The organism is Haloarcula salina (assembly GCF_049603855.1).
Taxonomy (GTDB): Archaea; Halobacteriota; Halobacteria; order Halobacteriales; family Haloarculaceae; genus Haloarcula; species Haloarcula salina_A.
Map to the genome: position 1 here is coordinate 2203155 of NZ_CP187146.1, position 108468 is coordinate 2311622.

Consider the following 108468-nt stretch of genomic DNA (forward strand, 5'->3'; position numbering starts at 1 on the left):
GTCGCGACTGCTGCCAGGTCCGCAGGAACTTCGCGCTCTTGACCCGGGAGATGGTGAACGCGTCGGCGATCGTCATAGCCGTGCCGCAGGTGACGATGTTCGTCTCGTCGTCGTCGGTGCTGGCGATGAGCACGTCGGCCTTTTCGATACCGGCCTCGGCGAGCGTATCGAGATCCGCCCCGTCGCCCTCGATGCCGAGGATGTCGGCGTCGTACATCAGGCTCTCGACCCGCTCGCCGTCGATGTCGATGACCGCGACTTCGTGGTTGTCGGCGAGGCTTCGGGCGATACTGGACCCCACTTCGCCCGCGCCGACGATCACGACGTACACTGTCGCCCCTCCGACTGGTTCATGTCAGACGGCTTCCGGCCGGCCGGTGAAGTGTATTTCTATCCTGCCGGGGCGCGTCGCTCGTCGGAAATCGGCGCTCGATCGGACCTACGACTCGTCTGGGAGCGGCGTGTCGATCCAGGAGTAGAGCGGCGACTGGCGATAGAACCGTTCGACGGCGTCGAACGACTCCTTGGTCTCCTCGATCGCTCGCCGCATACTGGCGTAATCGGTCATGCCCGTCCCTTCGATACAATACCGTTTGACTATACGTACCTTTACGCAGCCGCGAATTGCGGTATACGCCGACTTCTCGGTGCGCGCGAACGCGTTCTCGCGCCCGGCCGGATCGGTGTGAAAACCACTGGACGTCGCCGCGGACGGCTCTCGTCGATCAGCGAGTACCAACCGTCTACCGTCCGCGTGATTCGTCGAGGACGAATCACTCGCGGACCGATCCGTATTCGAGGCCGAGGCCGACGAGATTGACGGCGACGAGTCCGACCAGTAACACGGTGCTGAGAGCCGGGGGGCTGACCATCAGGGCGGGGAGAACGCCGACCGTCGCCACGCACGCCACGGTTAACGGACCGACGGCGGGCCGGCCGGGGTCGGACTCGCGGTCTGGATCGTCGAGGAGGTGGTCGATGTCGTCGAACGAGGGACCGGTCTCGACCAGTTTCTCATCGGGGTCGTACTCGACGAGGTCGACCGAATCGAGCCGTGGGAGGTGGCTCTGGCAGAGCGAAATGTAGACGCTGTCGTAGAGGTCGTCCTCGTCGGTTCCCGGATCGGCCACCTCACGCGCCACCGCTCGACCCAGGTCACTGACCGGTAGACTACCGTCGTGACCGGCGAGATAGTTGAGACAGGCACGACGCCGTTCGTTCCCCAGGATATCGAACGCCGTGTCGTCGTCGATTCCCGAGTGAGCAGGCGTGACCGTCTGCTCCTCGACCTCACCGACGCTTGCGAGTCCGATAACTGGTGTCATACGGTTAGGTGTCGTCCGGTCGTCACGTCGTTCGCTCTGTCGTGTTCTACGCGGGGCTCACTTCACACGCCCGACCGCCGACGAGACGAGGTCGGCCGTGGGACGGTCCGAGGCAGTCGACAGCCAGTGCCCCAGTCCGATCCCGAGGAACAGCACGCTGGTCAGGAGCGCGAGCCCGACACCGGAGAGTGCCGGAACGAAGAGGCTCCCGAGCGCCAGCCCCGTCGCGGCGATCGCGACTCCCGCCGCTCCGAGATACCGCGTCGACGCGTCGGCATCTCGTCGCTCGCTCGACACCGTGTCCCGGTCTCGGGTTTCGGTCGCCGCCTGAGTCGCCGTCTCGTCGGCGGGTGTCGACAGGAGCTGGGGCTCCTGTTCGAGGTACCTGTCGAACGCGCTCGCGAGCGGCGTCGGTTCGACCAGTCCGCGGTCCTGGTTGTAGTCGACCACGCCCGCGTCGTCCATCTTCGGGAGGTGGGACTGGTACAGCGCGATGTACACGCGTTGACGCTGTTTCGACCTGAGCGCGTCGACCGTGGTGTCGTGCTCCAGCGCGGCGATATGTTCGGCGATGTCGCTCATATCAGCCGGTTCGTCACCGGAGTACTCGTGCAGGTACTTGAGTACGAGGCGGCGACGACGACACTGGAGGACGTGGAAGATGTCGTCGCGCGTGAGTTCCTCGTCTGTCTCGGGCTCGTCGTCGGAACCAGTTGCGGAGGGTTCTGTAGTCGTCTCAGCTATCGACATGTTCGTCTCACCCTTTGCTACCCACCCGACATATACCGGGCCGACTGTTCCGCCGGTTGCGACTGTTTCACCGTTTTATCGGGGGGATAACGAACGGTTTACCGTCAGTTCACCACGAGAGAACGGGGCGTAGGACCGCACAGATCCCAATTTTCGACGTATTAGCCTGTGGTTCGACTCGGCCGATCGTTTCGAGACAAATCGACAACCGTTTCTGCGTTTCTGCGGAAGATTGTCTAGGATATCGAACTGTTTCGGCCAGATTCGTCAGACACACGTTAGTCAAGCTACTATATTTGAAATTCCATATTCGGCCCCATATTGGCCTGAAACGTGTGTATTCGCGCTATTCGTCGGATTCTGGAGGGAAGTGCGGAGCGCGAGGGCGGAATCGGCCCGTTCGGGCGAGGGGCGTGCGAGCGAGTGCAATCGGCGCGAGCGACGGGTGCGGAATAAAGATGTCACTATCGCCCGGGCTGGCCCGGATCACGTGACGGAGAGCTATCCGCCCGGCGTGGGCGGCCTTCCGTCCGTCGGTTTCCCAGCGTGGGTGGCCGTCGCGGCAGCGGGCTTGGCCCGCTCCAGACAGATGAGGTTCTCACGTCCGAGGCGGATCTTCACGACGTCGTCGGCGTCGGCCATGCTCGACAGCAGGCGACTGACCTTCGCCTTCGACCAGTCCGTGGCCGCGACGATGTCGCTCTGGTGCATTCGGCCGCTCTCGGCTTTCAACATCAACGTGACGAGTCGTTCGTCGGGGACGAGTTCCGTGTCGGCACGCTCGAACACGTCACTCGCAGAGTCCGCGTCGGCCATCGGTTCGTCCGGGGCCTCACCCTGTTCGTCGCCGGCTTCGATCTCCCGGTTGACTTCGATGATTTCCCTGTCGAATTCGAGCGATCGGTAGACGAACAGCCTGAGCGACGCGGAGAGATCGGTGAGCCAGCCGCGCCTGATCGCAGCGACCGACAGCCCCATCCCGATGACGAACCCGAGGAACGCGGACGTGACCCACGCGGGCGTGAGCGCGCTGTTCGGGTCGGTCCCCCAGGTGACCTCCTGTTGATCGCTGAGGAAGTCGCCGTCGGAGTCCGAAGCGAGCGGTGAGGTTCCGGTCGTCGAGACTTCGGTACCGTCAGCGAGGCCGTCGCTGTCGGTGTCGACCGTCAGCGGCGACGTTCCGACCTCCAGTTCGCGGCCGTCGGCGAGGCCGTCACCGTCCGAGTCTGCGACCGTCGGTTTGGTCCCGATACGGAGTTCCTCGCCGTCGTTGAGGCCGTCACCGTCGGTATCCATGACCGTCGGGTTCGTCCCGAGCGACCGCTCGCGACCGTCGGCGATACCGTCCCCGTCGCTGTCAGCCTGCGCCGGGTTGGTTCCGATCTTGAGTTCAGTCCCGTCCAGCACGCCGTCACCGTCCGTGTCGGCGACCGTCGGGTCGGTCTTCCCCGAGACCTCCCGCTGGTCGGTCAGGCCGTCACCGTCGGTGTCGACCGCCGTCGGGTTCGTTCCCACTGCGAGTTCGCGCTCGTCGACCAGTCCGTCCCGATCGGTGTCCGCCAGCGTCGGGTCGGAGCCGGCCTGTATCTCGGCGGCGTCGAGCAGACCATCCTCGTCGGTGTCGGCGATGGACGGGTCGGTCCCGTACTGGTGGAACTCCGCACCGTCAGACAACCCGTCGCCGTCGCTGTCGGCGGTGGTGAGGTTCGTCCCCTGCTCGATTTCGTTGCTGTTGTTGAGGCCATCGGCGTCCAGGTCGCCGGTCCGCTCGATCGCCTGAATCGAGAGCGTCTCGGTGTCGAGCGTCGCGTTCGAACTCGCATTAGAGAGAGAAACAGTGAGCGAGGAGAGGCCGTCAGTGCCCGGCGTCGAGAGGTTCACGTGTCCGTCGTGGCCAACGGGGGCACACGAGGTCGATCCGTTCGCGCGCAGACAGACCGACGCGTTCGCACCCGTTGATTCGACGCTCGTCGCGATCCGATAGCTGCTGGCGCGCTCGCCGTCGATCCGTTCCCAGACGAAGACAGTTTCGTTCGGTCCGCGATCGACGGCCTGTGTCGACTGGACCGTCGCTATCGCGGGTCCGCTCTCGTTCGTGACGACAGTCGCGTTCTCAACTTGCGGAGCTGCGTCATCGGCTGCGACGACACCGACTGAGAGAGAGGCGACTGCGACCAAGAGGAGAAACGTGCATAGTCCACTGACGATTCTGTAACCCATACAATATGACTGTCAGAGCGGAATAATATCCTTTTTGGCACAGTATCGCCGATCGGACGGGTACCGGCATTACCTATCAACGCCGGTAGTCGTGTGGTTAATCAGTTGATAGGTGAAGTAACCACGACTTATCTCTACACTCTGGTCACTGCCGGTACCGAGTCCTTCCTTCGACCGCTTACTCCGTGGGCACGTCGAGTTCCGACCCGAGAACCTGATCCAGCCCGCGGCGGATCCGCTGTGACACCGCCGACGGCGAGACCTCGAGCTCGTCCGCGAGCTCGGCCTGTGAAATCCCGCGTGGAACGTCGAAGTACCCCTCACGGTGTGCGGTTTCGAGCGCCGTCTGTTGGTCGGCGGTCAGGCCACACACGCCAGCGTTCGACCCGTCGCCCGTTCGGTACAGGCGGTCGAGTCTGAAGGTGACGTTCCGCTCGGTACAGACGGTCCGGAACTCCGAGAGTGCCGTCCGCGAGACGAACTGCGCGCAGACCTGCCACTGTCCGTCGACGGTGTGCATCTCGAGGATGCGACCACCTGATCGGACAAGCGACGGTGTGATCCGCTCTGCCTCGTCAGTTACCTCGACGCGATAGAGCCGCCTGCCTGGACTGGAGTCCAGTACGGCCGGGTCAGTAACAGTCGCGTCCGCGTCGAGTGCCGTCTCGAATCCCTCGAAATCGTCGCTCTCAACGGCGACCACCAGCAGTGTCGATTCAGCGTCTGCGACCTGTTGTTCCAGCGAGACGGTTACGTCACTGCCGGACGCAATGGCATCGGTCAGGACCAGTCCGGCGTGACTGAGACAGAATTCCACGCCGAGCGGCTCCGGCTCACGACTGCGCTCCGCTGACGCATCCCGTTCCTGCGAGAGCGGCGCGGGTCCGTGGGTAGTGTCGTCGGGCGGGCGGGCAGTTTCGGTCGTCGACCCCTGATCGGCGGTGTCGCGCATACAACAGTACAGTCGTAATGGACGGAAGCCCATTGCTACTATACAGATAGTGAAGTGCCCGCGACAGTACTATGCTGATAGCAATGCCCGGTGGTGCGCGAGCGTCTCTCCGGTGAGAAACGTTCACGTCGATCGCGCCCGACAGTGTTCGTATGGGCGATCCCGCCTGCTATCGCGACTACTGCCCTACCTGTGACGCACAGGTGACGATCACCGACGGTGAGTGTCCCGACTGCGGTGCCTCGCTGGGCACACACGACGAGTGACCCGATCAGAGTGATAGGGCCGGCAGGTACCTCGGGGCAAAACTGACTGGATTGGGCCGGATTCTCACCGGAGAAAGACTCGCTACGCTCGCCTTTCAGGGTCCGAATCCTTCGTTACACTTCGCTCCTCGCCTTCGCTCGTCACAGAATCGAATGGGTTGGGGCGGATTCGAACCGCGCGCAGACGTGCTCACTCCGTTGCGCTCGACTGCTCTGCTTCGAATCCGTCGTAACCACTGCGCTCCTCACGTCCGTTCGTCGCAGAAGTGGGTTGGGGCGGATTCGAACCGCCGGCTTCCTCCGTGTGAAGGAGGTATCATAACCGGACTAGATCACCAACCCGCTCACCTGTGGCTATTCGAGGGGATGCCTTAAGAATTGCTTTCCGACTACGCCTCGGCCTCTTCTTTCTGCCGGTACGCCCCGATCTTCTCGCGGGCGTCGGCGATCGCCTGCTCGGCCTCGCCTTCCGCCTTCCCCTGCAGTTCCTTCAGGTCGGCCTTCACTGCGTCGAGACGGCTGGGTTCCGGTTCCTCTTCCTTGCCGGTGAGTTCGCGGAACCGGTCCTCGACGGGCTCTAGCTCCTCTCGGACGCCTTTCGTGGCCGTCTCGCCTGCGCGCTTCAGGTAGTACCGGGCGTCTTCGAAGTGTTTGTTCATATCTGTCCCTACGGGAAGGACGAATATATCTCTTGTGCCCGACGAATAATACTCAGGTGCATGACATCCATCTCCAAGTCGGCCTGCAGATGGTACCGAGTCGTCCGCAAGCGCTCGTATCGGGGTGAACTGTTTTCAGCGGGCGGGCAGTACGGAGAGACATGTTCACGCGGGTGTCGATACCCACACCCTTCCAGGTTGGTCCGGTCAACGCGTACGTCGCGGGTCGAACGATCGTCGATCCCGGGCCAGACAGCGAGGAGGCGTGGTCACGACTGATCGAGGCGCTCGAGGCCCGTGAACTCGCGCCCGCCGACATCGAACAGATCGTAGTCACGCACCCGCACCCGGACCACTTCGGACTGGCGAAGCGCTTCGCTAGTGAGGGCGCGCGCATCCTCGCCAGCCCGCCGGCCGCGCGCATCATGGCAGACTTCGGGGCGCAACTCGACGCCGAGCAGTCGTACTTCGTCGACTTCTTCGAGCGCTGTGGGACTTCCGCCGAGACTGCCGCGACGGTCACGCAGCTCCCGGAGGCGTTTCTGGCCTACGCCCAGAGCGTCGATACCGACCGCGAACTGACGGCCGGTGACACGGTGACGGTCGACGACCGAGCGCTCACCGTCGACAGCGTCGAGGGCCACGCCGCCGGCGAACTGATCTTCACCTACGAGGACGCAGGGCGGCGGGTAGCGCTCGTCGGCGACAACGTCCTCGGCGACATCACCCCGAATCCGTTTCTCCAGGCCCCGCCGGAACGGGGTGGGGAGCGCCCCCGCGTGCTCCCGGCGTTCAACGATTCCCTGCGATGGCTCCGCGAGCAGGGCCACGACCGCTTTCTCACCGGTCACCGCGAGCCCGTCGAGTCCCCGCGCGAGCGCATCGACGCCATCCTCGACGAACACGACCAGCGAACCGAGGAGGTCGCTGACATCGTCGCTGGCGGGGCGACGACGCCCGTCGACGTGATGACGGCGCTGTTCGGCGACCTGCCGGCGACCGAGTACTTCGCCGGACTGAGCGAGGCCGTCGGCCACCTGGACGTCCTCGAAGCCGACGGCCGCGTCGAGCAGCGCGAGACCGGCGGCGTGCTGGTCTACGAGTCGCGCTAATCGGATAGCTCAGTCGAGAACAGACGGAATCGAAGGCCGGAAATCAGTCGTCTACAGCAACTGTGCGGCCTGGAAGGCAATCTCCGAGACCTGGTTGAAGCCGGGGACGAGCAGGAACGTCACGATCGCCGCCCCGACGACGGCCGTGTACAGCCCCATCGGGTACGAGTCGATGGAGCGCTCGCCGGTCGGCTCCTCGATCCACATCGCCTTGACGACGCGGGAGTAGTAGAACAGGCTCAGCGCGCTGTTGATGATGAGCGCGGCGGCCAGCGACCACGCGCCGACGTTGAGCGTCGCCTGGAACAGGTAGAACTTCGAGAAGAACCCGCCGCCGATGGGCAGGCCGGCGAGGCTGAACAGGAACACCGTCATCGCCGCGCAGGCGACCGGTGCCTGTCGGCCGAGGCCGTTGTAGTCCTCGAAGCGGCGGCCGACGCCCCAGTACTCGGCCAGCGCGATGAACAGGAACGCGCCCGTGTTCATGAAGCCGTAGACCAGCAGGTGGGACATCCCGGCACTGATACTGAAGCTCAGCCCCTCACCGGACGCCGACACCGCGGCGAGACCGATGAGCACGTAGCCGGCGTGACCGACGCTGGAGTAGGCCAGCATCCGCTTGACCTTCTCCTGGGTGGCCGCGGCGAAGTTCCCGATGAACATCGTCGCGATGGCGAGGATCTGGAACGCCACGACCCAGTTGATCGCCCCGCCGGTGGCGAGCAGGTCGCCGATCGGGAAGGCAACGGCGAAGACGCGGAACGCCAGCACGAAGCCGGCGGCCTTCGACGCCGACGAGAGGAAGCCCGAGATGGGCGCGGGCGCGCCCTCGTAGGCCTCCGGTGCCCAGAAGTGGAACGGCACGGCGGCGGTCTTGAACGCCACGCCGCCGATGACCATCAGGATGCCGACGCCCAGGATGGACATCGGGACCGCGGGCTCGCCGGACTGGGCCTGAACCGACCCATCGACGATGGTCTGGATGGTTCCACTGGAGATGGCCGTCGCGACGCCGTCGAACCGGAGGACGCCGGTCGCGGCGTACACCAGCGAGATGCCGTAGGCCAGCACTGCCGAGGACACCGCGCCGATGAGGAAGTACTTCAGGCCGGCCTCCACGCTGCCCCGGTTTCGCTTGAGGAACGCGACGAGCGCGTAGGATGGCAGCGACACCAGTTCGAGGGCGACGAACGCCGTCGCGAGGCTGTTGGCCGCGCTCAGGAGGCTCATCCCGGTCGCCGACAGCAGCACCAGCGCGAAGAACTCGGCCTGGTAGCTGTGCTCGGAGACGTAGTCGTAGCTCGCGAGCACGACCAGCGCCGTCACGCTGGCGACGATGGTCATGAAGAACAGAGCCATCTGGTCGACGACCAGCTGGCCGCCGAACAGGACCGGCGTCCCCTGGCCGCCCTCGCTCGTCGGGACGCCCGTGCCACCGACGATGAACGCTACAGCCGAGACCAGCGCAGCCAGCGAGCCGACGACGGAGATGCCGGCGAGCACCGGCGTGTTCGTCGTGTCCGGGTCGATGGAGTCAGACAGCAGCAGGACCAGCGAGGCCAGTCCGAGCGCGAGCGCGGGCGCGAGTCCCATCCAGCTCGGTAACTGCGCCATCTATGCACCACCTCCGAGGTCGAGAACCGGGGAAATCGAGTGCTGTATCATGTCATACGAGAGGTCGGGAGCGACGCCGAGGGCGATGACCAGCAGGAGCAACACCGCGAGCGGAGCCACGTCGTGGAACGCGGCCGGACCCACGTCGTAGTCCGTCTCGATGGCGAACGGTCCGAAGAGTGTTCGCTGCATCGCCCACAGCAGGTAGCCGGCCACGACGACGATGCCGAACATCGCGAGTGCGGTCAGCACCGGTGCCGCGCCACCGAGCGTCGCGGCGTCGAACGAGCCGAGGAAGACGAGGTACTCGGCCGCGAAGCCGCTCATCAGCGGCAGGCCCATGTAGCCGAAGGCGGCGGCGACGAAGATGCCGACCGTCCAGGGCATCCGGTCCGCGAGGCCGGACATGTCGCCGACCATGCGCGTGTGCGTCGTGTTGTAGATAACGCCGACGGACATGAACATCAGCCCCGAGATGAGGCCGTGAGAGATCATCTGGAAGGTCGCTCCGCCCATCCCGTGGGGCGTGAACGCGACCAGTCCGAGGATGACGTACCCCATCGACGAGATGGAGGAGTACGCGACGATACGTTTGAGGTCGCGCTGTGCGAGCGCGAGCATCGCGCCGTAGATGACGCTGACGACGCCGACGATGGCCAGCGGCACCGCGAGCTGGCGGGCCGTGTCGGCGAGCATCGTGAAGTTGAACCGCAGCAGGGCGTAGGTCCCCATCTTCAGGAGGACCCCGGCCAGCATGACCGACACCGGCGTCGGGGCCTCGACGTGTGCGTCGGGGAGCCACGTGTGCAGCGGGAAGACTGGCACCTTCACCGCGAAGCCGAAGAACATCATGACGAACGAGAGCGTCATGAGGTTGATCCCGGCGACGGTGGGCAGGCCGCTCGCGGTGCGGAACGCCTCGGCCATCGCAGGCAGGGCCAGCGAGGTGAGGTCAGTGGCGAACACCAGCGCGAACAGGCCGGCGAACATGATCAGCGACGCCACGTTCGTGTACACGAAGAACTTGATCGCGGCGTACTTCCGTCGCGGGCCGCCCCAGACGCCGATGAGCAGGTACATCGGGATGAGCACGCCCTCCCAGAAGACGAACCAGAGGAAGAAATCGAGCGCCGAGAAGACGCCGATGAGGCTCACCTCCATCAGGAGCATCAGCCCGTAGAACTGGGACTGGCGCTCGTCGATGGGTGTCCAGGCGGAGACCAGCGCGAGCGTGGTCAGGATGGTCGTCAGCGCGAGCAGCGGCATGCTGACGCCGTCGAGCCCGACGTAGTACGACACTTCGAGCCCGCCCAGCGAGAGCCACGGGACCTGCTGGCTGAAGGCGATGTCACCCGGCGAGAGCAGGGCGTTGCCCGTACCGCCGTACTGCGTGAGGTACACCCAGTACATGTAGACGCTGATGAGGGCAGGCACGGCGCTGATTCCGGCCGCGAGCCTCCCGGCGTACCGGTTCGGGGCCAGGAAGACGACGCCCGCGCCGAGGAGCGTGATGGCGAGGAGTGCGGCGATCCACATTCAGAACCACCCCCCGACGACGCCGAAGAACGCGAGCAACAGCACGAGCCCGAGCGTCAGCAACATCGCGTAGTTGCTGACGAGGCCCGACTGGATCCGGCGGATGCGGCTTCCGCCGAACAGGCTCACGCTGGAGACGCCGTTGACGACGCCGTCGACGACGCCCTGATCAAACTTGTCCATCGCACGCGCGACCGGGTAGGTGACACCCGTCGCGAGCCACACCTGATACTCGTCCTGGTAGTAGTTGTGCATGAGTACCGTCTTCAGACCGCCGAGTTTGTCCGTGTGCTCGACCGGGTCGGGACCGGCGTAGAGGCTTCGTGCCGCGAGCACGCCGGCGAGCGCGAGGCCCAGCGAGATTCCCGCGGAGGCGAGTAGCGTCGGCGTCTCGCCGAGCGGGTAGCCGGCCGTGACGTGCGCCACGTCGTGGAGGAGCACCTCGTAGCGGTGCAGTCCCGTGTTGAGTGCCGCGGGCCAGCCCCCCTCCTCTGGACCGAGGAGCCACGTGTGTAGGAAGTCGATGTGCGCGCCGGTCAGCTCCGCGACGGGCTTCATGTTGATGAACCCGATCGTCGCGGCGAGGAACCCGAGGACCGACAGCGGGCCCTTGACGTTCCAGCGAACCGGTTCGGGGTCCCGCGCCGTGTCGCTGCGGGCGTTCCCGTGGAAGGTCAGGTAGACCATCCGGAACGTGTAGAAGCCGGTGAAGAACACGGCGAGCAGCCCCATCGCGTACGCGACGAGGTACGCCGTGCCGAGACCGCCCTCGGTCCCGAAGCCGTGGATGAGCGCCTCGTAGAGCACTTCGTCCTTGGACCAGAAGCCGGCGAACGGAACGATGCCGGCGAGCGCGAGCGACCCGGAGAGGAACGTCCAGTAGGTCACCGGCATGCGCTCTTTCAGACCGCCCATGTCCCACATGTTCTCGTTGTGGTGCATGGCGATGATGACCGACCCCGCGCCGAGGAACAGGAGCGCCTTGAACACGGCGTGGGTGGTCAGGTGGAAGACAGCGGCGATGTAGCCACCGGAGCCCAGCGCGAGCATCATGTAGCCGTACTGGGAGATGGTGGAGTACGCGAGGACCTGCTTGATCTCCTGTTTCACGAGCCCCATCGTCGCCGCGAACAGGGCCGTGAAGCCGCCGACGAGCGCGATGACCGCGAGCGCCGTCGGGGAGATGGCGTAGAAGCCGTACATGCGCGCGACGAGGTAGACGCCGGCCGCGACCATCGTCGCTGCGTGGATGAGCGCGGAAACGGGCGTCGGACCTTCCATCGCGTCGGGGAGCCAGGTGTGGAGCGGGAACTGCGCGGACTTCCCGATGACGCCGCCCAGCACGAGCAGGCCGAGAACCGTGAACCAGGCCTGCGCGCTCATGCCGACGGTGTCGAGCATCCCGATGGCTTCCGTCTCGCCGTCCACGACGGCGTGTTCGGCCAGCACCGGGAAGCTCTCGGCGACGACTTCGCCGCCCTGCGTGACGGGCGCGAACAGGCCCGTGCCGAAGGTGGCGAAGATACCGACGACGCCGATGAGGAAGAAGTAGTCACCGAAGCGGGTGACGAGGAACGCCTTCTTCGCGGCGCTCGGCGGCCCCTCCTCGCGGAACCAGAAGCCGATGAGCAGGTACGAACACAGGCCCACCAGCTCGAAGAACATGAACGCCATCAGGAGGTTGTTGGCGACGACGAACCCGAGCATGCTCGCCGTGAACAGGCCGAGGCCGGCGTAGTAGCGCGCCAGTCCGGTCTCGCCCTCGTCGTTCATGTATCCGAGCGAGAAGATGTGCACGAGGAAGGAGATCAGACAGACGATCAGCAGCATGAGCGCCGACAGCGGGTCGAGCAGCAGTCCGAAGCGGAGCTGCAGCGACTCGACGCCCGCGACCCACGTGTAGATGAACTGGTTGTGCGTCTCGCCGCCGGCGACGGTCAGCGCGACCCAGATCGACAGCAGGAGCGATCCGCCCGTCGCGGTGATCCCGGCGAGTGCGCCGCCTTTCGGCATGCGGTCGCCGGCGAACAGCGCCACGAGGAACGATACGAACGGCAGCAAGACGATCGCCGGAGCGTATGTGAATGCAGCCATCTGTTACCACCTCATCGTCGTCGCCTTCGTCACGTCCACGTCGGTGAAGTTGCGGTACAGGACCAGGATGATGCCGATACCGATAGCGACCTCCGCGGCGGCCAGCGCCATCCCAAACAGCGCGAACACCTGACCGGTGAGGTTCCCGTGCTGGAGCGAGAACGCGACGAAGTTGATGTTCGCGGCGTTCAGCATCAGCTCGACGGACATCAGGAAGATGAGCGCGTTCCGCCGGGTGAGGATGCCGAACAGTCCGATACAGAACACCGCCGCCGAGAGCAGCAGGTAGGTCTCTGCGGGGATCACGTGTCGTCACCCCCAGTCTCCTCGGACGGGGCCGGCTCGCCGCCGTCGGCGGCGACGGTCTGCTGGTCGCTCTCGGTCGAGCCGAACGCGAGCGAGACGATCTCGCCGGCGTCTTCGCGGCGCGCGAGCATCACGGCCCCGACGAGCGCCGCCACGAGGACCACGTCGATGATCTCGAACGCGACGAGGAAGCCCTCGCTGGGGACGGCCGATTCGCCCTCGCCCATGATCGCGCTCGGCGCGATGTCGAACATCGCCGCCCCGAGGCTCTTGGTTATCGCCGCGCCCTCGCCGAAGCCCACGGGCGTCGGAAACGAGACGCCCATGAACACGGCACCGAGGACGAGGAACAGGGCGATCGCGGCCAGTCCAGCGACGAAACTCCCCTCCGTGTGCAGTTCGGGTTTGTTGGTCATGGTGTCACCTCGATCACCGACTCGTCCTCGCGGGTCAGCATCACCGCGAAGGTGATGAGGACGAGGACGCCGCCGACGTACACCAGGATCTGCATCGTTGCGACGAACGCCGCCTGGTTCATCACGTAGAACACTGCGACGCTGACCAGTGACACGCCCAGTAACAGCGCCGAGTGCCAGACGTCCCGGACTAACACGACGCCCGCCGCGCTGCCCACTGTCACCAGAGCGAACAGCGCGAACGCGATTGACTCGTACAGTGCCATCTTACTTGGAGACTCTTGCCGGCGGCCCTTTGAAGATTCCTCTTTCGTCTCGCCAGTAGAGCCACTGTTTGCCGGTATGTCCGCTCGTTCGTGGGCCGTCTGTCAGACGAATCGCAGATCTGTCGGATCGTCGAACTGGTTCCGACGGATTCGGGGCGCGAGCGGGGTTCGACACCGTCAGTTTTATTTGCCAACTCTCGGCGGCCCGCGCAGATCACGACTGATTACAGAGCACACTGGGCACCAGAGACAGCACACGCTGGGGAGTCGTCAAACGACTGGATCACGGAACCGAGCCGTGGGAGAAAACGCCGCGCAGTTACTGATAGTCCACTTCGCCGTCGCCCTCGCCGATCCACGCGCCCCGGTCCGGTTCGCGGGACTCGAGCGGGTCGATGTCCTTGTACCACGGCACGTTCTTGAGTTGCTCCTTGTCGTAGGCGAACTCGTCTTTCGTGTCCGCGGTGAACTCGAAGTTCTGGGTCAGCAGGATGGCGTCGGTGGGGCAGACCTCCTCGCACAGTCGGCAGTAGATACACTGGCCGATGTGGAGGTTGTACTGCTCGCCGTTTCGCTGCTCGTCCATCACGATCTGGATCGTGTTGTTCGGACAGACGTTCTCGCACTGCCGACACCAGATACACCGCTCCTGGCTCCACTTGTGGACGCCGCGGAAGCGGGGACTCACCTCGGGGGCCACGTCCGGGTACTCCACCGTGAACGTCTCCCCGTCGAGGGCGTGTTTCATCGTCGTCGCCATGGATTTCAGAATTCCGATCATGACAGGTCACCTCCGATCGCTCGCGTGCGGGACATCAGGCGATCACCCCGACGATGACCGCGGTCAGCAGCAGATTCGCCAGCGAGAGCACCAGCATACCCTTCCAGCCGATCTCGATGAGCTGGTCGATCCGAACGCGGGGGACCGCCGAGCGGGCCCACTGCGTGAACAGGAAGACGCCCCAGATCTTGATCATGAACCACACGATTCCCGGCAGGACCGGACCGGCCGGGCCGCCGAGGAAGATGGTGGCGATGATCGCGCCGCCGAGGAAGATGTGGATGAACTCACCGAGGTAGACGAGCACGAAGTACACCGAGGAGTACTCGGTCTGGTACCCGGCGACGATCTCGGTCGGCGCTTCCGGGATGTCGAAGGGGTTGCGGCCGACCTCCGCGAGGTTCGCGATGAGAAACAGCACGAACGCGAAGGGGTTCACGAAGGCGTACCACGAGGGCAGCGGCCCGATCAGCGACTGCTGCTGGGCCGCGACGATCTCGCTCATCTGGAGCGAGCCGGCGAAGATGACGACCGACGCGCCGGTCAGGATGAGCGGGATCTCGTAGGCGAGGTTCTGTGCGACGGCGCGCAGGCCGCCGAGGAACGAGTACTTGTTGTTCGACGCGTAGCCGGCCATCACGAGGCCGACGGAGGCCATCGAGGCCGTCGCGAACACGTAGGCCAGGCCGACCTCGGGGTCGGCGAGCTGGATACCGTTGCCCATCGGGATCACGGCGAACCCGAGCAGGGCGGTGCTCGCGATGACCAGCGGCGCGAGGTCCCACGCCGGCCGGTCGACGCCCTCGGGAACGATGAGCTCCTTCGAGAGCAGACGGACGGCGTCGGCCACGATGATGAACAGACCGAACGGGCCGATTCGGTTGACCGCGATGCGGTCGGTGAACGCGGCGGTGATCTTCCGCTTGGCCCACGGACCGGCCAGGGCCGTGTTCGTCATCATGAGCGTCCCGATCAGCGCCGCACCGATCAGGCTCATCACGATCATCACCGGCGTGCTGTTGGGGTCGAGCCCCAGGAGGTTCGCGAGCGTCTCCGGCAGCGGAGCCGACTGCATCAGCGGTCCACCTCCCCGAGCACGATGTCGAGGCTGCCGAGCGACGCGATCATGTCAGGGATGTACTCGCCCTGGGACATCTCCGGCAGCGTCTGCAGGTTCGAGAAGCACGGGCTGCGGATCTTGAAGCGGGCGGGCTTGTCGGTCCCGTCCGAGCGGATGTAGATGCCGAGTTCGCCCTTTGCGGCCTCGACCGCGCGGTAGATCTCCTTGTCGGGGTCGGGACGGAGCGTCCGCGGCACGTTGGCCTGGATCTCGCGGTCGTCCTCGGGCCAGTCTTCCAGCAGGTCGACACACTGGGAGATGATCCGGGCGGACTCCTCGACCTCGCGCATGCGCACCAGGACGCGCGAGAAGTTGTCGCCGCCCTGTTCCGTGACGACGTTCCAGTCGAGTTCGTCGTAGTAGCCGTAGGGGTCGTCCCGGCGGAGGTCGTAGTCGACGCCCGAACCGCGGGCGACCGGGCCGGTCGCGCCGTACTGCTTGACCTGGTCCGGCGAGAGGACGCCGGTGTCGACACACCGCATCTGGAAGACCTCGTTTCCGGTGACGAGGTCGTGGTACTCTTCGAGCTTGTGCGGGAGCCCGTCGAGGAAGTCCCGGACCTTCTCGAAGTACTCCTCGCGGGGCTCCGGGAGGTCCCAGGCGACTCCGCCCAGCCGGAGGTAGTTGAACATCAGGCGCTGGCCAGTCAGGTCCTCAAGCAGGTTCTGGACGATCTCGCGGTCGCGGATGCCGTACTGGAAAACGGCGGTGAAGTCGCCGAACACGTCCAGCGCGAACGTCGCCAGCGCGAGCATGTGCGCGGCGATCCGGCACATCTCGGCGGACATCGTCCGGATGATCTGGGCGTACTCCGGGACCTCGATGTCCGCGAGGTCCTCGGCGGCGCGCGCGTAGGCCCATTCGTTGAGGATGCCGGCCGAGATGTAGTCCCACCGGTCGGGGTAGGGCATGATCTGGTGGCGGTACGTGCCCTGCTGGCACATCTGCTCCTCACAGCGGTGCAGGTAGCCGATGTCCGGCTCGAGGCTGGCGATCTGCTCGCCGTCCAGCACCGTCTCGACGTGGAGGACGCCGTGGGTCGCCGGGTGGTGGGGACCGATGTTGACGAACATCGTGTCCGGGTCGTCCTCGCTGCGGTGGTCGTCCTGCAGCGGGTTGGCGTTCTCCCGGAGCGGGACGATCTGTGGCTGGTCCTGGTTGTAGTCCTGGCTCAGCGGGTGTCCCTGCCACGTCTCGGGCAGGAGGATACGCCGAAGGTCAGGGTGGTCGTCGTAGTTGATGCCGACCAGATCGTACGCCTCTCGCTCGTGCCAGTCGGCGGTGTCGAAGACGCGCGCGGCCGACTGGTTGTGCGGATCATCCTTCGGCGAGGGGACGACCACCGACAGTTCCTGCGTGGGATCGGCGTACTTGCGCAGGTGGTAGATCGACTCGTAGCGGTCGTCGTACTCCTGTGCCGTGACGCAGCTCAGGTGGTCGAAACCGGCCTCCTGTCGCAGCGTCGAGAGGACGTCCTGCACTTCGTCCGGGCGGATGACGAACCCTTCGGCGTTGACGTGTTCCTCGCGGTCGAGGACGTGTCCGCCGAGCAGGTCCGCGAGCGCGTCGTAGTCCAGCCCGTCCTCCGTCGCGCCCACGTCGAGTTCCGTGTCGCGTGTTGGTTTCTCTAGACTCATGGATCAGGGGGAATCGTTCCAGTTGTACCGCATCACGAGGTCGTCCTCGTCGATCTCGCTCGCGAGCTTGTCCACGAGCTCGTCCTGTTCGAGATCGCCGAACTGCTCCAGTTCGTAGGGCTTGACCGTCACCGGCGAGGACTCGCCGTTGGCGACGCGCTCCTGGAGCTTGGCGACGCCGTAGATCAGCGCTTCCGGGCGCGGCGGGCAGCCCGGGACGTGGATGTCAACCGGGATGACCTCCTCCGCGCCCTTGATGACGTTGTACCCCTCCTGGAACGGGCCCCCGGAGATGGTACACGACCCCATCGAGACGACGAACTTGGGCTCGGGCATCTGGTCGTAGACCCGCTTCATCCGCGGGGCGAACTTCGAGACGATAGTCCCCGGGACGATGATCACGTCGGCCTGGCGCGGGGAGGCGCGCGGAACCCCAGCGCCGAAGCGGTCGAGGTCGTGTTTGATCGCGTAGGTGTGGATCATCTCGATGCTGCAACAGGCGATCCCGAACTGCAGCATGAACATCGAGGAGCCCCGGACCCAGTTCATGAACTTGTCGAACTTGGTCAGGATGAACGGCGTCGACCCGAACGCTTCGCGCAGCGTCGAGTTGAAGCGGTCGTCGGCCCCGTCACCCATGCGGGCCTCCTGTGTCGATACGTCTTCGACGGCCGGTGGTGTCTGGTCACTACTCATACGTGTCTGCCCCCTTCGTGGCGCGCGGACTGCGCACCCACTGGACTGCGCCGTTTCGCCAGGCCCACCCCAGTCCGACGACGAGCACACCGATGAATACGACCATCGGCAGGAGCACTTTCGTCATCCCGACTTCGGCGACGGCGTCGCGATAGATGACCGTCCACGGGAAGATGAGGACGGTCTCGATGTCGAAGACGACGAACAGCAGCGCGACCATGTAGTACTGGATATTGAACTTGATCTGCTGGCTGCTGCCTGTCGGCACTTCGCCGGACTCGTAGGTGGCGCGTTTACCTTGTTCCGGCACGCTGGGCCGCAAGAGGCTCGAAACTGCCATCATACTGATCGGGATGGCAACTGCCACGACCGCGAGCGCGCCGATGGCGATCCATGGATTACTCATTCCGGTATCTCCTATCGTCTGCCGGTTAGAAGTACTCGCATATAAGGGTTCATTGTTCGGTTTTCCCGCCCCTCGGGGTCGTATAAGGGCCGACACCGCGGTCGGCGCTGTCGGCGTCTTCCCGAAGGGCTACGCGGGGCCGTAATCGGCGACCGAGCCTCTCGATACGCATTTACCGGGCCCGGGACATGACAGGTTATGGACGCTACCGAGGCAAGCGAGGTGTCGAGTCGTGTGCTCGACGAGATCGGCAGCGCAGTCGTCGCCGACAGGGGTTTCTTCGAGACGGTGCTGCTGGGCGTCGTCGGGAAGGGACACGTCCTGCTGGAGGACGTTCCCGGAACGGGCAAGACGCTGACGGCCCGCAGCGTGGCGACCGCGCTCGGGTTGTCGTTCTCGCGCATCCAGTTCACGCCGGACCTGCTCCCGGCCGACATTACCGGGACGCACGTCTTCAACGAACAGTCGCGCGACTTCGAGTTCACCGAGGGCCCGGTGTTCGCGAACGTCGTGCTGGCCGACGAGATCAACCGCGCGCCGCCGAAGACCCAGTCCGCGCTCCTGGAGGCGATGGAGGAGGGGCAGGTCACCGTCGACGGCGACACGTACGACCTGCCGACGCCCTTCTTCGTCATCGCGACGCAGAACCCCGTCGACATGGAGGGGACGTTCGAACTCCCCGAGGCCCAGGTCGACCGGTTCCTCGCGAAGACCTCGCTGGGCTACCCGGACGACGAGGGCGAGGTCGAACTCCTCCGGCGTCGGGCCGGGCGGACGACCCAGAGCCCGACCGTGGAGTCGGTGCTTGACGAAGAGTCGGTACAGGCGCTCCGGGCCGTCCCGGAGTCGATCACCGTCGACGACGACCTGCTACAGTACATGGCCGACCTCGTGCGTGCGACGCGCGAGGATCACCGAGTGGATGTCGGCGTCTCACCACGGGGAACCCAGCGGCTGTTCGAGGCCGCCCGCGCGATGGCCGCCATCGCCGGCCGGGAATACGTGGCCCCCGACGATATCAAGCGCGTGGCCCAGCCGGCGCTGGCCCACCGACTCGTCCTGACGCCGGACGCCCGCGTCGAACAGGTCGACAAGCGGGCCGTGATACGCACCGTCCTCGACGAGGTCCCCGTCCCGACCGTTTAGCCCCACGTCCAGTAGGCGTCGAGGGCGTAGCGGTAGACCCCGGTCAGGGCGATTGCCCCCGCGTTCGCGAGCAGGATCTCCGAGCTCTGCCAGGTGGTGGCCGTCCCGCTGCTGGCGAGGACGTACGCCACGGCCCCCGACGTGACGAAGACGTAGAGGATGCCGAGCTGTATCAGGAGCGCCGAGACGCGGACGAGATTGGTCTTGCCCATCCCGACGAGGTACTCCCTGAGTGTCGAGTGAGCCGAGCGGTGGAACGTCCAGGCGTTGTTGAGCACGTACTGGAGGAGGATCGTGATCTCGATGGCGATGGCCCCGGCGACGAGGTAGTGAAGCTCGGCGAGCGCGACGAAGAGCCACAGCAGCGCGGTCTGGACGAGCGCGGCCAGCAGGCCGACGAGGAAAAACCGAACGAGTTGCTGTCGCCGTGCCGGCGTGACGACAGCTGACGCCATACGACGCTACTGATAACCGAGCGCCTTTAACCGTGCTGTTATCTCCTCGGACGTTTCGGCGTTCGTGTCGCTCGGGCCGCTCTCGGCGTCCAGTGCGTCGAGATGTTCCGAAACGGCCGTCGAGAGCCGGTCGAGCACCGTCTCGGGCGGGTCCGCGTCGGTCGCGTCAGCACAGAGGTCCTCCTGCTCCGCGGGGTCGTTCGCCCGGTCGTACAGCTCGCGCCGGCCCGACTCGGTGAACTCGATGTAGGTGTAGCGCTCGTCGCGCGCGCTCAGGAGGAGTTCGCCGTCGGTCCGACTCCGCGGGATCGGCTGGCTGGTCACGCTCTCGCCCCGGACGGCCGCGGAGACGATCGGGCCGCGGTCCTCGATTGTCTCGCCGCGGACGGCCGGCGCGACGGACTCGCCCTCCCACTCCTCCGCGGGGGAGAGCGACAGCAGGTCACAGACGGTCGATGGAATCGTATCGAGGCCGACGGGCGTCTCGACCCGCTGGCGCTCACCCTCGGGTGTCGAGACGATGTAGGGCACGTCGACGAGTTCGCGGTACAGCTTCGGGTAGTGCGCGAGGTGGCCGTGATCGAGGAACTCCTCGCCGTGGTCGCCGGCGACAACGACGGCCGTGTCGTCGGCGTGGCCCTCGGCGTCGAGCGTCTCCAGCAGGCGGCCGACGCTGGCGTCGACCTGCCGGACCGTCGCCTCGTACAGCGTGCGCAGCGTCTCCAGCGTGCGCTCGTCGACCTCCCAGCCGAGGCCGGTCCGAATGTGTGACCCCAGCATCCGCAGGACGCCGAAGTGGTTGTCCGACACCTCGCGGATGTGTCGCGGCGCGGGGACGTATGGCGTGTGCGTGTCCATGTAGTGGACCCACAGGAAGAACGGGCCGTCCGTCCCTTCGAGGAACGTCGTCGCGCGCTCTTCGAGGTCCCCCATCCGCGACACGTCGGCGAAGGGGCGCTCGTCGGACCCGCCGCGGAGGACGGTCGCGGCCCGCTTGAACGGTGACGCGCCGAGTTGCACCCACGCCTGCACGGTCGGGTGGGCGGCGAGGTACTTGCTGTAGCCGCCGCTCTCGACGAACGGCTCGAACTCGTCGAATCCCCGGTCGTAGCCCCAGTGATCCGTGAGGAATCCGTTCGCGGCGTTGAACCCTGCCGTCTCGATTCCCGCTTCGGACAGCCGCTCCGCGAGCGTCGGCGTCGACGCCAGGCCGATGTCGTCGCTCTCCGCGAACACCGGCCTGGAGCCGTGGATGCTCGGGAACGAGAACGGCGTCCAGTTCCCCTGTGCGACGGCGTTCTCGAACACGACGCCGTCGTCGGCGAGAGAGTCGAGCACCGGGGACGGGCTGTCCGGCCCGCCCAGCGCGTCCGCTCGCAGCGAGTCGACGGTGATCAACACCACGCTGTTCGTCGCCGGCGAGGTCGTCATCGCTTCGCCTCCCCACGCGACCCGCCGGTCACCGCGTCGTCGGAAGGAGACGACGGGACCGGTGGCCCCACCACGTCGTCGCTGGCCACTGCATTCATATCCCCTCATATAGGACACTGAATACTGAACGTTCCGGATGTATTCACGTCAGGACCGGGGAAGCATACGGCTCGGGACCCGTAGTGGCCCGAGAATTGAGGGTCTGCCACGGTCACCGCGGACGCACGGACCCGTGGCGAGGGCGACAGGCGTCCCCGGTTTCAAACTGCGTTTAAGTTACCGGAGCGCGTTTTTGGCCCCGAAGCGAACGTTCGATTGCATGCCAGCGAAGTGCCCTCCATCCGCGGTTCTGCCGTGGGTATCGCCGCACAGACACCGACCGCTCCCGCGTTCAGTGGGGGTGGTGCCGTGAGCAGACGGTCGGTCGCGCTCGTTGCCCTCGTCCTCGGGGCCGCCGCCGTCGGAACGCTCCCGGCCGCCGCCGACCAGCAGACCTCGTTCGACGGCGATAGCTTCCCGCTCGTCGCCGCCCAGCAGCAGGTGGTCACTGGGGAGACCACCATCGAGTCGGGAACGGAAGTCACGGTCAGGATACAGTCGAACGACCCCGAGTCCCCGTTCCTCTATCAGTCGCACGGCGAGGTACAGGACGACGGCACATTCGTCGCCGTGCTCGATCTCTCGTCGGTCCCGGCGAACACGAGTTACGAACTCGCCGTCCACGCCGACGGGACCGAACTGACCAACCGGACCGTGACGGTCCGCGCGTGCGAAGACGACTGTACCGACCCGATCCCGGAGACGCCGACGCCCTCAGAGACCGCGAGCGACCCGACCGTCGTCACGGTCGAGCAGGGCGAGACCGCCGAGATACCCGTCCCGACGGACGGCGATGAGACGAGAACGCTCTCCGTCGGCGGCCCCGACGTCAACTACCTCGTCAACGCCACCGTCACCGACGGGGACGGCGACGGCGAGGTGCTGGTCCTGTTCAACACGACGAACGCCGGGACCGACGGCGCGACGCTCACGGCGGCCGACGACGGCGACTCTGTCACGGTCACTCGTCAGGAACCGGACCTCTCGTCGCCGCTCGACCCTGCGGCCTACGAGTTCCGACTGTTCGACGGGACGGATACCAGCGAGCGGCCGGACACCACGGGTACCCTCCAGATCGAAGCCGGCGACGCTACCGACGGAGAGTACGTCGTCGAACAGAACGGGGAGTTCGGGTTCGAGCGGGCGGTCGTCCGGACCGGACAGAGCGCGACCGCCGAACTCCCGGTCGTGCTGGCCGACGCGGACGCCGCGTCGCTCTCCATCGGCAGCCCCGACTCCAACTACGAGATCAACGCGACCGTTCGCGACGGCGACGGCGACGGCCGCGTCGTCGTTCGGTTCGACGCGACCTCGGCCGGCCGCGAGGGCGCGACGCTCTCGACGGCGTCGGACGCCGACGCTGTCTCGGTCCAGCCCGGGTCGGAGGTCGCGCTCGACGGCCGACTCGACCCCGGGAACTACGACCTCACGCTGTACCGCGGGTCGGAGATCGACGGCGAACCAGACGAGATCGGGACGCTCGTCGTCACCGACCTGAACGAGACATCATCGCTGTCGGGCGAGTCGACGACCGCCTCCGTGACGGGCGACGATGACCCGATCGGACAGCGGAGTGTGCTCGGCGCCGGCACTGGCGCGCTCGCGTTCGGCGGCGTCCTCGGCATCGCCGGCATCGCCGTCGTCCTGCGAGCGATTCGCGGCTGAGCGCCCGACGGTTCCCGGTCGACCCCCGATTTTTACGCGTCCGTCGCCAGCGCGACCAGTCCGAGTATCGCGAGACAGCCACAGAAGAAGAGCACGCCAGGCTCGACCACCTCGAAGACGAGGTGCGCGAGCGTCCCGGTCGGCCGGACCGGGCCCGCGTTCGGGCTGGCTGGCGCGAGGACGCTCGTGCCCCGGGCGGACGCGGCCAGCCGTTCAGCCCCCCACTGGACGAACAGGCTGGCGACGCCCAGGAGGCCGAGACCCGCGAGCGCGTCGGTCAGCGACTGCCTGACCCGCGGGCCCAGGTCGCGGTCGCCGACCAGTACGATGGGGTCGTTGGCCGGGCCGTACACCGTCATCTCGTTGCCCTTCTCGGAGTAGATCGTATCGATCGGTTCGACGAGGTCCGCCGATTCGAGGTTCGAGAGGTGGTAGTGGGCGTTCTGAACGGACGTGTCACAGCGCTCGGCGATCTCCGAGGCGGTTCCCGGCTGGTCGAAGAGGGTCCGAAACAGCGAGCGACCGGTGTCCGAGGCGAGCGCGTCGAGCACGGCGTCCGTCTCCGTCTCCGCCACGTCGAGCACGCGTGGGTCTTCGTCCGCGGTCGCCGAGCGATCTTGCAGGGACTCGATGAGGCCAGACATAGCTCGTCGTCACTCACGGCTGCCGCGGCCGACTGCAAAACCCTGTCGCAGACTCAAAACGAGATTTAAGTCGCCGTCTCGTTGGTCGCGGCCCTGACGGCGCGGACCGGTGTCACCTCGCCATGACCGGTCGCAGTGTCGATTCCCGGTCGGCCCACGTCGCGGGCGGTGAGTTCGAGCAAGAGCGCGGCGCGACGCGGGGACAGCGACGGCTCCGCGTCCAGCAACAGCGCGGCGACCCCGCCGACGTACGGCGCCGCCGCCGAGGAGCCGACGAACCCGGACGCCGACGCGTCGGCGAAGCGCCGGTCGGGTGCGACGAGGTCGACGCCCACCCGCCCGTCGGCCGTCGGCCCGCGCGAACTGTACGGTTCGACCCGATCGACGCGGCTGTTGTAGGCCCCGACGGTGACCGCGCCGCGGGCGGTCCCCGGGGCGACGACGCTCCCATCGGCGACCGCGTGCTGGAACTCGTGCGTCGGCGACACCAGCCGCACCCGCGTCCCGGTCGGCTCGGCCGGCCCGCGAACGACGAGGTAGTAGCTCCCGGGTTCCACGTCGGCCACGATGCGCTCGTTCGGGACCGCGTCGGCGCGGTACGGCTGCGAGCGGGCGACGAGCCGCGAGACGGTGCCGTTAGTCCGGTACAGTTCGGCGGTGTAGTCCTCGTCGCGGCCGTCCCGGTCCCACGAGAGCCAGACGGTCATCTCGGTGTCTCCGCGCACGAAGTTCCGCCGGCTGTCGTTCGCGAACAACACTGTTCCGTTCGCCGCGGTCTCGGCGTCGTAGCGCCCCGACCAGTGGGAGTCGGCGAGGTTCCCCGTCGGCGCGACGAACACCACTCCCTCGTTCGCGGCCCGCGTCGTCGCCCTGGCGACCGCGCCGGTCCCGTCGCCGGGCTGGCCGTAGAACGCGACCGGGGCGACGACCACGTCGACCCCCTCGGCGAGGAGCCAGTCGACCGCGCGCCGGTAGCTGTCGACGCCGTCGACGCGCGCGAGGTAGAGGTCGGCGTCCGGGGCGGTCCGGGCGAGCACTCGCGCCGCGGCCGTCCCGTGGTCGTCGTCGCCGGCGCGGAGCGCTCGGGGTCCGAACGCGCGTGTCTCGGCGACGTGGGCTCGTAGCCCGCCGCGGCGCACGTCGAATCCGGTCGGGTCGACGACGCCGACGGAGACGTTCTCGCCGGTGACGCCGGCCGCGTGGAGTGTCGCGAACCGGCCGTTCGACGCCCCGTCGGCGGTCGATCGGTCGGAGGTCGCCGGCGACGCGCCCGCGCCGTCAGTCGGCGTCGTCGCCAGCGAACCGATCCCCGCGATGAGGGCGAACACGGCCAGTGACGCGACGACCAGTGCCCACCGCTCACGCATCGCCGCTCACCGTCCGCGAACCGCCACCAGCGACCGACGGACAGTCGGCGACTGCTCGGCTCGACATACGTGACGCCTCGACTCCCGTCCCCTAATGCGTACGGCACGCTCAAAAACGCGTTTGAGTCGTCGGACAGCAGTAGACACATCTATTATCGGAGCCGTTCACAGCGAGCGTATGACGGACGGAGACTTCGACGGCTACGGCGGCCGGTACGTCCCGGAGCCACTGGAAGAACCGCTCGAACAGCTAGCGACCGCGTACGACGAACACAAAGACGACGAGGCGTTCCGGGCTGAGCTCCGGTCGCTACTCGAAGACTTCGCCGGGCGTCCGACGCCGCTGTTCCACGCAGCGAACCTGAGCGAGCGCTGGGGCGCGGAGGTCTACCTCAAGCGCGAGGACCTCCTCCACGGCGGGGCCCACAAGATCAACAACACGCTCGGACAGGCCCTGCTCGCCAAGAAGGCCGGCCGGACGAGACTCATCGCGGAGACCGGCGCGGGCCAGCACGGGACGGCGACGGCGATGGCCGGCGCGCTCCTCGGCCTCGACACGGAGATCTACATGGGCAAGAAGGACGTCGAGCGCCAGCAGATGAACGTCTTCAGGATGCGCCTGATGGGGGCCGAGGTCAACGAGGTTACACGCGGGGGCGAAGGCCTCGCCGACGCCGTCGACGCCGCGCTCGAAGACTTCGCCGAGAACGTCGACGACACCCACTACCTCGTCGGCTCGGTCGTCGGGCCGGACCCGTTCCCCCGGATGGTCCGAGATTTCCAGAGCGTCATCGGCCGCGAGGCCCGCGAACAGTTTCAAGAGCGGACCGGCGACCTGCCCGACGCCGCGGTCGCCTGCGTCGGGGGCGGAAGCAACGCGATGGGGCTGTTCCACGCGTTCCGCGACGACGACGTGGCGTTTTACGGCGCCGAAGGCGGCGGCGAGGGAGCCGACTCGGACCGCCACGCCGCGCCGCTGGCCGCCGGCGACGACGACGTGCTCCACGGGATGAAGACCCGCGTCATCGACGACGACGTGGAGGTCCACTCCGTCTCGGCCGGCCTCGACTACCCCGGCGTCGGCCCGGAACACGCCATGTTCCGCGAGGTCGGCCGCGCGGAGTACCGCGGCGTCACCGACGACGACGCGCTGGAGGCGTTCCGCGAACTCAGCGAGGCCGAGGGGATCATCCCCGCACTGGAGACGAGCCACGGGCTCGCGCTGGCGAAGCAACTGGCCGCGGAGGGCGACCACGAGACTATCCTCGTCAACCTCTCGGGGCGCGGCGACAAGGACATGGAGCAGGCCGCACAGCTGTTCGACCTCTCCTGACTCCCGCGCCGGCGGCGTCCCGTCAGTCGCTCCCGTAGGCGTCCTCGCCGTCCTCGGCGTAGCTCGTGTCGAGCGTGGCGCTCTCGCGCTCTCGCTCGCGCATGCTCTGTCGGGTGAACTGCGGCTTGGCCCGGACGCTCTTTTTCGACCGGAACGACCACCACAGCGCCGCGGTCAGTGCGGCGACGCCCGCGACGCCGACGCCGACGACCGGGAGCGTCGCCTGCGCGTAGAGGTACACCGTCGAGAACAGCGTGCTCGCGAGCAACATCCCGAGGATGAGCCGCTTGGTCATCGTCGCGAGCAGGCCGTCCGAGTCCTCGATGTCGGCCCGGACGGTGAGGTCCTCGCGCTCGACCCGGTCGAGGACCGACTCCAGTTTCGGGGGGATGCGGACCGCCGACCGCGTGGCGTCGGTGACCTCGGTGGCGCGGTCTTCGAGGTAGTTCCGGGCTCCCTCCGCGATGTACCCCTCGCTCCGGAGGTAGTCGGTCGCGACCTCGATGAAGTCGAAGTCCGGGTCGAGCGTCACGCAGACGCCCTCGACGACGGTGGCGACGCGCAGGACGAGCGCCAGGTTCGACGGGAGGCGGAGGGGGAACTCGTAGATGGTGTCCTCGACCTGCTGGATGATCTGCTGGACGCGGTACTGCTCGATGTCCTCCCCGCGGGCGTCGGCGATGGCGAGTTCCATCACGTCGCCCATCACCTGCCGGTCGGCTTCCGGCGAGAGCGTCCCCATCTCGATGAGCGCATCGAGGATGGCGTCGATGTCCTGATCGGCGACGGCGGCGTAGAACTCGACGATCTTGTCCTGAACGAACGGGTCGACCCGCCCGGACATCCCGAAGTCGTAGAAGACGAGCGTGCCGTCGTCCTGAACCGCGAGGTTGCCCGGGTGCGGGTCCGCGTGGAAGACGCCGTCGTCGATGATCATCTGGAGGTACGCCTGCTGGAGCGTCCGCGCCAGTTCGGTGCGGTCGACGCCGCGCTCGTCGAGGTCGTCGATGTCGTTGATCTTCGTCCCGGGGACGTATTCCATCGTCAGCACGCGCCGCGTCGAGTGTGACTCCTCGACGCTGGGGATGCAGATGCGGTCGTTGTCGAGGAAGTTCTCCCTGATCTCGGTGAGCATCCGGGCCTCGCGCTGGTAGTCCATCTCCTCGCGGATGGTCTTCGCGAACTCGTCGGCGAGCGTCTCCAGCGAGAACGACCGCGACTCGTCGATGAAGTACATCAGCAGCGGCAGCGACCAGCGAATCACCCGCAGGTCGGCCTCGACGAGGTCCTCGATGTTCGGCCGGCGGATCTTCACGGCGACCCGCTCGCCGTCGATCTCCGCGAGGTACACCTGTCCGAGCGACGCGCCGCTGATCGCGTCCGAGTCGAACTCCTCGAAGCGCTCGTCGACGGGCCCGAGTTCGTCCTCGAGGACCCGCTTCGCGTCCGCCCAGTCGGCCGGCGGGACGCGGTCCTGGAGCTTCGAGAACTCCTCGATGTACTCCGGTGGGAGGATGTCCGGCCGCGTCGACAGCAGTTGCCCGAGCTTGATGAACGTCGGGCCGAGGGTCAACAGCGAGTCGAGCAGGTCCTGGGCGCGCTCGCGGCGCTGTTCGGGGGTGACGCGCCGGGACGACCCGACGACGAAGAACCGCTTTCGGTCGCGGGCGTACGCGACCAACAGCGGCAGGAACTGCCGAGCGACGACGAAGAACCGCCAGTACGCGCGAACGTTCACCGGCTGGGCACCTCGGTGTCAGTCCTCGTCGATCGGGATCGTCGTTTTCGGTGCTGCGGTCGCCTTCGGCAGCCGGAGTTCGAGGACGCCGTTTTCGACCGTCCCCTCGGCGCCCTGGCCGGTCGTGTCGGGCGGGAGCGGGAGTTCCACGTCGAGAAACACCGAGCGGTCCTCCCGGACGAACCGGAACTCGCCCGGCGTGTCCTTGGTCCGTTGCCCTTCGATTCGGAGCCGACCGCCCTCGACGGTCGCGTCGATAGACTCCGCGGTCACGCCCGGCAGGTCCAGCACGAACAGGTACGCGTCCTCGGATTCGAGCACGTCCGCGAACACGGCGTCGGGGAGATCCCGGAGCGCCTCACGCAGGGCAGGCATACGCGCTCGTTGGGATTGCGCGGTGGTAAACCCGACGGTCCCGGTCACTACCACGCGACGCTCAGGAGGAAGAGCAGTCCGAAGCCGGCGACGAGCGCGCCGAGCGCCGCCCGCCAGAGCCCGCCGCGCGCGACGCGCCACGCGGTCCCTCGCTCGCTGGTGTCCGAGATGACGAACACCGGCGTCCCGTCGCCGTCCCCGACGACGGCGTCGACGAGATTGCTTCCCCACTCCGTGGCCGGTCCCCGTCTCGCCAGGCCGTAGACGTACACCTGCTCGCCCGCGTCGAGGCGCCGCTCGGTGAAGCGCTGTCTGTTGCCGACGCTGAGTTCGGTCACCAGCAGATTCACCGTCCCGTCCTGCGCGTCGACGCCAGGCGTCCGCTCGACGTACTCGGCGAGTCGGTCAGGCAGTTCCGTGCCCGGCGGGACCGTCACCGAGTGAGACTCGAAGCGCACGTCCGCCCCGTCGGGGTTCACCCGCACGCGGTCGCTGCCGTCGTCGACGACGAAGTCGACGCCGGCCTGTCCCTGGTCCAGCGTCTCCCAGTTCGAGTGCTTCCCGGACGACCGGAGCTCCTCGACCTCGTAGGTGTAGGCCAGGCACTCGCTCCCGGTGAAGGGCGAGGTCACCGTGCCCGCGTCCTCGTCGGCGACCGCCGTGCCGGTAATCTCGACCGGACCGGTGTAGCCGTCCAGTTCGCGTATCGGGACCGGGTCGTTGCGGAGGACGTGGAAGACAGTTCGGAGTTCGCGGCCGCCGCCGACGAGCAGGTACCCGCCGACCGCGAGGATGACGAGACCGACTAACTGCGGGAGGACCATGTTACGATACCGAACGCCGGCGAGCAAAAGCGTTCGCGGTGGTCGTCTCCGACAGCTTCACGCCGGGCTGGGTTCGATGACGAGTTCCCTCTCGGGGCGCTTTTCCCCCGCCGCTCGTTAGCGTGCGTATGGTCGACTCCTCGCCGTCGGACGCCGAATCGCACTCGCTGGAGGCCGTGTGCCGGGAGATCGCCGCGCTCGCATCGCCCGTCGACCGGACCGACCGGATCCCGCTCTCGGTCGCCGTCGGGCGGGTCCTCGCGGCGGACGCCACGGCCGCCACGTCCGTCGACACGGCCGATGTCGTTGTCGGTGATACCATCTTTCAGGCCGGCCGGCGGATCCGGCCCGCCGACGTTGGGCTGTTGAAGGCCGCTGGGGTCAACGAACTCCGCGTTCGCCAGCGCCCGCAGGTGGGCCTCGTGCCGACTGGCGACGAACTGGACGACGCGGCCGGCGGCGACCGCACCGAGACGGCCGGCTTCACGCTCGCGCAGTACGTCGACCGCTGGGGCGGGAAAGTGACCTACCGGAACCCCGTCGCGGACGACCCGCCGGCGCTCCGCATGGCCGTCCAGCGCGACCTCACCCGGGACGCCATCGCCGTCACCGGGACCGAGCCCGGCGATAGCCTCCGGGAAGTGGTCGCCGACCTCGGTGACGTACTCGTCGACCGAACCGCCGTCGATCCCGGGGGGAACACCGGCCTCGCAGTCGTCGAGGGACGACCGGTGCTGTTACTCCCGGAGGCCCCGGCCGGCGTCCGCGTCGGGGCGACGCAGTTGCTCCGGCCGCTGGTGAAGGCGCTCGCGGACGCGCCGCTGACGCCGTTCCCGGAGCGGCGCGTCGAACTCACACGGGGCATCGAGACCGACGCGTCGCGCCGGTCGTTCGTCCCGGTGACGGTCGATGACGACGGTGCGACGCCGATTCCGGACCGCGACCTCGACGCGGTCACTCGCGCGGACGGGTGGGTGACGGTCCCGTCCGGGTCGACCGGATCCGCGGCCGGAACGACCGTCACTGTCGAGAACTGGGACGCATTCCCGTAGCGGGCGGTCGCGAAGGCGTCGCGGGATCTGATTTCACCGTGCGACCGGTATGATCGTCGTACCTCCGAATATCGGGCAATAGCTTGAAGCTTACCGACGTCCTCTAGAGGTCAGTTGATGTTGGCTCCGACGGCAGAGAGCGCTCCGTGCGGGGTCGTAGCCGAGTAAGGACGTGCTACCGACCCCGTGCACGCTCGCTATCTGACCGGCCAGTGTCGGACGATTCGAACTGGGAACCCGACTCGTTCGCACGTCCTGACGGCGACCTCGGATCCGGCATTGAGGGACACAGCATGGATCAAAACACCGAACAGGGAAACTTTGACGAGCGGACTGACGCAGTGAACGACGCGGCATCGACGAACGGGCGTGGGGCACTGAAAGCGGGCGTGTCGGACCGACGAGTGACTGACGACGAGGTGCCGGGCGAACCGCTCTCCGAGGTACTCGACATCGAAGTCTCTGCCGTCGAATCCCCGGACGAATCGGCCATCGTCCCCTGGGAGGACCCGTTCGTCACGGACGTCCTCGCCGAGGTCAGCGAGCACTTCGCCACGGGCGAGGGCGAATCGTTCGCGGAGCCCCCATCCGGCGAGTTCATCGCGACCCGCTTCTTCGACTTCTCGTTTCTCGACAGCTACGACCTCGTCGAGTACCGGTGGGTGAGAAAACCGTTCGCCCTCGTCGCCGTGGTGTACGACGACGAGGAGATGGAACACCGGTATCTCAGCGTCGAGCCGGTGATGAACGGCTTCGAGCAGTACGTCAGGCGAGACATGGTCGAACTCCTCCGAAACCAGTTGATGTACAAGGAGTTCGACGGCGAGCGCGAGCGCCGCGACCTCTTCGAGCACGAGGCCGAGCAGATGATCCTCGACAACGCGGCGACGGTCGAGAACGGGAGCCTCCACAAGCTGCTGTACTACCTCGTCCGGGACTTCATCGACTACGGCGCGATCGACCCCGTCATGCGGGACCCCGCGGTCGAGGACATCTCCTGTGACGGGTCGGACGTGCCCGTCTTCGTCTACCACCGGGAGTACCGGGACGTCAAGTCGAACGTCACGTTCGACCGCGAGGCGCTCGACTCGTTCACCTCGCGGATGGCCCAGCGCGCCGGCAAGCAACTCACCGTCTCGAACCCGCTCGTCGACGCGTCGTTACCGAACGGGTCGCGCGTCCAGATCACGCTCGGGGGCGACATCAGCACCCGCGGGTCGAACTTCACCATCCGGAAGTTCGCCGACATCCCCTTCACGCCGGTCGACCTGATCAGGTGGAACACGTTCTCCGCCGAGATGATGGCCTACTACTGGATCGCCATCCAGAACAACAAGTCGCTGATCTTCGCGGGCGGCACGGGGTCCGGGAAGACGTCGAGCATGAACGCCATCTCGTTTTTCATCCCCCCGGCCAGCAAGATCGTCTCCATCGAGGACACCCGCGAGATCGACCTGCCACACGAAAACTGGATCCAGAGCGTCACCCGGAGCCCGCTGACCGCGGAAGGGCGCGGCGAGATCAGCATGTACAACCTGCTCAACGCCGCACTCCGCCAGCGACCGGAGTACCTCCTCGTCGGGGAGATTCGGACTGACGAGAACGTCGCGCTCACCTTCTTCCAGGCGATGTCCACCGGGCACACGGCGTACACGACGTTCCACGCCGACTCCGTCGAGACGGTCATCTCCCGGATGCAGAACCCGCCGCTGAACGTCCCGGTGCAGATGCTTCAGGACCTGGACATCATCTCCGTCCAGCAACAGACCTACCTCGGCGACAGGCGCGTCCGGCGGAACCACTCGGTCGCGGAGGTCCTGCCTCAGGAGTACGACAGCGACGACGTGCGGACCAAGAACGTGTTCAAGCGCGACGCGAACACGGACTCCCACGAGGCGGTCTCGGACTCCAAGCTGCTCGCCGAGATCGCGTCGGACCGCGGCTGGAGCGACACGGAACTCCAGGCCCAGATCGACGACCGGGTCCGGCTCCTGCGGTACATGGCCGACGAGGACATCACCGGCTACGTCGAGGTCGCGTCCGCGATTCAGCTCTTCGACAAGGACCCGGAATCGTTGCTCCGGCGCGTCGAGTCCGGCAGGCTCACCGCCGCGTTCCTGCGCGAGCGCGGGCCGAACGTCGAGGACCTCGAGTCGATGGGGGTCGACCGCCGGACCCTCATCGAGGAGGAGTGATGGCGACCGACGACTACACCCGCCGCGTCCAGCGGTCCGAGGAGGCAGACACCGGCGTCAATCACCTCGACGCGGAGGTGCGCCCCGAAGACAGCGACGAGTTCCGCAAGCAGTACGGCTACCTCCGGAGTCACTACCGCCTCCGGCCTGACAAGTACCGGGACCTCCAGCGCTGGCTGAACCAGGCCCGGTTCGGGAAGAACTACGACGCCTACCTCGCCGAGAGCGCGCTGTACGCCATCTCGATGGGGGCGCTCGGCGTCCTCATCGGCGTGTTCCTCACGCTCGTCCTCGTCGACCAGGGCGTCATCGCCTCGCTGACGAACCCGCTGTCGTTCCGGGGCGACCTGACGGTCTACCTCGGGCAGAACCGGGGGCTGTTCTCCGGCGCGCTCCTCGCAGTCGCCCTGGCGACGGCGTTCGCCGCCGCGACCTGGTACGCGCGGTACTACTACCCCCGCTCGGTCGTCGGGTCGCGCCGCCGGAGCATCAGCGTGACGCTGCCCCACGCAATCACGTTCATGTACGCGCTGTCCTACGGCGGGATGGACACCGTCGAGGTCATCAAGGTCCTCGGGGAGTCCCAGGACACCTACGGCGAGGTCGCAAACGAGTTCCAGACGGTCGTCCGCGACGTGGAACTGTTCGGAAACGACCTCTACACCGGCCTCCAGAACGCCCGGAACCTCACGCCGAGTGACACCCTCGAACAGTTCTTCGACGACCTGCTGAGCGTCCTCGACGCCGGCGGCGACGTGACGGTGTTCTTCGAGGCCCAGACCGACACTTACCTCGAAGAGGCACACGACGAGCAGACGGCGTTCCTCGAGACGCTCTCCCTGCTCAGCGAGGTGTTCGTGGTGCTGTTCGTCGCCGCGCCGCTGTTCCTCATCGTGATTCTCATCGTGATGAGCCTGCTCGGCGCGCAGACGCTCACGCAGGTCACCGCGCTCGTCTACCTCGTGATGCCGCTCGCGATGCTGGCGTTTCTGGTGCTGCTGGACATGCTGTCGTCCCCCTTCACGCAGGCCGACGTGAAACTCGAGACGGAGCGACACGTGACCACAGACGGCGTCGGTCGCCTCATGCTGCTCGTCGTCCGCGACGCCGTCGCAGCGACCGGCGAGTGGCTGGAGCGTACGCTCCGCGGTGTCGTCGGCCGCGAACGGGAGGTCCCGGTCGACAGCGCCGAGCACGTCGCCGCACTTCACACCGGCTACCGCCGTCGGCGTCGCCGTCAGTACCTCCTCGAATCGCTCGAAACGCCGTTCGAGATATTCGCCAAATCGCCGCTGCTGACGCTACTACTCACCGTTCCGGCCGCGCTCGGCTGGCTCGCGCTCGTCGTCAGCCTGGACATCGTCGAACCGAGCCGCGAGGCGTTCCTCGCGTCCCCCCGCGGGGCGACCGTCTGGCTCGTCGTGATACCGCTCCTGACGGTGCTCGTTCCACTGTCGCTGTTCGTCGAGCGGAAGGGCCGGCGCGAGCGACGCATCGCGCGGCAGTTCCCCGACACGATGAACGCGCTGTCGAGTGCGAACAAGATGGGCGTGTCCACGACCGAAGCGCTGGGCCTCGTCGCGAAGTGGTCGAGCGGGCCGATCGAAGCGGAACTGCGCAAGGTCCGCAACGACATCGAGTGGAACCACGACACCACGCGCGCCCTGCGGTCGTTCGCCGACCGCCTGCGCGTTCCGCAGCTCTCGCGGGCCATCAAGCTCATCGCGGAGGGAATGCGGTCGAGCAGCGACCTCGCCCGCGTGCTGAGCATCGCTGCCGACGACACCCGAAACCGCTTCAAGATCGAGCAACAGCGACGGCGCGAACTCACCTCCTACGTCGCCGTCGTCGTCATCGGCTTCCTCGTCTACCTGCTGGTAGTGGCGCTGCTGACCCAGAGCTACCTCGAACCGATCGCCACGGCGTCGGAGTCCGCGGCACCGGCCGACGCCGAGACCCCGATCAGCATCTCGAACCTCCCCGTCGCCGCCTACGAGACGCTGTTCTTCCACTCGGCGCTCGTCCAGGCGTTCGGCTCCGGGCTGCTGGCCGGCAAGCTCGTCGACAACCGGGCGCTCAGCGGCCTGAAGTACAGCATCCTCCTGATACTCGTCTCGACGCTCGCGTTCACGCTCGTCTAACGACCATGGCACCAACGATACACACCCACACCCAGCACCGACCGACGACCGAACGGACCGCCTCGCGCCGGGTCGGTGCGTTCCGAGACGACGGACGCGGCGTCTCCGAGGTCCTCGGTGCGATTCTGCTATTCGGGCTCCTCATGACGCTGCTCGTTCTGATTCAGGTGAACGCCGTCCCGGCGCAGAACCAGCAGATCGAGTTCGAGCACAACCAGCGCGCCCAGCAGGACATGCTCTCGGTCGACCGCGCCATCCTCCAGGCCGGGACCGAGAACGTTCCCGCGTCGACGCAGGTCGAGGTGGCCACGCGGTATCCCTCGCGGTTCTTCCTGGTGAACCCGGGCGTCGGCGCGGGCTCGATAGCGACGACGGAGCCGGGGACGGTCACCGTCTCCAACGCCGTCGCGCCGTCGGCGTCGACCTACTGGAACGGCGACGACCGGACCTTCGAGACGCGACGCCTCCGCTATCGCCCGAACTACAACGAGTACCGGAACGCGCCCGTCACGGTCTACGAGCACAACACGCTCGTGAACACGTTCGACAACGGGGCCGTGCGCCCGGTCGACTCCGGGAGCTTCGTCGACGGCGACCAACTGCTGTTAGTGTTCCTCGACGGCCAACTGGCGACGTCGAGCACGAACGCCATCGCGGTCGAAACGACGCCGCTGTCCGGCCCGTCGCAGTCAGTGACGATAACGAACGGCACGGACAGCGGCATCGCGGTGTCGCTCCCGACGGCGCTGACCGAGGACCAGTGGCGGGGCCTGCTCGAAGACGAGACCGTGGCCAACGGCGGTCGCGTGTCCGCGATCAGCGTAGCCCCGGGCACTCCGCACAACACGCTCACGGTGACGCTCGAACCGGGGACCTATCAGCTCCGCATGGCCCGCGTGGGCGTCGGCGGTTCGATCGACGAGAGCGCGCTGGGTCCGCACTACCTGACCACCGACGACGAGGCCTTCGGGGAGAGCATCCGCACCGACGAGTCGCGGGCGGTGACCGTCGACGTGCGCGACCGCTTCAACAACCCCGCCACGGGCGACGTGACGTTCACGTCGGCCGACGGGTCCTTCCGTAAAGCCGACGGAACCACCGCCGATTCGCTCACGAAATCGAGCGACGAGCGCGGTGCGGTCACGGCGGTGTTCGTTCCAGCGAGCGGGTTCACCGGGACTGCCGTCGTCACCGCCAGCCAGGACTTCGACGGCGACAGCACCGTCCAGAGCTGGGAGCGGACGCAGTTCTCGATTCCCGTCGAACAGAGCGGCGACGACGAGTCTACCGACTCCGTCTCCGGGGTCAATCCCTACTTCGCCGAGAGCGTGCGCCTCGAATCGGTCCGGCGACAGGGACCCAACGGCGTGTCGATCGACTTCTACAACAACGGCTCGACCGACCGGGAGATACGGCAGGTCAGGCTCCTGTTTTACTCCTCGAACAGCGGGAATCCCGCCGACTGGGGGAAACTGAACGACGACGACGACGATCAGTTCTACCGCTTCGGGAACTGGGAGCCCGTCGACCAGTCTATCGTCATCGAGTCCAAGCAGACCGAGACGGTTTCCATCACGTTCGACCGGGCCGGGACGCAGGACTTCTTCGGCCTCGCCGTCGAGTACAACGGCCTCTCGGCCAACTACTTCGTCCAGGTCCCCTAGCTGAGGTCGAGCAGCGACGAGACCCGGCGGTCGCCGCGGACGCAGCGGCCGGTCTCCGACGCCGGCCGACGGCTGACGTGGACGCCGTCGAGTCCCGCGTTCCACGCCGCACCGATGTCACTCGGATTGTCACCCGCGAGAACGCCGCTGTGCCCGTTGTGCGCGACGTTCATGTCCCGCATCGCCGTCTGGACCGGTCGCGGGTCGGGCTTCCAGCCGATGTCGTCGTCACAGCAGATCACCGTCTCGAACCAGTCGGCGATGTCGAGGTGGTCGAGCACCGGTTCGGTGAGGTACTGCTGGCAGTGCGTGACGAGGCCGGCGGGAGCGTCGAGCTCGGCGAAAAAGCGCTCTGCGTCGTCGTAGAGGTACGTCGCCTCGGCGCGCGCGACGGGGTCTTCCTCCTCGTGGAACAGCCGCCAGAACTCCGCCTGTTCGATGTCGCGCTCTTTCAGGTACTCGGATCGTGTCCCACCGAACCCGTACCACAGCGCGTCGCTCTCGCGGTCGGTGAACTCGACGCCGAGGCGGTCGCCCACGGCGCCCATCACCTTTCGGGGGTACTCTGGCTCGATGTCGACGAGCGTGCCGTCGAGGTCGAACAGCCAGAAGTCGTATTCGGTGGTCATGAGGGAAACGTGAGTATGTGGCACACAGGTAAAGTCTTTCCGTGCCTACCCGCAGTTGTACGGTGTATAATTAACCGTAGACACTCGCTACGGGACCGCGCCGTCGCGCGTATCGGTGCGACGTACGGCTATCGGACGTGAATCGAGCTCCCGAGGTACGTCCGCAGGACCGCGTCGACCGTGTCGGCGTCGAACCGGTCCAGTTCCGACGCGATTTCGTCCCGGAGCGCCGCCAGGTAGTCGTCGTCCGTCCGCAGTTCGCTGAACGACGCCGACTCGACCGGACAGCCGAGTTCGTCCGTCGCGAGGCGGCGGAAGTGCACCTCGTCGGCCAGGTCGCCGCGCCAGAGCATGTCGCGGAAGAACAGCCAGCCGTCCGTACCCGGGGGATCAGCCGTGCGGTACAGCGTCGTCTCGAAGCGGTCGGGATCGGCCCACAGCCCCTCGACCGTGGACGGCAGGCGGACCTCGATCCGGAAGACGTAGCGGGCGCTCGCGCCGGCCGGGTCGGTCGGCCGTAGCGAGGCGATGGTGTCGGCGCCGTCCACGTCAGTCGTAGATCCCGTTCAGTCGGTCGGCCAGGTCGACGTCCTTCTCGGTGATGCCGCCGGCGTCGTGGGTCGTCAGTCGCACCTCGACCTCGCCCCAGCGGACGGTCATCTCCGGGTGGTGCCAGGCGTCCTCGGCGAGGCCGGCCGCGGCGCTCAGAAAGCCCGAGGCGTCCAGGTACGCGTCGAACTCGAAGACGCGGACGATCTCGTCGCCGTCGCGGGACCACTCGCTCGGGAGCCGTTCGGCGATCTCCTCGTCAGTGAGCAGGTCTGCCATAGCCGACAGGACGGACGGCCCGCTGAAAAAGGTGGCCCGGCGGCCTCAGTCGTCGGACAGCTGGTCCAGCATCGCGTTCGGAATCTCCTCTCGCATTCCGTCGGGAATGTCCTCGACGGCCATGCCCTCGACGAACGCGGGCGGCTCGGTCTGGTCGAGACTCCCGAAGTCCGGGTCGAACAGTTGCAGGGCGGTGTGGATAGTCGACCAGTCGTCGTCTTCCGCGGCGTCGCGCAGGCTTCTGGTCGGGGCGGCGAGGATCTGCGAGACGATCGCGTCGGCCATCGACTCCACGACTTCGGCCTGCTCGTCGTCGAACTCGGCCGACGAGAGCGCGCGGTTGACCTCCGAGGCCTTCACCTGCTCGGCGCTCTCGTACATCGTCGAGATGACCTCGTCGGCGCGCTTTCGCTTGTACTGGACGAGCAGGTGCTCGAATTCCTCGTCGACGATGCGCTCGACCGCCTCGGCGGCGCGCCGGCGCTGACTTCGGGTCTCTGCGGTGACCGACTCCAGCGTGTCGAGGTCGTACACCGTCACGGACGGCAGCCGGCCCGCCTCCGCCGGCACGTCCCGCGGCTGTGCGATGTCGACGACGGAGACCTCGCCGGCGTCCTCGAACGACGACACGCCGAAGACCTGGTCGCCGCTCCCGGTGGCCGAGACGACGACGCGGGCCTCCGAGACGGCCGCGTCGACGGCGTCGAGCGCCACCGCGCTGGCGTCGACGTCGACCGACTCGGCCACGTGTTCGGCGTGGGGAACCGTCCGGTTCGCGACGAGGACGCGGTCGACCTCCTCAGCGAGGGCCTTGGCCGCGAGCTGTCCCATCTCGCCCGCGCCGACGACCAGCGCGGTTTCGCCGTCGAGCGAACACTCCTGATCGAGCAGTCGGACGGCGGCCGAGGCCAGCGAGACGACGCCCTCGTTGATCTCCGTCTCGGTGCGGGCCCGCTCGCCGACGTGGATCGCCTTCGTGACACCGTCTTCCAGCATCGGCCCGATGCCGCCGACGCCGCGGGAGGTCTCGTAGGCGGACCGGAGTTGACCGAGGATCTGGTCCTCGCCGAGGACGATGGATTCGAGGCCGGCGGCCACTCGGAGCAGGTGGCGCAGGCTCTCCTCGTGGCCCATCTCGACGACGGTGTCGTCGGGGACCGAGCGCGTGAACAGATCGAGCGCGTCGAGGCCGTCCGCCCGATCTGGGACGACGACGTACCCCTCGGTTCGATTACACGTCTGGAGGGCGAAGGCCTCCTCGACGGCGGGATTCGAGAGCAGGGTCTCGACGGCCACCCGTTCGCTGTCGGCGGCCGCCGTTTCCAACTGATCGACGCTCGCCCGTTCGTGGGAGATACAGACCCCGACAATGACTCCAGATTCCCCTCTCACAGTTGATCACCAGGTAAGTCTCCGATCACGTCTGTAGCTACTTGCTCTGCTTTGGACCTGCCACTATCTAAAGCCTTCCAAACTTCCCAGGAACTGACAACGGACCGGACGGCGGCGCGGCGGTCGTCGGGAGACACGCCGCGTTCGCGGAGGTCCTCCCGGATATCGCCGACCAGTTCCGCCATCGCCCCGGCGTGTTCGAACTCGTCCTCGAAGCGCTCGCGGAGGTGCTTCGACAGCGCGGGCGCGTTCCCACCGGTGGCGACGGCCAGCGTCACCGGGTCGTCGCGGACCGTCGCCGGAACGACGACGTGCCCGAAGTCCTGCGCTCCGTGGTCGTCGGCCCGGTTGACGAGCGCGCCGCGGTCCCGCGCGGCAGTCGCCGCCGCCTCGTTCAGCGCGGCGTCGTCCGTCGCGGCGACGACCAGCGCGGGATCGACGCGCTCGACCCAGTCGGCCACGCCGTCCGGGGTCGGCGCGGCGCGCACTAACCGGGCGTCGCCGAAGTCCCGATCGGCGAACGCCGGGCTGAGGACGACGACGGTGGCCTCGGCGGCGAACCGGCGAGCCTTGCGAGCGCCGACCGCGCCGCCGCCGACGACCAGGACCGTCTCGCCCTCGAAGTCGTGCATGAGGGGGATCACGGCGACTCGCCTCCCGACGCACGGATTCCGCGCACCGTCACGCCGTCTCCGCGTTCTCGCGCGCTCGCTCGTCCAGCCTGATGCCGGTCTTCTTCAGGATGCGCGTCGAGAACAGCGTGTCCCAGTCGTCCTCGGTCACGTCCCAGTACTCTGCCATCCGGTCGCGGACCTGCTGGATGCGGTCCTCGCTCTCGGCCTCGCTTCGCCCGTGGGTCATCGCGAAGAAGTTGTACGGCCAGACGCCGTCGTGGCGCGGGCGCTCGTAACAGTGGGTGACGAAGTCGAACTCGGCGATGGCCGGTCCCACTTCGTCGATGACCGCGTCGGGCACGTCCCAGACGGTCATACCGTTCTCGCTGTAGCCCAGCGCGTAGTGGTTCGGGATGACGCCGACGCGACGGACCTTGTCCTCCGCGTCGAACCGCTTGATCGTCTCGACCACCCAGTCCACGTCTGCGCCGATCTCCGCGGCCACGTCGGCGTACGGCGTCGCCGTCACCGGCAGGCCGTCCTGAATCGCCAGCACGAGGTCAAGCTCGTCGGCGGTGAGCGAGCGCTCGTCCGTCGGCGTCACGTCCGGCCCCAGGTCCGAGCAGTCGACGGCCTGCGTCTGTGGCCCCTCGACGGGGAACTTCGCGCCCACGTGAAACTCCTGTTGTTTGGGGAGGTTGTACGTCGCCTCGCCGGTCTCCGCTTCGATCTCCGCGAGGACCTCCTCGACCCGGTCCTCGTCGGCGACGGAGAGGACGAACCACATGTTGAGGTGGGGGTGCTCGCGCTCGTAGTTGTGCGCCACCTCGGGGTGGGCGTTGATCAGGTCGGCGTGCTCGTCGTAACTGTCCACGGGCGCGTGGGTCGCCACGAGCGTCGCGGTCCCGCCGATCTCCTCGGCGTTGATGAGGGCCCCGAACCGCGTCAGGACGCCCGCCTCGTCGAGTCGCTGGACGCGGTCCAGTAACTCGTCCGCGTCGATGTCGATGCCGTGGTCCGCGAGGGCCGCCGCCGCGGGTTCGAACGGCCGCTCGGTGACCGGAAAGCCGCCCTGGAAGGCGTTCAGCACGGCTCGATCCACGGTCCCCAGGTCTTCGCTCATGGGAGACGGTGGGTGTTCTGCGGATAAAAGCGGCCCGGACGGACCGTCGCGGCCGACGTGCGGACCGAGCAAGGCGTTGCTGCGGAGGATTTTACCGCTTCCGTCCCCTCTGTGGCCTGTGGACATCTCGACGGGCGAACTGGCGTTCAGACTGCTGGTCTACGGGGTCGTCCTCGCAGGCGTGCCGCTGTCGTTCGTCCTCCTGTTCCGACTCATGGACTACGCGGCCCACGAGCCGCTGGTCGAGCAGTTCAGCGGCCGACGGAACGCCCGCGACACCGGGCAGCTCAACGCCTACTTCGAGTCCGCCGGCGTGGCGGCGACGACGTGTCGCTTCTGCGGGGCCGCGAACGGCCCGGACTACACGTACTGCCACAACTGCCAGGAGCGGCTGGCCAGCGGCGACGACGCTAGTCGCCTCTGACGCCGGTGACGCCGTAGCCGACGTCTTCGACGTCGGCCAGGATGCCCTCGTGGTCGGCGCTGGCCTCGTAGTAGAACACGAGGTCGAACGACCCGTTGCGCAGGAGCTGCTGGCACTCCCAGACGAACTCCTCGCCGTCCAGCGTCCGGCCCTGGTGCTGATTCGACGCGAACTCGGGGTCGTCGCTGCCCGAGTACACGAACGTGTCCTTCGGGTCCACCCCCGCGCCCTCGGCGATGATCTCGCCGACCTCGATGGTGGCCTGCATCATCTCGATCTCGTCGCTGCCGTCGTACTCGGTGTGGACGACCGCGCCGTTGAGCTGGATCTCGCCCGGCTCCAGTAGCTGCTTGGTCCGTCGGTAGAGGTCCTCGTCGAGTGCATCGGCCTCGGTCATACCGTGGCGTCCGCGACGAGGTCCCTAATGCACTTCGGATTCCGACCGCTGGCGGGGTGACACCGAAGATATTCGGGACTTCGGTTCGACCACCGGCGAGCGCCGCACACAGCAGTCGCTCACCGTGTCCGACACCGGTCGTCGAAAAGCGAGTCGCCCTCGCCTACAGCCGTGTGAGGTTCTTCGCGCGCGGGCCCTTGTCGGCCTGCTCGATGTCGAACTCCACTTCCTGGCCCTCTTCGAGGTCTGGGCCGTCGATGTCTTCCATGTGGAAGAACACGTCCTCGTCAGAGTCCTCGGTGTCGATGAAGCCGTACCCGCCCGTGTCGTTGAAGAAGTCTACAGTTCCTGTAGCCATGGTCACAGCCGTTTGAGATTGGTCGCGCGCGGACCCTTGTCCGCTTGCTCGATGTCGAACTCCACTTCCTGGCCCTCTTCGAGGTCTGGGCCGCCGACGTCTTCCATGTGGAAGAACACGTCCTCGTCAGCGTCGTCAGTCTCGATGAAGCCGTAACCGCCTGTGTCGTTGAAGAAGTCAACCGTACCGGTCGCCATTGCATCTCAAATAACGCCCCCGGACGTATTAAAACTATGCGCAAATATTTCCATGGATTAGGCGGGAAATAACTGAACGGGGCCGCTTCCACAAAGCCCTTATTGAGTGGTTGAAATGTACACAACGATGATTTCGAGGGGGAAGCGACTGGGCTATGCCGCGTACGAGCGACTGCTGGAGTTAGAGGTATCGGGGACGCCGGACCACGTGGCGGTCATTCAGGACGGGAACCGACGGTACGCACGCAAGCGCGGGACGGAGACCCAGGAGGGCCACCGCGAAGGCGCAGAGACCACCGAGGCGCTGTTGAACTGGTGTGACGAACTCGACATCCGGGAAGTGACGCTGTACGCCTTCTCGACGGAGAACTTCAACCGCGACCCCGAGGAGCGCGAGCACATCTTCGATCTCGTCGAGCAGAAACTCCGAACGTTCGCCGACGCCGACCGCGTCCACGAGGCCGGCGTCTGTATCCGGGCCATCGGCGAGACCGAGATGCTCCCCGATCGGGTCCGCGACGCTATCGACTACGCCGAGGGGCGGACGGCCCAGTACGACCACCTCAATCTCAACGTCGCGCTGGCCTACGGCGGCCGCGCCGAACTGCTCGGTGCGGCCCGCGAGGTGGCCGCTTCGGTCGACGCGGGCGACCTTGACCCGGCGGACGTGACGGTCGAATCCGTCGAAGAACGGCTCTACGAGGGGCCGACCCGCGACGTGGACCTCATCGTCCGCACCGGCGGCGACGAGCGCACGTCGAACTTCCTGCCGTGGCACGCCAACGGCAACGAGGCCGCGACGTTCTTCTGTACGCCCTACTGGCCGGAGTTCCGGAAGGTCGATTTCCTGCGGGCGATCCGCACCTACGAGAACCGCGAGCAGTCCTGGCGAACGACGCGCGCCAAGCGGTCGCTCGCGCTGGTCCGCGCCATCGAGCAGTCGGAAGTCCCGACGGCAAAGCGCATCCTCGGTCGGTTCCGCGACGCCCTGCCCAGCGCCGAGCGCGAGCAACTGGACGAGGAGTACGAGATCGCCGACTGAGACCGACTACCGGCCGAAGCGGCGCTGTCGCTCCTGGTAGTCCCGCAACGCCCGCAGGTAGTCACGCTGTCTGAAGTTCTGCCAGTTCACGTCGGTGAAGTACAGCTCCGAGTACACCGACTGCCAGATCATGAAATCGGAGAGGCGCTCGGCCCCGGTCTTGATGACCAGGTCCGGGTCCGTCGGGAACACGAGGTGTTCCTCGACGGCGGCCTCGTCGATGTCGTCGGGGGCGAGCGTTCCCCGGTCGACGTCTTCGGCGAGTTTCTGGACGGCCGTGGCGAACTCCGATTTCCCGCCCAGGCCAATCGAGATCTGGATGGGTGCGTCGGCGGTCGACTCGTCGTCGGGGACGCGGACGGCCATCTCCATCGGCGCGGTCACGTTCTCCAGTTCGCGCCGGAGCGTCGGGATCGCCTCCTCGTCGAGGACGCTCACGTAGACGACGACGGTCTCGGTGCCGTACTGGACGGCCCAGTCGAAGAAGCGTTCGAGCGTGTCGTACGCGCCGTCGCCGAGCAGGTCCCGCTCCGTGATGACGAGGGCGACCGTCTCGGGCAGGTGGGCGTCGCTCAGACGCACGCGGGTCGCCAGGTAGCGGTCGTAGAGTCCCACGCCGGGCGGTATGCCGACTGCCCGCCTAAATCTCACGGTCGGCGGAGCCGCCACGCTCTGAAAGGGAAAGGGTAAGTGCCTCTCGGGGATACCGGTCCCACGTGACCTCGACAGTCCGCCGAGCGGGTGGGTTCGCCGCCGTGGGGACGCTCGCGTTCGTCGTCCCGGCAGCGACCGGCGTTCGCTCGCTCGACCTCGCGACTGTCGCCGCCGTCGCGCCGTTCGTCGCCGTCGCCGCCGTCGCCGTGTCCGCCGTCGACCAGGGATCGTCGTGGTTCGACCTGTTCGCCCGCCCCGGCGACTACGAGGACGGGAAGCTGTACGGCCTGGCGGCCTTCGCACTGGCCGCCGCCGGGCTGGCGCTGCTGGCCGTTCGCTTCGGTCTCCCGGTCCCCGTGTTCGTCGGCGTCGTGGTGCTCGTCGCCTACGGCAACCTCGGCCAGCGCCTCGCCTACACCGTTCGCACCGACGAATTCGTCGCGACCGCAGGCTTCGTCGTCGTCGGCTTCGTCGCAGGCGTCGCCGGGCAAGTGGCCGGGACGCGGATACAGGCCGCCGTCGGCGCGCCCGGCGCGGACCCGGTGGCCGTGCCGGCCGTGCTGTTTCTCGCCGCCAGCGGGGCCTTCGTCGCCGCCCTGCTCCGATCGGTGCTGTTCGAACGCGACGACCCGCTGGTGATGCTCACCGTCGGCCTCCTCCTGTGGCTGTTCTTCGAACTCGACCCGTCCGTGACCGCCCAGCGCGTGGTCGTCGCGCTCGCCGTGACGGTACTGCTGGGCTACCTCTCGTACGCGCTCGACACGGCGTCGCTCCCGGGAATGCTCACCGGCGTCCTCCTCTCGTTTCTGACCATCGTCCTCGGCGGCTTCGGCTGGTTCGCGATGCTCATCACCTTCTTCGGACTCGGCGGGCTCTCGACGAAGTTCCGCTACGACGAGAAGCTCGAACGGGGCATCGCCGAGGAGAACGAGGGCGCACGGGGCAGCGGCAACGTCCTGGCGAACTCCATCGTCGCGCTGTTCGCCGTCGTCGCCGCGGAGGCGAGTCCGAGCCACATCGCCGTCGACCCGGCGCTGTTCTTCTACGCCTTCGCCGGGGCCGTCGCCGCCGCGATGACGGACACGTTCTCCAGCGAGTTCGGCGGCCTCTACGACAACCCGCGGCTCATCACGACGCTCGAACGCGTCGAGCCGGGCACGGACGGCGGCGTCACCTGGCAGGGCGTCGCCGCCGGAGGTGTCGGCGCGGGGCTCATCGCCGGCATCGCTGCGCTCCTCCAGCACGTCGCTCCGCTGGGCGGCGGCGTCATCCTCCTGTGTGGCCTCGTCGGCATGACCGTCGACAGCCTCCTGGGCGCGACGGTCGAGGGCTCGGTCGTCGGGAACCAGGGCGTCAACATGCTCGCCACGCTGGCGGCCGCGCTCACCGGGACCGGCCTCGTCGTGGCCGTCGGTCTGGTATGATTCGCGAGGCCCGCCCGAGCGACGCGACGCGTTTGCGAGCGATTCAGACGAGTGCGCTCGACGAGCCGTGGCCGGAACTGCTCGACGTGGGAATTGAGGGGCCGCCACTCGTACTGGTACTCGACGCCGGCGGGCCCGCCGCATACGCGCTGGTCGTGCCGGACCGGCCGGTCGCGTACCTCGCGGAGTTCGCCGTCGCGCCGGCGATGCAGGGACAGGGTCTCGGCACGGCGCTCATGGACGGCCTGCTGGAACGGCTGCGAGAGGCGGGGTTCGAGACGGTGCGGCTCACCGCGCGCGAGGACGACGAGCGCGCGAGATCGTTCTACGACGGGTTCGGGTTCTCGAAGGCCGAGGACCTCCCCGGTCACTACGACGACGGCGACGGCGTGTTGCTCGTTCGAGAGTTCGATACCAGCGAGTGAAACGAGCTATTCGCCGGCGATGCGGACCTGGACGGCGGTCGGCTGTTTGACGTACTCGCCGTGCTCGGCCGCGACGACCACGCCGACGCCGCGCTGTGCGGCGACGTCGAGCAGTTTCTGCGTGCAGGACCCGTCGACGACGACTGTTCGCGGGACCGTCTCGGCGGTCTCGACGAGCGAGACGACGTCGGCGGCGTCGCCCTCCGCGAGCGATTCGGCGTCCTCGTCGAGCAGTCGGACCGTCCCGCTGTCCGTGCTCACGACCGCGTCGATGTGATCCGCAAGCGATGTGACCGACGCCGCGTCGTCGCTCGACGCCCGCTCGGCGTCGTCGGACGAAGGAGCGGTGTCCGAGTCGGCGCTCCCGGCGGAGTGCTCGGTTGCCGTAGCGCGTTCCTCGGCCGACGCCGCGTCCCGGGGCTCCGCCGCAGCGGGTGACGCTGCGGCTCCGACCGCCCCACCGTCGGCGGTCGTCGACTCGTCCGCGCGCGACGATTCGTCGCGGACGGCGTCGAGCGTCTCCGCGTCGGCCACGACGTCGTAGGGAACCTTGTCGCGCAGGGCGGTCATCACCTCGCTCCGGGAGAGGTCCTCGACGGACTTCCCGTCGGGCGTGACGGCCACGTAGTCCACGTCGCCGACCTGGGCGAGTTCCTTGAGGATGAGGTCGCCGCCGCGGTCGCCGTCGAGGAACGAGGTGACGGTCCGGTCGACGGTCAGGTCCGCGATGGCCGCCGGCACGTCGGTTCCCTCGACGGCCACGGCGTTCTTGATGCCGTATTTGAGCAACTGGAGCACGTCCGAGCGGCCCTCGACGATAACGATGGCGTCGGAGTCCTCGACCCGCGGCCCGGCCGGAAAGCCCTCGTAGTCGGTGATATCGGCGACTCGGACCTGCTGTCGGACCGTCTCGACGATGTCCTCGGTCCGTACGGACTGCTCCTCGAAGGCGTTGAGCAGTTCCGTGGCGCGCTCGACGACCTCGCGGCGCTTGGCGCTACGGACGTCTTCGATCTCCGAGACCTCGATCTCGGCGCGACACGGACCCACTTGATCGATGGTCTCGAGCGCCGCGGCGAGGATGGCCGTCTCGACCTTGTCCAGCCCGCTCGCGACGGTGATCTCGCCGAAAGACTGGCCGCCTTCCGAGCGAATCTCCACGTCGATGCGGCCGACCTTCTTCGAGTCCTGCAGGTCCCGCAGGTCGAGTTCGTCGCCGAGCAGTCCCTCCGTCTGGCCGAACACCGCGCCGACGACGTCGCTTCGCTCGACGACCCCCGCCGCTGTGATGTCGGCGTGTATCAGATATTTCGCCGTGTCTTGCATGATTGTCCCAGTTCCCAGCCCGTCGCGGTGCGACGGACTGCTGTCACTACGCTGATGTTGGTCAGTACGGCAGAATAACCTTGCGCACCCGGCTCAGAACGAACCCCAGGGCTGGTTACGACAGCAGCGCTCGCAGCCCGTCGATCCCGTTCGTGATCGCCGCCTCCGGGTCGTCGGGCTCGTCGTGCTCGAAGACGAGCCACTCCGTGCCCGCCTCGCGGGCGGCGTCGACCACGGCTTCGAGTTCTAGGACGCCGTCGCCGAGCGTGGTCGGCTCCCCATCTTCTGTTACGTCTTTGAGGTGAACGACGGGGACTCGTCCGTCGAGGCGGTCGAGCAGGTCGACGGGGTCCCGACCGGCCGCGCGCGCCCACCCGGCGTCCAGTTCGAAGCCGACCGACGCCTCGTCGACGAGCCGGTCGTAGGCGGTCTCGTCGTCGATTTCGCCGAATTCGTGGTCGTGGTTGTGATAGAGCAGCGGCCGCTCGTACTTCGCGTCGAGCGTGTCGAGCATCGCTGCCGTCGCCGCGACGGCGTCCGCGTCGGCGAAGTGGTCGACGTCGAGATACGGGACGACGACGAACGGGGAGTCGAGCGTTCGGAGCTGGCGCTGTACGGCACTCGTCTCGGACTGGAGGGCGTCGATCCCGACGTGCGCGCCGGCGACGTCGAGGCCCGCGTCGTCCAGCGCGCGCCTGCTGGCACCGGGGTCGCCGACGCCCGCGAACTCCACGCCGCCGTAGCCGGCGGCCGCGACGCGGTCGAGGACCGCCGAGAGCGGCTCACTGAGCTCCCGGAGCGTCCAGAGCTGGATGGCGGTCTGCATACCCTGTCTGGGAGCGCCGTAGTGAAATAACTGGACGTGTAAGCCGCGGGCATGGGATTCACCGAATCGACGATCGACCCCGCACGGTTCCTCGAAGACGTCGAGATGCGCGTCGGCGAAATCGTCGACGTAGAGCGGTTCCCTGAGGCCCGCAAGGACGTCTACAAACTCGAGGTCGACTTCGGCGACGAGACCCGCCAGTCCGCCGCCGGGCTGACCGACGTGTACGAGCCCGAGGAACTCCTCGGGTCCCAGGTCGTCGCCGTCGTCAACCTCGGGACCGTCTCGATCGCCGGCTTCGAGAGCGAGTGTCTGGTCACCGGCGTCGACAGCGAGGAGGGGGTCGTCCACCTGACCCCTGAGCGCGACGTGGAACCCGGCACGCGCGTCTATTGAAGAACATATTTCTTCAGAGAGCCTTCGTGAAGGATCGTCACCGATTAATACGGGTAGTGACTAGCATGAGCAACTATGAGTCGCGCTCGAGTCGTCGGGTGGGCCGTCGTCGCGCTCGTGCTGATGGCGCTGGCCGTGCCGTGGTTCCTGTGGGACAGCGCCCGCCTCGCGTTCGGCCTGCCGCTGTGGCTGTGGTGGCACGTCGGCTGGATGGCCCTCGCGAGCGCCGTCTTCGCCGTCTTCGCACGGACGGACTGGGGCATCGGCGTCGAGGGGGTGGGCCGCCGTGGCTGACACCGCGCTCCAGCTGGGCATCGTCGGGGCGTACATGGTCCTCGCGCTCGCCGTGGGCGCGGTGGCGTACCGTCTGACCGAACGTACCGCGGAGGACTACTACCTCGCGAGCCGGACGCTCGGGACCGTCGTCCTCCTGTTCACCACCTTCGCGACCCTGCTGTCGGCCTTTACCTTCTTCGGCGGCCCCAACATCGCCTACAGCGCCGGCCCCGAGTGGATCCTCGTCATGGGACTGATGGACGGCATCATCTTCGCCGTTCTCTGGTACGTGCTGGGATACAAGCAGTGGCTCGTCGGCAAGCGCCACGGCTACGTCACGCTCGGGGAGATGCTGGGCGACCGCTTCGGGTCGACCGCGCTCCGTGTCGTCGTGGCCGCGGTGAGCCTGTTCTGGCTGTTCCCGTACGTGATGCTCCAGCAGAAGGGCGCGGGCCAGGCCATCGTCGGCCTCACGGACGGCGCTGTCCCGTTCTGGGTCGGCGCGGGCGGCATCACGCTGTTCATGATCCTCTACGTCGCGCTCTCGGGGATGCGCGGCGTCGCCTGGACCGACACGCTCCAGGGCCTGTTCATGCTCTCGCTCGTCTGGGTGGCCGTCGCGTGGGTGCTGTCGGCCGTGGGCGGCGCGGGCGCGGCCACAGACCTGCTCGCGTCCGAGAAGCCCGGGTTCGTCGCGCTCGGCGGCGGCCTCTACACGCCGCAGTACGTCGTCTCGACCGCGGTGAGCATCGCCTTCGGCGTGACGATGTTCCCCCAGATCAATCAGCGCTTTTTCGCCGCCGGGTCCAAGCGCGTCCTCAAGCGGACGTTCGCGCTGTGGCCCGTGCTCGTCCTCCTCCTGTTCGTGCCCGCGTTCATGCTCGGGGCGTGGGCGGCCGGCCTCGGGGTCACGGTGCCGGAAGGCGGCAACGTCATCCCGGCGCTGCTGGGCGAGTACACCCCCACGTGGTTCACCGCGCTGGTCATCGCCGGCGCGATGGCCGCGATGATGTCCTCCAGCGACTCGATGCTCCTCTCCGGATCGTCGTACCTCACCCGCGACCTCTACCGACCGCTGACCGGCCGGGGTGACGCGAGCGACGAGCGGACCGACCGCCGCGAGGCGCTCGTTGCCCGCGTGGGCGTGATCGTCTTCGCGACGCTCTCGTTCGTCGCCAGCCTCTACACGCCGGGCACGCTCGTCCAGATCGGCGACACCGCCTTCAGCGGCTTCGCCCAGTTGACCGTCCCGGTCGCGCTGGCGCTGTACTGGCGGGGCACCACCCGCTCCGGGATGTACGCCGGCGTCCTCGGGAGCCAGGCGTTCTACGCACTGCACGTCTTCCCGATCGTGTCGACGCTCGCGGGATTTGTCGGTCTCGACGTCGCCCTGCCGGCGGCGTACCTCGGCTGGACGCCGGGGATCGTCGGCATCCTCGTCGGCCTCGTGCTGACGGTCGCCGTGTCGCTGCTCACCTCGCCGGCCGCGACGGAGGACCGCACGGCCTACGCCGTCTCCGGCGTCGAGAGCGATTGAGTGCGGGGAGCACGCCGGCCGCCGAACCGCCCGACGGCGGTCGCCGCCGTGCCGACATGTAAACCTACAAAAGCGTCCGGCCCAATAGTGGAGGTATGGACTCAAAGGAAAACGTCGGCGGGCGCGACCGCCTGCTCCGTGCAGTACTGGCAGTCGTCCTGACGATCGTCTCCGTCCGCTGGCTCAAGAGCGGCAAGCGCAAGCGCGGCCTCCTCGCCGGCGTCGGCGCACTCGGCCTCGGCTTCAACGCGACGAGCGGCTACTGCGGCGTCAACGAGTCCCTCGGCGTCGACACTACCGCCGAGGACGACGAGGACGACCCGTTCGCAGTCGACGAGGGCGACGACGACGCGACCGAAGTCGACGTGGACTTCACGACTGCGGACGACAGCGACGCCCAGTCCGTGAACGCACACTCGAACGGCGCGCTGACCTGTGCCGTCTGCGACGAGCCGATCGTTCCGGGCCAGCGACGCGGTCCCAACGACGAGGGCGCGACCGTCCACGAGAGCTGCGAGTAACCGACCGCTTCTACCGCCGTCGAATCCGTCCCCGGGGGCACGTCGGACTGTGTTACAAGCAACAGGCCCAGTGATCGGGCCGAAAACCAACCCTCTCCTCCGAGTCGCTCTTCGTTACGACCCGCGTTGATCGGTGCGCTCGTACACCCGTATCCAGCCGTCGCTTCGGACCTCCACGAGGTAGTCACCGTATTGGAACTCGACAGTGCCGTTACCCCGTCGGGATCGACCGGCGGCGGTCGGTCCGAAGAACGCGTCTTCGATTGCCGGCGCGTTCACGGATTCGTACAGCGGTGGCGACTTCACCTCGCTCGGCGGAATTCCTTCGGCCTCCGCGATGGCGTATACGATGGCGGTCGTGAGTTCCCCCCGCCCATCGGGTTCGTAGTGCCGCTGTGCGACCTGTGATCGGTGCATCTCGTCACCGCTTTTGTCGTCGTTTTCGGCCATGATTCCGTTCTCAGTCTTCTCGCTCGTCCATCTCGCCTCGCGCGTGAGTTTCCTGAGCGGCGTCGAGGCTGGCTCCCATACCTTCGAGTGCGGCCAGGACCTGTTTCGCGTGTTCAGCGGCCCGAATGGTCTCGGTCGCCTCATCGAACGTGATCACACCCTCGTCGACCAGTTTCGGAACGTGGGCGTGATACAGTGAGACGTACACCGCTTCGCGCTGGTCCGCGGATACTTCGTGTTCGGGAATATCGTTCTCCCACGCAGCAATCTTCGCCGCTAACTCGGACATCGACCACTCGGTGTCTTCGAGGAGTGTGTAACACAGATATCGCCGTCGGGGATGGCCCAACGCCTCGTACACCGGTTCGATCTCCAGAACGTCCGGCGATGGCAGTTGCTTCTCGGATTCCGCAGACGTGCCGGATTCTGCTTCCTCATCCGGATCGGACTCGCCGGGCATGTGCGTAGAAAGACTCTAACAGGAGTAATAATAGTTTCTCGAACTGAACGAAGCACTCCCTGAGCGGTGCAACCGATCCCGTCCGCCCCACTCTGGCCCCGGCGACGAACGTCGGCGATGCGCACACCGACGGTCGGAAGACTGGTGCTTTATATAAATACCAGCCCCACGTCCCGGGTATGCAGACCCACATCGTCCCGGTCGGGTTCGACTACGACCGGCTCATCGCGCCGCTCGTGCGCGAGCAACTCGACGTGGACCGCGTCATCCTACTGGAGGGCGCGGTCGGGAGCGAGGCCAACGTCGAGTACTCGCGCAACCTCGCGAAGAAACTGGAGAAAGACTACCGAAATCTGCTGGGGGCCGAGACGGAGCAGTTCGTGGTCGACGACGTCTACGACTACGACGAGGCCTTCGAGCAGGCGTTCGAACTCATCAACGCGGAACTCGACGCGGGCAACGAGGTGTGGGTCAACGTCTCCGCGATGCCCCGAACAGTCTCTTTCGCGTTCGCCACCGCCGCCCACTCCATCATGGTCGAGCGCGAGGGCGACCGCGAGCGCATCCACACCTACTACACGGTCCCCGAGAAGTACTTAGAGACCGAACTCGCCGAGGAACTGCGCAAGCAGACCGCCATGCTGGAGGACTTACAGGCCGGCGAGACCGTCTCCGAGCGGGTCGACGAGCGCCTCGAAACCGCGCGTGACCTGCTCGACGAGTTCGACGAGCGCGGGACCACCATCGGCGCGAAGGAGATCGACGGCTCGCACATCGTCGAACTGCCCGTCGCCTCCTTCTCGAACGTCAAGCCCTTCGAGGAGGTCATCCTGTTCACGCTGGGCGAGCACGGCGAGTTCGAGTCCGTCTCCGAACTGGCCCAGGAACTGGCCCGCGACATGGGCGAGGAGTACACCGATTCCTTCCGCTCGAAGGTCATCTACAACGTCGACCGCCTCGGCCCCGGCGGGAAGGGCTACATCGAGCAGGAGGAACACGGCAAGTCCTACCGGACGACGCTCTCGCGCATCGGCGAACTGTGGGTCCGCGCCCACAGCGCCGAGGACCGCGAGCGTCGCGAACCGGACCTGACCTGAGGCGGTGGGGAGTAGCGCTGGGACGGCAACTCGGATCGGATGATCGATCAACGACCGACCCACGTACTGGGTCCGAGACTAGCTATTCCATCGAAGTGTTGTGACCCGTCTCAACGCTTTTGGTGTTGGAGTGAGTACCAACACCTATGGCCGGGGACGACGAGGCACAGCTCGTCATCGACGTCACGCGGGACTTCGGTGACCGCTACGCCGAGATCACGGCGTATCGCGTCCCCGAGTCGGAGCGCTACCCGGAGGGCATCAAGTACTCGATGCAGTACGGAAACGCCGCGGGGGAGACCATCGTTCGGTACGATAACTTCCCCGACCACCCCGACACCGCACACCACCACAAGCACCGGGCCGACGGGACGGTTACGGACGTCGAGTTCGACGGCGTGCGGGCGCTCTTCCAGCGGTTCAAAACCGAGGTGATCGAACATGGCCACGACTGGTAACACCGACACGACAGACAGAACGCTTCACATCAGGTTCCGCGAGGGGAGCGACGACGACATCGAAGACGCGCTCGCCGCGCTCGACCGCGGAGAGACGCCGGACCCGCACTTCGAAGTGGTGTATCACGATCCGGCCGATGTTCACCGAGTCACCCGGCCGAAATCGCTCGAACTCCTGCGCGCGATCGTCCAGCACGAGCCCGGGAGCATCCGCGAGACGGCGCGGCTCGTGGACCGAGACGTCAGTCAGGTACACCGAAACCTGAAGGAACTCGAAGCGCTGCACCTCGTCGACCTCACAGACGACGGGCAGTCGAAACGGCCGTCGGTCTGGTACGACGCGATCGACATCGACCTGCCGCTCGTGACGCCAGACGTCGGCTCGGACGAAGCGACCGCGTAACTGGGCACTGCGAACCGCGCCGCCGAAAACCGAAGTCGTTAATCCCGCCGTCGGCCGAGTACTGACCAGATGGTGCGTCGACTCTCCCAGACGCTGGTTCTCGCCCCGGTCGGTGTAGGGGTCCCCACGCCCCACACCACCCCCACCACTCGATGCACGCACCGCTGACAACCGCGCCGCAGTCCGCCGCTATCCGGGCTATCCGCCCACCGTTCGAACATGAGTGATACACAGGACCCACCGCAGGAGGAATCGACCGCAGACCAGTCAGCCGACGCACTCGACGGGGAGTACGACCCCCGCGAGGTAGAGCCCGAGTGGCAGGACCGCTGGGTCGCCGACGAAACCTACGCCTACGACGAGGACGCCGACACCCGCTTCACCATCGACACGCCGCCGCCGACGGTGTCCGGGAACCTCCACATGGGCCACCTCTATCAGTTCACCCTGCAGGACTTCGTCGCCCGCTACCACCGGATGGCCGACGACACCGTCTACTTCCCCTTCGGCTACGACGACAACGGCATCGCCTCCGAGCGCCTGACCGAGCGCGAACTGGGCATTCGCCACCAGGATTTCACCCGCCGCGAGTTCCAGGAGAAGTGCCGCGACGTCTGCACCGAGTACGAAGACGAGTTCACGCAGGACGTGCAGTCGCTCGCCATCTCCGTCGACTGGGACAACACCTACAAGACCATCGCGCCGAACGTCCAGCGCGTCTCCCAGCTGTCCTTCCTCGACCTGTACGAGAAGGGCCGCGAGTACCGCCAGCGCGCGCCGACCATCTGGTGTCCCGACTGCGAGACGGCCATCTCGCAGGTCGAACAGGAGGACAAAGACAAGCACACGAAGTTCAACGACATCGCCTTCGACCTCGTGGAGACGGGTGAGGGTTCCGCAGACGACGGCGCGACGTTCACCATCTCGACGACGCGGCCAGAACTGCTCCCGGCCTGTGTCGCCGTCTTCGTCCACCCCGAGGACGACGACAATCAGCACCTCGTGGGCGGGACGGCGCGCGTCCCCATCTTCGAGCAGGAGGTCCCGATCATCGCCGACGAGCGCGTCGACATGGAGACCGGCAGCGGTATCGTGATGTGCTGTACGTTCGGTGACCAGAACGACATCGAGTGGTACCAGGCCCACGACCTGCCGCTTCGGCTCGCCATCGACGAGTCGGCGACCATGACCGACCTCGCCGGCGACTACGCGGGGATGCACACCACCGAGGCCCGCGAGGCCATCATCGAGGACCTGGCCGAGGAGGGGTCGCTGCTGGAGAGCCGCGACCACGAGCACACCGTCCAGGTCCACGAGCGCTGTGAGGAAGAGGTCGAGTACCTCGTCACCGAGCAGTGGTACATCGAACTGCTCGACAAGAAGGAGGAGTACATCGAGGCGGGCCGCCAGATGAACTGGTTCCCCGAGAAGATGGTCACCCGGTACGAGCACTGGATCGAGGGCCTGGAGTGGGACTGGTGCATCTCGCGCCAGCGCGACTCCGGCATCCCGATTCCGGTGTGGTACTGCGACGACTGCGGCGAGCCGGTGCTGGCCGAGCGCGACCAGCTCCCGGTCGACCCGCTGTCCGACGACCCGCCGATCGATGCCTGCTCGGACTGTGGCCACGGCTCGCTGACGCCCGAGGAGGACGTCTTCGACACGTGGGCCACATCGTCGCTGACGCCCCTCGTGAACGCCGGCTGGGACTGGGACGCCGACGCGGAGGATTTCACCTGGGAGAACCCCGAGCTGTACCCCTTCGACCTGCGCCCGCAGGGCCACGACATCATCTCGTTCTGGCTGTTCCACACCGTCGTCAAGTGCTACGAGCACACCGGCGAGGTCCCCTTCGAGAACGTCATGATCAACGGGATGGTCCTGGACGAGAATCGCGAGGCGATGTCGAAGTCCAAGGGCAACGTCATCCCGCCCAGCGAGGTGCTGGAACAGTTCCCGGTCGACGCCGCCCGCTACTGGGCCGCCGGGACCTCCATCGGCGACGACTTCCCGTACAAGGAGGGCGACCTGGAGGCCGGCGAGCGCCTGCTCCAGAAGCTCTGGAACGCCTCGCGGCTGGTCGACCAGCTGACCCCCGCCGAACGCCCGGCCGAGCCGGACGACCTGGCGGCCGTCGACGAGTGGCTGCTGGCCGAACTCGACGCGACGGTCGAGTCGCTCACCGAGCGCTTCGAGGCCTACGAGTTCTCGAAGGCCCGCAACGAGCTGCGGACGTTCTTCTGGAACACGTTCTGTGACGACTACCTCGAAATCGCCAAACAGCGCCTCGCCGATGGCCGCGACCAGTCGACAGAGTTCACCCTCCTGACCGCCCACCGGACGTTCCTCCAGTTGTTTGCACCGTTCCTCCCGCACATCACGGAGGAACTGTGGACCCGCCTGTACGATGCTGACGCGTCGGTCCACACCACGGACTGGCCGACCACAGGCGGCTACGAGGCCGACCTCGACGCCGGCGAGACGGCGATGGAGGTCGTCTCCGCGCTCCGACGGTACAAGACCGAGCACGGCCTGCCGCTGAACGCCGACCTCGACCACGTCGAGGTGTACGGCCACGTCGCCGGCTTCGAGGACGCCATCGCCGAGGCGATGCACGTCGACACGCTCGAGGCCCACGACGAGGCCCCGGACATCACCACCGAGGTCAGCGGCATCGACCTCGACTACTCCCTGGTCGGTCCCGAGTTCGGGAGCGAGGTCGGCGCCATCGACGCCGCTATCGAGGACGGCGACTACGAGATCGACGGCGACAAGCTCCACGTGGCTGGCGTCACGCTCACCGACGAGATGTTCGCCGTCGAGGAGTCCCGCACCTACTCCGGCGAGGGCGAGATGACCGAGACCGAGAGCGCCGTCGTCGTGGTCCGGTAAGCCGCCCGTCTCCGAAAGCCGACCCGGCTCGCAGGTGCGAGAGACGCCGTTTCTCGCTCACAATCTCCGCAGCGTAGTGACGCCACCGCCGAGGACGAAGAACAGCCCGATACCGACGGCGAGCAGCGGCGCGTTCGACTCCTGGTGTCTCAGATAGGCGTCGTCGGGGTCGCCGGGCGGCACGTACACCGTCACGGTGTCTCCGGACTCGTACCCGTCCAGGACCGACCGGGCCGCGTCCTCGGTATCGTACGTCGGAGCGATGTTCGCCGGAAAGACGTTCGTGCTCGTGTAGGTGGACCCGCCGTACTCGTACGTGTAGCGGACCGTCGGTTGGAAGCTGACGCCGGACCGTCTTCCACCTGATTCCCTTTCGACGCCGGTCTCGAGGAGTTCGGCGTCGACTTCGACGGCCTTCGTGAGGGCGCTGGACTGCTGGGCGTAGTCGTAGGCCCCGTAGCCGGTCACCAGCAGGCCGACGATCAACAGCAGTACCGCCCCGCGGAGCGTCTCCGGACCGTTGATGGAGACGCCCGTGATCTCAGGCATTCGAATCACTCCACTTTGTCCGGCGAAGACTGCTTCCGTCGCGTTGCGGTCGTAACCGTACAGATCGATGGGTGGAGGGCACACGATAGCGTGAGAAACGCCACCCGAATAATCTTCTGGTGACCCGTCTCGCGGGCTGTGACCGCGGCGATACCAGACCGAGCGGTCGCTTCGGCGGACCGACGACCGTGGCGAGATTCACGTCGCACTCCCTCGGTCCCTCGATGACCGCCACCAGTACCATCAAGGCGCGCGAGGTGGTCGACTCCACCATGCGAACGGAGGAGACCATCCGGGACCGAATCGAGACGCTCCGAGACGAGTACGACAGTCACGACCCGCCGTCGACGGAGCTAGAGGACGAGGCCGAGGTGGCGATCCTGCGCGCCATCGAGGAACTGGAGTGGGTCCTCGAAGACCGCGAGGCCGACGAAGGGTTCACGACCTGAGCGAGAACAGCGGACGCGAATCGGCCGAGCCGCGCTCACGCCGAGCGTTTCACTTTCTCCACGCGCGTGGCGAGCGCGAAGAACGTCGCCAGGAGTGTCAGGACGACGGCCCAGGCGGCGGCGAGGTCGTGGGCGAGGACGGTGTGATCGAACTGTCCGGCGGCGACGATGGGTTCGGCGCGCAGCCAGGTGTGGTGTGGCCCGCCGAGCACGGGCACGAAGTAGTCGACCACGTCGTTGAGGCCGTACCAGAACAGGGCGACGGCGACCGCCGGGACGGAAAAGGTCGCGTAGCGGTGGATGAGAAACGCCTCCAGTGCCATCGCGAGGTGGCTCAGGATCAGGAACCAGTAGAGCCACGGCGCGATGCCGCCGGGACCGTTGAGCACGAGCTGGACGAACGGGGTCCACAGGCCCAGCTTGATGCAGCCGAAGAAGCCGAGCATGTGGAGCCACTGGGCGTCCCAGTCGAGTCGCCAGGCGACCAGCGAGAGCCCGATGAACATCGTCGCCGCGGGCGAGTCGGGGATGAGCGGGTAGGCGGCGACCGGGGCCGCGCCGAGTTGCCCCTCGACGAGCGGGGGCGCGACCTCCAGCGGCCGCCCGGCATAGTACCAGAAGCCGAACAGCGTTCCCACGAGGTTGACGAGGGCGATTGGCCAGGCCAGCCGCAGGCCGACGTTCTCCAGCCACTCCGGCAGCGGCGCGACGTAGCGCGGCAGTCCCTCGGCCGCCGGAAGTCGACGGTCGAACAGGCGGGCGACGGCCGCGTCGATGCGCCCGCCGACGCCCTCGTCAGTAGCCATGTCGATGCAGTGGGGGGAGGCGATGAAAACGATAGTGGTCTCGCCCGATCGCTGACCGGCGAACGCGCCGGCGAGACCCCGTGACCGGGCCCGCCGCCGGAAGGACACGCGTTAAGTAAATCCAGTTCCAACCCGCAGATAATGGCTGAAGCTACCGATCTGGAGGACCTCCGCCGCGGTACTGATCTCGTCAAGCGCGGCTTCGCGAAGATGCAGAAGGGGGGCGTCATCATGGACGTCGTCACTCGCGAGCAGGCCCGTGTCGCAGAGGACGTGGGTGCGGTCGCGGTGATGTCGCTCGAAGCCGTCCCGGCCGACATCCGCAAGCGCGGCGGCGTGGCCCGGATGGCCGACCCCGCCGAGGTCGAGGAGATCATCGACGAAGTGTCGATTCCCGTGATGGGCAAGTCCCGCATCGGCCACACGAAAGAGGCTCAGATTCTGGAAGCCACGGGCGTCGACATGATCGACGAGAGTGAGGTGCTGACCCCCGCCGACGACCGCTTCCACATCGACAAGCGGGAGTTCACCGCGCCGTTCGTCTGCGGCGCGCGCAACCTCGGCGAGGCGCTGCGACGCATCGACGAGGGCGCGGCGATGATCCGCACGAAGGGCGAGGCCGGCACGGGCGACGTGAACCAGGCCGTTCACCACCAGCGTAACATCAAGGGCTCGATCCGCGAACTCGAGGGCGCGAGCTACGAGGAGCGCGAGAAGTGGGCCCGTGAGAACGAGGCCCCCGCCGAACTCGTCCACGAGACCGCCGAGATGGGGCGCCTGCCCGTGGTGAACTTCGCCGCCGGCGGCATCGCGACGCCGGCCGACGCGGCGCTGATGATGCACCACGGCTGTGACGGCATCTTCGTCGGCAGCGGCATCTTCGGCGCAGAGGACCCCGAGGCGATGGGCACCGCCGTCGTCGAGGCCGTCAACAACTGGGACGACCCCGAGGCGCTCGCCGAGATCAGCAAGGACATCGGCAGCGGGATGAAAGGCGACGCGAACGCCGACCTCCCCGAGGAAGAGAAGCTTCAGGGCCGCGGCGTCTGACGGCCGACGGCGTGCGGAGCGGGCTGAACAGTTCTTCGCTATCGAAGGCAACACACAAGTCCACCCACCCGCGTGTGTAGCCTATGCAGCAGTCCGAGGCGGTCGTCCAGCAGGCCAGGACGGTTCTGGAGCAACTGACCTCAACCGAAGGTCGGCTGGCGGTCAGCGCGGGCGTCCTCGTGGTGACGCTGCTCGTCGCGGTCCTCGTTCTTCCGCTGGCGATTCGCCAGATCCGCCGGGCGCTGACCTCGCGCTACATGACCGGACAGGTCGGCGAGACGGTGGACATCGTCGGCGACTACATGCCGACCTCCTTTTCGGGCGTCGTCCTCCGACTCGGGCAGGTAACCGTCCTGCTGGGCTCCGTCTTCGCGCTGTTGATCGTCTGGGGACTGTTCGAGTGGGCCATCGCGATGGTCGACATCGTCTCCTCGGCCGTGCCGGACCTGTTCAAGGCCGGGCTGACGCTGCTCTTGCTTCTGTTGAGCTTCGCCGCCTCGGAACAGCTCAAGAAAGCGGTGTCACAGCTCGGCGACGGCTCGGACCGCATCACCGAACATCAGGAGGAGATCATCCTTCGCGTGGGGCAGGTGGCGCTGTTCGTCACCGTCGTCGCCAGCGTCCTCACGCTGTGGGGGATCAACCTCAGCGGACTGCTGGTCGGGGCGGGCTTTCTCGGTATCGTGGTCGGGTTCGCGGCGCGCCAGACGCTCGGCTCGCTCATCGCCGGGTTCGTGCTGATGTTCTCGCGACCGTTCACCATCGGTGACTGGGTGCAGATCGGCGACAACGAGGGCATCGTCACCGACATCACCATCTTCAACACGCGCCTGGAGAACTTCGACGGGGAGTTCATCATCATCCCCAACGACAGGGTCGGTGACCGAGCCGTGACGAACCGCAGTCGGAAGGGGCTCCTGCGACTCACCATCGATGTCGGCGTCGACTACGATGCGGACGTGGACCGCGCGATGGACCTCGCCCTCGAAGCGATGGCGGACATCGAACACGTCGTCGAGTCCCCGGCCCCCGACGTGGTTCCGAAGTCCTTCGGCGACTCCGCCGTCGTCATGGAGTGTCGCTTCTGGATCGACCACCCCACCCCGCCCCGGAAGTGGCGAGCGGTCTCTGCGGTGGTCCGGGGCATCAAAGACGCCTTCGACGACGAGGGCATCACGATCCCCTTCCCGCAGCGGACCCTCTCGAACCGCGAGGGCGCGCTGCTCGACGAGGAGATGGAGATCAGCGCGAAGTTCCAGCCCGAAAGCGAGGGCGACGGCGACGCTCAGTCGTAGAGGCCGTCCAGAAGCAGTCCCAGGCCGAGGAGCCAACAGCCAAGCAGTGTCCCGAGCGCGCCCGCGTGAAACAGCACCGAGAGCCCGCGGCCCGTCAGTAACGGCCCGTGCATGGCCGACGCTGCCGACGCCGCTGCTGCCGACAGCGACGCCGCTTGCAGGGCCAGGCCCGCGAACCCCGCCAGTGCGAGCGGGAGCGTCACGGCGACCAGCGCGAGTCCGGCCCGCTCCGCGAGCGTCGCGAGCGTGATCGGATCGGCGGGACCGCCGTAGCGACGCGTCGACTGTCGCTGTGCCATGTAGTGACATAACAATCTCGGTCGGGATAAAGCCACGGGCGAGTTCGCCACCGTTCGACGCGCGTCGCCGGCGAAGAGTCCGCCGCAACGCCGGTCGAAACTACTATCCCCAACGGGACGAACGGAGAGGTATGAGCACTCCGCCGGGGGAGTATTACACCGAGGAACGCTGGCAGAACTGGCTCGACCGCATCGACGAGGAAGACGTCGACCCTGAGGACGAGGACTCCGCACGCCTCCTCTTGAACCTGCAGGACGACGCCGCCATCGCGGTCGCGAAGATCATCACGGACTACGAGGACGACACCCTCGACGAGGAGACGACGCTCGACGAGCTGGCGGGGGTCCGAAGCATCGTCCTCGACGATATCGACATCGAGGACGAGGAGACGCTGATGCTGATCGACGGCGTCCAGACCTCGCTACTGTGCGTGTTCTACGCCGCCGAGGAGTACGTCGCGGAAGGCGTCGCGGCCGACGCTACCGTCGCCGATTACATCGAGGCCGCGGCCGACGCAGAGGCCGACGAGGACCTCGATGCCGCGCTCGGCTACTGCGTGCAGGCCGGCACGCAGATCATCGACGGCGAGGAACTCCCGATGGAAGTCGCCGAGGAACTGGAGTACGGCCTGGTCTCGGAGTGGGTCAACGGACTCGACAGCCTGCAGACCGCGATGAGCGACCCCGAGGTCGTCGAAGAGGAAGACGAAAGCTGATAATTGCGCAGTCAGCTTTTTATCACCGACTCCGCAACTGACGGCATGGATTTCACGGGCGACGAGCGCGGCCAGTCCGTCCAGATCGGGGCCGTGTTGCTGTTCGCGGTGCTGATACTCGCCTTTTCCTCGTATCAGGCCTTCGTCGTCCCCGAGCAGAACCGCGAGGTGGAGTTCAACCACAATCAGCAGGTGCAGTTCCAGCTACAGGACCTGCGAAACACCGTGGTCTCGCAGTCCGGTGGCGGATCGCTGACCGCCGTATCGGTGACGCTCGGGACGAACTACCCGAGCCGTGCGGTCGCGGTGAACCCCGGCCCGCCGTCCGGGTCGCTCCGGACGAACGGAACGGCGACCGAGGCGGTCAATCTGACCGTCCGAAACGCGACGGTGACCGGCGAGACGGGCGACTTCTGGAACGTCACGACCCAGCCCGGACAGGGGCGCGTCTACTCGACGGGGAGCATCGTGTACGACCCGTCGTACAACGTCTATACGTCGCCGCCCGAGACGGTGTACGACCAGACGGTGTTGTACAACGACTTCCGGAACACACAGCTCACGCTGGCGGACCAGTCGCTCGTGCAAGGGACGCAGATCTCTCTCGTGACGCTCAACGGCTCGCTCGACCGCGCCTCGTCCGGGAGCGTATCGGTGGACGTACGGCCGGTCAGTAGCTCGACACGGGAGGTCCAGATCGCCAGCCCCGACAGCGACTCGCCGATTACGCTGCTGCTCGTCACCAGACGCTCTCCGGCACAGTGGGAGCCTCTCGAAACCACCCAGACGACGGTCACGGCGGTCGAAGACGCGCCGACCCCCGCCCCGCCGGGATACCACACGGTGCTGGTGAAACTCGATCCCAGCAGGACGTACCAGCTACAGATGACGAAAGTCGGCGTCGGGACTCGCCTGACGGAGGAGTCCGAGGCGTATCTCACGGATGTCGAAGGTGACGGAGCGACGATTTCCCGTGGTGAATCGGCTAAGCTCGTTCTGGAGGTCCGGGACGAGTACAACAATCCGGTGAGCGGTATCGGCGTCGAAGGAGAGGTCGACGGGAGCGACACGGGCGCGCTCGCGGCGAATTCGAAGACGTCCGACGGCGATGGCCGCGTCGAGTTCGTCTACGAGGCAGGGGAGTCCACGGAGACGGGAACCCACACCGTCCAGTTCAGCCTCGACGGCGTCGACGGTACGTTCGACGGTTCGACCCCCGAGAACGTCTCGATGGAGGTGTCGGTGACCGACGGCGGCGGATCCGGCGGTGGCGGGTCCGGCAGCAGCGGCCTCATCTACAACGAGGACGCTGTCGCGGTCGACAGCGACGGCTCCGTGGATGGCGGGATCAGGTTTACCGTCACGAACGAGGTGGGCGAGAGCATCGACATCACGACGGTCGCGATCGACCCCGTCGACGACGACATCGACTATCTCAGCGATAGCTTTAGTAACAATCGCGAGCCCGCACCACAGGAAAACGAACTCTACATCGAAGCGGATACCGACGGACACACCGACTTCGGTGGCGGGACCGACATCCCGCGGACGATAGACGTGGACTCCGACGGGAGTCTGAACGCGCAGAACCCGGTTATGTCAGACTCGTCGACCGCGACGTTCCACCTGTTCGAGTTCGAACGGTACTGGGGCCAGACGGACATGACCGGCGAGAGCGTCACGATAACGGTGACCTACGAGCGAGCGAGCGGCGGGACGGCCCAGGAGATGTTCACGGTCACTCCCGGCGGGGAGAGCGAGAGTCAGCTACCGAGCGCCGACTTCACGATCACCTCCAGCGGCGGAGAATCGAACGACAAGTGGGATTTCGACGCCAGTTCGTCCAGCGATCCACAGGGCGATATCGCGACCTACGAGTGGGACCTCGACGGTGACGGCCTCTTCGACGACGCGACCGGGCAGACGATAGCGAAAGAGAAGGTCTCGTCCGGCACTACGGTGTCGCTCCGCGTCGTCGACTCTGCGGGGAACGCCGACACCGCACGAAAGGACGTCCCGTAACGGTCGACGCGCCGTCGAACTTCAACAGAGCACGACGGTGACGTAGACGACGCCGTCGGCGGTCGCCGCGCCCACGCCCACGTGATTCACGTTCTGCATATAGAGCGTGTCGCGGGGACCGGAGAGGTCGAACCAGTAGTCGGCGACGGCGTCCGCGGTCCGGGTCGCGTTCGCGCCGTTGGGGTCGACGCTCGTGACCAGTTCGAGGTCGGTCACCGGCCTGAAGTACGCGTTCGTCCCGTGGCGCGGCCGGCATCGATCCCGGAGGCCGGCAGCGGCGTATCGGTCCCGGGTGTCCATGCCCCCGGCGATGGGCGAGGCACGGCCCTGTTCGGCCATCCGCTCGCTGTGGTTGCGAGCGAGAGTCGAGAGCGTCTGCCCGGTCTTCGTGTCGGTGGCGAGCGTCGCGTCCACGGCGTCGTCGGCGAGCGGGTCACCCCGGCGGTCGTTGATCGCCGCGACGAGTCGGGCTTCGAAGCGGGCCTCGTCGATACCGGTGCCCGGGGTCGTTTGGGCGGGAGAGGTCGGCGTCGAAACGGCCTCAGCCGTCGCCACTGCTTCCTCGGTGTCAGCAGCGCCCGGTGTCGCCACCGCCGCGTCGGCTTCTGTCGGCGTCGACGGCGCGTCCGTGGTCGCTGCCGGTGCGCTCTTCGCCGCGTCCGCGCTGTCGGCCACCGTCGGTCCATCCGCGACCGAACCGACGACCAGCGGGGCGCTCACCGCCGCCAGCACCACGAGTCCGAGCGCGAGGAGCCACCTGTTCATGTGTGAAGTGTGTCCCGCCCCGAGAGATGACGATTCGAGAACATGTATTTGGAGGCTGATACGAGTACCGTAGGGTCGGCTTTCACTCCACAAATATGTTTGGACGAAATCGCACCGCCGATTACCAGCGACGAAAACACGCCCGTAAACATCTTAACGGTCCATGAGTGTCCTGAGATATGGATGACCTGTCGCGCCGCGGGTTCGGGGTGGCGCTGCTCGCCACGTTCTCTGCTGGGTGTCTCGGAACGCGTTCACGACAGGAATCGGACACGACGCCGGTCCCCGAGGCGACAGCGTCGCGGTCGCCCGCAACGCCCGAGCGCGCCACGGTTTCGACGCCGGCGAACGGTGCACCGTCGGCCGGCGACACCGCGACGCCCCAGCAGTCCGCCTCGGCCTCGACTGGCGGTTCCGCGAACAACCCCGCGCGCATCCAGGTCGAGACGGAGACGCCGCAGCCAACGCCTTCGACGAACCGGCGGTCGATGGAGGCCACGTTCCGACTGGAAGAAGACACGTATCAGGACTACGCCATCGAGGCGTCCGAACAGTTCGCGCTCACCTACGACCTGATCGTCCGTCGGGGACCGCCGGTCGACGTGCTCCTGTTCACTGAAGAGGAGTACCAGGCGTTCCAGCGCGAGTACCGCGCTCGACACCTGGTGGAGATTTCACAGTTCCACGAGACCAACGTTAGGGATAAGCGTGTCACCGTCTCGCCGGGCGCGTACCGGTTGGTGGTCAACAACACGGCCTGGTCGCGCGCCGTGCCGTCACCGGACGAACCGTACGACGCTGTCGAGGGCGAGTGCATCGTCGATTTCGGCTTCAGCACGGAAACGACGGGGACAGAGAGCGGATAGCGACTGGCCGGTTTCCACGCTGTCGACCACTGTATTAGACAGCTGTCGATGCTAGAGTCGACAAACCCATATACAATCGCATTGTTCGTGCGTGTATGACTGCAGTCGGTATCGACGCCATGGAAATCTGGACCGGGAAGCTCAAACTCGACCTCGCCGAGACGTTCGCGCCGGCCCAGGGCGACGATCCGGGGAAGTACACGAAGGGACTGGGGCTGCGCGCTTCGTCGTTCCCCGACGTGTACGAGGACATCGTCACGATGGCGTCGAACGCCGCCTACCGCCTGATGGAGCGCAAGGGGCTGACGCCCGACGACATCGGTCGCATCGACGTTGCGACCGAGAGCGCCTTCGACAATTCAAAGCCGGTGTCGACGTACGTCGCCGGCTGTCTCGAACAGGTGTACGACGAGGACTTCCACCACGCCAACAAGGGCGAGCGGAAGTTCGCCTGCATCGCCGGAACACAGAGCTTGGACGACGCGTACAACTGGATTCGCGCGGGCCGCAACCGCGGGCGCGCCGCGCTCGTCATCGCCACCGACACCGCGCTGTACGCCCGCGACGACCCCGGCGAGGCCACGCAGGGTGCCGGTGCGGTCGCCATGCTCGTCGACGAGGACCCGAATCTCGTCGAACTCTCCGCCGAGCAGGGCTTCGGGAGCGCCGACGAGACGGACTTCCTCAAGCCGAACCAGCAGTTCCCGTCGGTCGACGGCAAGCGCTCGGTGAACGTCTACCTCGCCCGCATGCGCGAGGCGCTCGACGACTTCGCCGAGGTGGCCGGCGACATCCACCCGGGCGACTACGAGATGATTCCGTTCCACACGCCGTTCCCCGGGATGGTGCGGAAGGCCGCGGCCCTGGGCTACCGCCACATCGTCCGCGGGACCGACGTGGAGGACCTGCTCGCCGAGGAGATCGGTCACCAGCCGGTCCGCGAAGAGTTCGAGACCGACGACGAGTTCTACGCCGCCATCAAGGAGTACACCGACGCCCTGACCGAGACGGAGCGCTACAAGGACTGGTACGCCGACGCCATCGAGCCGACGCTGGAGATCTCCCGCGAAGTCGGGAACTGGTACACCGGCTCCGTCCACATCGCCCGCGCCGCGGGTCTCAAGCACGCTCGCGAGAACGGGCTCGACCTCGACGACGCCAAGCTACTGGTCGCCTCCTACGGTTCCGGCGCGCAGGCCGAGGTCCACGCCGAGACGATCGTTCCCGGCTGGGAAGAGGAGATCGCAGCACTCAACGTGGACACGCAGATCCGAAACCGCCACGACATCACCTTCGAGGAGTACGAACAGATCCACGACGTACACAACCACGACACCGACGCCGACGTGGAGGAGTTCACCCCGCCCGAGCAGGAGTTCGTCTTCGACGGCTGGGGCCGGATGGGTGAGCGGAAGTATCGGTACGTGGAGTAGCGAGGGACTGAGCGAAGCGAAGTCCCTCGGAAAATTCGAGCGGCGAAGCCGCGAGAGTAGCGAGGGGCGCGTGAAGCGCGGCCCTCGAAAGCGAACGGGGAGCGAATGCGACCCGTGAGTAGCGAGGGGCTGAGCGGAGCGAAGCCCCTCGGAAAATTCGAGCGGCGCGCGAAGCGCGGTTCTCGAAAACGAACTGGAAACGCCTACTGGGAGAACTAGGGAAGCGTCCGCAGGCCGCCCAGGAGCGAATCGAGGTCCATATCGGTGATCGCCAGTGAGAAGTCGTCGATGCGCGCGAGGTCCTCTGCGTGCTCCCAGACGGCGTCGTCGTTCAGACCGTGGAGGATAACGGCGTTGGGCGTCGGGGAGACGACCCGGAGCGCTACGAGTGGAGACTCCCCACGGGTCACGTTCGTGAACACGAGCGCGCGGTTGGTCGACTGCCCGTACAGCTGGTAGAACTCGTCGGAGGAGAGCCGCGTGATGGCCGCGATGGAGTTGATGACGGTGTGTCCCGCGACGGTGTCCTGGCTGCCACGGAACAGCTCTTCGGCGTCGGTGGCGTCGTAGACGCGCTCCACCGGCACGTTTGCCGAGTACTCCCTGAGGTCGTGGACCACGTCGCTGTCGAAGCCAGCCGAGAGAACGCGGGCGTGTTGGCGGATGTGATCGCCGCCCCGGCCCTCGTCGATGTCGAGCAGAGCGACGACGAGCCGTCTGACGACGCCGATACCGGGGTTGTCCCGCCGCCCGCTCTCGTAGTCGGACACGACGGACGGCGACACGTCGAGTTGCTCTGCGAGTTCCGTCTGGGCCACGTCGAAGTCCGTGCGCCACTTTCGGAGGGTCGCGCCCGGTTCGTCGCTCAGCGCTACCTCCCCCGCCATCTTTTCCGCGAGATCGTCGCGCGCGCCCCCTGCCATTAGTTCACACGGTGGCGTGTCTCGAATAAAAGGGTGTCGGAACGACGATCACGTATCACGAGCCGTCAGTTCGACCGACGCGACGATGCCGCCGGAGGGCTCGTGGACGACGGACACCTCGATTGGATCGCCCGGGTCGACCGTCCCACCGCCGGCGTTCAACTGGAACTCGATGACCCGCCCCGCCGTCCACGCCCGTCCGCCGTTGGCGACGGCGCCGCCGACGCAGTAGTCGTAGACCACGTTGTCGGGGTCTTCGACGGCGGACGGCCCGAGAGCGGTCCCGGACACCGGAAGGTCGACTAGCCGCGCCTGGGCGTCGGCGTCGGGGAGTCGAACCACGACCTCGATGTCTTCCGGCGCGATCCGTTCGCCGCCCTCGTGACGAATTTGTACCGTGTTGTCCCCGCATCCGCCGGAGGGTCCGGCCTCGAAACTCCCCGTCGAGCGAGCGACGGTCGGGGTCGGCTGGGCCGGGTCTGCCGCGGCGCTCATCGCGTACCCGCCGACCACCGCGGCCAGGAGGACGGTGAGCGAGAGCATGAGCGCCACGCCAACGACGGGCGTGACACCGCGGCGGTCGCGGGCGAGACGAGCGGTGGGACGGGACGGGGACACGGCTGTTCCGGGTTTGCCGCGGCTTCCCGGATAAACTTCCGCGGCGTGCGCTCGCTACGAGCCGTCGAGTGTCGACGCCAGCGCGGCCCCGACGGTCCCGAAGACGACCGGGTAGAGGCCGCCGGCGACGACCACCGCGGTCAGCAGGGTCGGCGCACCTCGGCCGGCCTCGCCGGCGGTGACGGTGAACAGGACCGTCCCGAGGACCGACAGCGGGAGGTAGCCGAGCGCGACGGCGGGACCGACGCGGACCGCCCGCCCGAGGTCGGTCACACCGCCGAGACGCGCCGTCGCGACGCCCGCGGCCGTCAACAGCGCGGGCGGGATGACGTACAGGACCGGCGACAGCGCGTCGTTCTCGGCGACGAAGTTGACCGCGGACGTGCCACCGATGAACGGAACGTCGACGGTGATCGTCGTCGTCACGAACTGGGCGTTGAAGAACACCCAGCCGACGATCTTCCAGGCCGCCCGCTCGTCGCCGAACGCCTCGGCGATCTCGGTCAACAGCGCGTCGCGGACCACCGAGATGCTGAGCGCGTAGACGAGGACGTACGCGAGGGCGAACGCGGCGACGCCGGCGACGGCACCGGCGGCGTAGCTTCGGCGGACTGTGTCACTCATGACTGGGCAACGTCGACTGGTCGGGATATGTCTTCTGGCTGTGAGGTGTATCGTCCCATCTGGCCGAACGGGGAACTGTATGGGTCGATTCGGACAGAGTGGGACCATTTGAATATCAGGGGAGGTTTTTACTTTCCACCCACCTTATCGACGCGTATGTCCGAGACGACGCTGGACGACCGCGGCCGCCTCACGTTACCGAAAGAGGTCCGAGAGCGATACGGCGACCGCTATCAGATCGTCGAACTCCACGACGGAATCAAGTTGGTTCCGGTCGCGAACGACCCGCTCGATGCGCTCCGAAACGAGTTCGCCGACGTAGAGAAGTCGGCCGACGAACTCCGCGATGCGGCCCGTGAGGCTGCACTCGACGAGGCGGGTCGCTGAATGTACGCGGAGACGGACTTCCTGCTCGCCCTGATCAAAGACGAAGACTGGCTGGGTTCGGCCGCGGAATCGGTGTATCGGGAGCACCGAGACGACCTGTGGACGTCCCAGTTCACGCTCATCGAACTGCTCATGGTCGCCTATCGGGAGGACAGGAACACGGAGCGGGTCGTTGCGAACGCCGCCGGGCTGGTCGAGGTACACGGCGACGTGGAAACGGTCGTGGCGGCGGCGACATACGTCGAAGATCACGGGTTCACACCCTTCGACGCGCTCCATCTCGTCGAGTCGGATGGCGACACCATCGTCTCGAGCGACGATGCATACGACTCGGTCGCGCCACGTCTGGATCTGAAGACTGCGACCGACGAGTGACGCTCCGCAATCCCTAAACGCCGGTCGCGCCAACCACGTCCCAATGGACTGGACGGAGAAGTACCGCCCGACGACGCTGTCGGAAGTGCGGGGCAACGACAAGGCCCGCAACGCGCTCAAGGAGTGGGCGGACACCTGGGAGGACCACCGCGAGGCGGTCGTCCTCCACGGCTCGCCCGGCATCGGGAAGACCTCCGCCGCGCACGCGCTGGCCAACGACATGGGATGGCCGACCATCGAACTCAACGCCAGCGACTCGCGGACGAAAGACGTCATCGAGCGGGTGGCCGGCGAGGCCGCCAAGTCGGGGACGCTCACCGCCGGCGGCGGGGGCCGTCGACTCGTCATCATGGACGAGGCGGACAACATCCACGGCAACGCCGACCGCGGCGGCTCACGGGCTGTCACGGCGCTGGTCAAGGAGGCCAGCCAGCCGATGATCCTCATCGCGAACGAGTACTACGACATGTCCAACGGCCTGCGGAACAACTGCCGGGACATCGAGTTCCGCGACGTGTCGCCGCGGTCCATCGTTCCCGTGCTCCGGGACCTCTGTCGACAGGAGGGTGTCGAGTACGAGGCCGACGCGCTGGAGGCCATCGCCGAGCAGAACAGCGGCGACCTGCGGGGCGCGGTCAAGGACCTCCAGGCCATCGCCGAGACGACCGAGCGCCTCACCGCCGAGGACGTGGTGACCGGCGAGCGAGACACCACCGAGGGCATCTTCGAGTACCTCGACGTAGTGCTCAAGGAGGCGGGCGCACAGGAGGCCCTGGAAGCCAGTTACGACGTGGACGAGACGCCTGACGACCTCATCAACTGGATCGAGGACAACATGCCCAAGGACTACGAGGGTGCCGAACTGGTCCGCGCCTACGCTTATCTCTCGAACGCCGACCAGTGGCTCGGACGGGTCCGCGAGACGCAGAACTACTCGTTCTGGCGCTACGCCGGCGACAACATGACCGCCGGCGTCGCCGCGGCCCGCGACGGCACGAAGGGCGGGTGGACCCGCTACGGCCCGCCGAGCTACTGGTCGAAGCTCGGGCGTTCGAAGGGAACGCGAAACACCCGCGACTACGTCGCCCAGCAGATCGCGACCATCGACGGCGTCTCGATGCGGACGGCCCGCCGGGAGATCCTGCCCTTCCTCTCGACGATGACTCACCACTGCCGGAACCGCGACCTGACGGTGGCGATGGCGGCCACCTACGACCTCGAAGCCGAGCACGTCTCGTTCGTCACGGGGTCCGGCAAGGACACGAACAAGGTCCAGTCCATCGTCGAGGACGCGGAAGCGCTCCGCGAGGAAGCGGCCGTCGAACACTCCGGTGGCGCGTTCGAGGGCGCGAGCGCCGACGCGGGGGGCGAAGCTGACGGCGCGAGCGGCGGAGAGGGAGACGAGTCAGCCGACGACGGCGACGAGCCGTCCGATCAGCAGGTGACGCTCGGGGACGACGCGGCGGAGACGGCGACCGGTACGGACGAGGAGGCCGAATCCGCGAGCGAGGCGGCCGAAGACGACGACCAGCAGTCCGGGCTCTCCGATTTCATGTAGTCACCGGCCGGACGTGCCGAGGCCGGGAATCGCGACGTGGCGTTCGACGGCGTCCATCAGCAGCGACGCGGAGACGACCAGCGCGAGGTACAGCAGGCCGGCGAGGACGAACAGCTCCGTGTAGCGGTAGGTCTCGCTGGCGATGGCGTCGGCCCGCTCGAACAGCTCCCGGACGGTGATAAAGCTCGCGAGCGAAGAGTACTTGATGAGGTAGACGAGCTCGTTCGACCAGCCGGGGATGGCGTAGCGCAGCCCCTGTGGCAGGACGACGTGGCGGATCCCCTCGATCTTCGAGAGGCCGATCGAGCGCGCGGCGGTGAGCTGGCCCTCGGGGACGGAGTTCAGCGCCGAGCGGATGTACTCGGACTGGTAGGCCGCGCTGTTGAGGGTGAACGCGACGACCGCGACCCAGAACGCCTGGGCGGGCACGAACCCGGTCCCGACGGCGGGCAGTTCGCGGATGTAGATCGTCAGCGGCGTCGCGAAGTACAGCACGAACAGCTGGGCCAGCAGCGGCGTGCCCCGGAACAGTTCCGTGTAGGCCAGCGCCACGGACCGGATGACCACCCCGCCGTACACCCGGGCGATGCTGAGCGGGACGGCGATGACGAACCCGAAGGCGATGCCCGAGACGGTCAGCAGGACGGTCGCCCACACGCCGGTCGCCAGTTCCGGCAGGTAGGGGATCGAGGCCGCGACGAACCCGACGAGGCCCGCGAGCCACCGAAACGGGAGGCCGACGACGCCGAGGTCCGCCGCGACGCCGGACAGCGTTGTCGCCGCGAACTCGAGCGGCGCGGTCGGGAAGAACGACGTGCCGCGGGGAGCGAGCGAGCCGCCGAGGAGGAAGTCGTTCGTCCATCGGACGACGAGCCACGCCCAGAAGAGGGCGACGGCGAGCGCGGTGAGCGGCTGGTCGGTCAGGTCGGCGGCCCGAGCGCGGACCGTCCGGCCGCCGGCCGTCGACGCGGACTCCTGTGTCTCGGCCCCCATCCGTCACCCTCCCTCGTGTTCGGTCTGCAGGCGACCGAGGAACTCCCTGGTCCGGTCGGCTTTCGGATTCTCGAAGAGCTGTTCGGGCGGGCCGTGTTCGACGATTTCGCCGCCGTCGAGGAAGATGATGTCCGACGCCGCCGAGCGGGCGAAGCCCATCTCGTGGCTGACGACGAGCATCGTGATCCCCTCGGCCGCGAGGTCGCGCATCACCTCGACGACCTCGCCGACGAGTTCGGGGTCGAGCGCGCTGGTCGGCTCGTCGAACAGCAGAAGCTTCGGATCCATCGCGAGCGCCCGGGCGATGCCGACGCGCTGTTTCTGCCCGCCCGAGAGTTCGGCGGGGTAGGAGTCCGCCTGGTCGAGCAGCCCCACCTGTTCGAGGTGTTCGTACCCCTTCTCGCGGGCGGCCGACTGCTCCATCCCGCGGACCTTCCGCAGGCCGAGCGTGACGTTGCCAAGCGCGGTCAGATGTGCGAAGAGATTGAAGTCCTGAAACACCATCCCGACCTGCTTGCGAAGCTCGTTCACGTCGGTGTCGGCGTCGGTGACGCAGTCGCCGTCGAGGTAGATGGCCCCGCTGTCGATTTCGGTCAGTCGGTTCACGCAGCGCAACATCGTCGACTTTCCCGAACCACTCGGCCCGATGACCACGTCCACGTCGCCGGTGTCCATCTCGAAGCTGACGCCGGAGAGGACCTGCTCGTCGCCGTAGGACTTGTACACGTCCTCGAGGCGCAACAGCGGGTCGCTCACGCCTGCTCACCCCCGGGGATGGTGAAGTAGTCGTCGACGTAGTCGAGCGTGCGGTTCGTGGTGACGGTCAGGACGAAGTAGATGAGGCTCACGGTGAGGAAGATCTCCAGTGCCGCGGTCGACTGCCCGCCCTGATACAGGTTCTGTCCGACGGTCAGCAGTTCGCCGAGGCCGATGACGATGGCGATGCTGGTGTCTTTCAGGACGATGGTGAACTCGTTTTGAAAGCCGGGAACGCTCCGTCTGAGCGCCTGCGGGACGACGACGTGCCGGATGGCCTGCAGGCGGCCCATCCCGATGGAACGGGCGGCCTCCAGTTGGCCCTCGTCGACGCTCTGGAGCGCGCCGCGGAAAATCTGTGACTGGTAGGCCCCGCTCCGGAGGCCGAGCGCGACGGCCGCCGTGACGAACGCGCTGCTCGAGACGGAGACGACGAAGAACAGGATGATGATGATGACCAGCAGCGGCGTTCCGCGCAGGACGACGCCGGCCGTCTCGACGACGCTCGCGAGTGGGCCGCGTCCGTACACCTCCACCGCCCCGGCCGGAAAGCCGAGCAGGAACCCGAGGGTGATGCTGGCCGCGGTCAGCGCGACCGTGACGCCCAGCCCCTCGGCCAGCAGGTCGAGGCTGCCGAGGACGAACGCCCAGTCACTCTGCAACGGGAACGCGTGCATCGGTCACTGCTGGCCGAACCACTCGTTGGTCAGGTCCTGATAGGTACTGCCGTCTCGGACCGCGGCCAGACCGCTGTTGAGCGCCTGCGTGAACTCGTCGTCGTCCTCACGGACGCCGAACCCGAAGTTCTCGCCGGTCTCGTAGGTGAACGCGATAGCGACGGGACGCTGTGCGGCGAACGTCTCGGCGACCGGCTGGTCGATGACGACGGCGTCGATGTTACCGTTCTGGAGGTCCTCGACCGCCAGCACGTAGTTTCCGTAGGAGTTGTAGTTGTCCGCCGAGAGGGAGCCGCCGTCGATGAGCTGTTCCTGGACGACGCTCTCGCCGGTGGTCCCCTTCTGGGCTCCGACCGTACGTCCCGAGAGGTCGGACAGCGAGCCCGGCGAGAAGTCGCCCTCGGCCCGGACCACGATGGCCTGGTTCGAACTGTAGTACGGGTCGGTGAAGTCGATGGTCTGGTCGCGCTCGTCGTTGATGGTCATTCCCGCCGCGACCACGTCGATGTTGTCGTTCGTCAATGCGGGGATCAGCGACTTGAACTCGAACTCCTTCCAGCCCGTCAGCGTGTAGTCGGTCTCGTCGACGACCGCCTCGAGCAGGTCGATGTCGAACCCGACGAGTTCGCCCTCCTGCTTCATCTCGAAGGGCGGGAACCCCGGAGCGGTCCCGGCGACGACTTCGTTCTCGTCGCCGCCACCGCCACCGCCGCCCATACAGCCGGCGACCGAAAGCGTGACCGCGGTGCTACCGACGACCGTGAGGTACTCGCGTCGTGACGTTCGATTCTCGGACATACGCATTGCGAAATCGCCGACAGATATGAGTCTTACGAAGGATTTACAATCCACGTGGTAGTTCCGTCCAGTTTTCCGCCGAACGTGGAGTGGCTCGAACTGTCCGCACGGTCGACCGCCTCAGTCGTCCGCGCTGGCCGCCCGGGCGCTGTCGGCGGCCTGCGCCGTCTCCGCGTCGCCCGTGTCGCTGTAGGCCCACGCGGTGGCCGCGACCATCGCGCCGAAGATGAGCTGTGCAGCGCCGTGGTGCAGTACCTGGGCCAGCACGCCGAAGTTGAAGATGGTGTTCGCGCCCAGCAGGATCTGGACCGGGAGGACGACCGTCGCGACGGCCGTCGAGAGCCTGATCCGCCGGCTGTACTCACCGCGCCAGGCGGCGATCGTCGAGCCGAGGATGGCGAAGCCGGTGATCATCGCGACGAGGCGGTGGAACCACTCGACGAAGCTCGCCCAGTTGGCCGGAAACAGTCCCATCCAGCCGTCACAGAACGGCCAGCGCGCCGCACAGGTCAGTCCCGCACCGACAGCGCCGGTGTACACGCCGAGGAGGATGAGGGCGAACGTCAGGACGGTCGTCGTCGCCACCAGTCGGCGGAAACGGGTGGTCATAGCTAGTTCTTCGGTCGCACGTACTTATGTGCTCTTTTCGCGCACGGCGGTCCGTGATTATCGTCCGTGATATTATTAGGACCAATTTTATGCGGGTGAACGAAAGACCAGAAGCCAGTCAGATTATGTTGGAAGACATCGCCGAACGGATACGTGAGCGGGATCCACGGACGGGGGACTCGTCGCGGCCGCGATCCGACGGGGGAGCGGGCGTCGTAGAGGGACAGGCGCGCTTTCTGGAGGACGCCATCGACGCCGAGTCGCCTCGGCTCGCCGATGTCTTCGACGGCGACGACGCCGCCGAAGTCGGGCGACGACACGTCGAGCGCCAGTTCGCGCTTGAGCCGTCGACCGTCCGCGACCTGGTCGCCGAGTACGAGCGAGACGGCATCGGCCCCGACGAGTTCGTCGCGTCGCAGGGCTTCGTCGTCGAGTCGCTCGTCGAGGCCGCGTTCGACCACCTCCGACAGGAGCTCGATGCCGACGCGCGCGCCACACTCGATTCGGTGGAGAACGAACTCCACGACGGGCTCGAAACGACCCAGTTCGTGACGCGAACAGGCATCGACGCCTACGCGGACGCCGACGATTCTGCGGCGTCGCGGGCAGCGGCCGACACTTCTGTTACCGGCCTGAACTTCCACAGCGTGCTCGATCACATCGGCACGCCACTGTTCGTCCTCGGGACGGACGGCGACATCCTCACGTGGAACAGTTCGATCGAGGAGCTCACCGGCGTCTCCGAATCGGAGGCAATGGAGATGGAGATGGCGAGCATGGCGTTTTACCCGGACGGACGCCGGGGGAAGACGCTCGCCGACAAGGTCCTCGACGCGCCGGAACGGACCCACGAGGAGTACGACGTGCCGAAGGTCGAGGACGCGGACTTCACGCTGTACCGCGACACGAGCGTGATGGCCGACCAGTACGGCAGCGAGCGACACATCTCGTTCAGCGCGGCACCGATATACGACGGGGACGAACTCGTCGCCGTGGTCGAGATGGTCCAGGACCGGACAAACGAGGCGATGCGCCACGAGGCGGTGACGGAACTGGTCGAGGAGGTCAAATCGACGATGACGGCGCTCCAGAACGGCCGACTCGACGCCCGGGCGTCCTTCGACCGCGACGAGAACGAGGAGTACGTCGACGACCAGCTCTACGAGGTCGTCACGTCGCTCAACGACATGGCCGAGCAGGTCCAGCAGCTGACCCACAAGGTCGACGAGCAGGCCCAGGAACTCGCCGCGACCATCGGACAGACGGCGTCCTCAGCAGAGACCGTCGAGGAGCGGGTGAGCCAGCAGTCCGAGTCGCTGAGCAGGGCCGCCGAGAACATCCAGAACATCGGGGCCGGGATGGAAGAGGTCGCCGCCACGTCGAGCGAGGTCGCGTCGGCGGCCAAGCGCGCGAAGAACGCCGCCGAAGAGGGGTCGGACGCGGGCGAGGCGGTCAAGGACGTCACCGACGGCCTCACCGAGACGAGCCAGGACCTCGTCGAGACCGTCGAGGGCCTGGACGAACAGATGGACGAGGTGAGCGAGATCGTCGAGATCATCGCCGACGTGGCCGAGCAGACGAACATGCTCGCGCTCAACGCCAACATCGAGGCCGCCCGCGCCGGCGAGAGCGGGAGCGGGTTCGCCGTCGTCGCAGACGAGGTCAAGACGCTGGCGAACGAGACCGGCGAGTACGCCTCCGAAATATCCGCGAGCATCAACACGATTCAGGATCAGGCGACCGAGACCACCGAGATCGTCGACTCCACCCACGAGCAGATCGAGCGCGCCGAGTCCGAGATCACGCAGGCGCTCGACGCGCTCGACGAGATCTCGGAGGCGGTCGAGGAGGCCACGAACGGGATTCAGGAGGTCGCGAGCGCGAACGACGACCAGGCCGCCGACATCGAGGACATCACCGCGATGGTCGAGGACGTCCAGGAGCACGCCGAGGACGCCGAGGCGGCGACGAATCAGATCGTGGCGGCGACCGAACGCCAGCAGGACGCCGTCGACGAACTCACCGACCGCGTCGACGACCTGACCAGCGACGACTCCTGAGCGCCGAGTCGGTCGCCGCTCGCTCCCGGTTCGACGACTGTCGGTGTAGCGCTCGTTTATTGACGGTAAAGTTGTCTTTTTTAGGGATGCGTTCGACCCCGCGATATGGGACTTGACGAGGACGCCCTCGAGTATCACCGGCGGGAGCCGCCAGGAAAGATCGAGATAGCGACGACGAAGCCGACGAACACGCAGCGCGACCTCTCGCTCGCGTACTCGCCCGGCGTGGCCGCGCCGTGCGAGGAGATCGACAAGGACGCCGAGCGGGCCTTCGAGTACACGGCGAAGGGGAACCTCGTCGGCGTCGTCTCCGACGGCTCGGCGGTACTCGGGCTGGGGGACATCGGCCCCGAGGCCGGCAAGCCGGTCATGGAGGGGAAGGGCGTGCTGTTCAAGCGCTTCGCCGACATCGACGTCTTCGACATCGAACTCGACACGGACGACGCCGAGTCGATGATCCAGACGATCAGCGCGATGGAGCCGACCTTCGGCGGCATCAACCTCGAAGACATCGCCGCGCCCGAGTGCTTCGAGGTCGAGCGCCGCCTGAGCGAGGATCTGGACATCCCGGTGTTCCACGACGACCAGCACGGGACCGCCATCATCTCCGGCGCAGCGCTGGTCAACGCGGCGGAGATTGCCGACAAGGAACTCGACGAACTAGAGGTCGTCTTCTCCGGCGCCGGGGCCTCCGCTATCGCGTCGGCGAAGTTCTACGTCTCGCTGGGCGTCGAGAAGGAGAACATCACCATGTGTGACTCCTCGGGGATCATCACCGAGGAACGCGCCGCCCACGAGGACCTCAACGAGTTCAAACAGGAGTTCGCCCGCGACATTCCCGAGGGCGACCTCGCCGACGCGATGCGTGGGGCCGACGTGTTCGTCGGGCTCTCCGTCGGCGGCATCGTCGACCAGGAGATGGTGCGGTCGATGGCCAGCGACCCGATCATCTTCGCGATGGCGAACCCGGATCCGGAGATCGCCTACGAGGACGCCAAGACCGCTCGCGACGACACGGTCATCATGGCGACCGGGCGCTCTGACTACCCGAACCAGGTCAACAACGTACTCGGCTTCCCCTTCATCTTCCGCGGCGCGCTCGACGTGCGCGCGACCGAGATCAACGAGGACATGAAGGTCGCCGCGGCCCGCGCGCTCGCGGACCTCGCCAAGCAGGACGTGCCCGACGAGGTCGTCAAGGCCTACGGCGACCAGCCGTTGCAGTTCGGCCCGGACTACATCATTCCGAAACCCCTCGACCCGCGCGTCCTCTTCGAGGTGACGCCCGCCGTCGCCCGAGCGGCCATCGAGAGCGGCGCGGCGCGAAAGGAGATCGACACGACGGACTACGTCGAGAAGCTCGAAGCCCGGCTTGGCAAGTCCCGCGAGATGATGCGGGTCGTCCTCAACAAGGCCAAGAGCGACCCGAAGCGGGTCGTCCTCGCGGAGGGCCACGACGAGAAGATGATCCGCGCGGCCTACCAGCTCGTCGAGCAGGGCATCGCCGAGCCCATCCTCATCGGCGACGCCGACCGCATCGAGTCCACGCGCCGGAAGTTCGGCCTGGAGTTCGACCCCGTGGTCGTCGACCCCGAGACGGCAGACGTGGCCGACTACGCCGACCGCCTGTACGAACTCCGCCAGCGAAAGGGCGTCACGCGCCGCGAGGCCGACGAACTGATCCGCGACGGGAACTATCTCGGCAGCGTCATGGTCGAGATGGGCGACGCCGACGCGATGCTGACCGGCCTGACCCACCACTACCCCTCGGCGCTGCGCCCGCCGCTGCAGGTCATCGGGACGGCCGACGACGCCGACTACGCCGCCGGCGTCTACATGCTGACGTTCAAGAATCGCGTCATCTTCTGTGCCGACACCACGGTCAATCAGAACCCCGACACCGACGTACTCGCCGAAGTCACGCGTCACACCGGCGAACTGGCCCGGAGTTTCAACGTCGAACCGCGCGCCGCGATGCTGTCGTACTCAAACTTCGGCAGCGTCGACAACGAAGGGACGTACAAGATCCGACGTGCCGTCGAGCGACTGCAGAACGACGGCCGCGTCGACTTCCCTGTCGACGGTGAGATGCAGGCCGACACCGCCGTCGTCGAGGACATCCTCAACGAGACGTACGAGTTCTCGGAACTCGACGACGCCGCGAACGTCCTCGTGTTCCCGAACCTGGAGGCCGGGAACATCGGCTACAAGCTGCTCCAGCGCCTCGGTGGCGCCGAGGCCATCGGCCCGATGCTCGTCGGCATGGACAAGCCGGTCCACGTCCTCCAGCGCGGCGACGAGGTCAAGGACATCGTGAACCTCGCCGGCGTCGCCGTCGTGGACGCGCAGCAGGAGTAGGTACGCGAGCGTAGCGAGCGCTTTTTCACCCACGTTTTTCAAGGAGCGGTGTGCGAGCAACGCGAGCACACCCGACGCCGAAAAAGGTGGTCGCGACATCGTGAACCTCGCCGGCGTCGCTGTCGTCGACGCACAACAGGAGTAATCGCAGCGGCGAGACGCGCCGCTACTCGGTTTCGACTGCCGTCGGCTGTTACTACGGCGAGAACCGAACGCACACTGCTCGGTCTCTAATCAGTCGCCGGAGCAGCGTCACGCCCCGTCACGGCCGCCGCGCGTCGGCGGGTTCAGAAAGAGCGCGTCGACGACGGCCAGCGAGCCGATAAGCGACGCGCCGGTCAGGGCCGTCCGGAGCGTCAGGTCCGTGAGCGCCACGGCGGTGAGCGTCAGCGCGAACACCGCCGGGATGAGCGCGAGCACGAGGTCGTACCGTGTCGGCGACCGGGGTGGCAGCGGCTGCTCGAATCGCTGTCCATCGAAACCGCGAGTTCCGTCGCTACTCGTACTCATCGAACACGCACCTCCCACGCGATAGTATACTTATTCTATCACTTAAAATTTGGTCTCCGTGGCGTTCTCCGAACGTACTCCGAAATGCGCTCGATAATTCTGATACGTTATATCGATTGTATGTAACGGTGTCAGACTACTACAGAGTGTTGTACACGGCCCCTTCGTCTCTCTCTGTTCGTGAAACTCTATCTGAGATTTATAGCTAAGTACTGTCAGTCCCGATATCTGATCGGCTCAGAGGGCCGGCTGACCATCCGTGAGACTGAGGGACCACTGTCGGTCAGTGGAACGAGGGACGGAGTCGAGCGACCGGGCTATCGCCGCCGGTTCCGGGACGGTCACTGCGGCCGGCCGCTCAGTCGGAGACGCCGCCGCGTTCCGCGCGCGACGGCGGCGGGACCCGCTCGTCGACCGACGGGGACTCCGGCAGGACACAGCGGTCCGGTTCGCCGTTGACGTGGGCGTACTGGTCGGGCGCGTTCGCCAGCGGATGCGCGGGGTTACGGTCCCCGGAGATGCGAGCGGCACGGACCTCGCCGAAGCCGTTGATACGCGCCTGAATTCCCCGCCAGTGAAGCCCCGTCGCTGGCGGGACGGACACGGAGTGGGGCGGGTCGTACGCGGAGCCGTGGGTCGCCAGCACCTCGGCGTTGACGTTCGCCGCGAGCTGGTCGTGGTCGATGAGGAGCCCGACGCGGGCGTTCGGCGGTGCCCGCGCCGCGAGCACGTCGAGGCCCAGGTGGAGCGCTCGATACTCCGCGACGTTGTTGTCGGGGCACGTGTCGGGGACCGACAGCCGGACCACGCGCTCGCCGTCGAGCGTCTCGACGACGACACCGAGTCCGCCCGTCGGTCGCTTCGAATCGCCATCGGTGACTGTCGCACCGCTGTGGGGTTTGAACGACCCGTCTGTAGCGATGTAGAAGTCTCGATGGTGACTCCGCGGCGGATGCGCGATGTGCGGGGTCGGTGATTCGTCGAACAAGTCTCGAAGGGACGGCCGGCCGTATGCGGCCATGGGACTACTTAGTTGAGGACGCTATTAAATATATGCCCTCAAGGGAGGGCGGTGTTTAGTTAAGCGTGAAAAGTGAGGCGAGAGTGATTTCAGCTGTCCATGGCAGAAATCACACGCCTCAGCGGTAATAGAGAGTGGATTGATTTGGATTTTGTGGAGCGCGAGCGGACACCCGAGTCGGCGATGGCGCTGGGTATTCAATCGCACGTTGCGGGTCTCTCGCTGTCGAATACCGTCGAACTGCTTGAAGCGCTGGGTGTCCAACGCAGTCGAAAAGCCATCCATGATTGGGTGCAGAAAGCCGATTTACAGCCCGAATCCGGTAAATCTCCGAATCAAATCGCGCTCGACGAAACGGTGATTCGCATCAACGACGAGCAATTCTGGCTGTACGCTGCTGCCGATCCAGACACGAACCAACTGCTTCACATCCGGTTGTTTGCGACGACTACGACCACCCTCACAGAAATTTTCTTGCGCGAACTTCGGCAAAAACACGATATCGAAACTGCCGTGTTTCTCGTTGATGGCGCTCAACACCTCCAAACTGCGCTGCAACGTGCTGGCCTCCGATTTCAGATGTGTCGCCACGGAAATCGGAACGCTGTCGAACGAATTTTTCGAGAGCTGAAACGTCGAACCTCGTCGTTCTCGAACTGCTTCAGCCACGTCGAACCGGAAACAGCCGAAAATTGGTTGCAGAGTTTCGCTCGCTGGCACAATGCTCCAAACTAAACACTACCCAAGGGAGTACCAAACACGGGTTCACTGGACACCCAACGACGCAATTGTCCAGATAATCCCACTGGCGGTCGGTAAGTGAAACGCAGAACGGGTGTGATCGGCCGCCGGTCGACCGAACGCGGCCCAGATCAGCCGAACATCTGGCGCATCATCGGATGCATCTCCATGAGCTGCTCTTCGGCGATCTCCTCGTACAGCTTGTACGTGATGGAGACCGTCAGCAGCAGCCCGGTACCGGAGACGCCGCCGATAGTGCCGAGCATGTTGGCCATGACGGCCAGGAGGCCGACGAGCGCGCCGCCGATGATGGTCACCTGCGGGATGTAGCGCTCGAGGACCTTCTCGATGACGCCGACGTTCTGGCGGAAGCCGGGGATCTGCATCCCGGAGTTGTGGATCTGCTTGGCCGTCGCCTCCGGGCCCATGTCGGTCGTCTCGACCCAGAAGACGGCGAAGATCGCGCCGCCGACCAGCATGACCGTGAGGTCGATGCCGACGCGGATGAGGATCTGCCAGATCGGTTGGGTGTTCCCTTCGAGCCACCACATCCAGTCGACGCGGCTCTGGACGGGGGCGAGGTAGTAGAACAGCCCGCTGGTCGGCTGCCCGTTGGCGTACGCACCGAGGAAGGCGGGCATGTCTTCCGCCAGCTGGGCGTTGAGGATCCGGCCCAGGAACTGAACGTTAGCCTGCAGCGCCCGGACGAGGATCATCGGCAGGACGCTGGCGTAGATGAGCTTGACCGGGAATCGGCCACGCGCACCTTTCACGCGGGCGTTCGAGAGCGGAATCTCGACGCGGACCGACTCCGCGTAGACGACGACCGCGAAGATGAGCACGGTAGTGACCAGGCCGAGCAGTTCGCCCTGGAGCAACACCGTCTGGAGGCCGTCGGCCGCAAGCACCGGTCCGGTCCCGCGCTCGCCGGTGATGAACAGGTACCAGGTGTAGAGGATCCCTTCGCTGTTCCCGATGAACGGCGTCGTCAGCACGCCGCCGACGAGTCGCTGGCTCACGCCGGCGACGATGAACAGGCCGATACCGGAGCCGACGCCCCACTTGGAGATGACCTCGTCCATGAACAGGATGAGGACACCGCCGACGAACATCTGGGCGAAGATGAGCCACTGGACACCGGCCGTCCCGATCCCCAGCGAACTCGCGACCGCCGTGTCGGCGGGCAGGAAGTTGCCGGCGAACACCATCGGGATCCCCGTCAGGCAGATCATCACGAGCACCAGCAGCTTCTGGAGGCCCTGATAGAGGATCTGATCACGCGGGTCTTCCTGGGTGTTCAGTCCCAGCAGGTCCGCACCACCGAGGAGCTGTAGCACGATGGACGCCGTGACGATGGGACCGATGCCGAGTTGCATGATGCTTCCCTGACCGGACGCGAGAATCGACGAGAAGCGTCCGAACACCTGCTGGCTGGCGTCTAGGTCCAGCCCGAACAGCTTCACGTTCGTCAGGAAGAAGTACATCAGCAACACGCCTCCGGTCCAGGTGAGCTTGCGCTTGAACGGGACGTGGCCCTCCGGACGGCGGACTGCGGGCATCCGGACGAGCAGTGGTTCGGCGGTGTCCTTCCAGCTCATCGGTCGTTATTCCTCGTCCGCGTCTGCTTCGGACTCGTCCTGCCGTTCCTGTCCGAGGTCGGTCAGTTCGACGCTGCCGCCGGCGTCCTCGATCTTCTCACGAGCGCCCTCGGAGAAGTCGTCGGCGACGAGCGTGAGCTCGTGTCGGACCTGACCGGCACCGAGGACCTTCACGTAGTCGGCGTCCTCGGCGTCGTCGACGACGTCGCGCGCGTCGACGCGGAAGCCGCCGTCTTCGACCTCGGCGACGTCGTCGGCAGCCAGGAGCGTGACGTTCTCGTCGATCTCGCGGACGTCGATCGTCGCGACGTCCTCCTGGACCTTCTGCGGGCGCTTGAAGCCGCTCTTGCCGAGCGGCTCGTAGTTGTGCATCTCGTGCTTGTCGCGCCCGGCGGCACCGCGACCGCCACGGTGACCGGCACCGCGTCGGTTCTTGTGCGAGCCGCCACCGTGGGTTCGCGAACCGCGCTGTCGTCGCTTCTTGCTCGTCATTATCGCATCGCCTCCAGGAGGTCGTCGATACCGTCGGTGTCGTGCTTCCCGATCTGACCGCCTTCCTTGACCGGGTGCTTGATGCCGTCGTGGCCGCCGCGGGGCGGGTGCAGACGGAGCGTCGGGGAGAGGCCCTGCTCTCGCAGCGTCGTCTCCTCGGAGATGAGCGCCCACGCGAGTCCGGCGACGTCGTCGTACTCGGTGTTCTCGGCGACCCACTCGTCGTCGACGTCGGCGTCGCCTTCGAGCGGCTCGGCGCGCGTCTCCAGGACCGTTTCGAGCGTCTCCTGGCTCGGCTCGCCGTAGGCGACGAAGTCGTTGACCTTCGTCACCATGCCGCGGTAGGCGTCCGTGTCCGGAACGAGCGTGCAGTGGTTCACGTGGTGGATGTTGAGCATCTCCAGCGTGTCCTCGATGTCGCTGTCCATGTTGACCGTGCCACGGAGCTGGACGAGCGCGTGCATCACTCGATCACCTCTCGCTTCTCGAAGGTCCGTTCGGGCACGCGGGCCTCGGCCGTGTTCTGGAGGGCGTTGAACGTCGCCTTCGCGAAGTTGACCGTGGTCCGCGTGTTGCCGCTACTGCGCGTCCAGATGTCCTCGATACCGGCGAGTTCGAGCACCTTGCGGACGGTCTCTCCGCCCGCGAGGCCCAGCCCGCGCGGGGCCGGCTGGAGCTCGACCTCGACGCTCCCGGCCTTGCCCTCGGTGCGCAGCGCGACCGTGTGCGGACGGCCACAGCCACACTCCCAGGACCCGCAGCCGCGGGAGACGTCGATGAGGTTCAGCTTCGCGATGTCGATCGCCTTCTGGATCGCACCGCCGACCTGGTCGTCTCGCCCCTCGGCGTAGCCGACGAGGCCGTTGCGGTTACCGACCGCGACCACGCAGCGGAACTTCACGCGGCGGCCGGAGTCTGTCATCCGCTGGACCATGTTGATGTCCAGCACTTCGTCTTCCAGGTCGGGAACGAGCTGGTCGACGACTTCCGATTCTTTCAGCGGGAGCCCGGAGTTCAGCGCCTCCTGCATGGAGTCGATTTCGCCTTCGACGACCTGCTTGCCGAGGCGTGTCCGCGGCTCCCATCCGTTGTTAGCACTCATAGTTCGATGTCACCTTCCAGTAGGGTCTCGCGGAGCTCGTCGAAGTGCTCCGGGAGATCGGCAGCGTCGAAGTCGCCGCTGTACAGCGGCTCGTCGAGCTGCTCGTCGTACTCGGCGATGTGGGCACCGCGCGTGCGCTGCCAGTCGGCGAGTACGTCGTCGTTGTGCGGGATCTCCAGGCCGGCGTCGATCGCGCCCTCCTGGATCGCGAATACTTTACTTCCGGGTGTCGGGCTGTTGAGGCCGATGTCGAGCACCGCTTCTTCGACGCCCGCTTCCTGTGCGCGAAGCCCGGCGAGCAGACCGGTGAGGTACGCCGAGGGCATGTTGCCCGTCGGAGCCTCCCAGCCGTACTCGGCGAGGTCGCTCGAGTGAGCGGACGCGAGGGTGTCGTCACCGTTCTGCCCGAGAGTCACCAGCTGCGCCCTGACGTGTTTGTTACTCTTTCGAGCAACGAGACGGGGCTTGCCGGATTTCAGCAGGCGCAACCGCTGATGGTAATCGGTTCGGGCCTCGCGGCGTCGCCGCATCGGCACTTTGTATCGTGGTCCTGTCGCCATTATGCGTCACCGTGGTTTGCGTCGATGTATCGTTCGAGATCGGCGACACTGTCGAACTCGCCACCGCCGGCCTTATCGTAGAGGTCGCGGTACTGCGAACTCGACAGCGTGCCGTCGTCGCGCAGTTCGCGCAGCTTCTTGCGCTGTGCGCGGATGCGCGACTCCCAATCCTCCTTGGGGTCCTGTCGCGCCCCGGCCTTGCCCTTCCGGGAACCGGCTCCCTTCTGGTGGCCGTAGGCGCGTTTCCGCTGTCGCTCCCGGGCGCGTCCCCGGGAGTTGCCTTTCTCGTCTTTCGCCTGGATGGCGCCCTCATCGACCAGTTCGCGAACGTCCTCGCGGGTGATCGCGTCTGCGATGTCGCCCTGTCGCTCGGGGTTGAACCAGACGCGGTTCTTCCCGACGTCGAGGACGTCAGCCGCGAGTCGCTTCTGTGCGGAGAGGTCTGTCATCACTCACTCACCTCGACTTCGACGTAGGTGGGGTTGAGGACGCGAATACCGTCGTCCTCGGCGGCCTCCTCGATTCGCTCGCGCTTGCGAGCGCCGACCTTGGAGGCAATACGGACCGCTTCGGTGTCCCCGTCGACGCCCTCGAGGTCGTCCACGTTGTGTACGCGGACCTCCTCGAAGCCCGAGGGGTGCTTGCCGCGGACCGCGGTCGGCGAGCGGAAGCCCGCCTCGACCGTGTCGCCCTTGCCCTTGATGCCGCGGCGCTGCTTCGAGAGCTGGCCGCGCGGGCGGCGCCACGATGTCGAGACGCGCTTTTTCTTGTGGTGGTCCTGCCGATTGAACTGCGGCTTGCCGACCCGTCGTCGCTGGGCCAGCAGCCGCGCTTCCTCGTCGTCGAGGTCCGGCGTCTTCTCGGTGAGGCCACGGGCCTGGAGTTCCGTCTCCACGTCCTCGTCGGCCTCGGCCGCCTCGTCGCCTTCCTCTTCGACTTCGGCCTCGGTCTCGGACTCGACTTCGAGCCCACCCACGTCGGCCTTGATTCGGGCAGCGAGCGCGTTTCCGATGCCGTCGACATCCGCGAGCGCGGACTGGTCGGCGGCGCGAACGTCGTCGACCGTCTCGAAGCCGGCGTCGCGCAGCGCGTCTGCCTTGGCGTCGCCGACGCCGCTGATATCGGTCAGCTCCATGTCTTCTTCGGCCCCGGACTCGTCGTCCGCTTCGGCCTGTTCTGCGATTTCGTCGGGGTCTTCGGCTCGCTCGCCGTCGAGTGGCTGTTCCGACTCGACGTCTTCCTGCGGGCCGTCACCCTGCGTGAGCGCCTCTTCGTTCGCGTCGGCGTCACTGCTCTTGTTGTCGGGGTTGTCTGCCATCAGGCGTCACCTCGGTTCGGTTTCTGGGTGATGTACACCCCGTCCTGGAACACGCGCACGTCCTTGTCGTTGATGCGCGTGAGCTGTTCGATGTCCGCGGCGGTCTGGCCGACGGCCTCGATGTCGGGGCCGGTGAGCGTGAGCTCCTCGCCGTCGATCTCGACGTCCGTGTCGCCGTGGATCGTCGTGCGGCGTGCGGCCTTCTCGCCGAGGAAGTTCTCGATGACGACTTCGTCACCCTCGACGTTGACCTGCATCGGGAAGTGAGAGTAGAAGACTTCCATCTCGTACTCCCAGCCCTCGGTCACGCCGTGGAACATGTTCTCGATGTGGCTCTCGAAGGTACCGATCGTCGACATCGTCTTCGCGTCGTCCTCGTCGGACTCGATTGCGATGGCGTCGCCGTCGACGCTCACGTCGATGTCGGGGTACCAGAGCCGACGTGTGACACTGCCGTTGGGCCCCTCGACGGTGACGTCGAGATGGTCCTGCTCGGCGGACACGTCCTCCGGAATCTCCAGTTCTACTCGTGGCATTGTTAGTATACGTACGCGATGACCTGGCCACCAACGCCCTCCTCACGAGCCTCGTAGTGGCTCATGACGCCGTGGCTGGTCGTGACGACGAGCGTCCCGTAGTCACGGGCGGGGAGGAACCGCTTCTCCCACTTCTCGAACTCGTCGGCGCCCGCGGAGTAGCGGGGCTTGACCGGGCCACACTCGTTGATGGCTCCTTTCAGTTCGACTTCGAACTCACCGGCTTTGCCGTCGTCGACGAAGCTGAACCCGTCGATGTACCCGCGGTCGTAGAAGACCTCGAGTACGGAGCCGATTTCGTTCGAAGCGGGCGATACAGTCTGCTCTAGATGCCCGACGCTTTCGGCGTTGTTGAGCGCCGACAGTGCGTTGGCGAATGGGTCGTTCCCTGTCATTGTTAGCTGTACTTCTTGAAGCCCATGCCCCGCGAAATCTCGCGGAAGCACTGGCGGCACAGCCAGATGTCGTACTTGCCGACGAGTCCCTGTTCGCGCCCGCAGCGCTGACAGGACTCGAGCTGGCCAGTCCGCTCGCTGGATGCCGTCTCGGAATCGGGCTCGTCTGTGGTTTCACTTTCGCTCATTCGCTCACCTCCACGTCGTAGGTCGACTCGACGAAGGCGACCGCGTCGGCCGGGTTGAGTCGATGGTTCGTCGGAATCGAGCGCGACGCCTTGTCGCGCTTCGCGACACGGTAGCCGGGACGGACGAGGTTGACCGTCACGTCCAGCCCGTAGATCCCGATGCTCGGGTCGTACTCCTGGCTCGGGAACTCGGTGTGTTCCTCGACGCCGAAGCTGAAGTTGCCGGTGTCGTCGAACTGCGTCGTCGACAGGTCGGCGAGCGGCAGCGCCGTATCGAGGAACTCCTCGGCGACCTCGTCGCGGAGTGTGACCTTCGCGCCGATGGGGTCGCCCTCGCGGATGTCGAACTCGCCGACGGTCCGCTTGGCCTTGGTTCGCACCGGCGTCTGGCCGGTGATCTCCCCGAGGATGTCCTCGGCGTTGGCGAGGTCGCGGCCACCGTGGCCGATGCCCATGTGGACGACGACCTTCTCGACGCGCGGTTCGCGCATCTCGTGGAAGTCGCCGCCGACTTCGCTCTCGCTACTCATCGTCATCACCCGTGAAGTTCTCGTCGATGACGACAACGTACTCTTCGACCGTCTCGAAGCCTTCGCCGTCGTCCTGGGAGACCAGCACGTTGTTCTGGGCCGAACCCGGCGTGACCTGAATCTCGTCGACCTCGCCGATCTCGCCGGCGTGAGCGCCGTCGACGGCGGTGACGAGCGCGCCCTCCTCGTACTCGAAGTGGGCGACGACCTCGCCGTCCTCGTTGCCGACGACGATGGAGTCACCGACGTCGTAGGTCTGGTCGTCCTCGACGACGAGCGTCTCGCCGTCGTGGAGGCCGAGCTGGACGTCTCCGCCCGGAACGCGCGTCTTGGTGACGATCTTCCCGAGCTTGGACTCGGCCGCGTCCGGGTCGATCGCGGTCAGCGCCAGCCGACCGCCCTCGCCGGGGAACACGCGGTAGTACTCCTCGCGTTCGGTGAACGCCAGGATGTCGAACATCCCGACGGGACGCTCCTCGTCGGAGATGGCCTTGCCGTTGATGAGGACGTTGTCCTCGTTGAGGGCGTAGCGGGCTTCTTTGCGGTTGTCGGCGTAGCCGAGCACGTCCCGCAGGACGATGAGCAGGGGGACCCCCGACTCGCCGTGCGGGCCGGCACCGGCCTTGACCGTAAACGTCGCCGTCTTGCGCTCTACGGGCCAGCTGTTGGGCACCGAGAGTCGCTTCTGGTGGTTACTCATGCGGAATCATCCTCCGATTCGAGACGTGCCTCGCGCTTCTCGTCTTCGAGGTCCAGGTCGGTCACGCGGACGTTCGAGGTGTCCAGCGGTCGCGGGACCTCCTCGCCGTCGGTCTTCTCGAGCGTGACGTCTTCGACGTGGATGACCGCGTCGTCGAGGTGGACCTCGAGGACTTCGCCTTCCTCGCCGGCGAAGTCGCCGCGGAGCACCTCGACGGTGTCGCCGGCGTTGACGCGGACGTTGCGCTGGCCGTACTCCTCTCGGAGGTCGTCGGACAGCGTCGCACGGACCTGCTTGTGCTTCTCGTGAAGCGGCGCGCGTCGTTGACTCGTTCGCTGTTTGTGTGGTTGCTTGCTCATGGTTCTATACGATCATCGTCGCTGCGGATGCCACACTGCCGTATCGCTGTGCGACTTCCCGTGCGATGGGACCTTTCAGCTCGGTCCCGCGCGGGTCCTCGTTCTCGTCGACGATGACGGCCGCGTTGTCTTCGAACTTGACGCGGGTGCCGTCGGGTCGACGGATCGGCTTTCGCTGGCGGACGACGACGGCTTCGAGCACCTGGCGACGCATCTCCGGCGTCCCCTTGGTGACCGAGACCGTGATCTTGTCGCCCAGCCCAGCCTTGGGGTGGCGGTTCTTCGTTCCCGAGTAGCCGTGGACGGAAATGACCTTGAGCTCTCGCGCACCCGTGTTGTCCGCACACGTGATGAGCGAGCCCTTCTCCAGGCCCTGCGTGACGTCAGCACCGAGTGCTTCCATCAGGCATCACCGTCCTGCTCGCCGTCTGTGGGCTCGTCCGAGCCCACGCTGACGACGACGTGGCTTTTCGTTTTCGAGAGCGGTCGACACTCTGCTATCGTGACCGTGTCGCCGACCGCGAGGTCGAGACAGTCGGGTGCGTGAGCCGGAACGCGGCTCCGCCGCTTCATGAAGCGGTCGTACTTGGGCACCTTCACGTCGTACTCGCGCTCGACGACAACAGTCTTCTCCATGTCGGTGGAGGCTACCTCGCCGTCCAGCGTCTGACCGCGCACGGAGAGCTCTCCGTGGAACGGGCAGTTCTGGTCGGCACAGGCTTCCTCCGGTTCCTGTACGTTCAGTCCTAGCGCCATTGTGAATCTCCTGTGTTCTCTGTGCGACGAGCGGGACGGGCAACGAGTCGCTCACCCTCCACGCGGACGGTCTCGCCCGCGGGGAGCGCGAACGCGAACGTCGCCGTGTCCTTCGGCACGTGCCACACCCGGTCTGCCCCCTCGATGGCCAGCGTCTGCGTCGTCTCCGCGACGACGGTGCCGCTGATGCCGACGGCGTCCGCGCTGGACGCGGCGACGACCTCGCAGTCGAGGCCGACGAGTTCGTGTCGGGGGAGCGTTGCGGGTGTCAGTGGCATTATTCGTTCTCCTGAAGGTCGCCTTCTTCGCGCTGGACCGTCTTGATCCGCGCGATGGCCTTCTTCAGTTCCTTGATGCGGCCGGGGTTCTCCGGCGCGCCACCCGCGGCCTGCACGGCCCGGGCGTTCAGCAGTTCGGTCTTCAGCTCGTCGAGCTCCGACTCCCGTTCGGCGGGCGTCATGTCGCGAACTTCCTGGACGTGCAGGACGGTCATTCGTCGTCACCCTCCTCGTCCATTTCGTCCATCAGCTCTTCGGCTTCGGCCTCGACGTCCTCGTCGAGTTCCTCGTCGACCGCGTCTTCGAGTTCGTCGACGTCGACGTCCTCAACGTCGTCGTCGGTCGGGACTTCGACGTCCTCTTCGACGATCTCCTCCTCGATGACCTCCTCGTCGACATCTTCGTCGACGTCCTCGGGGTCAGCGTGGCCGACTTCGGTCGTCCCCTCGGCTTCTTCCTCGGGCTCGCCTTCGAGGAGTTCCTCGACCGACTCGCCGTCGGTGTCGGCGACGTAGTCCTCGACCTCGACGTCCTCGTAGATCTCGAAGTCGTCGGGGAGCTCCGCGTCCGGCGGGATGATCTTCACGCGGACGCCGATGGTGCCGAGTTTCATCACGGCGACGCCGACGCCGCTGTCGACGATCTCCTCCGCGGGCTCGCCGTTGTGCTTGACGTAGCCGCGGTTGAACTTCTCCACGCGCGATCGAGCGCCGGTGACCTTCCCGGAGAGGACGATCTCCGCGCCGAGCGCGCCGGATTCCATGATCCGGTCGATCGTGGTGTGGCCCGCCTTGCGGAAGTACCAGCCACGCTCTAAGGCGTTGGCCAGTCGGTCCGCGACGATGCGGGCGTTGAGGTCCGGTTCCTCGACCTCCTGAACGTCGACCTGCGGGTCGTCGAGGTCGAAGCGCTCTTCGAGTTCGGTCGTGATCTTCCGGATGTTCTTCCCGCCCTTGCCGATGACCATACCGGGCTTCTCGGCTTTCAGGACGATCTGGGTCCCCATCGGCGTCTTGGCGACGTCCATGCCGCCGTAGCCGGCGCGACCGAGTTCCTCTGCGAAGAACTCGTCGATCTGGGTCCGCTGGAGTCCGTCCTCGATGAACTGCTGTTCGTCGGCCATTATTCGGCCTCCTCCTGCTCTTCGAGGATGAGTTCCACGTCGACCTGCGGGCTGTTCCACGCCGAGGCACGCCCCATCGCGCGGGGCTTGCGACCCTGCTGCTCGCCGACCTTGTGGGCGGCGACGTGCATGATCTCCATGGCCTCACCGTCGAAGCCCTGGTGGTCTGCGTTGCCGACGGCGTTCTCGAGCAGGTCGAGGAACGCCTCGCTGGCCTTCTGCGGGTAGCGACCGGCGTCCCAGCCGTCGACCTTGCGCTTGTGGCCGACGCCCGAGTTGTGCTGTTTGAACGGAACGGGCTGGTCGCCCTCGATGACCGCTTCGAGGTAGTCGACAGCCTCGCCGGCCGTCTTGCCCTTGATCTCTCGGGCGATGGCCTTGCTGTGCTTGAAGCTCATCTGCCGCTCCCGGAGCATCGCTTTGGCCGTGGTGTCCGGGTCGGCTTCGACTGAGTAGCTGATTCCCATGATTACTTGAGCGGTACGAACTTCGAGGAGCGTGTCGCCCCGATACCGGCCTGACCGTGTTCGACACTCGTCCGGGTGAGCTGGAACTCACCGAGGTAGTGGCCGAGCATCTCGGGCTCGACTTTGACACGCTCGAAGTTCTGGCCGTCGTGGACGGCGAAGGTGAGACCGACCATCACCGGCAGCACCGGCATGTCGCGCAGGTGCGTCCGGATCGGATCGTTGGCCGTCTCCTCTTCGCCGGCCTCGCGAGCCTTCTCGAGCAGTTTCTGCTTCTCCTCGGTCAGGCCGCGCGTGATACTTCGCCGCTGTCGAGCGGGGAGCAGTTCCGCGACTTCGTCGAGCTCCATCTCCTGCAGCTCGTCGAGCGTGTGGCCGCGGAAGGAGAACTCTCCTTCGTGGCCGATTTGATACTCTGAACTCATTCGTTGCCACCTCGACCTGTTCGCTTCGAGGCGATGTCCCCGACCTTTCGGCCAGGCGGGGCGTTACGCGAGATGGACTTCGGCTTGCCGGGGTGCTGTCGGCCGCCGCCACCGAACGGGTGGTCGACGGCGTTCATCGCGACACCACGGACGTTGGGCCACTTCGTCCCGCGCGCTTTCATCTTGTGGTACTTGTTTCCGGCCTTGACCATCGGCTTGTCAGTGCGGCCGCCACCGGCGACGACGCCGATGGTGGCGCGACACTGCGGGTCCAGCCGTTTCATCTCCCCGGAGGGGAGCTTGACGACCGCGACGTTGCGGTCGTGGGTGAGCAGCGTCGCGTTGACGCCGGACGCGCGGGCGAACTTCCCGCCGTCGCCGGCGCTGGCCTCGACGTTGCACACCGGGACCCCTTCCGGGATCTCGGCGAGCGGGAGCGTGTTCCCGGGCGCGATCTCGGCGCTGACGCCGACCTGCAGCTCGTCGCCCACGCCGACGCCTTCCGGCGCGAGGACGAGGCGGCGGTCGCCGTCCTCGAACTCGACGGCGGCGACCGGAGCCGAGCGGGCCGGGTCGTGCTCGATGTCGACGACCGTGCCGGCGATGACGTCGCCGTCCTCGACCTTGCGGTGCTCCAGATCAGCCTTGTAGCGGTGCGACGGGGCACGGAACGTGGAGGTCCCGCGGCCGCGCCGTTGCCCTTGGATTCGTCGTCCCATCGTTAGAACACCCCGATCCTGGAGGCGACTTCCTGAGCGTCGTCGTCCTCAGAGAGGCGAACGACAGCCTTCTTCTCGCCGTCCATCGTGTTCTGCGTGTTCACGCTCTCGACCGTCACCTCGTACTGCGTCTCGACGGCGTCGGCCACGTCGGTCTTGCTCGACCGGTCGTCGACGACGAACTGCAGCTTGTTCTGGAAGTCCATGTCGTTCATGGCCTTCTCGGTGACGTGCGGGTACTTGATGACGTCCCAGCTCATTTGTCGTCACCTCCGGTGCGACCAATGAGGTTGTTGCGCGCGAAGCGTGCAACAGAACTCATCGCTCGGCCACCTCCGCGAGTGCGGACTCGGTGAAGACGGTGAGTCGGCCGGGCTGGCCGCCGGGGGCCAGGTCCTCCGCGTTGACCTCCTGCGCCGTGGCCACGGTGGCCCCGGCGAGGTTGCGAGCGGCCGTCGACGGCTCCTCACTGGTCACGAACAGAATCGAGGAGGGGCGGCGGTACTTCCGGCCGCGGCCCTTCCCCTGTCCGGCCTTGATCTTCGTGTCGTCGGCGCGGTCGATGTCCGCGTGGACGGACAGCGCCTCCAGCACGTCGACGACTTCCTGCGTCTTGACCAGGTCCTCGAAGTCGTCGGAGACGACGACGGGGACCTCGTCGCGGTCGAAGTCGTGGCCGCGCTCGGCGACGAGGTCGGCGTCGGCCGTGGCGGCCAGCGCCGAGCGAACGGCCAGTTGCCGTTCCTTGTCGTTGAGGTCGATCGAGCGGTCCTTCTCGGCTTTCGGCGGGTGGGCGCGTCGCCCCTTGACCGCCTGCGGGACGCGGCGGGCACGACCGTCCTGCTTCGGGACGTGTGCCTGCCCGCGACCGCTACCGAAGGACTCGGCCGGCGTTCGGAGGCCGGCGTACTCGTCGGACCCGTAGTCCTGCTTCCGGTTTGCCTGGGCGGCGCGTACGGCCTTGGCGATGAGGTCGGACCGAACCGGCGTCTCGAAGACGTCCGGCAGGTCGACCTCGCCGTCGGCGTCGCCGTCCAGGTCGTAGATTGTTGCCTGCATGGGTTATCCCTGGTTCGATTCGGTGGAGACGTAGCGCACCTCGGGGTCGAGGCGCGGCTGGTCGTTCGGACGCACTGCGGGCCGGAAGCGCACCAGGCGCTTGTCCGGGCCGGGCACGGAGCCCTTCACGAGCGTGTAGGGCCCGTCGACCTCGCCGTAGTTGACGAAGCCGCCGTCGACGGAGGGCTCGTCGCCCTCACCGATGTCGACGAGGCGCTTGTTCAGCTCGGTGCGCTGGTGGTAGCCGGTCTGCCCCTGCTGGGGGACCGTCGAGCGCACGCGCGAGGGGTTCCACGGACCGAGGTTGCCGATCCGTCGACGCCATCCCTGGCGGGCGTGCTTGCCCTTCCGCTTCTGGACGCCCCAGCGCTTGACGGGACCCTGCGTCCCCTTACCCTTCGTGACACCGGCCACGTCGGCGTACTCGCCGGCGCGGAAGATGTCGTTCATGGCGTGCTCGCCGCCCTCTGCGACGAGGTCGAGCGCGTAGTCGAGGCGGTCCGAAACGGAGCCGCCGCCGACGCGAGTCTCCATCACGTCGGGCTTTTTCTTCGGGACGTTCGGGACGGCGTCCGGGACGGTGTGCGTGATAAGTCGCACGTCCCCGAGAGTGCCGGCCTCGAGTGCGTCTCGTACCTGTTCCTCTGCAGCGTCCGGGTCGTGTTCCTCCGGAACGTCCAGTGTCCGATCGAGTTCCGAGTGGAACTCGTCGGTCCAGACTTCCGTCAGCGGACGCTGACCGTACGGCGTGTCTTCGTACGCACGCAGGGCGACGGCGCGCATCGGCGGCGTCTCGACGACCGTCACCGGGACGGTCTCCTCCATCCCCTCGCGGGGGGAGTTGGGCTCGTCGTTGACGAGCACGACGTGGGTCATGCCCGCCTTGTAGCCGGCGAACCCCTGGACGCCCGGCTGCCCGTCGTCGGACGGCCAGCTGTTGAAGCGAGGCGTCTCGCTCGTCGAGCGCTTGCGCGGGCCGAAGCCCAGCGAGCCTTTGCGTGGTCTGCTTGGTTGTGGCATTCGTTTACTCCGTGAGGGTTAGACAGGCGAGGGAGGCGAACAGAGCTTCTTCCGTTCGCACGACCTCGCTGCCCTGGTTCGGAACCGTATTCAGCCAGAGGTCGAACCCTGCTGGATCGTCGTCTGTCTGGTCTCCCCCGACGGCGTCCGGGGCGACGTCGAGTATCGACGGTAACCCGCGCTCGGGTGCGCCGAAGGCGACCGTCATGCCGCCTTCGTCGTCCCGCCGGTCGGCCAGTTGGCCGAGACGGGTCGACGTGACGGGCTCGCCGTATCGCGATGACGCGATAGTGAGCCCGGCGTCGTCACGCGAGAGTGCCGCATCGAGGTCCGCGGCGACAACGTCGAATCCCGACTGTGGGACGTCGACGAGTTTCGCCCGGACCGGCCGTCGCGAAGAGACCCTGACGGTCACGCGCTCCCCCTCGCCCGCGTCCAGTCCGTCTGGAACGGGGAGGGAGATCGGGTGTTGCAGTCCGCAATTGACCCGGACGCGCCCATCAGCTCCGACCTCGGTCACGATTCCCTGTCTTAACGACCCCGAACCCTCAGATCCGGAGCCGGTCTGTGAACGCACGCGGAGCGGCGGCAGGACGCCGACGTACTCCAGTTCGTCCCGCTTACCCCACATCTCCTTTCGGAGGTGTGGGGGCGTCGCGGCGTACCGCAGCACGGTTTCGACGAACCCGTCTTCCCACTTGCCCGCTCCGTCAGGGTCGGGGTACACTGTCAGCCGATCCACCCGGAAGACCGCGGCCGCGCGGGCCACGTATCCGAGCTTGCGAGTTGCCTCGCGTCTGTCTTCGGCTTCCCGTGCGAGGGAAGACGGCACGAGTACGCTGGTCGTCATGCCGTGACGCTTCCACGTCGCGCCACTAGACTGTGCCGGTATCTCTCCTTCCCGTCCTTAAAAAGACCGCGTTTCACACTCGCGGTGCGGCGCGTTCACATGGTCCGTCATGCTGCCTCGTGACCGATTGAGCGGTTCGAACCTTTGCCGCTTTCGAAAGTCCATGTCGTGTGACCACAACACATGACCACCGCGACACGGCGGGGCGATTGGCCTCACTTCCCACGGTTTTCTCGGGAAAACGGAAGGCTTTTTACTATCACCCCCTCCAGATTTGATTGCAACGAGGCGTTGCGCGCTGGTACCGAGCGGCCGACGGCCGCGAGGGTCAGGGCGAACGAAGTGCGCGCTGGTAGTGTAGTTGGTATCACGTGACCTTGCCATGGTCACAACCTGGGTTCAAATCCCAGCCAGCGCATTTCTGCTGAAGCCGACCGACGAGCGTAGCGAGTCGCGGGGCGAGGCGGAATCGTCCTGGATTTGACTCCTTCGGGGAACGTGCACCGGACAGCGTGAGCGACCATTTCTACGGCGAACGACACCCGTGAGAAACTAGTTCGGTTCGTCCACGACGAAAGTCGACCATGGTTTGGGCATACCATTATCTGTCGACCCCGAGAAGTGTCACCCCGTATGACAGATGAGACGGTCCACGAGTCGTCCCAGAAGCGCAGTCGCAGAGGGATCGCGTCGTACTTCCGGCGACTGGCCGACGCACTCGGCCGCGGCGAGCCCGTGCCGGCAGACGACGAACAGACTGTGACGGTCGATCCGCCGGCCGAAACCGATCTGGCTGTCGAAATCGAGCGCGCGGACGACACTGTCAGCCTCGACATCCAGATGGAGTGGCCCGCTGACGCGGGGGAGGTCGACACGGACGCCCAGGCGAGCAAGGCGACGTTCGAGGTCTACGAGGACAGTGCCGAACAGTGGCGCTGGCGGCTCGTCCACCGCAACGGGAACATCATCGCCGACGGCGGCGAGGGGTACGCCTCCAAGCAAAAGGCGAAACAGGGCCTCGAAAGCGTCAAGACGAACGCTCCCGGTGCGTACGTCGTCGATCAGACGAAGGACGACGAGTCGGAAGCGCTCGCGGAGGGCGGCAGCAAGGCGACGTTCGAACTGTTCGAGGACAGCGAGGGGAAGGCTCGCTGGCGGCTCCGCCACGACAACGGCGACATCATCGCGGACTCTGGCCAGGGCTACGCGTCCAAGCAGAAGGCCAAACAGGGACTCCGCAGCGTCCAGAAGAACGCCCGCGGCGCGCCCGTCGAAGACGCGGAGTGAGCCGCTTCGACCCGACCTGCAGAGAGCCTGTGTGGTTCTCCCTCGGCGCGCGAGCCGAGCGGCAGGGAGCAGTATTTAGTCTCAGGCGCGCGTGCGAACGCGCATGACCTGTATCGGATTCCTCTCGGTCGCACCGGTCGTCGAAGGCAGTATGTCGTCGTACGTCGCCGACGCCGTCGCGGCCCTCGACGACTTCGACGTGGAGTACGAGACCACGCCGATGGGGACGATCATCGAAGCCGAGGACAGCGAAGAACTGTTCGCAGCCACGCACGCCGCCCACGAGGCAGTCGGCGCACAGAGCGACCGCGTGAGCACGTTCCTGAAGATCGACGACAAGCGGACTGTCGACCAGCGGGCGAGCGACAAGGTCGACGCCGTCGAGGAGCATCTCGGCCGCGAGGCACGCAGCGGCGCGTCCGAAGGTGGAGATTAAAGGGGAGGGTGCCAAAGACGGCGCATGGACAGCCTCAATCGGATGGCCACGGAACTCGTCGACGAGGCCATCGACTTCGCCGACGAACTCACGATAGACGTACACGCGCTCGATGGCGACGCCGCAGTGCTCGACTTCGGCGTCGAGGTCCCCGGCGCGGTCGAGGCCGGAATGTTGCTCGCAGAGATCCAGACGGCCGGCCTGGCGACGGTCCAGTCGACGATGGACGCCGTCGACAGCGCGCCGCTGACCCACGTCGAACTCTCGACGGACCACCCGGCGCTCGCCCTGCTGTGTTCGCAGAAGGGCGGCTGGGAACTCGCGGTCGACGGGTTCGAGGGACTGGGGAGCGGTCCGGCCCGCGCGCTCGTCGCCGAGGAGGACGCCTTCCAGCGCATTGGCTACCGCGAGGATGCCGATTTCGCCGTGCTGGCCGTCGAAACGGACGAACTACCCGACGAAGCCGTCGCGAGCCAGGTCGCCGAGCGCACCGGCGTGCCCGAAACCGGCGTGTTCCTGCCCTCGTTCGCGACCGCGAGCGTCACCGGAAGCGTCGTCGCCGCGGCCCGAGCCGCCGAACTCGCCGTCTTCCGGCTGGCCGAACTCGGCTACGACCCCGTCTCGGTGCTGTCTGCCACCGGTCGAGCGCCGGTCGCACCCGTCGCCGGCGACGAGGCGACGGCGATGGCCCGAACCACGGACGCGCTGGCCTATGGCAGCGAGGTCCACCTCACCGTCGACGAGGACTTCGACCGCTTCGACGAGGTCCCGTCCATCGCTGCCGAAGAGTACGCCGAGCCGCTCGAAGGCGTCTTCGAAGACGCGGACTGGGACTTCACGGAACTCCCGGTCGAACTATTCGGCCCCGCCGCGGTGACCGTCGACGTTGTCGGTGGTGACACCCACGTCGTCGGCGGGACGCGCGAAGACGTGCTGGCCGAGAGCTTCGGTCTCTGACCGTGCGCTACAAGGTCGCCCCGCCGCCGCGTTCGCTCGAATTTCTGGAGCGTGCCCGCGGTGCGATTCCGCTCGTCCCCGGCGACGAGGCCGACTGTTGTCGGGCGATCCAGCGGGAGACGGACGTGGGCGACCGCGAGACCGCACAGTCGTACCTCGTGTTCCTGCGAGCGCTCGGCCTCGTCGCCGAGAGCGAGCGGGGCTACTACCGCACCGGAAGTGACTTCGAACCGGAAGCGGCCGCCGAGGCGTTCAGACGGTCGGTGTTCGGCGTCGACGTGCTCGTGGATGCCCTCGCCAGCGGCCCGCTGGACGCCGACGACGCGTTCGAGGTGCTCCGGGACGAGATTCCCCGTTGGGAGCGCGAACGACACACCGACTGGGTGACCGTCTGGCGCGAGCGGGTAGAGCATCTGCTGGAGTGGGCGGTCACGTTCGGTCTCGCCGAAAAGACTGCTGGCGAGTACGTCGCCGTCAGAGCATAGGCGCTACTCTGCCGGCGTGATGTCGGTCACCGTCCCGACGCCCTTCGAGCGGCCCTCGCGGAAGACGAACTTCTGGCCCTCCTCGACGAGGTACGAGCGGAACTTGAACCGGACCGTCGTCTCGCCGGCGTCGCCCGGGAGCAACTGGCCGCCCTCGGGACGGAACACCGCGGCTTCGCTGACCGTCTCGAGGTGGACGACCGGTTCGTAGCCGTCGCCGATGCGCGTCGGGTGGTTCAGCACCATCACCTCGGCCTCGAACTCCCGGACCGGCGTGGGGTCGGCGTCGCGCGGCAGCAGGACCATCCCACGCTCGATGTCCGCCTCGCGGACGCCCTTGAGCGCGATGCCGACGATGCGGCCGGCCTTGGCCTCGTCGACCCGGTGGTAGTGCATCTCGATGGAGCGGACTTCGACCGGACGGAAGCTCCCGTCCTGCATCGGGCCGATCAGCAGTTCGTCGCCGGCCTCCACCTCGCCCGACTTGATCGTTCCCGAGGCGACAGCGCCGACTCCCTGGACGTTGTAGGTCCGGTCGACGTACATCCTGAAGTCGCCGACCTCGCCGGCGGTCTTCGGCAGCGCTTCGAACATGTCGTCCAGGTCACCGAGGCCTTCCTGGGTGACGGCGCTGGTCGTGATGACGGGGACGACAGTCTCCGAGATCTCGTTGATCGCCGTCTCGACACCGTGGCGCTCGACCCGTAGCGGCGTCTTGTCGACCTCGCGGAGCGCCCGCTCGACGGCGCGTTCCACGTCGGCGACGCGCTCCTCGTCGACCAGATCGATCTTCGTTATCGCGACGACCGTCGGGAGGTCGGTCGCGAGCAGGATGCCGAGGTGTTCGCGGGTGGTCTCGGTCACGCCGTCGTCGGCCGCGACGGTTAACAGTCCGTAGTCCAGTTTCTGCCCGACCAGGCCGCGGATCGTCGTCCGGAGCCACGGCTCGTGGCCGACGGTGTCGACGAACGAGACGAGGCGGTCGGACTCCTCGACGACGCGCGCGCGGTCGTCTTTCCGATGTGGGTTGTCCATCCTGATCGGCTCCCCGTCGTCGTCGAAGCCGTAGACGCCGTAGGAGAGGTCCGCCGACAGCCCGCGCTCGACCTCGTGTGGTTGTACGTCCAGAAAGCCGCGGGTCCCGCCCTGGCCGTCGTCCGCGTCGCCGGTCACGAGCGACCCGACGAGCGTCGACTTGCCGTGGTCGACGTGGCCGGCGGTCCCGACGACGATGTGGTCGTCGTCCGCGAGGACCGACCCTTCGGTGACGGTCGCGACGCCGACGATGCCGTCGGCCGCGCCGTCGCCCCCGACGCCGTCGACGCCCCACGTCTTGACGTCCTCGATGTGGGCGTTGGCCTCGTCGGCGAGCAGGCTCAGCACGTCCATCGACTCGGAGAACTCGGCCGGCGAGATGCCGGCGAGGCCGCCGTCGTCGGTGACGCCGACGACGTAGGTCGCCTCCCCGTCGCCGGAGAGGACGCGGTGGCGCAACTGCGCCGCGAGCGATTCGAGTCGCCCCTCGGACAGGTGGAGGTTCTCGGTGAGCCGTTCCTTGAACTCGACGCTACCGCCCTCCCGCTCGCCGCGCTCGAGTGCGCGCCGGAGGACGGCCCGGTCGGGGCTCATGTCACTCCGTAACGGTGGCGCAGATAAAAGCCTTCCCCGGATTTTCGGCCCCTGAGGTGTCCTGTGGCCGATGGCTGAGTGTCTCTCTCACAATAGCGCTCGTGAGAGGATTTTTGTGTGGAGACGAGCCCAGACCCGCCGATGGACTGAGCGGCCACGCGGGACCCGCGGTTGTGCGATGCCATCTCGCGTGGGGAGCACTGCCGCCGGCGTCGCCTGTTCGCCAGACGCAGGGCCGACGAGCGACGCGAGTGCGAATCAGCGCCGGTACGGTGCGACGGCTTCGAGAAATCCGTCGGCGAAAGCCGCGTCCGTCACGCGGTCCGCGCGTTCACGGGCGGTCTCGTCGGCGTTCGCGACGGCGACCGCTTCGCCGGCGTGGTCGAACATCTGCGCGTCGTTGACGGAGTCGCCGACCGCGAGGAAGTCGCCGGCGTCGAGGGACAGTTCCTCGCAAATCGCCTCCAGCCCGGTCCCCTTGTCGACGACCGGGTCGGTGACGTGGTACGCGAAGCCGGTGTCGAGGACCACGAGCCCCTCCGCGGCCGCCAGTTCCGCTAACGGCTCCAATGGCTGGTCGAGACTCACGACTAACTCCGTCTCTCGCCAGCGGTTCGCCAGGTCGACCGCGCCGAAGCCGAGGTCGTGACCCAGGTCGCGATACGCCTCTGCAACTGCCATGGCGGCCTCGTAGTCCCCCTCCAGCCTGAGTTCGTCAGTCGCCTCGACGAACACGACGCCGCCGTTCTCTGCGACGACAGTCCGTTCGATACCGAGAAATTCACAGAGGGCGATGGGGAACGGCATCGCCTTCCCGGTCGCGACCACGACCCGCTCGGGCCACTCGCGAAGCACGGGGACGACACGGGGGTCGAGCGCCCGGGACTCGTCGGTCAGCGTTCCGTCGATATCGACGACGAGCGGCGGCACGTCGCTGTCCATGTCTCTCACTCCGGTCCGCCGGATATGTGGATTGCGGTCAGTCGCCGGACAGTCGTTCGTAGGCCGCCTTCACCTGCTTGAACTCGGCCTCGCTCCCGCTGTCGGTGTCGGGATGGACCTCCTTGACCTTCTCGCGATACGCCTGCTTGATCGCACCCTGGTCCGCGTCCGGGTCGAGCCCGAGCGTCCGGTAGGCCTCCGTGGGGCTGGGACCGTCGGCCGCCTGGACCCGCTGTCGGCGACGACGTTGCTGCTCTTGCCGCTGCTGGCGGCGCTGCCCCCGCGTCGACCGACGGCCGCGCTGTTGGGACTCGCGAGCGCGGCGCGCATCGCGTGCGCGTCGGCCGTCGCCCGGCGGCTCCCACTCCTCGCGCGGACCGGCCCCGAACCCGCCCCGGCGAGCGGCCCCGGTGTTCTGGGCGGCGCGGCGTTCCACCCGCTCGTAGAGACTCGTGGCCATCTTGCCGCTGAGGTGGTAGTACATGACGTACGTCGAGACGCCGAACATCAGCGCCAGGACAAGCACGGCCGGATTGACGATGACACCGACCACTGTGAGGACGACCGTCAGGACGGCGAACACCGCTGCGACTCCCTTCGAGAGGTCGTCGTACTGCACGGTCCTGGCTTGGGTCCACAGAACCGTAAGCGTCCCGCCTCCGTGAGCCTCGCACCCGACGGCTCAGTCTGCGACGGCCTCGCCCGACCCGGCCACGGCGTTCGGATCCTGGATCCAGAGGTCGCCGAACAGGTCGTCCTGCTGGAGGCGGACCTGACCGCGATGGGCCAGAAAGAGGAGTCCGAGGAACGTCTCGACACGCGTCCCGCCGGCGGACTCGATCTCGCGGTACAGCACCTCTTCTCGGCCCTGGTCGTAGTGCTCGCGCACGGCGTCGTGGACGTCTCCAATGATGTCGTCGATGTTCTCGGCGTGGGCCGTACCGGTCACGTCGGCCGCGGTCGGCTCGTCGTCCATCCGAAAGTCGTCGGCCCCGCGGTAGTCCAACTCCTGCGTCCCGCGCTGAAAGCCGCTGGGAGAGTCGCTGGTGTCGTACTCGCGGGACTCCTTCCACCACGAGTCCCGTTCGGCGTCCCGGAGGTCCCGGACCAGTTCGTCGAGCGTCTGTGGCATCCCGCGGGCACGACGGCGTTCGAGCCGGCGGTCCATCTCGGACTCCAGCGCCGAGAACGGGTCCGGCTGGTCGATGGGCGCGTCCTCGGTCATCGCCTGCTCCCAGGGCTCGGCGGGGTCCTCCTCGGTGTCGTCCTCGCCGAGCATCGCGTCGCTCTTCATCCGAATCAGGACGCTCGCGTAGAACAGCGCCCGGCCGGAGGTCCGGAGGTCCGCGTCGTCGATGCGCGTGAGGAACTTGTCGGTGACGCGCACCACGTCGATGTCCCACGGGTCGATCTCGCCGTCGTCGGCCAGCTGTACGAGGACTTCGACCGGTTCGACGTCGTCGGTCGCTTCGTCGCCAGTCGCTTCGCCCTCGCCGGTGTCTGCCTCGGGATCCGACTGCTCCGCACCGCCGAGGAGCGACGACGCCCCCTCGGGCGGCTTGGGGTCACCCGACTCGCGTCGCTCATCGGTCGACTTGTCCGAGCCACTAGGCGGCTCGCGGTCCTCGTGTCCGGTGATGTCCAGCGGGATGTCGTCGTCAGTCATCCGCCGGAACCTCCTCGTCGCCGTCGTCCGCCCCGTCGCCGGAGAGGTCGATCCCCGTCACGGCCGAGACGTTGTCGCCCTGCATCATCACGCCGATGGCGCGCTCGGAGCGCTCCAGCAGGGCCGAGCGGTGCGAGACGACGACGAACTGGGCGTCGCCGGCGAGTTCGTCGACCATCTCGCCGACGAGGTCGGCGTTGGCCGCGTCGAGGAACGCGTCGACCTCGTCCAGCGCGTAGAACGGCGCGGGGTTGTGGCGCTGAATGGCGAAGATGAACGCCAGCGCAGTCAGGGACTTCTCGCCGCCAGACATCGCGTTCAGCCGCTGGATAGGCTTGTCGCCAGGCTGGGCCTTCATCGTCAGCCCGCCCTCGAAGGGGTCGTCCTCGTCCTCAAGGTGGAGGTGACCGGTACCGTTCGAGAGCCGTTCGAAGATGTCCTCGAACTGGTCGTTGATCTCGGTGAACGACTCCATGAACGTCTCCTTCTTGCGCGCCTCGTAGGTGTCGATGCGCTCTCTGATGCCGTCGGCCTCCTCGACGAGGGTGGCCTTCTTCTCCTCCAGTTCGTCGAGGTCCTCGGCCACGCGGTCGTACTCCTCGATGGCGCGCATGTTGACCGGCTCCAGTTTCTCCATCTCGCCGGCCAGCCGCTCGATCTCGCGCTCGACCGTCTCGTGATCGGGTACGTCCTCGGGGTCGTAGTCGCCGACCTGGGCTTCGAGTTCGTCGATCTCCCACTCGAGGCGCTCGCGTTCCTCACGCTCGTCTTCGAGGTCGCGCTCGACCTCGGAGACGGCGGCCTGCTGCTCGTCGCGGGCCTCCTTGGCGTCCTGAACCTTCTCGCGCAGCTCCTCGCGCTCCGCCTTGAGGTCGGCCAGTTCGTCTTCGAGGTCGGCGACTTCCTGTTCCTTCTCGGCTTTCAGCTCTCGCTTGTCCTCGATCGTCGCTCCGAGGTCGTCGATACGCTCCTCGTGTTCCGCCTTGCGGTTCTGGGCGGCCTCGATGTCGTCGTGGAGATCCTCGATGGCCTCCTCGGCGTACTGCTTCTCCAGCTGGTACTCGTTCAGTTCGGCGTCGAGGTCGTCCTGACGGTCTTCGAGCGCGTCGATGTCCTCCTTGATCGTCTCGCGCTGGTCGGTCAGATCTGGCAGCTCGGAGTCGGCGACCTCCGATTCGAGCTCGTCGATGTCGGACTGGACGGACTCGATCTCCTCGGTCTTCGCCTCGATGTCGGCCTCCAGTTCGTCCATCTGATCGGCCACGTCCTCGCGCTCGGCCGCGATCTCTTCGAGGTCGGCCTCCAGTTGCTCGATGCGCTCGCGCGTCTCTTGGAGGGTCTCCTCCTTCCGCTCGATGCTGGCCTCGATGTCGCGGACCTGCTCGGTCGCGTCGGACTCGCGGTCGCGGGCGTCGTCGAGGCGCTCCTCTACGTCCCGGAGGTCGTCACGCACGTCCGCACGCTCGTCTTCGAGTTCGTTGATGCGCTTGGCGACGCGTTCGAGCTTGCCGGCGCCACCGGAGAAGGAGAATCGCGTCCCGGAGGAAGAGCCGCCGGTCATCGCACCGGATTTCTCGACGAGGTCGCCGTCGAGCGTCACCATCCGATAGTTGCCCATCAGGTCGCGGGCGGTGTCCATGGAGTCGACGACGACCGTGTCCCCGAGGACGTAGGAGAACACGCCCGCGTACTCGGGGTCGAAGTCGACGAGGTTGTACGCGAAGTCGACGACGCCGTCGGCGTTCGGCAGCGACGGCAGCGAGCGGTTCTGCATCTGCGTGATCGGCAGGAACGTCGCCCGGCCGGCGTTGCGCGATTTGAGGTACTCGATACAGCGCTGACCGACGCCGTCGTCGTCGACGACGACGTGGGCGAGGCGACCGCCGGCCGCCGTCTCGCAGGCGGTGGCGTACTCTGGGTCGACGCCGCCCAGCTGGCCGACCGTGCCGTGGACGCCCTCCCGTCCGGCGTTGAGGATCGCCGTCACCGCGCGACCGTACGAGGAGTCGCCGTCCTCGCCGGCTTTCGCCTCCAGTTGGGCGTACTCCTGTTGCTTCGCGCTGATCTCGTCTTCCAGGTCGTCGAGGTCCGACTGGAGTTCGCGCTTCTCGCCGCGTAAGTCGTCGACCACGTCGGCGATGGTCGCTTTGTTCTTCTGTGCTTTCTCCAGTTCAGTTCGCAGGTCCTCGATGTCCGCTTCGAGGTCGGGGATCTGCGCCTCGGCCTCCTCAATGGCCGCGCGCTTTTCGTCCTCCGCGTTCGAGCGCCGACGGGCCTCGTCGAGCAGCCGGTCCTGCTCGCGCTGGAGGTCGTTCTTCTCGCTTTTCAGCGTCTCTAACGTCGAGCGCTTCGCTTCGAGCTCGTCCTTGACCTCCTGGAACTCCTCGCCGACCTCGTCGATGCGCTGCTGGACCTCGGCGAGTTCGGACTCCTTCTCGGCGATGTCGGCCTTGACGTTCGACTTCGCGACTTTCGTCTCACGGATGTCGCTCTCCAGGTCGTCGATGGTCTCCTGCTTGCGGTCGATCTGGACGAACGCCTGGCGGCGCTCGTTCTCGGCGCTCTCGACGGCCTCCTCGGCCGACTCGATCTTGTCTTCGAGCCGCGAGATGTCGCCTTTGATCTCCTCGATATCGCGCTTGATGGCGAGCTGTTCGTCCTCGCCCTTGCGCTCGATCTCCTGATTGAGCCCGTGAAGCTCGTCTTCGAGGCGGATGACCGTCCCCTGTCGCTCGTCCAGTTCGCTCTGGAGGTCGGTGAGTTCGGATTCGAGGTCGTCGATGGCCGCTTCGACCGCCGTCAGTTCGTCCCGCTTGTCTTCGAGTTCGGCGGCCTTGCGGTAGCCCTCGTACTCCTCTTTCTCGTCGCGCAGTTCCTGGTACTGGAGCGCCGTCTCGCGCTCGTCTTCCAGCTGGTCGAGGCGTTCACGTTTCTCCTCGATGCGCAGTTCGGCCTCGTCGATGCGGTCCTGGACGACCTCCAGTTCGTCGAAGGCGTCGGCCTTCTTCGCGTCGAACTGGGCGACGCCGGCGATCTCGTCGATGATCTCCCGGCGAGAGCCGGCCGTCATGTTGATGATCTCGGTCACGTCGCCCTGCATGACGACGTTGTAGCCCTCGGGCGTGACGCCCGCCTGGGCGAGTAAGTCCTGAATGTCCGAGAGATTGACCGAGCGACCGTTGATGTAGTAATAGGAGTAGTAGTTGTCCTCGGTCTCCTTGACGCGGCGCTTGATGGCGATCTCGTCCACGTCGCCCACGTCCTCCGTGCCGGCGGCGTTGACGACCTGCGACCGTTCGAGGGTCCGGTCCTCGTTCGCCAGAATTACCTCGACGCTCGCCTGGCGCTCGCCGTCGTAGTCGGTCTCCTCGTCGGCGTGGCCGGGGTTGTAGATGAGGTCGGTCAGCTTCTCGGCGCGGATGCCGGAAGTTCGAGCCAGTCCCAGCGCGAAGAGCACGGCGTCGATAATGTTTGATTTACCCGAGCCGTTCGGGCCGCTGATGGTAGTGAAATCTTCGTAGAACGGGATTCGAGTCTTCCGTCCGAAGCTCTTGAAGTTGTCGAGGACGAGCTCTTTGATGTGCATGCGGTGGTGTGACCGACGGGCCTACGCGACGATGATGTCGGACCCCGACTCCTCTTCGGATTCGGTCTCCGACTCGGCCTCGGCTTCCTCCCTGTTATCCGATTCCTCGGTATCCTCGGTGTTAGGTGTGTCGGCCTCGTTCGCAGTGACGATATCCTCGTCAGCCGAGTCGTCGGCGTCGGCTTCGAATCCGCTGTCCTCGTCGACGGCGCTCTCCAGTTCGCGGATGCGGACCTTGCACTCGACCAGTTCGTCGGTCAGCCCCTCGACCGACGCTTCCAGTTCTCTGACGCGCGTTTCGAGTTCCTCGACGCGATTGCCGCACATACCCGTTACCCAACCGGTCTGGACACTTATACCTACGTCAGACATTGGCACTACGGCTGATACGTTCGTCCTCGCTAACTGGAAGCGATCGCCGGCTGGCGGGCAGGCTGGCCCTTCCCTGACGGGTCGTTAGCCTTTAGCCACGCGCCACCGAACCCCGGACAATGACCGCACAAGCGTCCGAGTCCCGCGACCTCGCGGCCGTCATCGGGCTGGAGGTCCACGTCCAGCTCGAGACGGACACGAAGATATTCTGTGGCTGTTCGACCGACGTGGCCGACGCCGAGCCCAACACCCACACGTGCCCGGTGTGTCTCGGCCTGCCCGGCGCGCTCCCGGTGGTCAACGAGGGGGCCGTCGAAGCGGCGGTGAAGGTCGGCAAGGCCATCGACGCCGACATCCCCGAGGAGACCACGTTCCACCGGAAGAACTACTACTACCCCGATCTGCCGAAGAACTTCCAGATCACGCAGTACGACTCGCCCATCTGCCAGGACGGCGAACTGGAGTTCACCGTCGAGAGCGAGCGCCGGAGCGTCGACATCCGCCGGGCGCACCTCGAAGAGGACCCCGGTTCCATCAAGCACGTCCGCGAGGGGACCGGCCCGCTGGAGTCCCGGACCTGCTCCATCGAGCGCGCCGACTACACGCTCGTCGACTACAACCGCGCCGGCACGCCGCTGATGGAGATCGTCACCGAACCGGACTTCCGCGCGCCGGGCGAGGTCCGCGCGTTCCTCGAAAAGCTCGAAGAGGTCCTCGAGTACCTCGGCGTGTTCGACGCGACCCGGGACGGCAGCCTCCGCATCGACGCGAACCTCTCGATGGTCGACGCCGACGAGGTCAGTGAGGACGGCGACATCGACGACGCGGTGCTCGAAGACGCAAACCGCACCGAGGTCAAGAACATCTCCAGCCACAAGGGGGCCGAACAGGCACTGGCCTTCGAGGCCTCGCGCCAGCGCAAACTCATCCAGTCGGGCCGC

122 protein-coding genes and 2 tRNA genes (2 of these 124 running past the window's edge) are annotated in these 108468 nt (G+C 66.6%); 39 read left to right on the forward strand and 85 right to left on the reverse strand.

Annotated elements, in window-relative coordinates; all coding sequences use genetic code 11:
* The 8 genes from trkA to ACOZ4I_RS11300 all read right to left on the reverse strand — a co-directional run.
* Positions 1-331 carry the 5' portion of a Trk system potassium transporter TrkA gene (trkA, locus tag ACOZ4I_RS11265; protein WP_423999555.1) on the reverse strand. Its footprint begins 1001 nt before the window's first position, so the window shows 331 of its 1332 coding nt (coding positions 1-331); it begins with the start codon at positions 329-331; the stop codon falls past the left edge of the window.
* 108 nt (positions 332-439) lie between these two features.
* Positions 440-568 (reverse strand): hypothetical protein, encoded by a 129-nt coding sequence (locus ACOZ4I_RS11270; protein WP_423999557.1) that lies wholly within the window; start codon positions 566-568, stop codon positions 440-442.
* Between the two features lie 205 nt (positions 569-773).
* A complete protein-coding gene (locus ACOZ4I_RS11275) occupies positions 774-1325 on the reverse strand; it encodes a DUF7344 domain-containing protein (RefSeq protein WP_423999559.1) in 552 nt (183 codons plus the stop codon).
* A 57-nt stretch (positions 1326-1382) separates the two neighbouring features.
* Complete coding sequence (locus ACOZ4I_RS11280; RefSeq protein ID WP_423999561.1) at positions 1383-2075, reverse strand: DUF7344 domain-containing protein; 693 nt, start codon at positions 2073-2075, stop codon at positions 1383-1385.
* A 501-nt stretch (positions 2076-2576) separates the two neighbouring features.
* Positions 2577-4295: a DUF7343 domain-containing protein gene (locus tag ACOZ4I_RS11285; protein ID WP_423999563.1), complete on the reverse strand. Its 1719-nt coding sequence runs from the start codon at positions 4293-4295 to the stop codon at positions 2577-2579.
* A 178-nt stretch (positions 4296-4473) separates the two neighbouring features.
* Positions 4474-5247: a helix-turn-helix domain-containing protein gene (locus ACOZ4I_RS11290; RefSeq protein WP_423999565.1), complete on the reverse strand. Its 774-nt coding sequence runs from the start codon at positions 5245-5247 to the stop codon at positions 4474-4476.
* A 533-nt stretch (positions 5248-5780) separates the two neighbouring features.
* A tRNA-Val gene (locus ACOZ4I_RS11295) sits at positions 5781-5855 on the reverse strand.
* A gap of 47 nt (positions 5856-5902) precedes the next feature.
* Positions 5903-6172: a DUF7553 family protein gene (locus tag ACOZ4I_RS11300; protein ID WP_423999567.1), complete on the reverse strand. Its 270-nt coding sequence runs from the start codon at positions 6170-6172 to the stop codon at positions 5903-5905.
* 161 nt (positions 6173-6333) lie between these two features.
* Between ACOZ4I_RS11300 and ACOZ4I_RS11305 the strand changes: the two genes are divergently transcribed.
* Entirely contained in the window at positions 6334-7284 is a 951-nt protein-coding gene (locus tag ACOZ4I_RS11305; protein ID WP_423999569.1) for an MBL fold metallo-hydrolase, read from the forward strand.
* 51 nt (positions 7285-7335) lie between these two features.
* Here the strand turns inward: ACOZ4I_RS11305 and ACOZ4I_RS11310 are convergent, their stop codons facing one another.
* The 11 genes from ACOZ4I_RS11310 to ACOZ4I_RS11360 form a co-directional block, all read right to left on the reverse strand.
* Positions 7336-8898: an NADH-quinone oxidoreductase subunit N gene (locus ACOZ4I_RS11310; protein ID WP_423999571.1), complete on the reverse strand. Its 1563-nt coding sequence runs from the start codon at positions 8896-8898 to the stop codon at positions 7336-7338.
* Positions 8899-10434, reverse strand: a complete 1536-nt coding sequence (locus ACOZ4I_RS11315) for a complex I subunit 4 family protein (RefSeq protein WP_423999573.1) — start codon at positions 10432-10434, stop codon at positions 8899-8901.
* The gene (gene nuoL, locus ACOZ4I_RS11320) at positions 10435-12528 is read right to left on the reverse strand and encodes an NADH-quinone oxidoreductase subunit L (protein WP_423999575.1); all 2094 of its coding nucleotides are present in this window, start codon (positions 12526-12528) and stop codon (positions 10435-10437) included.
* Between the two features lie 3 nt (positions 12529-12531).
* A complete protein-coding gene (gene nuoK, locus ACOZ4I_RS11325; RefSeq protein WP_162412905.1) occupies positions 12532-12834 on the reverse strand; it encodes an NADH-quinone oxidoreductase subunit NuoK in 303 nt (100 codons plus the stop codon).
* Entirely contained in the window at positions 12831-13250 is a 420-nt protein-coding gene (locus ACOZ4I_RS11330; RefSeq protein ID WP_423999577.1) for an NADH-quinone oxidoreductase subunit J, read from the reverse strand. Before ACOZ4I_RS11330 ends, nuoK begins: the two co-directional genes overlap by 4 nt.
* Positions 13247-13516, reverse strand: a complete 270-nt coding sequence (locus tag ACOZ4I_RS11335; protein WP_423999579.1) for an NADH-quinone oxidoreductase subunit J — start codon at positions 13514-13516, stop codon at positions 13247-13249. The genes ACOZ4I_RS11330 and ACOZ4I_RS11335 overlap by 4 nt, the downstream gene beginning before the upstream one ends.
* 319 nt (positions 13517-13835) lie before the next feature.
* On the reverse strand, positions 13836-14297 hold the full coding sequence (locus ACOZ4I_RS11340; RefSeq protein ID WP_004518194.1) for a NuoI/complex I 23 kDa subunit family protein: 462 nt from the start codon (positions 14295-14297) through the stop codon (positions 13836-13838).
* 34 nt (positions 14298-14331) lie between these two features.
* The gene (locus ACOZ4I_RS11345) at positions 14332-15372 is read right to left on the reverse strand and encodes a complex I subunit 1/NuoH family protein (protein WP_423999583.1); all 1041 of its coding nucleotides are present in this window, start codon (positions 15370-15372) and stop codon (positions 14332-14334) included.
* Entirely contained in the window at positions 15372-17054 is a 1683-nt protein-coding gene (locus ACOZ4I_RS11350; protein ID WP_423999585.1) for an NADH-quinone oxidoreductase subunit D, read from the reverse strand. Before ACOZ4I_RS11350 ends, ACOZ4I_RS11345 begins: the two co-directional genes overlap by 1 nt.
* Before the next feature lie 3 nt (positions 17055-17057).
* A complete protein-coding gene (locus tag ACOZ4I_RS11355) occupies positions 17058-17750 on the reverse strand; it encodes an NADH-quinone oxidoreductase subunit B (protein WP_162412900.1) in 693 nt (230 codons plus the stop codon).
* The gene (locus tag ACOZ4I_RS11360; RefSeq protein ID WP_423999587.1) at positions 17743-18156 is read right to left on the reverse strand and encodes an NADH-quinone oxidoreductase subunit A; all 414 of its coding nucleotides are present in this window, start codon (positions 18154-18156) and stop codon (positions 17743-17745) included. The genes ACOZ4I_RS11355 and ACOZ4I_RS11360 overlap by 8 nt, the downstream gene beginning before the upstream one ends.
* A gap of 198 nt (positions 18157-18354) precedes the next feature.
* Between ACOZ4I_RS11360 and ACOZ4I_RS11365 the strand changes: the two genes are divergently transcribed.
* Positions 18355-19302 carry an AAA family ATPase gene (locus ACOZ4I_RS11365; RefSeq protein WP_423999589.1) on the forward strand — a complete coding sequence of 316 codons (948 nt, stop codon included), beginning with the start codon at positions 18355-18357 and terminating at the stop codon, positions 19300-19302.
* Here ACOZ4I_RS11365 and ACOZ4I_RS11370 read toward each other — a convergent pair.
* A complete protein-coding gene (locus ACOZ4I_RS11370) occupies positions 19299-19757 on the reverse strand; it encodes a GtrA family protein (RefSeq protein ID WP_423999591.1) in 459 nt (152 codons plus the stop codon). The two genes, ACOZ4I_RS11365 and ACOZ4I_RS11370, sit on opposite strands and share 4 nt — an antisense overlap.
* Before the next feature lie 6 nt (positions 19758-19763).
* Positions 19764-21188 carry a sulfatase gene (locus ACOZ4I_RS11375; protein ID WP_423999593.1) on the reverse strand — a complete coding sequence of 475 codons (1425 nt, stop codon included), beginning with the start codon at positions 21186-21188 and terminating at the stop codon, positions 19764-19766.
* Positions 21189-21596: 408 nt separating this feature from the next.
* Here ACOZ4I_RS11375 and ACOZ4I_RS11380 point away from each other — a divergent pair, with 408 nt between their 5' ends.
* Positions 21597-22952, forward strand: coding sequence for a BGTF surface domain-containing protein (locus tag ACOZ4I_RS11380; RefSeq protein ID WP_423999595.1), 1356 nt, complete (start codon positions 21597-21599; stop codon positions 22950-22952).
* Positions 22953-22984: 32 nt separating this feature from the next.
* On the opposite strand, the gene ACOZ4I_RS11385 is transcribed toward ACOZ4I_RS11380, so the two are convergent.
* Both ACOZ4I_RS11385 and ACOZ4I_RS11390 read right to left on the reverse strand, forming a co-directional pair.
* Complete coding sequence (locus ACOZ4I_RS11385; RefSeq protein WP_423999597.1) at positions 22985-23596, reverse strand: ArsR/SmtB family transcription factor; 612 nt, start codon at positions 23594-23596, stop codon at positions 22985-22987.
* Between the two features lie 65 nt (positions 23597-23661).
* The gene (locus ACOZ4I_RS11390; RefSeq protein WP_423999599.1) at positions 23662-24963 is read right to left on the reverse strand and encodes a S8 family serine peptidase; all 1302 of its coding nucleotides are present in this window, start codon (positions 24961-24963) and stop codon (positions 23662-23664) included.
* Between the two features lie 178 nt (positions 24964-25141).
* Between ACOZ4I_RS11390 and trpB the strand changes: the two genes are divergently transcribed.
* Positions 25142-26296, forward strand: coding sequence for a tryptophan synthase subunit beta (gene trpB, locus ACOZ4I_RS11395; protein WP_423999601.1), 1155 nt, complete (start codon positions 25142-25144; stop codon positions 26294-26296).
* Between the two features lie 22 nt (positions 26297-26318).
* On the opposite strand, the gene ACOZ4I_RS11400 is transcribed toward trpB, so the two are convergent.
* The 3 genes from ACOZ4I_RS11400 to ACOZ4I_RS11410 are packed head-to-tail and all read right to left on the reverse strand — an operon-like array spanning position 26319 to position 29233.
* Complete coding sequence (locus ACOZ4I_RS11400) at positions 26319-28034, reverse strand: ABC1 kinase family protein (RefSeq protein WP_423999603.1); 1716 nt, start codon at positions 28032-28034, stop codon at positions 26319-26321.
* A gap of 18 nt (positions 28035-28052) precedes the next feature.
* Entirely contained in the window at positions 28053-28409 is a 357-nt protein-coding gene (locus ACOZ4I_RS11405) for an Hsp20/alpha crystallin family protein (protein ID WP_423999605.1), read from the reverse strand.
* Between the two features lie 47 nt (positions 28410-28456).
* Positions 28457-29233 (reverse strand): GIDE domain-containing protein, encoded by a 777-nt coding sequence (locus tag ACOZ4I_RS11410; RefSeq protein ID WP_423999607.1) that lies wholly within the window; start codon positions 29231-29233, stop codon positions 28457-28459.
* A gap of 128 nt (positions 29234-29361) precedes the next feature.
* Between ACOZ4I_RS11410 and ACOZ4I_RS11415 the strand changes: the two genes are divergently transcribed.
* From ACOZ4I_RS11415 to ACOZ4I_RS11430, 4 genes are all read left to right on the forward strand, one after another.
* The gene (locus ACOZ4I_RS11415; RefSeq protein ID WP_423999609.1) at positions 29362-30285 is read left to right on the forward strand and encodes a molybdopterin-binding protein; all 924 of its coding nucleotides are present in this window, start codon (positions 29362-29364) and stop codon (positions 30283-30285) included.
* A gap of 404 nt (positions 30286-30689) precedes the next feature.
* Positions 30690-32480: a type II/IV secretion system ATPase subunit gene (locus ACOZ4I_RS11420; RefSeq protein WP_423999611.1), complete on the forward strand. Its 1791-nt coding sequence runs from the start codon at positions 30690-30692 to the stop codon at positions 32478-32480.
* On the forward strand, positions 32480-34621 hold the full coding sequence (locus tag ACOZ4I_RS11425; RefSeq protein ID WP_423999613.1) for a type II secretion system F family protein: 2142 nt from the start codon (positions 32480-32482) through the stop codon (positions 34619-34621). The genes ACOZ4I_RS11420 and ACOZ4I_RS11425 overlap by 1 nt, the downstream gene beginning before the upstream one ends.
* Positions 34622-34626: 5 nt before the next feature.
* Complete coding sequence (locus ACOZ4I_RS11430; protein WP_423999615.1) at positions 34627-36285, forward strand: hypothetical protein; 1659 nt, start codon at positions 34627-34629, stop codon at positions 36283-36285.
* On the opposite strand, the gene ACOZ4I_RS11435 is transcribed toward ACOZ4I_RS11430, so the two are convergent.
* The 6 genes from ACOZ4I_RS11435 to ACOZ4I_RS11460 form a co-directional block, all read right to left on the reverse strand.
* A complete protein-coding gene (locus ACOZ4I_RS11435; RefSeq protein ID WP_423999617.1) occupies positions 36282-36914 on the reverse strand; it encodes an HAD family hydrolase in 633 nt (210 codons plus the stop codon). The two genes, ACOZ4I_RS11430 and ACOZ4I_RS11435, sit on opposite strands and share 4 nt — an antisense overlap.
* Positions 36915-37042: 128 nt before the next feature.
* Complete coding sequence (gene lwrS / locus ACOZ4I_RS11440; protein ID WP_423999619.1) at positions 37043-37462, reverse strand: LWR-salt protein; 420 nt, start codon at positions 37460-37462, stop codon at positions 37043-37045.
* A gap of 1 nt (position 37463) precedes the next feature.
* Positions 37464-37742: a 4a-hydroxytetrahydrobiopterin dehydratase gene (locus tag ACOZ4I_RS11445; protein WP_423999621.1), complete on the reverse strand. Its 279-nt coding sequence runs from the start codon at positions 37740-37742 to the stop codon at positions 37464-37466.
* Positions 37743-37787: 45 nt separating this feature from the next.
* Positions 37788-39134 carry a glutamyl-tRNA reductase gene (hemA, locus tag ACOZ4I_RS11450; RefSeq protein ID WP_423999623.1) on the reverse strand — a complete coding sequence of 449 codons (1347 nt, stop codon included), beginning with the start codon at positions 39132-39134 and terminating at the stop codon, positions 37788-37790.
* Positions 39131-39778, reverse strand: coding sequence for a precorrin-2 dehydrogenase/sirohydrochlorin ferrochelatase family protein (locus ACOZ4I_RS11455; RefSeq protein ID WP_423999625.1), 648 nt, complete (start codon positions 39776-39778; stop codon positions 39131-39133). The genes hemA and ACOZ4I_RS11455 overlap by 4 nt, the downstream gene beginning before the upstream one ends.
* A 37-nt stretch (positions 39779-39815) precedes the next feature.
* Positions 39816-40871, reverse strand: a complete 1056-nt coding sequence (locus ACOZ4I_RS11460) for an Lrp/AsnC family transcriptional regulator (RefSeq protein ID WP_423999627.1) — start codon at positions 40869-40871, stop codon at positions 39816-39818.
* 118 nt (positions 40872-40989) lie between these two features.
* Between ACOZ4I_RS11460 and ACOZ4I_RS11465 the strand changes: the two genes are divergently transcribed.
* The gene (locus ACOZ4I_RS11465) at positions 40990-41295 is read left to right on the forward strand and encodes a DUF7577 domain-containing protein (protein WP_423999629.1); all 306 of its coding nucleotides are present in this window, start codon (positions 40990-40992) and stop codon (positions 41293-41295) included.
* Here ACOZ4I_RS11465 and ACOZ4I_RS11470 read toward each other — a convergent pair.
* The 3 genes from ACOZ4I_RS11470 to ACOZ4I_RS11480 form a co-directional block, all read right to left on the reverse strand.
* On the reverse strand, positions 41282-41692 hold the full coding sequence (locus tag ACOZ4I_RS11470; protein ID WP_423999631.1) for a DUF5778 family protein: 411 nt from the start codon (positions 41690-41692) through the stop codon (positions 41282-41284). The two genes, ACOZ4I_RS11465 and ACOZ4I_RS11470, sit on opposite strands and share 14 nt — an antisense overlap.
* Positions 41693-41855: 163 nt before the next feature.
* On the reverse strand, positions 41856-42050 hold the full coding sequence (locus ACOZ4I_RS11475; RefSeq protein ID WP_423999633.1) for a cold-shock protein: 195 nt from the start codon (positions 42048-42050) through the stop codon (positions 41856-41858).
* Positions 42051-42052: 2 nt separating this feature from the next.
* Positions 42053-42247 (reverse strand): cold-shock protein, encoded by a 195-nt coding sequence (locus ACOZ4I_RS11480; protein ID WP_162319255.1) that lies wholly within the window; start codon positions 42245-42247, stop codon positions 42053-42055.
* 115 nt (positions 42248-42362) lie between these two features.
* Between ACOZ4I_RS11480 and uppS the strand changes: the two genes are divergently transcribed.
* Positions 42363-43289: a polyprenyl diphosphate synthase gene (uppS, locus tag ACOZ4I_RS11485; protein WP_423999636.1), complete on the forward strand. Its 927-nt coding sequence runs from the start codon at positions 42363-42365 to the stop codon at positions 43287-43289.
* Between the two features lie 6 nt (positions 43290-43295).
* Here uppS and ACOZ4I_RS11490 read toward each other — a convergent pair whose 3' ends face one another.
* Positions 43296-43904, reverse strand: a complete 609-nt coding sequence (locus ACOZ4I_RS11490; RefSeq protein WP_423999638.1) for an undecaprenyl diphosphate synthase family protein — start codon at positions 43902-43904, stop codon at positions 43296-43298.
* 101 nt (positions 43905-44005) lie between these two features.
* Between ACOZ4I_RS11490 and ACOZ4I_RS11495 the strand changes: the two genes are divergently transcribed.
* Together ACOZ4I_RS11495 and ACOZ4I_RS11500 are read left to right on the forward strand one after the other, a co-directional pair.
* A complete protein-coding gene (locus ACOZ4I_RS11495) occupies positions 44006-45367 on the forward strand; it encodes a DUF92 domain-containing protein (RefSeq protein ID WP_423999640.1) in 1362 nt (453 codons plus the stop codon).
* Positions 45364-45792, forward strand: coding sequence for a GNAT family N-acetyltransferase (locus tag ACOZ4I_RS11500; protein ID WP_423999642.1), 429 nt, complete (start codon positions 45364-45366; stop codon positions 45790-45792). The genes ACOZ4I_RS11495 and ACOZ4I_RS11500 overlap by 4 nt, the downstream gene beginning before the upstream one ends.
* A gap of 6 nt (positions 45793-45798) precedes the next feature.
* Here the strand turns inward: ACOZ4I_RS11500 and dnaG are convergent, their stop codons facing one another.
* Together dnaG and ACOZ4I_RS11510 are read right to left on the reverse strand one after the other, a co-directional pair.
* On the reverse strand, positions 45799-47118 hold the full coding sequence (gene dnaG / locus ACOZ4I_RS11505) for a DNA primase DnaG (RefSeq protein ID WP_423999644.1): 1320 nt from the start codon (positions 47116-47118) through the stop codon (positions 45799-45801).
* Between the two features lie 115 nt (positions 47119-47233).
* Positions 47234-47944: a sugar phosphate isomerase/epimerase family protein gene (locus tag ACOZ4I_RS11510; RefSeq protein WP_423999646.1), complete on the reverse strand. Its 711-nt coding sequence runs from the start codon at positions 47942-47944 to the stop codon at positions 47234-47236.
* A 51-nt stretch (positions 47945-47995) separates the two neighbouring features.
* Here ACOZ4I_RS11510 and ACOZ4I_RS11515 point away from each other — a divergent pair, with 51 nt between their 5' ends.
* The 4 genes from ACOZ4I_RS11515 to ACOZ4I_RS11530 all read left to right on the forward strand — a co-directional run bounded on the left by ACOZ4I_RS11515 (position 47996) and on the right by ACOZ4I_RS11530 (position 50674).
* The gene (locus ACOZ4I_RS11515; protein WP_423999648.1) at positions 47996-48340 is read left to right on the forward strand and encodes a tRNA-binding protein; all 345 of its coding nucleotides are present in this window, start codon (positions 47996-47998) and stop codon (positions 48338-48340) included.
* A 75-nt stretch (positions 48341-48415) separates the two neighbouring features.
* Entirely contained in the window at positions 48416-48634 is a 219-nt protein-coding gene (locus ACOZ4I_RS11520) for a DUF3311 domain-containing protein (protein WP_423999650.1), read from the forward strand.
* Positions 48627-50153 (forward strand): sodium:solute symporter family protein, encoded by a 1527-nt coding sequence (locus tag ACOZ4I_RS11525; RefSeq protein WP_423999652.1) that lies wholly within the window; start codon positions 48627-48629, stop codon positions 50151-50153. The genes ACOZ4I_RS11520 and ACOZ4I_RS11525 overlap by 8 nt, the downstream gene beginning before the upstream one ends.
* A gap of 95 nt (positions 50154-50248) precedes the next feature.
* Positions 50249-50674 (forward strand): YgaP family membrane protein, encoded by a 426-nt coding sequence (locus ACOZ4I_RS11530; RefSeq protein ID WP_423999654.1) that lies wholly within the window; start codon positions 50249-50251, stop codon positions 50672-50674.
* 114 nt (positions 50675-50788) lie between these two features.
* On the opposite strand, the gene ACOZ4I_RS11535 is transcribed toward ACOZ4I_RS11530, so the two are convergent.
* Together ACOZ4I_RS11535 and ACOZ4I_RS11540 are read right to left on the reverse strand one after the other, a co-directional pair.
* Positions 50789-51124 carry a HalOD1 output domain-containing protein gene (locus ACOZ4I_RS11535; RefSeq protein WP_423999656.1) on the reverse strand — a complete coding sequence of 112 codons (336 nt, stop codon included), beginning with the start codon at positions 51122-51124 and terminating at the stop codon, positions 50789-50791.
* A 10-nt stretch (positions 51125-51134) separates the two neighbouring features.
* Positions 51135-51584 carry a DUF7344 domain-containing protein gene (locus ACOZ4I_RS11540; protein ID WP_423999658.1) on the reverse strand — a complete coding sequence of 150 codons (450 nt, stop codon included), beginning with the start codon at positions 51582-51584 and terminating at the stop codon, positions 51135-51137.
* Positions 51585-51763: 179 nt separating this feature from the next.
* Here ACOZ4I_RS11540 and ACOZ4I_RS11545 point away from each other — a divergent pair, with 179 nt between their 5' ends.
* The 4 genes from ACOZ4I_RS11545 (at position 51764) to ACOZ4I_RS11560 (ending at position 56434) form a co-directional block, all read left to right on the forward strand.
* Positions 51764-52681 carry a DUF6293 family protein gene (locus tag ACOZ4I_RS11545; protein ID WP_423999660.1) on the forward strand — a complete coding sequence of 306 codons (918 nt, stop codon included), beginning with the start codon at positions 51764-51766 and terminating at the stop codon, positions 52679-52681.
* A gap of 146 nt (positions 52682-52827) precedes the next feature.
* Positions 52828-53139: a toxin-antitoxin system TumE family protein gene (locus ACOZ4I_RS11550; RefSeq protein ID WP_423999662.1), complete on the forward strand. Its 312-nt coding sequence runs from the start codon at positions 52828-52830 to the stop codon at positions 53137-53139.
* Positions 53123-53542 (forward strand): transcriptional regulator, encoded by a 420-nt coding sequence (locus tag ACOZ4I_RS11555; protein WP_423999664.1) that lies wholly within the window; start codon positions 53123-53125, stop codon positions 53540-53542. Before ACOZ4I_RS11550 ends, ACOZ4I_RS11555 begins: the two co-directional genes overlap by 17 nt.
* Positions 53543-53761: 219 nt before the next feature.
* The gene (locus ACOZ4I_RS11560) at positions 53762-56434 is read left to right on the forward strand and encodes a valine--tRNA ligase (protein WP_423999666.1); all 2673 of its coding nucleotides are present in this window, start codon (positions 53762-53764) and stop codon (positions 56432-56434) included.
* A 57-nt stretch (positions 56435-56491) separates the two neighbouring features.
* Here ACOZ4I_RS11560 and ACOZ4I_RS11565 read toward each other — a convergent pair whose 3' ends face one another.
* Complete coding sequence (locus ACOZ4I_RS11565; protein WP_423999668.1) at positions 56492-56983, reverse strand: DUF3592 domain-containing protein; 492 nt, start codon at positions 56981-56983, stop codon at positions 56492-56494.
* A 224-nt stretch (positions 56984-57207) separates the two neighbouring features.
* On the opposite strand from ACOZ4I_RS11565, the gene ACOZ4I_RS11570 reads away from it, so the two are divergent.
* A complete protein-coding gene (locus ACOZ4I_RS11570) occupies positions 57208-57432 on the forward strand; it encodes a hypothetical protein (RefSeq protein ID WP_424004837.1) in 225 nt (74 codons plus the stop codon).
* Positions 57433-57467: 35 nt separating this feature from the next.
* Here ACOZ4I_RS11570 and ACOZ4I_RS11575 read toward each other — a convergent pair whose 3' ends face one another.
* Positions 57468-58238, reverse strand: a complete 771-nt coding sequence (locus ACOZ4I_RS11575) for a DUF1405 domain-containing protein (protein WP_423999670.1) — start codon at positions 58236-58238, stop codon at positions 57468-57470.
* A 141-nt stretch (positions 58239-58379) separates the two neighbouring features.
* On the opposite strand from ACOZ4I_RS11575, the gene pdxS reads away from it, so the two are divergent.
* Together pdxS and ACOZ4I_RS11585 are read left to right on the forward strand one after the other, a co-directional pair.
* Positions 58380-59288: a pyridoxal 5'-phosphate synthase lyase subunit PdxS gene (pdxS, locus tag ACOZ4I_RS11580; RefSeq protein WP_423999672.1), complete on the forward strand. Its 909-nt coding sequence runs from the start codon at positions 58380-58382 to the stop codon at positions 59286-59288.
* Positions 59289-59371: 83 nt separating this feature from the next.
* Positions 59372-60583, forward strand: coding sequence for a mechanosensitive ion channel family protein (locus ACOZ4I_RS11585; RefSeq protein WP_423999674.1), 1212 nt, complete (start codon positions 59372-59374; stop codon positions 60581-60583).
* Here ACOZ4I_RS11585 and ACOZ4I_RS11590 read toward each other — a convergent pair.
* On the reverse strand, positions 60574-60882 hold the full coding sequence (locus ACOZ4I_RS11590) for a hypothetical protein (protein ID WP_423999676.1): 309 nt from the start codon (positions 60880-60882) through the stop codon (positions 60574-60576). The genes ACOZ4I_RS11585 and ACOZ4I_RS11590 overlap by 10 nt on opposite strands.
* Positions 60883-61013: 131 nt before the next feature.
* Here ACOZ4I_RS11590 and ACOZ4I_RS11595 point away from each other — a divergent pair, with 131 nt between their 5' ends.
* Positions 61014-61598, forward strand: coding sequence for a DUF2150 family protein (locus ACOZ4I_RS11595; RefSeq protein WP_423999678.1), 585 nt, complete (start codon positions 61014-61016; stop codon positions 61596-61598).
* Between the two features lie 45 nt (positions 61599-61643).
* Positions 61644-63620 carry a PKD domain-containing protein gene (locus ACOZ4I_RS11600; RefSeq protein ID WP_423999680.1) on the forward strand — a complete coding sequence of 659 codons (1977 nt, stop codon included), beginning with the start codon at positions 61644-61646 and terminating at the stop codon, positions 63618-63620.
* Between the two features lie 21 nt (positions 63621-63641).
* On the opposite strand, the gene ACOZ4I_RS11605 is transcribed toward ACOZ4I_RS11600, so the two are convergent.
* Entirely contained in the window at positions 63642-64385 is a 744-nt protein-coding gene (locus ACOZ4I_RS11605; RefSeq protein WP_423999681.1) for a CAP domain-containing protein, read from the reverse strand.
* A gap of 179 nt (positions 64386-64564) precedes the next feature.
* On the opposite strand from ACOZ4I_RS11605, the gene ACOZ4I_RS11610 reads away from it, so the two are divergent.
* Both ACOZ4I_RS11610 and hmgB read left to right on the forward strand, forming a co-directional pair.
* A complete protein-coding gene (locus ACOZ4I_RS11610) occupies positions 64565-65251 on the forward strand; it encodes a hypothetical protein (protein WP_423999683.1) in 687 nt (228 codons plus the stop codon).
* Between the two features lie 95 nt (positions 65252-65346).
* Positions 65347-66684: a hydroxymethylglutaryl-CoA synthase gene (gene hmgB, locus ACOZ4I_RS11615; protein ID WP_423999685.1), complete on the forward strand. Its 1338-nt coding sequence runs from the start codon at positions 65347-65349 to the stop codon at positions 66682-66684.
* A 215-nt stretch (positions 66685-66899) separates the two neighbouring features.
* Here the strand turns inward: hmgB and ACOZ4I_RS11620 are convergent, their stop codons facing one another.
* Genes ACOZ4I_RS11620 through ACOZ4I_RS11630 form a run of 3 tightly spaced genes read right to left on the reverse strand, consistent with a single transcriptional unit; the run spans position 66900 to position 68849 of the window.
* Positions 66900-67607 (reverse strand): helix-turn-helix domain-containing protein, encoded by a 708-nt coding sequence (locus tag ACOZ4I_RS11620; protein ID WP_423999687.1) that lies wholly within the window; start codon positions 67605-67607, stop codon positions 66900-66902.
* A gap of 48 nt (positions 67608-67655) precedes the next feature.
* Entirely contained in the window at positions 67656-68225 is a 570-nt protein-coding gene (locus ACOZ4I_RS11625) for a type IV pilin (RefSeq protein ID WP_423999689.1), read from the reverse strand.
* A 54-nt stretch (positions 68226-68279) separates the two neighbouring features.
* The gene (locus ACOZ4I_RS11630) at positions 68280-68849 is read right to left on the reverse strand and encodes a hypothetical protein (protein ID WP_423999691.1); all 570 of its coding nucleotides are present in this window, start codon (positions 68847-68849) and stop codon (positions 68280-68282) included.
* A gap of 156 nt (positions 68850-69005) precedes the next feature.
* Between ACOZ4I_RS11630 and ACOZ4I_RS11635 the strand changes: the two genes are divergently transcribed.
* The 3 genes from ACOZ4I_RS11635 to ACOZ4I_RS11645 are packed head-to-tail and all read left to right on the forward strand — an operon-like array spanning position 69006 to position 71169.
* The gene (locus ACOZ4I_RS11635; protein WP_423999693.1) at positions 69006-69236 is read left to right on the forward strand and encodes an AbrB/MazE/SpoVT family DNA-binding domain-containing protein; all 231 of its coding nucleotides are present in this window, start codon (positions 69006-69008) and stop codon (positions 69234-69236) included.
* Positions 69237-69611, forward strand: a complete 375-nt coding sequence (locus tag ACOZ4I_RS11640) for a PIN domain-containing protein (RefSeq protein WP_423999695.1) — start codon at positions 69237-69239, stop codon at positions 69609-69611.
* Positions 69612-69654: 43 nt separating this feature from the next.
* Positions 69655-71169, forward strand: coding sequence for a replication factor C large subunit (locus ACOZ4I_RS11645; RefSeq protein ID WP_423999697.1), 1515 nt, complete (start codon positions 69655-69657; stop codon positions 71167-71169).
* On the opposite strand, the gene ACOZ4I_RS11650 is transcribed toward ACOZ4I_RS11645, so the two are convergent.
* From ACOZ4I_RS11650 to ACOZ4I_RS11670, 5 genes are all read right to left on the reverse strand, one after another.
* Entirely contained in the window at positions 71170-72162 is a 993-nt protein-coding gene (locus tag ACOZ4I_RS11650; RefSeq protein ID WP_423999699.1) for an amino acid ABC transporter permease, read from the reverse strand.
* Positions 72163-72165: 3 nt separating this feature from the next.
* Positions 72166-72918 carry an amino acid ABC transporter ATP-binding protein gene (locus tag ACOZ4I_RS11655; RefSeq protein WP_423999701.1) on the reverse strand — a complete coding sequence of 251 codons (753 nt, stop codon included), beginning with the start codon at positions 72916-72918 and terminating at the stop codon, positions 72166-72168.
* Positions 72915-73595 (reverse strand): amino acid ABC transporter permease, encoded by a 681-nt coding sequence (locus tag ACOZ4I_RS11660; protein WP_423999703.1) that lies wholly within the window; start codon positions 73593-73595, stop codon positions 72915-72917. The genes ACOZ4I_RS11655 and ACOZ4I_RS11660 overlap by 4 nt, the downstream gene beginning before the upstream one ends.
* A 3-nt stretch (positions 73596-73598) precedes the next feature.
* Complete coding sequence (locus ACOZ4I_RS11665; protein WP_423999705.1) at positions 73599-74393, reverse strand: basic amino acid ABC transporter substrate-binding protein; 795 nt, start codon at positions 74391-74393, stop codon at positions 73599-73601.
* 120 nt (positions 74394-74513) lie between these two features.
* The gene (locus ACOZ4I_RS11670; RefSeq protein WP_423999707.1) at positions 74514-75002 is read right to left on the reverse strand and encodes a COX15/CtaA family protein; all 489 of its coding nucleotides are present in this window, start codon (positions 75000-75002) and stop codon (positions 74514-74516) included.
* A 125-nt stretch (positions 75003-75127) separates the two neighbouring features.
* Here ACOZ4I_RS11670 and ACOZ4I_RS11675 point away from each other — a divergent pair, with 125 nt between their 5' ends.
* Both ACOZ4I_RS11675 and ACOZ4I_RS11680 read left to right on the forward strand, forming a co-directional pair.
* Positions 75128-77062 (forward strand): methyl-accepting chemotaxis protein, encoded by a 1935-nt coding sequence (locus ACOZ4I_RS11675; protein WP_423999709.1) that lies wholly within the window; start codon positions 75128-75130, stop codon positions 77060-77062.
* Between the two features lie 105 nt (positions 77063-77167).
* Positions 77168-79420 carry an NADP-dependent malic enzyme gene (locus ACOZ4I_RS11680; RefSeq protein WP_423999711.1) on the forward strand — a complete coding sequence of 751 codons (2253 nt, stop codon included), beginning with the start codon at positions 77168-77170 and terminating at the stop codon, positions 79418-79420.
* A gap of 252 nt (positions 79421-79672) precedes the next feature.
* Here the strand turns inward: ACOZ4I_RS11680 and ACOZ4I_RS11685 are convergent, their stop codons facing one another.
* Positions 79673-79930 carry a hypothetical protein gene (locus ACOZ4I_RS11685; RefSeq protein ID WP_423999713.1) on the reverse strand — a complete coding sequence of 86 codons (258 nt, stop codon included), beginning with the start codon at positions 79928-79930 and terminating at the stop codon, positions 79673-79675.
* 358 nt (positions 79931-80288) lie between these two features.
* Positions 80289-80951: a ribonuclease H gene (locus tag ACOZ4I_RS11690; RefSeq protein WP_162412844.1), complete on the reverse strand. Its 663-nt coding sequence runs from the start codon at positions 80949-80951 to the stop codon at positions 80289-80291.
* A 99-nt stretch (positions 80952-81050) separates the two neighbouring features.
* On the opposite strand from ACOZ4I_RS11690, the gene ACOZ4I_RS11695 reads away from it, so the two are divergent.
* Positions 81051-81686: an IS6 family transposase gene (locus tag ACOZ4I_RS11695; RefSeq protein WP_423999715.1), complete on the forward strand. Its 636-nt coding sequence runs from the start codon at positions 81051-81053 to the stop codon at positions 81684-81686.
* 137 nt (positions 81687-81823) lie between these two features.
* Here the strand turns inward: ACOZ4I_RS11695 and secY are convergent, their stop codons facing one another.
* The 25 genes from secY to ACOZ4I_RS11820 all read right to left on the reverse strand — a co-directional run bounded on the left by secY (position 81824) and on the right by ACOZ4I_RS11820 (position 96167).
* Positions 81824-83290, reverse strand: coding sequence for a preprotein translocase subunit SecY (gene secY, locus ACOZ4I_RS11700; protein WP_423999717.1), 1467 nt, complete (start codon positions 83288-83290; stop codon positions 81824-81826).
* A gap of 6 nt (positions 83291-83296) precedes the next feature.
* Positions 83297-83782 (reverse strand): uL15m family ribosomal protein, encoded by a 486-nt coding sequence (locus ACOZ4I_RS11705; protein ID WP_423999719.1) that lies wholly within the window; start codon positions 83780-83782, stop codon positions 83297-83299.
* A complete protein-coding gene (rpmD, locus tag ACOZ4I_RS11710) occupies positions 83782-84246 on the reverse strand; it encodes a 50S ribosomal protein L30 (RefSeq protein ID WP_423999721.1) in 465 nt (154 codons plus the stop codon). The genes ACOZ4I_RS11705 and rpmD overlap by 1 nt, the downstream gene beginning before the upstream one ends.
* Complete coding sequence (locus ACOZ4I_RS11715; protein ID WP_162412840.1) at positions 84246-84884, reverse strand: 30S ribosomal protein S5; 639 nt, start codon at positions 84882-84884, stop codon at positions 84246-84248. Before ACOZ4I_RS11715 ends, rpmD begins: the two co-directional genes overlap by 1 nt.
* A complete protein-coding gene (locus tag ACOZ4I_RS11720; protein ID WP_162412839.1) occupies positions 84881-85444 on the reverse strand; it encodes a 50S ribosomal protein L18 in 564 nt (187 codons plus the stop codon). Before ACOZ4I_RS11720 ends, ACOZ4I_RS11715 begins: the two co-directional genes overlap by 4 nt.
* Positions 85444-85893 carry a 50S ribosomal protein L19e gene (locus ACOZ4I_RS11725; protein WP_423999724.1) on the reverse strand — a complete coding sequence of 150 codons (450 nt, stop codon included), beginning with the start codon at positions 85891-85893 and terminating at the stop codon, positions 85444-85446. The genes ACOZ4I_RS11720 and ACOZ4I_RS11725 overlap by 1 nt, the downstream gene beginning before the upstream one ends.
* Complete coding sequence (locus ACOZ4I_RS11730; protein ID WP_424004804.1) at positions 85893-86579, reverse strand: 50S ribosomal protein L32e; 687 nt, start codon at positions 86577-86579, stop codon at positions 85893-85895. Before ACOZ4I_RS11730 ends, ACOZ4I_RS11725 begins: the two co-directional genes overlap by 1 nt.
* A gap of 182 nt (positions 86580-86761) precedes the next feature.
* Complete coding sequence (locus ACOZ4I_RS11735) at positions 86762-87298, reverse strand: 50S ribosomal protein L6 (protein ID WP_423999726.1); 537 nt, start codon at positions 87296-87298, stop codon at positions 86762-86764.
* 2 nt (positions 87299-87300) lie between these two features.
* A complete protein-coding gene (locus ACOZ4I_RS11740; RefSeq protein ID WP_423999728.1) occupies positions 87301-87693 on the reverse strand; it encodes a 30S ribosomal protein S8 in 393 nt (130 codons plus the stop codon).
* A gap of 2 nt (positions 87694-87695) precedes the next feature.
* Positions 87696-87881, reverse strand: a complete 186-nt coding sequence (locus ACOZ4I_RS11745; protein WP_053967660.1) for a 30S ribosomal protein S14 — start codon at positions 87879-87881, stop codon at positions 87696-87698.
* Positions 87878-88411 carry a 50S ribosomal protein L5 gene (locus tag ACOZ4I_RS11750; RefSeq protein ID WP_423999731.1) on the reverse strand — a complete coding sequence of 178 codons (534 nt, stop codon included), beginning with the start codon at positions 88409-88411 and terminating at the stop codon, positions 87878-87880. The genes ACOZ4I_RS11745 and ACOZ4I_RS11750 overlap by 4 nt, the downstream gene beginning before the upstream one ends.
* Positions 88404-89111, reverse strand: coding sequence for a 30S ribosomal protein S4e (locus ACOZ4I_RS11755; protein WP_423999733.1), 708 nt, complete (start codon positions 89109-89111; stop codon positions 88404-88406). Before ACOZ4I_RS11755 ends, ACOZ4I_RS11750 begins: the two co-directional genes overlap by 8 nt.
* Positions 89108-89470 (reverse strand): 50S ribosomal protein L24, encoded by a 363-nt coding sequence (gene rplX, locus ACOZ4I_RS11760; RefSeq protein WP_423999735.1) that lies wholly within the window; start codon positions 89468-89470, stop codon positions 89108-89110. The genes ACOZ4I_RS11755 and rplX overlap by 4 nt, the downstream gene beginning before the upstream one ends.
* A 4-nt stretch (positions 89471-89474) precedes the next feature.
* Positions 89475-89873 carry a 50S ribosomal protein L14 gene (locus tag ACOZ4I_RS11765; protein WP_423999737.1) on the reverse strand — a complete coding sequence of 133 codons (399 nt, stop codon included), beginning with the start codon at positions 89871-89873 and terminating at the stop codon, positions 89475-89477.
* The gene (locus tag ACOZ4I_RS11770; RefSeq protein ID WP_162412830.1) at positions 89873-90226 is read right to left on the reverse strand and encodes a 30S ribosomal protein S17; all 354 of its coding nucleotides are present in this window, start codon (positions 90224-90226) and stop codon (positions 89873-89875) included. The genes ACOZ4I_RS11765 and ACOZ4I_RS11770 overlap by 1 nt, the downstream gene beginning before the upstream one ends.
* Positions 90217-90504: a ribonuclease P protein component 1 gene (locus ACOZ4I_RS11775; protein WP_423999739.1), complete on the reverse strand. Its 288-nt coding sequence runs from the start codon at positions 90502-90504 to the stop codon at positions 90217-90219. Before ACOZ4I_RS11775 ends, ACOZ4I_RS11770 begins: the two co-directional genes overlap by 10 nt.
* Entirely contained in the window at positions 90504-90719 is a 216-nt protein-coding gene (gene rpmC, locus ACOZ4I_RS11780) for a 50S ribosomal protein L29 (protein WP_162412828.1), read from the reverse strand. The genes ACOZ4I_RS11775 and rpmC overlap by 1 nt, the downstream gene beginning before the upstream one ends.
* On the reverse strand, positions 90716-91627 hold the full coding sequence (locus ACOZ4I_RS11785; RefSeq protein ID WP_423999742.1) for a 30S ribosomal protein S3: 912 nt from the start codon (positions 91625-91627) through the stop codon (positions 90716-90718). The genes rpmC and ACOZ4I_RS11785 overlap by 4 nt, the downstream gene beginning before the upstream one ends.
* Positions 91627-92094, reverse strand: coding sequence for a 50S ribosomal protein L22 (locus ACOZ4I_RS11790; RefSeq protein ID WP_423999744.1), 468 nt, complete (start codon positions 92092-92094; stop codon positions 91627-91629). Before ACOZ4I_RS11790 ends, ACOZ4I_RS11785 begins: the two co-directional genes overlap by 1 nt.
* A gap of 2 nt (positions 92095-92096) precedes the next feature.
* Positions 92097-92519: a 30S ribosomal protein S19 gene (locus ACOZ4I_RS11795; RefSeq protein ID WP_423999746.1), complete on the reverse strand. Its 423-nt coding sequence runs from the start codon at positions 92517-92519 to the stop codon at positions 92097-92099.
* Positions 92516-93238, reverse strand: coding sequence for a 50S ribosomal protein L2 (locus ACOZ4I_RS11800; RefSeq protein WP_162412824.1), 723 nt, complete (start codon positions 93236-93238; stop codon positions 92516-92518). Before ACOZ4I_RS11800 ends, ACOZ4I_RS11795 begins: the two co-directional genes overlap by 4 nt.
* A 2-nt stretch (positions 93239-93240) precedes the next feature.
* Complete coding sequence (locus ACOZ4I_RS11805; RefSeq protein ID WP_423999748.1) at positions 93241-93498, reverse strand: 50S ribosomal protein L23; 258 nt, start codon at positions 93496-93498, stop codon at positions 93241-93243.
* A gap of 58 nt (positions 93499-93556) precedes the next feature.
* Positions 93557-94297, reverse strand: coding sequence for a 50S ribosomal protein L4 (gene rpl4p, locus ACOZ4I_RS11810; protein ID WP_423999750.1), 741 nt, complete (start codon positions 94295-94297; stop codon positions 93557-93559).
* A gap of 3 nt (positions 94298-94300) precedes the next feature.
* Positions 94301-95317: a 50S ribosomal protein L3 gene (gene rpl3p, locus ACOZ4I_RS11815; RefSeq protein WP_423999752.1), complete on the reverse strand. Its 1017-nt coding sequence runs from the start codon at positions 95315-95317 to the stop codon at positions 94301-94303.
* A 4-nt stretch (positions 95318-95321) separates the two neighbouring features.
* On the reverse strand, positions 95322-96167 hold the full coding sequence (locus ACOZ4I_RS11820; protein WP_423999754.1) for a putative RNA uridine N3 methyltransferase: 846 nt from the start codon (positions 96165-96167) through the stop codon (positions 95322-95324).
* A gap of 346 nt (positions 96168-96513) precedes the next feature.
* On the opposite strand from ACOZ4I_RS11820, the gene ACOZ4I_RS11825 reads away from it, so the two are divergent.
* From ACOZ4I_RS11825 to ACOZ4I_RS11845, 5 genes are all read left to right on the forward strand, one after another.
* Positions 96514-96585, forward strand: a tRNA-Gly gene (locus ACOZ4I_RS11825).
* A gap of 215 nt (positions 96586-96800) precedes the next feature.
* Entirely contained in the window at positions 96801-97454 is a 654-nt protein-coding gene (locus tag ACOZ4I_RS11830; RefSeq protein WP_423999756.1) for an HVO_2922 family protein, read from the forward strand.
* A gap of 103 nt (positions 97455-97557) precedes the next feature.
* Positions 97558-97890: an MTH1187 family thiamine-binding protein gene (locus ACOZ4I_RS11835; protein ID WP_423999758.1), complete on the forward strand. Its 333-nt coding sequence runs from the start codon at positions 97558-97560 to the stop codon at positions 97888-97890.
* A 24-nt stretch (positions 97891-97914) separates the two neighbouring features.
* The gene (mch, locus tag ACOZ4I_RS11840; protein WP_423999761.1) at positions 97915-98847 is read left to right on the forward strand and encodes a methenyltetrahydromethanopterin cyclohydrolase; all 933 of its coding nucleotides are present in this window, start codon (positions 97915-97917) and stop codon (positions 98845-98847) included.
* A gap of 2 nt (positions 98848-98849) precedes the next feature.
* The gene (locus ACOZ4I_RS11845) at positions 98850-99332 is read left to right on the forward strand and encodes a hypothetical protein (protein WP_423999763.1); all 483 of its coding nucleotides are present in this window, start codon (positions 98850-98852) and stop codon (positions 99330-99332) included.
* Positions 99333-99335: 3 nt separating this feature from the next.
* On the opposite strand, the gene ACOZ4I_RS11850 is transcribed toward ACOZ4I_RS11845, so the two are convergent.
* The 6 genes from ACOZ4I_RS11850 to ACOZ4I_RS11875 all read right to left on the reverse strand — a co-directional run bounded on the left by ACOZ4I_RS11850 (position 99336) and on the right by ACOZ4I_RS11875 (position 107482).
* Positions 99336-100961: a GTPBP1 family GTP-binding protein gene (locus ACOZ4I_RS11850; protein WP_423999765.1), complete on the reverse strand. Its 1626-nt coding sequence runs from the start codon at positions 100959-100961 to the stop codon at positions 99336-99338.
* A gap of 258 nt (positions 100962-101219) precedes the next feature.
* Positions 101220-101903 (reverse strand): phosphoglycolate phosphatase, encoded by a 684-nt coding sequence (locus tag ACOZ4I_RS11855; RefSeq protein WP_423999767.1) that lies wholly within the window; start codon positions 101901-101903, stop codon positions 101220-101222.
* A 37-nt stretch (positions 101904-101940) separates the two neighbouring features.
* Positions 101941-102522 carry a J domain-containing protein gene (locus ACOZ4I_RS11860; RefSeq protein ID WP_423999769.1) on the reverse strand — a complete coding sequence of 194 codons (582 nt, stop codon included), beginning with the start codon at positions 102520-102522 and terminating at the stop codon, positions 101941-101943.
* Positions 102523-102585: 63 nt separating this feature from the next.
* On the reverse strand, positions 102586-103569 hold the full coding sequence (locus ACOZ4I_RS11865; protein WP_423999771.1) for a segregation/condensation protein A: 984 nt from the start codon (positions 103567-103569) through the stop codon (positions 102586-102588).
* On the reverse strand, positions 103562-107155 hold the full coding sequence (gene smc / locus ACOZ4I_RS11870; protein WP_423999773.1) for a chromosome segregation protein SMC: 3594 nt from the start codon (positions 107153-107155) through the stop codon (positions 103562-103564). Before smc ends, ACOZ4I_RS11865 begins: the two co-directional genes overlap by 8 nt.
* 21 nt (positions 107156-107176) lie before the next feature.
* Positions 107177-107482, reverse strand: a complete 306-nt coding sequence (locus tag ACOZ4I_RS11875; protein WP_423999775.1) for a DUF7518 family protein — start codon at positions 107480-107482, stop codon at positions 107177-107179.
* 164 nt (positions 107483-107646) lie between these two features.
* On the opposite strand from ACOZ4I_RS11875, the gene gatB reads away from it, so the two are divergent.
* Positions 107647-108468, forward strand: partial view of an Asp-tRNA(Asn)/Glu-tRNA(Gln) amidotransferase subunit GatB gene (gatB, locus tag ACOZ4I_RS11880; protein WP_423999777.1) — the 5' portion only. The gene runs 696 nt beyond the window's last position; 822 of the gene's 1518 nt are visible here — the first part of the coding sequence; the start codon lies at positions 107647-107649; its stop codon lies beyond the right edge, outside the window.

Bases quoted from the DNA above. Each gene is read 5' to 3' on its own strand.
- ACOZ4I_RS11270 (WP_423999557.1), bottom strand. From the start codon at position 568: ATGACCGATTACGCCAGTATGCGGCGAGCGATCGAGGAGACCAAGGAG.
- ACOZ4I_RS11275 (WP_423999559.1), bottom strand. From the start codon at position 1,325: ATGACACCAGTTATCGGACTCGCAAGCGTCGGTGAGGTCGAGGAGCAG.
- ACOZ4I_RS11280 (WP_423999561.1), bottom strand. From the start codon at position 2,075: ATGTCGATAGCTGAGACGACTACAGAACCCTCCGCAACTGGTTCCGAC.
- ACOZ4I_RS11285 (WP_423999563.1), bottom strand. From the start codon at position 4,295: ATGGGTTACAGAATCGTCAGTGGACTATGCACGTTTCTCCTCTTGGTC.
- ACOZ4I_RS11290 (WP_423999565.1), bottom strand. From the start codon at position 5,247: ATGCGCGACACCGCCGATCAGGGGTCGACGACCGAAACTGCCCGCCCG.
- ACOZ4I_RS11300 (WP_423999567.1), bottom strand. From the start codon at position 6,172: ATGAACAAACACTTCGAAGACGCCCGGTACTACCTGAAGCGCGCAGGC.
- ACOZ4I_RS11305 (WP_423999569.1), top strand. From the start codon at position 6,334: ATGTTCACGCGGGTGTCGATACCCACACCCTTCCAGGTTGGTCCGGTC.
- ACOZ4I_RS11310 (WP_423999571.1), bottom strand. From the start codon at position 8,898: ATGGCGCAGTTACCGAGCTGGATGGGACTCGCGCCCGCGCTCGCGCTC.
- ACOZ4I_RS11315 (WP_423999573.1), bottom strand. From the start codon at position 10,434: ATGTGGATCGCCGCACTCCTCGCCATCACGCTCCTCGGCGCGGGCGTC.
- nuoL (WP_423999575.1), bottom strand. From the start codon at position 12,528: ATGGCTGCATTCACATACGCTCCGGCGATCGTCTTGCTGCCGTTCGTA.
- ACOZ4I_RS11330 (WP_423999577.1), bottom strand. From the start codon at position 13,250: ATGACCAACAAACCCGAACTGCACACGGAGGGGAGTTTCGTCGCTGGA.
- ACOZ4I_RS11335 (WP_423999579.1), bottom strand. From the start codon at position 13,516: ATGGCACTGTACGAGTCAATCGCGTTCGCGCTGTTCGCTCTGGTGACA.
- ACOZ4I_RS11340 (WP_004518194.1), bottom strand. From the start codon at position 14,297: ATGATCGGAATTCTGAAATCCATGGCGACGACGATGAAACACGCCCTC.
- ACOZ4I_RS11345 (WP_423999583.1), bottom strand. From the start codon at position 15,372: ATGCAGTCGGCTCCGCTGCCGGAGACGCTCGCGAACCTCCTGGGGCTC.
- ACOZ4I_RS11350 (WP_423999585.1), bottom strand. From the start codon at position 17,054: ATGAGTCTAGAGAAACCAACACGCGACACGGAACTCGACGTGGGCGCG.
- ACOZ4I_RS11355 (WP_162412900.1), bottom strand. From the start codon at position 17,750: ATGAGTAGTGACCAGACACCACCGGCCGTCGAAGACGTATCGACACAG.
- ACOZ4I_RS11360 (WP_423999587.1), bottom strand. From the start codon at position 18,156: ATGAGTAATCCATGGATCGCCATCGGCGCGCTCGCGGTCGTGGCAGTT.
- ACOZ4I_RS11365 (WP_423999589.1), top strand. From the start codon at position 18,355: ATGGACGCTACCGAGGCAAGCGAGGTGTCGAGTCGTGTGCTCGACGAG.
- ACOZ4I_RS11370 (WP_423999591.1), bottom strand. From the start codon at position 19,757: ATGGCGTCAGCTGTCGTCACGCCGGCACGGCGACAGCAACTCGTTCGG.
- ACOZ4I_RS11375 (WP_423999593.1), bottom strand. From the start codon at position 21,188: ATGACGACCTCGCCGGCGACGAACAGCGTGGTGTTGATCACCGTCGAC.
- ACOZ4I_RS11385 (WP_423999597.1), bottom strand. From the start codon at position 23,596: ATGTCTGGCCTCATCGAGTCCCTGCAAGATCGCTCGGCGACCGCGGAC.
- ACOZ4I_RS11390 (WP_423999599.1), bottom strand. From the start codon at position 24,963: ATGCGTGAGCGGTGGGCACTGGTCGTCGCGTCACTGGCCGTGTTCGCC.
- trpB (WP_423999601.1), top strand. From the start codon at position 25,142: ATGACGGACGGAGACTTCGACGGCTACGGCGGCCGGTACGTCCCGGAG.
- ACOZ4I_RS11405 (WP_423999605.1), bottom strand. From the start codon at position 28,409: ATGCCTGCCCTGCGTGAGGCGCTCCGGGATCTCCCCGACGCCGTGTTC.
- ACOZ4I_RS11410 (WP_423999607.1), bottom strand. From the start codon at position 29,233: ATGGTCCTCCCGCAGTTAGTCGGTCTCGTCATCCTCGCGGTCGGCGGG.
- ACOZ4I_RS11415 (WP_423999609.1), top strand. From the start codon at position 29,362: ATGGTCGACTCCTCGCCGTCGGACGCCGAATCGCACTCGCTGGAGGCC.
- ACOZ4I_RS11425 (WP_423999613.1), top strand. From the start codon at position 32,480: ATGGCGACCGACGACTACACCCGCCGCGTCCAGCGGTCCGAGGAGGCA.
- ACOZ4I_RS11430 (WP_423999615.1), top strand. From the start codon at position 34,627: ATGGCACCAACGATACACACCCACACCCAGCACCGACCGACGACCGAA.
- ACOZ4I_RS11435 (WP_423999617.1), bottom strand. From the start codon at position 36,914: ATGACCACCGAATACGACTTCTGGCTGTTCGACCTCGACGGCACGCTC.
- ACOZ4I_RS11445 (WP_423999621.1), bottom strand. From the start codon at position 37,742: ATGGCAGACCTGCTCACTGACGAGGAGATCGCCGAACGGCTCCCGAGC.
- ACOZ4I_RS11460 (WP_423999627.1), bottom strand. From the start codon at position 40,871: ATGAGCGAAGACCTGGGGACCGTGGATCGAGCCGTGCTGAACGCCTTC.
- ACOZ4I_RS11470 (WP_423999631.1), bottom strand. From the start codon at position 41,692: ATGACCGAGGCCGATGCACTCGACGAGGACCTCTACCGACGGACCAAG.
- ACOZ4I_RS11475 (WP_423999633.1), bottom strand. From the start codon at position 42,050: ATGGCTACAGGAACTGTAGACTTCTTCAACGACACGGGCGGGTACGGC.
- ACOZ4I_RS11480 (WP_162319255.1), bottom strand. From the start codon at position 42,247: ATGGCGACCGGTACGGTTGACTTCTTCAACGACACAGGCGGTTACGGC.
- uppS (WP_423999636.1), top strand. From the start codon at position 42,363: ATGTACACAACGATGATTTCGAGGGGGAAGCGACTGGGCTATGCCGCG.
- ACOZ4I_RS11500 (WP_423999642.1), top strand. From the start codon at position 45,364: ATGATTCGCGAGGCCCGCCCGAGCGACGCGACGCGTTTGCGAGCGATT.
- dnaG (WP_423999644.1), bottom strand. From the start codon at position 47,118: ATGCAAGACACGGCGAAATATCTGATACACGCCGACATCACAGCGGCG.
- ACOZ4I_RS11510 (WP_423999646.1), bottom strand. From the start codon at position 47,944: ATGCAGACCGCCATCCAGCTCTGGACGCTCCGGGAGCTCAGTGAGCCG.
- ACOZ4I_RS11515 (WP_423999648.1), top strand. From the start codon at position 47,996: ATGGGATTCACCGAATCGACGATCGACCCCGCACGGTTCCTCGAAGAC.
- ACOZ4I_RS11520 (WP_423999650.1), top strand. From the start codon at position 48,416: ATGAGTCGCGCTCGAGTCGTCGGGTGGGCCGTCGTCGCGCTCGTGCTG.
- ACOZ4I_RS11530 (WP_423999654.1), top strand. From the start codon at position 50,249: ATGGACTCAAAGGAAAACGTCGGCGGGCGCGACCGCCTGCTCCGTGCA.
- ACOZ4I_RS11535 (WP_423999656.1), bottom strand. From the start codon at position 51,124: ATGGCCGAAAACGACGACAAAAGCGGTGACGAGATGCACCGATCACAG.
- ACOZ4I_RS11540 (WP_423999658.1), bottom strand. From the start codon at position 51,584: ATGCCCGGCGAGTCCGATCCGGATGAGGAAGCAGAATCCGGCACGTCT.
- ACOZ4I_RS11545 (WP_423999660.1), top strand. From the start codon at position 51,764: ATGCAGACCCACATCGTCCCGGTCGGGTTCGACTACGACCGGCTCATC.
- ACOZ4I_RS11550 (WP_423999662.1), top strand. From the start codon at position 52,828: ATGGCCGGGGACGACGAGGCACAGCTCGTCATCGACGTCACGCGGGAC.
- ACOZ4I_RS11555 (WP_423999664.1), top strand. From the start codon at position 53,123: ATGGCCACGACTGGTAACACCGACACGACAGACAGAACGCTTCACATC.
- ACOZ4I_RS11560 (WP_423999666.1), top strand. From the start codon at position 53,762: ATGAGTGATACACAGGACCCACCGCAGGAGGAATCGACCGCAGACCAG.
- ACOZ4I_RS11565 (WP_423999668.1), bottom strand. From the start codon at position 56,983: ATGCCTGAGATCACGGGCGTCTCCATCAACGGTCCGGAGACGCTCCGC.
- ACOZ4I_RS11570 (WP_424004837.1), top strand. From the start codon at position 57,208: ATGACCGCCACCAGTACCATCAAGGCGCGCGAGGTGGTCGACTCCACC.
- ACOZ4I_RS11575 (WP_423999670.1), bottom strand. From the start codon at position 58,238: ATGGCTACTGACGAGGGCGTCGGCGGGCGCATCGACGCGGCCGTCGCC.
- pdxS (WP_423999672.1), top strand. From the start codon at position 58,380: ATGGCTGAAGCTACCGATCTGGAGGACCTCCGCCGCGGTACTGATCTC.
- ACOZ4I_RS11585 (WP_423999674.1), top strand. From the start codon at position 59,372: ATGCAGCAGTCCGAGGCGGTCGTCCAGCAGGCCAGGACGGTTCTGGAG.
- ACOZ4I_RS11590 (WP_423999676.1), bottom strand. From the start codon at position 60,882: ATGGCACAGCGACAGTCGACGCGTCGCTACGGCGGTCCCGCCGATCCG.
- ACOZ4I_RS11595 (WP_423999678.1), top strand. From the start codon at position 61,014: ATGAGCACTCCGCCGGGGGAGTATTACACCGAGGAACGCTGGCAGAAC.
- ACOZ4I_RS11600 (WP_423999680.1), top strand. From the start codon at position 61,644: ATGGATTTCACGGGCGACGAGCGCGGCCAGTCCGTCCAGATCGGGGCC.
- ACOZ4I_RS11605 (WP_423999681.1), bottom strand. From the start codon at position 64,385: ATGAACAGGTGGCTCCTCGCGCTCGGACTCGTGGTGCTGGCGGCGGTG.
- ACOZ4I_RS11610 (WP_423999683.1), top strand. From the start codon at position 64,565: ATGGATGACCTGTCGCGCCGCGGGTTCGGGGTGGCGCTGCTCGCCACG.
- hmgB (WP_423999685.1), top strand. From the start codon at position 65,347: ATGACTGCAGTCGGTATCGACGCCATGGAAATCTGGACCGGGAAGCTC.
- ACOZ4I_RS11620 (WP_423999687.1), bottom strand. From the start codon at position 67,607: ATGGCAGGGGGCGCGCGCGACGATCTCGCGGAAAAGATGGCGGGGGAG.
- ACOZ4I_RS11630 (WP_423999691.1), bottom strand. From the start codon at position 68,849: ATGAGTGACACAGTCCGCCGAAGCTACGCCGCCGGTGCCGTCGCCGGC.
- ACOZ4I_RS11635 (WP_423999693.1), top strand. From the start codon at position 69,006: ATGTCCGAGACGACGCTGGACGACCGCGGCCGCCTCACGTTACCGAAA.
- ACOZ4I_RS11640 (WP_423999695.1), top strand. From the start codon at position 69,237: ATGTACGCGGAGACGGACTTCCTGCTCGCCCTGATCAAAGACGAAGAC.
- ACOZ4I_RS11645 (WP_423999697.1), top strand. From the start codon at position 69,655: ATGGACTGGACGGAGAAGTACCGCCCGACGACGCTGTCGGAAGTGCGG.
- ACOZ4I_RS11650 (WP_423999699.1), bottom strand. From the start codon at position 72,162: ATGGGGGCCGAGACACAGGAGTCCGCGTCGACGGCCGGCGGCCGGACG.
- ACOZ4I_RS11660 (WP_423999703.1), bottom strand. From the start codon at position 73,595: ATGCACGCGTTCCCGTTGCAGAGTGACTGGGCGTTCGTCCTCGGCAGC.
- ACOZ4I_RS11665 (WP_423999705.1), bottom strand. From the start codon at position 74,393: ATGTCCGAGAATCGAACGTCACGACGCGAGTACCTCACGGTCGTCGGT.
- ACOZ4I_RS11670 (WP_423999707.1), bottom strand. From the start codon at position 75,002: ATGACCACCCGTTTCCGCCGACTGGTGGCGACGACGACCGTCCTGACG.
- ACOZ4I_RS11675 (WP_423999709.1), top strand. From the start codon at position 75,128: ATGTTGGAAGACATCGCCGAACGGATACGTGAGCGGGATCCACGGACG.
- ACOZ4I_RS11680 (WP_423999711.1), top strand. From the start codon at position 77,168: ATGGGACTTGACGAGGACGCCCTCGAGTATCACCGGCGGGAGCCGCCA.
- ACOZ4I_RS11685 (WP_423999713.1), bottom strand. From the start codon at position 79,930: ATGAGTACGAGTAGCGACGGAACTCGCGGTTTCGATGGACAGCGATTC.
- ACOZ4I_RS11690 (WP_162412844.1), bottom strand. From the start codon at position 80,951: ATGGCCGCATACGGCCGGCCGTCCCTTCGAGACTTGTTCGACGAATCA.
- ACOZ4I_RS11695 (WP_423999715.1), top strand. From the start codon at position 81,051: ATGGCAGAAATCACACGCCTCAGCGGTAATAGAGAGTGGATTGATTTG.
- secY (WP_423999717.1), bottom strand. From the start codon at position 83,290: ATGAGCTGGAAGGACACCGCCGAACCACTGCTCGTCCGGATGCCCGCA.
- ACOZ4I_RS11705 (WP_423999719.1), bottom strand. From the start codon at position 83,782: ATGACGAGCAAGAAGCGACGACAGCGCGGTTCGCGAACCCACGGTGGC.
- rpmD (WP_423999721.1), bottom strand. From the start codon at position 84,246: ATGCACGCGCTCGTCCAGCTCCGTGGCACGGTCAACATGGACAGCGAC.
- ACOZ4I_RS11715 (WP_162412840.1), bottom strand. From the start codon at position 84,884: ATGAGTGCTAACAACGGATGGGAGCCGCGGACACGCCTCGGCAAGCAG.
- ACOZ4I_RS11720 (WP_162412839.1), bottom strand. From the start codon at position 85,444: ATGGCGACAGGACCACGATACAAAGTGCCGATGCGGCGACGCCGCGAG.
- ACOZ4I_RS11725 (WP_423999724.1), bottom strand. From the start codon at position 85,893: ATGACAGACCTCTCCGCACAGAAGCGACTCGCGGCTGACGTCCTCGAC.
- ACOZ4I_RS11730 (WP_424004804.1), bottom strand. From the start codon at position 86,579: ATGGAGCTGACCGATATCAGCGGCGTCGGCGACGCCAAGGCAGACGCG.
- ACOZ4I_RS11735 (WP_423999726.1), bottom strand. From the start codon at position 87,298: ATGCCACGAGTAGAACTGGAGATTCCGGAGGACGTGTCCGCCGAGCAG.
- ACOZ4I_RS11740 (WP_423999728.1), bottom strand. From the start codon at position 87,693: ATGACAGGGAACGACCCATTCGCCAACGCACTGTCGGCGCTCAACAAC.
- ACOZ4I_RS11745 (WP_053967660.1), bottom strand. From the start codon at position 87,881: ATGAGCGAAAGTGAAACCACAGACGAGCCCGATTCCGAGACGGCATCC.
- ACOZ4I_RS11750 (WP_423999731.1), bottom strand. From the start codon at position 88,411: ATGAGTAGCGAGAGCGAAGTCGGCGGCGACTTCCACGAGATGCGCGAA.
- ACOZ4I_RS11755 (WP_423999733.1), bottom strand. From the start codon at position 89,111: ATGAGTAACCACCAGAAGCGACTCTCGGTGCCCAACAGCTGGCCCGTA.
- rplX (WP_423999735.1), bottom strand. From the start codon at position 89,470: ATGAGCAAGCAACCACACAAACAGCGAACGAGTCAACGACGCGCGCCG.
- ACOZ4I_RS11765 (WP_423999737.1), bottom strand. From the start codon at position 89,873: ATGGAAGCACTCGGTGCTGACGTCACGCAGGGCCTGGAGAAGGGCTCG.
- ACOZ4I_RS11770 (WP_162412830.1), bottom strand. From the start codon at position 90,226: ATGGCGCTAGGACTGAACGTACAGGAACCGGAGGAAGCCTGTGCCGAC.
- ACOZ4I_RS11775 (WP_423999739.1), bottom strand. From the start codon at position 90,504: ATGCCACTGACACCCGCAACGCTCCCCCGACACGAACTCGTCGGCCTC.
- rpmC (WP_162412828.1), bottom strand. From the start codon at position 90,719: ATGACCGTCCTGCACGTCCAGGAAGTTCGCGACATGACGCCCGCCGAA.
- ACOZ4I_RS11785 (WP_423999742.1), bottom strand. From the start codon at position 91,627: ATGGCCGACGAACAGCAGTTCATCGAGGACGGACTCCAGCGGACCCAG.
- ACOZ4I_RS11790 (WP_423999744.1), bottom strand. From the start codon at position 92,094: ATGGGAATCAGCTACTCAGTCGAAGCCGACCCGGACACCACGGCCAAA.
- ACOZ4I_RS11795 (WP_423999746.1), bottom strand. From the start codon at position 92,519: ATGAGTTCAGAGTATCAAATCGGCCACGAAGGAGAGTTCTCCTTCCGC.
- ACOZ4I_RS11800 (WP_162412824.1), bottom strand. From the start codon at position 93,238: ATGGGACGACGAATCCAAGGGCAACGGCGCGGCCGCGGGACCTCCACG.
- ACOZ4I_RS11805 (WP_423999748.1), bottom strand. From the start codon at position 93,498: ATGAGCTGGGACGTCATCAAGTACCCGCACGTCACCGAGAAGGCCATG.
- rpl4p (WP_423999750.1), bottom strand. From the start codon at position 94,297: ATGCAGGCAACAATCTACGACCTGGACGGCGACGCCGACGGCGAGGTC.
- rpl3p (WP_423999752.1), bottom strand. From the start codon at position 95,317: ATGCCACAACCAAGCAGACCACGCAAAGGCTCGCTGGGCTTCGGCCCG.
- ACOZ4I_RS11820 (WP_423999754.1), bottom strand. From the start codon at position 96,167: ATGACGACCAGCGTACTCGTGCCGTCTTCCCTCGCACGGGAAGCCGAA.
- ACOZ4I_RS11830 (WP_423999756.1), top strand. From the start codon at position 96,801: ATGACAGATGAGACGGTCCACGAGTCGTCCCAGAAGCGCAGTCGCAGA.
- ACOZ4I_RS11835 (WP_423999758.1), top strand. From the start codon at position 97,558: ATGACCTGTATCGGATTCCTCTCGGTCGCACCGGTCGTCGAAGGCAGT.
- mch (WP_423999761.1), top strand. From the start codon at position 97,915: ATGGACAGCCTCAATCGGATGGCCACGGAACTCGTCGACGAGGCCATC.
- ACOZ4I_RS11850 (WP_423999765.1), bottom strand. From the start codon at position 100,961: ATGAGCCCCGACCGGGCCGTCCTCCGGCGCGCACTCGAGCGCGGCGAG.
- ACOZ4I_RS11855 (WP_423999767.1), bottom strand. From the start codon at position 101,903: ATGGACAGCGACGTGCCGCCGCTCGTCGTCGATATCGACGGAACGCTG.
- ACOZ4I_RS11865 (WP_423999771.1), bottom strand. From the start codon at position 103,569: ATGACTGACGACGACATCCCGCTGGACATCACCGGACACGAGGACCGC.
- smc (WP_423999773.1), bottom strand. From the start codon at position 107,155: ATGCACATCAAAGAGCTCGTCCTCGACAACTTCAAGAGCTTCGGACGG.
- ACOZ4I_RS11875 (WP_423999775.1), bottom strand. From the start codon at position 107,482: ATGTGCGGCAATCGCGTCGAGGAACTCGAAACGCGCGTCAGAGAACTG.